Raw genomic sequence first — 91192 nt, 5'->3', positions numbered from 1 at the left:
GCGACATGATGAGCAGCTTGGGGGAGAGCGGCTTTCCGGTGTTCCAAGCAGGGCACTGGGACTGGCAACGCCCGCACTCGGTGCAGGTGGTGAAGTCCAGCCAGCCCTTCCAGGAGAAGTCTTCGATGTTTCCGGCGCCGAGAGTGTCTGTGTCGGGGTCGACGTTCTCCATCGTCAGGACTTTGCCCTTGGACATCATGGGCTTTGCCGCGCCGAGCGCGACGGTGCCGTCGTCTTCGCGCTTGAAGTAGATGTTGAAGAACGCGGAGAAGCGGTGCCAGGCGACGCCCCAGGTGATGTTGCGGCCCACGATCGCGAGCCAGATCATGCCGGTCATCAGCTTGACGAACGCGAACACCGAGATCATGACGGGGCTGGCGGGAAGCAGTTTGGCGACCTGCATGGTGAAGAAGTCGGTCCACGGGTTGGCGTGACCGTAGGTCGCGATCTTGCCGGCCTTGACCATGATCATGCCCAGGCCCTCGAGCAGGACGATGCCCTCGATGACGTAGGCGGCCTTGAAGTTGGAGCCGCCGAACCGGGACAGGCGCGCAGGCAGGCGCGGGTGGTTGAGCTGACGGATCACGATCAGCGTGGTGATACCGATGACGGTGCCGAGGCCCAGGATCTCGTCCCACAGGTGCCACGCCCACGTGTTACCGAAGATGGGCCAGTGGAACTCGGGGTTGAACGTCTGGCCGTAAGCCTCGAACCAGAGCAGGAATCCGCCGAGGAAGCCGACCATGACGAGCCAGTGGGCCCAGCCGACGCTGCGGAACTTGTTCATGCGCGTGTGCGCGATGAACTCGATGATCATCTGCTTGAAGCGAGGGAAGAACGGGCGCCATCGATCGGGTGCCGACTGGCCGATGCGCACGGTGTTGAACATCCTCAGCGCGCCTGAGAGGAAGATGTACCAACACACCAAGCTCAGCAGAGCACCAATCGTGCCCAACGTAATCGTCAGGGCATTCATGTCGCGGCCTTTCGTTTCAGGGCGACGCGTCGGCCACCTCGGGACAGCCCACTGATACTAACCTGCGTTATGTTACCCGCCAGTAACTAGCATTACCAGCCTGTAGATACCGACTGGTAACCGCTCGTGGCCTGGAGAGATCAATCTTCTGCGTCGGACGGGCTTGGTCAAACGCAGACATGTCTGGTCGTCACGTTAGGCGGTGGCCGTCGGGCTCCTTTCTGTCAGGCAGCCCTAACTCGGTTTCCGGGCAGGTGAGGACAACCGACCGGCTGTTATCGTTACGCCCGTCACGCACAGGGGAATCGGGTGGTGTGAGTCATCGACTTGCGCCCGCTCGCTCCCGGGGAGGATCAAAAATGTTCATTCGTAAAGCTGCGGCCATCGCAGCGATGACCATTGCCGCTACGGGCATCGCTGCAGGTACTTCTTACGCAGCTCCGGAGACGTCACCCGACGTTTCGTACACCGCCGAGGTCGTCGACCAGGCTGTTGTCACCACCATCGATGCCGGGGCATTCCGGGTATCGGGTGACGGCACACACGTCGACTTGCAGAACAGCCAGGGCGCAACTCTCGTGAGCCTGCCGCTCGCGTTCAACCTCGGGGACGTTCAGTTCCCGTTCGACGAGACCGTCAGTGAGGACGGCAAGACCCTCACCCTCAAGCCGAACCTGGACACGGCCAGCTCCAAGCCGAAGCCGGTCGCTGCCGAGTTCACCCCGGTTGCTTCGCCTGACGAGGATCAGAAGGCAATCGAGAAGTTCCAGTCACAGCTCGGGCTTGCCACGCAGATCGGTAGCCTCACCGGCACGATCGTCGGTGCAGTCATCGGTTGCATCGTGGGTCTGCCCGGCCTGGTTATCGGCTGCCTCCCCGGCATGGTCACCGGTGCCGGTATCGGTGGAGTCGCCGGTACGATCCTCGCCGGCGGCGGAACCGCAATCGTCGCGGGCATGGACCTGATCAAGGTCCTGAACGCTCCGGCCGGAACAACTCTCTTCCAGTAAGCAGCTCGACCGGTTAGACGTCACGAACGCCGAAACGGGCGCCACACCTTCGAAAGGTGTGGCGCCCGTTTTGCTGTCTCGGGGAATGCGTGCGATCAGTAGTCGCGAACCTTCAGGCCTGGATTGGCGGCGAGGATGTCGTTGATCGGCGTCGCGTACTGCGTCGGTGCTTCTTGTCCGAACAACGTCTCGGCCTGAGCGATCTCGCACAGGGGAGAGGTGGCGACGTTGGACGCACTCGTGATGCCCACTGCCAACGTTCCGGAGACGATGGGGCCACCGCTGTCACCCTGCAGGACGCAGATGTTGGTGGTGAAGCCGTTGTCGAGGGTGTGATCCAAGACCTTGGCGACGCGGTTGACGCCGGTGACGACGCCGCAGCTGAAGCCGGTGGTCGATCCCGCCTTGCAGACCGGGGCGCCCACAATGGGATCGGCGGTACCGGTGATATTGACCGAACGGTTGAACGGGACCCGCACGCTGTTGTTCTCGAAGCGGTACTTCGCGTTGTCGTCGATGTTGATGATCGAGTAGTCACGCCCGTCGAAGCTGCTCTTGGCGAAGTATCCGACGCGGGGCCCGGTCTGGTTGTTCACCATCGGGAAGACCTGGCTGGAGTTCGAGGTGCCGGCAGCGGCACGGTTGGGATCGCAGTGACCGGCGCTGATGTTGACCGTGCGTCCTGAACCGTCGGTGCCGTTGAAGCCGAATGAACAACGCAGTCCGGTGTTACCGGAGGTTGCGCCGAAGGCGTCTCCGCCCAGTGCAGCGTCGCCGGTTGCGGATCCGGTTGCGGGAATGAGGTCCGCGACGATCGGGGGAACCAGTAGCGGCGCAGCGGTGTGGACGACGGTCCGCTTCAGGAACTCAGGCAATTCGATGCCGGCGGCAGGATCGGCGGTGAGGGCGACTCCGTTGCCGACCACGTCGACGGCGATGCCACGCACGAGGTCTGCGACCTCGGCAGGCTGCGAATCGAGCCAGGTGTTGAGTGCCGAGAGTTGACCTTGCAGAGCCTGCTCGCTCTGCGCGACGTCCTTGACCTCGAAGCCGGCCTTCTCGGCGGCCTCGCGGGCAGCATCCTTGTCGCGACCGTCAGCGAGAGCGACGATGCCCTTGCCGAGGTCGTCGAGCCACACGCCGGCAAAAGAGTCGGGAAACTGGACGCGCGCGATGGCGGCGAACTCTGCGAGCTTCTGCGCGAGTTCGGAACGCGAGACGAACTGGTCGGGCGTCAGCGCCAAGTCGTGCTGTAGGGCTTCGGCGAGTTCGACGGGCAGATGGGCTGCCTGATCGGATACACCGGGTTCATTCGGTTCTGCGTTCGCGACCGCGGTAATCGGTCCGAGGAGCAGCAGCGCGGCCGAACCGAACACTGCGGCGCGACGTGCGATGGAGCTTCGCATGTGGGCCTTTCCACTTCGTTGACCGCGTACCACCCCCCTGGGAGCACACGGATACGGCTCACGGACTTGTGGTGAGCCGATCACAGTCGACCATGACTATATGGGTTCGAACGCGCTATTCCCACCCGTTACATGAGCAAACAGCGCTGACCCCGACCGACAACAGCACTGTGCCCGCCGATCAGAACAGATCGGCGGGCACAGTGCGTGAATCAGGCGTTGGTCAACCCGCAGTGCGAACGCGGATTCCGGAACCGACACCGCCGCCGGATGCGCGATCTGCAGCGTCGAGGATGTCTCCGACCGGGATACCCAGATTCGAGGTTCCACCGGAGGTCGCGAGTACCAGGTTCGCTTCGTTGCAACTGGGTGCGCCGCTGCTGTTGGAACCGCTGGTGATGCCCAGCGCCAGGGTTCCGGAGACGATGGCGCCGCCACTGTCCCCGGCGAGGGTGCACGCGGTACCGGCGAACCCGCGGACGGTTCGTGAATCGCCGTCAGCCATGACCAGTTGTGTTTCGACGCGATCGGCTGCCACGACGCCACAGGTGAAGGACGACGTCTGACCCGACTTGCAGATGGGAGCGCCGATCACGGGACGTGCTGTTCCGGTGATCGCGAGGGTGGTCCCGTTGGCACCGCGGACGGCAGCGCGGTCGAGGCCCGCGTCGATGCCCGACTGGTCGAACTTGATGACCGAGTAATCGAGATCACCGGCGTTGTTGCCGACGGAAGACTGTGAGAAGGCGCCGATCAACTGACTGTCGTCGACGTTCGCGTGATTCGGCAGGTAGACCGGCGACTTCGAGCCCTCGGCCGGATTGCAGTGTCCGGCACTGATATTGAGTGCATTGTTCTGATCGTCGACGGCGTTGAACCCGAACGAGCAGACCGAGATGTTCTCGGTCGGTGTCTCGCGAATGGGACCTGTCGACGTGATGTAGGTGTCGCCGCCGAGCGCTCCGGGATCAACCGATCCGCCACCGTCCGGGCTGAGAACGATCTTGGTGTTCTCGAGCAGGGTCGGAAGATTGAGTGCCTGCCCGACGGGGCTGTTCGCAACGTCGATGACGACCTGGTTGTTCAAGACGTCGATAGTCGCCGAATTGACTGCGCGTGATATTTCCTTGGGCAGCCCGGCGATCCATCCGTTGACGTCGGCCAGCGTCTTCTCGAGGGTGTCGGCGGAGACGGGGGCGACGTGGGTGCGGTATCCGTCGTCGGCCGCGATTCGAGCAGCTTCGGTGGTGGTGACGGCTACGACGGGTTGACCGTCGAGTCCCATCCACGATCCGGCGTAGTCGCCGGGGCGCTCGGACTTGAATTCCTGGGCGTACGCGCCGAGTTCCTGAGCTTTGGCAGCGCGGTCGAGATACTCCTGTGGGGAGATCTTCAGATCGCGTGTGATCGCCTCGACCAGCTCAGCCGGAAGCTGGTCGGCTTCGAGCTGTTCGACATGCGTGTCGGAGGCGGGCTCTGCCGATGCCGTCGTGGTGAATGGAGCTGCGAGCAGTAGTGCCGAGGCGCCGACCACAGCGGTGCGGATCGCCAACGAGTTACGCATGAAATCCCTTCAAGTCCCCGGCACCGAGCCGGTAGGTACCGCACCCACCATAGGGGAAAAGTTTCGACGAGGAATATGCGCCTCCTGTCTGGCTGTTCAATCTTTCTGTCTAACTTGGCATTCCGGGTCTCGGGGCCAATGGCATGACGGGCATGTCGGGATTCGGCACCACCGGATCGGTTGTGTCGGTCGGGTTGGAGGGCTGCGTCGGCGTTGTCTGTGTATCAGTGGGGTCGGTCACGGCGGGAGTGTCCGGGGTAGCCGGATCGACCGGATTCAGCGGTCCGACGACCGGCGGCAGGTTCTCGATCCGAAGGGGGTCGAGCTGGATGGTGATCGGCGATCCCTGTTGCGCGGGGACGTTCGCCGTAGTGGATTTCTCGGTACCGGTGCCCGGACTCGCCGGGATGGGCTGGGATTCGGATGAGGTCGATTCCGCGTCGGATGACCACGACTGCGCCGTCGGCTGCGCGCCGAGAGCGGGTACTTCCGACGGGAGCGAGGTCGCTGAGTGCGAAACCGTGCCGGGCTGACTCGCCGCAGTGGCGGGCGTGGTGCCGGTGGGCAGGGGAGATTGTGCGTCGAGAATCCCGGGCGGTGAAATGGTCGGAGTGTGTCCGATGATGACCGCGGCCGCGCACCCCGACACCGTCAGAAAGACTGCGGCGGCGGCGGCGGCGATGATCGGTCGGCGCTCCGACCGCCACTGACGATTCAGCCAACCGTCGACGCTCGGTGCTTTCGTGCCCGGTACTTCCACGCCGGATTCCGGCTCCGGTTCGATCAGGACGAACGGCGGAAACTCCTCGAGGGTGTCCTCTGGCTCGGCAAGATCGGTTGGCTCGGGTTCGGAACAGGTAGAGGTGATCGAGTAAGGCGCGGCCAACGCTGCGGCTCCGCGGGCTGCACTGTCGTCGGCATCCGGATCCGCGAGCCAGGCCGCGGAGGCTTGCTCTTCCGGAATCAGTTCGACGCCGTCGAGATCCATGCTGTCGAGTGCGCCGCGCAGTGCGTCGACGGAATCGTTCGACCAACCTGCCGGGATCACCGCAGAGATGTTCAGGTTCTGATCAGTGAGTGTTCGGACCTCCTTGACCAGGCAATACATTGCTGTCGCTACGAGTTCCTCTCCCCGCGTCATGTGCTCGGAGAAGTTGTCGGTATCGTCAGTTCCGACCCTGTCGAGGAACCTGCGCAAGCCGGTTGACCCCAACGCGGTTTCACCTAGCTGCACGGTGCCGTCAGGAGCGTGGTGCAGCACCGATTCGCGTTCGAGGATCACTGGTTCCGAGTCGGGTTTCGCGATCGCAGCAATGCTTCGTTTATTGCCGACGGCGAGTTCGACTCCCCACTTCATAGCGATCCCCGTTTCACAGTTACCGAACTTTGCTCGGCATGCATGTCCTGATTCCTGTGAAAACTATCACTTAAACGGATATACGCAACCCTCCGGACAATATGCAGCTAACTATTTGTTCGGCGGTGTCATGCTGCGAAGGATGGTGAGTAGTTCCGAACGAGACTGCGCCCCGACGCGCCGCTTGATGCGTGCGACATGGTGCTCGACGGTTTTTGCGGAGATGTAGAGGCGTTCGCCGATTTCCCGATAGGTCAGGCCGACGACGACGAGTTCGGCAACTTCTTGTTCGCGCTCGGTCAGTACCGACGGTGGTGCCGCGCTGTCGGTCGAATCGGTTGCATTCGTCTCGGCCGTCGACGTTGTGCGTAGCGAGCGCGCAACGTGGAGCAATGCGGTGGCCGATTTGGTGTCCGGTGTGCGCAATGCTGCTTCGCCCGCCAAGCGGGCCGCGTCCCAGGGCAGCCCGATGCGGTTGAGTGTTCGCGCTGCAGCTTCCACGTCGTCTGCGTCGACGCTGCCCTGCATGAGTAGAAGCCACTGGCGTCCGGCGGTCGCCAAACCGGCTGCGTAAGTGTGGGTTTTGGCTGATTCCGCGAGTGTATGGGCGTGTGGAAGGAGATCGGCCGGTGACTGCGAGAGGATCGACGCCTGGACGCCGTACCAATGCAGCGGCGAAGACCACAGCGGAGGCTCGCCGAGTGCTCGGAGGAGCGTGCGTGCGTCGTCGACCAGATGCTCGACCTGCTCGGCCTCGTCGAGTCGTACTGCCGCAAGCCACAGTTCGCCGATGGGAAGCAAATTGAAGAGATCCACGCTGCAGGACGAGAGGGTGCCGGCTGCGCCCGACCAGGCGCGCCGCAGCTGGGCGAGATCGCCGGAGCGTCGAGCGAGACCCACGATCATGGCATGCAGAAACAGTGCGTCACGCTCACGGAGGGGGCCGCGGACTACCTCCTCCGGTAGATCTTCGACAGCAGTGTCGTGCCCACGGGTCATCGCGATCCACGCGTCGAGAAGGTGAAGCCGCGCCCACGTGTGACTGCTTGCGTCGTCGGCGGCGATCGCGGCCGCGACGACAGCGGCGGCCCGTTCATGGGCGCCGTTGTGCAGGAGTGCAAGAGCTACCAGCGCCGGGGCGGAATCAGGCTGGAATTCAGATGTGCCGGAGCCGCCGGGGAGCGAAAGTGCGCGCGACATCGTGTTGAGCGCACTCGGTGCACTCCCCGTGACCGATTGCATCAGTCCATTGGCCAGTGTGGCAGCGCCGACCGTGGAGCTCGACGGTGATCCAGTATGCCCGGCGAGCGCCGCGTTCGCGTCATCGACGTTGCCGATGCCGAGGAAGGTGATTGCGGCGAAGGGGGATTCGGTTTCGGTGCGCCCTGGCCCGAGCCAGGTGTAGAGATCTGCGGCGGCGCGGAGTTGGCCGCATGCTGCGGACGAAGCTGCGCGGATTCGCACCGCCGCAGCCAGTCTCGCGTTGTCGAGATCGGGTTCGGCGACGACGGAATCGGCCAGGCGGCAGGCAGTGTCGAGGTCACCACTCCGAGCCGAAACCTGGGCGTACAGCAGCGTGTCCGCCACGCCGAGAGGCTCGATCGAATTCACACGACGAAAAAGATCTGCCGCGACCGTCGGCGTGCTCGCGTCGACTGCGTCTCGTAGTACAGCCGTGAGATCGCGGTGGCGGATGCCGGAGTCGAAAAGTCTTCGTGCTGTATCGATATCGAGGGTTCTCGCGTTCGCTCGTGATTCGACGATTCTGATCAGCTCGCTGCGGATACGTCCTGTGCTGGTCGACTCTGCCACAACGCTCGCGACGAGAGGTGATCGCGAACCGAACAGTCCGGTAGCCAGTGCTCGGTCGAATGCCGCTGTGAGGCTGAACTTCTCCTGTCCCAGATCGAGCTCGAAAGCGTCGATGTCCGGGACGGCGAATGAAACCTCGAGGATCTCACGCTCGATCGGATGCAGAGCGGTGACCTGATGGAGGATGTGTGTGCGTACGGCTGTCGCCATTTCCGGGCGGCCCGCCGAGGCGGCGGTGAAATACGCTTCGACGGCCCCGAAGGAACCACCGGCCAGATGCTCGAGCGTCAGCACGGCACGATCGTCGAGCGGAACTCTTCGCTCCGCGGCGATCTTCCGAATATCTGACCGGTTCAACGGGTTCAGATGTAGGACGGTACCGAAACTCGAGATGTTCGAGTAGATCGGTGCGAGTGGAGGATCGATCCGATCGGAGGCGATGACAACTCCGAGGTCGTCACGTTGAACCAGCTCGTTCAGAGCACGGATTTCGTCGGAGGTCAGAGCCTGCGCGTCCGCGATCACCACAATCGCATCGGCCGGGGCGTCATGCGTGACGACGGTGACCACGGGTCTGTCACCAGATTCGATCCTCTTGCGCACCGCCCTCGTCACTTGGGGCCGAGCGCTGGCATCGGTCCCGGTGACGAACAGGCGCAGTGGCGATGCAGTCAGGTCGATGCCGCGCAAAAGTCCTGCAATGTAAGACGATTCGGTGCCGTTGTCACGGTTCATCGAAAGCCCGCCGGTCAGCGGATCGGCGCGGTGACGCCGCCGACGACACCACCGACCACGTTTCCGACACCACCGACGACGTTACCGAGACCTCCGACCACGCCGCCGACACCGTCCCCGACGCCRTCGACCAAACCGCCGACACCGTTGCCGATGCCGGTCGCAGCATCACCGATACCGGTTCCGACGCCTGCTCCGGGCGCGGGCGCGGGCGCCGGTGCCGGGGCGGGAGCCGGTGCGGGCGCCGGGGCGCCGGGTGCGGCAGGTGCAGGCGCCGACTGGGCGGTCTCACCTGGTGCGGGAGCAGATCCAGCTGGTGCGCCGGCAACCGGAACTGCCCCTGGTGCCGTCGTCGAACCGCCTGCGGCAGCAGGAGAGCCGGGTTGATTGTTCTGAGTAACGTTGTTCGCAGTCGTGGATCCGTTACCTGCTGCTTCGGCTGCCGTGGTGCTGCCGGGGGTAGAGCCCGGCGTGGTCGAAGCGGTGGACGAGGTGGACTCACTGGTGGTGTCCGCCGAACTGGACGGAACGTTGATCTTGTCCATGGCCGTTCCGATTCCGAGTCCGCCTGCGGCGAGCACGATGAACGCTCCTACCACCGCAGCAACGACGCCCACCCTCGACGAGCGTCGAGTCGCCGTGTTCTCTTCCTCTGTCGGCTCGGCAAGCAACGGAGTCGAGAAGGCAGGAACCGGTGCGGGCTTGCGCGACGGCTCGGCGGGAATCACTGCAGTGGCGGCGGCCGGCACTTGCGAGTCTCGGGCGTCGAGGGCGAGTGCCGCGGCGCCGGACGCCGCGCACGACGCGGGATCGGCGTCGGCGATCACCGGAACACGAAGCTCCGCGGACAGTAGTTCGGCGACAAGGGGAATGGACGAGCTTCCGCCGGCCAGAACAACCTGATTGACATCACTGGATTCGACGCCGGCAGATCGCAGGCTTTCGCGAACCAAGGCCACCGATTCGGTGAGGGCGGGCCTGATCAGATCCTCGAGCTCGGAACGAACCAGTCGAATGTCGCTGACGGCGCCGGGAAGCGTCACGCGAGCAACGGTTTCCGTCTCGGTGGAAAGTTCCTCCTTGGCTGCGCGGGCTTGCTCGCGCAGAGTTTCCAGCGCTGCAATCGTCTCGGGAGCAAAGGGATCAAGGGCTGCGAAGTGGTCGGAAACCGCATCGAGCAGGTGCACGGTGACGAGGTGATCGAATTCGTCGCCGCCGATGTCCTCGCTGCGCAGTGGCTTTCCGAAGATCTCGCTTCGTCCGCCGGTCGTGGACATCATCGTGACGTCGAGCGAGCGAGCGCCGAGGTCGTAGACGACGGTCAGACCGTCGTTGGCAGCGTTTCCGGAAGCGGCGAGCCACGCCATGACGGCCGCGGGTTCGGCGACGAGAGTAGCCCCGTGAACCCCGGCGTCGTCCAGCGCGGACTCCATGGTGCGTGCTGTGTGACGATTCCACCCCACCGGGTGAGCCAGGACTACAGCTGGACCTTCTTCGCCGCCAGCCTGGCCGACGAGCGCGCCTACCGCTGTCGCTGCGAGAGACTCGCCGCGGTACTCGGTACCGTCGGCGGCAAGTATCGGGATCGGGTCTCCGACGCGCTCGACAAATCCGGTGATGACGGTTCCGTCGTCCAATTGCAGCGCACTGGGTAAGCGGACCTGTTGCGTTTCACCGGTCGAGCCGTCGGTGACAGCTACGAGAGTGGCCGAACCGATGCTGATGCCGAGCCCTGCCGCCATGAACGAACTCCCCTGGTCGTGGGCGACAGAAGGACTGTCGCGGTTGTCTGCGATGTCGGTTTCAGGACCTGGATCGTTACCGGATCGGAGGCGTCGCGGCGAAGTAGGGGACCGATCCCCTAATCGGAGCAAATCCCCCTATTCCGAACGGGCGTACCCCGTAGGGGGCTTCCCTGTCTGTCCACGCAGAAGAGGGGGATGCTCCCCGTTGGCCCCAGTCGCAAAAGTTCTTAGCGTTGATTCCACTCGCTACCTCTGGCAGCGCACCAGTTTCCGGATCACCGGCAACAACCCACCGGCAACAACCCGGTCAACGAACTTCAGGAGAACCCGCCATGGCAACGAACGCCGTACTCGAATTCATCCTCGGGCTACTTCGTGACGACGAGGCAGCTGCCAACTACTGCGCCAACCCGACCGCGGCACTCAACGCTGCCGGTCTGTGCGACGTCAGCCCCGCCGACATCGTCGCGGTCGCTCCGCTGGTTGCCGAGTCCGGACTCTTTGCCGGTGGCGGCGCCGACCTGTCCGCGATCGTCAACGCCGGCGCGTCCGCTGCGGGTGCCATCGGCGGCGGTCTCGGAATCGGTGGTGGTCTCACCGGTGGACTAGGTGGCGGCCTCGGCGGCAGCCTGGGTCTCGGCGCCGGTGCAGGCCTCGGAGTCGGAGGCGCCCTCGGCGGCCAGTTCGACCTGGTCGGCGACTTCGCAGCAGCCCTCAGCGCTGCGCTTGCCATCGGCGGAGAGATCAGTGCCGACCTCGGCGCAGCCTTCGGCGCCGTCATCGAAGCCGGCCTGGGCCTCGGCGGTGCACTCGATCTCGAAGGAGCTCTCGATCTGGGCGCACAGCTCAGCGCGGCTCTGGGCGGCGCCCTCGGAGTGACCGGCGGTCTGACCGCGGAACTGGGCGCAGCCCTCGACGCCGCCATCGGCGCGGTCGGCGGACTCGACCTGACGGCGGGGCTCAGCGGAGCCCTCGCACCCGTCTTTGCCATCGGTGGCGACCTCGGAGCCGACCTCGGACTGGCTCTCGGTGGACTCCTCGGCGGCGCAGCAGACCTCAGCGGTCTCCTCGACATCGGCGGCGAACTGGGCGCGAGCCTGACCGGCGCACTGGAATCCGCCCTTGCACTGGGCGGCGGCCTCGATCTGGCCGGCGCTCTGACGGGCGACCTCAGCACGGCGTTGTCCGGCGCGCTCTCCGGTGTCCTGGGAGCCGGCGGCACGATCGGCGCCGATCTGGGTGCATCACTCGGCGGCGTCCTCGGAGCGATCACGGATGTCAGCGTTCTCACCGATATCGCGGGCGGCCTCGATCTCGGTGCAGCCCTGAGCGGCGCACTCGGAGGAGCGCTCGGCGTCGGCGGCGGCTTGGAAACTGCACTCGGCGGCGCACTCGACGCAGCATTGGGCCTCGGCGGAGGACTCGACCTCGACGCCGTACTCGGCGGCGGTGCAGACCTGGGCGCGCAGCTCAGCGCGGCACTCTCCGGCGCCCTCGGTGCCGGCGGAACGGTCGGCGCCGATCTGGGCGGCGCACTCGGTGGACTGCTCGGGGGAGCACTCGACCTCGAAGGCGGTCTCGGCGCAGACCTCGCAGCGGCTCTGGGCGGCGGTGCGAATCTGTCGACGGCCCTCGAAGGTGTCCTCGGTTCGGCACTCGGCGTCGATGCCGGGCTGGCGGGCGGTCTCGGCGGCGCACTCGACGCAGCACTCGGCGCAGGCGGACTTACCGGAATCGACCTCGGTGGTGCACTCGGCCTGGGCGGCGAAGCAGGCTTGGCAGCCGGTGTGGCTGCGGCTCTCGACACCGCTCTCGCAGGTGCTGGCGGCTTGGGTGCTGTCGGTTCCGTGGGCACGGACCTCACCGGCGCGCTGGACGGTGCGCTGGGAGCCGGCCTCGGGCTGGGGGGCTCTCTCGACAGCGTTCTCGGTGCCGAAGGCGCACTCGGTGGAGCGCTGGACACGGCACTGAACCTCGGCGGAATCGACACCGGTTCGATCGGCGCCGACCTGCCCTCCGTCGACCTCGGCGCAGTGAACCTTGGCCCGATCTCGGCTGAACTGCCTTCCGTCGACCTCGGAAGCATCGCGGCAGACGGCCTGAACCTCGGCGGTGTGACCGGCGACCTCGGAGCAACGGTGGGCGGTGCTCTGGACGCAACAGCAGGTCTCGACGCAACAGCAGGTCTCGACGCCGCCACGAACGCTGCGGCCGGTTTGGGTGGGTCGCTCGGCGGAGCACTGAACGGCGTCACCGATCTCGGTGGATCGCTCGGCGGGGCTGTCGGAGCAGTCACCGACGTGACAGGTTCGATCGGTGCCGACGCAGCCGCGGCTGCCGGTGGCACCGTCGACGGTGGCGGTACCGTTGGCGGCGGCGGAGTCGCTGACCTGGGTGGATCCCTCGGTGGAGCAGTCAGCGGAGTGTCCGACCTGACAAGTTCCTTGACCGGTGCGCTGAACCCGTGGTCGTCGATCGATGCGACCGACGCTTTCGGTGCGGGCTCCGATTCGGGACTGAGCGCCGATACCGGACACTCGCTCTTCGCCGAGGATTCGGTTGCAGCACCGGTCGATCACATCGACCCGGTTGCGGTTGTCGATCACCTGCATCCCTGATCTGCTGACGCAGGAACTGAAATCGGTCAAAATGACCTGATGTAACAAATCCGGCCCTGCGTGCGCTATGCGTTCGCAGGGCCGGATATTCGAGTCGGGAAGAATTGCGGGTCAACGTAGCTCATGAGTGATTCAGCGAGTCAGGTAAGCAGTCGGAAGGCGCGCGTCGCGTCGTCGACGGCGTCGTTGCTCGAACGAACAGCCGTCGTGGCGAAGGATTTCGGGCGCACGGATCTGGTGCGCCGACTCGAGAATGCTCAGGTCAGAGTCAATGATCCGCGTATTCGTATCGTGGTGGTCGGTCCCCTCAAACAGGGCAAGAGCCAGTTCGTCAATTCTCTGCTCGGCATCGACGTGTGTTCGGTCGGTGACGACGAGACCACTGCCGTGGCGACGGTCGTGCAGTACGCGGAGACCGCGGTCGCCGAATTGATTCTCGCCGATCCGGGTGCGGCGCCCATCCGGGTGCCCCTCCCGCTCGAAGAACTGATGGGGATCACCCCGGCCACGCCTCGCGCCGAAGGGCGTGAAGTTCTGCGTGTGGAAGTGGGTGTTCCCAGTCCGCTGTTGGCCGACGGTTTGGTTCTGATCGACACCCCCGGTGTCGGTGGTCATGGAAATCCGCATGCTGCAGGAACATTGGGATTGATCACTGCGGCCGATGCCGTGTTGGTTCTGTCGGACTCCAGTCAGGAGTTCACCGAACCCGAGCTGGGATTCATCCGCCAGGTCGTCAATCTGTGTCCTGCGGTGGCCGGTCTGATCAGCAAGACCGATCTGTACCCGCACTGGCGACAGATCCTCGACGCCGATCGCGGACATCTCCAGCGCGCCGGGTTGGACCTGCCGCTCATTCCGATCTCCTCGGTACTGCGGTCGCACGCACTGAGGCTGGGGGACAAGGAACTCGAGGCGGAATCCGGATTTCTGGACCTCTATCAGTTCCTGCGGGACAACGTGGTTGCGCGTGCCGAGTCGAACACGCGACGCGCAGTTGCGATGGACGTGCGTTCCTCGGCAGCACATCTGACGTTGGAGATGGGCAGTGAGCTTGCGGCGCTGAAGGATCCGTCCACCGCTCAAGCGGCGGTCGCCGGCCTGCAGCGTGCCCGGGCAGCGGCCGAGGAACTGCACAAGAAGACCTCGCTCTGGCAACAGAGCCTCGGCGACGGCATTGCAGACCTCGCCGCCGACATCGATCACGACCTCCGGGACCGGTTGCGCCGAGTCACCCGCCAGGCCGAAGAGACGGTCGACGAAGGCGATCCAGGTAAGGACTGGGACGTAGTGGGGGAGTGGCTCGAACAGGAGATCGCCACCGCTATCGGTGACAACTTCGTGTGGGCTCACGATCGAGCTCAATGGTTGGCAGAAGTTGTGGCGCAGCACTTCGCGGAGACCGGCGACGTCGCGCTCCCGCATCTCGACGTCGCCGACACCGACGGTTTCCTGGAACCGGTTGGCGCGTTGTCGGACCTCGAATCCGGCCGTATCGGCATCACTCAGAAGGTCCTGGTCGGCATGCGCGGCTCGTACGGCGGCGTCTTGATGTTCGGCTTGATCACCACGATGATGGGCATGGCACTGGTCAACCCGATCTCCATCGGAGCCGGGGTTCTGCTGGGTACCAAGGCTTATCGCGAAGACAAACAAGCACAGGTGCTCAAGCGTCGGGCCGAGGCGAAAGCGGCTATCCGACGGTTCGCCGACGACGTCAGCTTCCAGGTGGGCAAGGAGTCGAAGGACCGCCTCCGCCTGGTGCAGCGGCTCCTGCGGGATCACTTCACCGACATCGCCGAGCAGGCGCTGCGCTCGATCAACGAATCCCTCCGCGCCACGCAGGAAGCTGCGCAGTTGGAGTCGAGCGAACACGCCGCTCGTATCAAGCGTCTGGAGACCGACATGCGCGTCGTCGCAGAGCTTGACACCGTTGCCGGAAAGCTGATCGGCGAAACTCCGGCTCCTGCTTCGGCAAAGGTGAGCAACGCATGAGTGCCACGACCGCCGTGACCGCTGTGGAGTCGGCACATGCTCTGATCGACCAGGCCAGACGGGTCTACGCGGACCAGCCGCAGACGCGAGCCCAGTTGGACGAATGCGCTGCCCGACTCGGCGAGCCACTCCGGGTGGCGCTCGCCGGCTCCCTCAAGGCGGGGAAGTCGACGCTGCTCAATTCGCTTGTCGGACAGGATATAGCGCCTACCGACGCGACGGAGTGCACGCGCGTCGTCACCTGGTATCGGAACGGGACAACGCCCCAGGTGACTGCGACGGCCGAGAACGGTGCCGAGTTCAACGTGCCGGTGACGCGCCGCGACGGCAGGCTCACGTTCGATCTGGGGGAGTACACCGCAGACTCGGTGGACCGCATCGACGTCGACTGGCCGTCTTCGGCATTGGCTCGTACGACGATCATCGACACCCCAGGTACGTCGTCGCTCTCGACCGAGGTTTCGGCCCGAACCTGGGACATGCTGGTTCCCGATGGTGGTGCGCCCGGCGCGGACGCGGTGGTCTACCTGCTGCGCGCCCTGAACGCCAGTGACATGCAGTTCCTCGGGAAGATCGCTGATCATGTCGGCGGAGAATCCGGCCCGCTCGGAGTGATCGGTGTTCTCTCGCGTGCCGACGAGGTCGGCGCAGGCAGGCTCGACGCGTTGTCTTCGGCGAAGGACGTCGCGGCACGATTTGCCGAGGAATTGGAGCGAACCGGCCTGTGCCAGTCGGTGGTTCCCGTGGCAGGTCTGCTGGCACTCGCCGCACGGACGATGCGGCAGAGCGAGTTCGCTGCCTTCTCGGCGCTCGCGCAGGTTCCATCCGAGGATCTGAGCCTGGCCTTGCTCTCCGCGGATCGTTTTGCCAGGCAGGACAGTCCGCTCCCGGTCGACGCGGCGATGCGGGCGCAATTGGCCGATCGGTTCGGGCTCTTCGGAATTCGCCTCGCCGTGACGTCGATCAAGCTGGGGGCCACTGATTCACCGTCTCTGGCCGCGGAATTGCTGGAGCGAAGCGGACTGGACGAACTTCGTCAGGTGATCGACGTTCAGTTCGGGCAGCGCGCGGATCAACTGAAATCGCACACCGCGCTGGTGACGTTGGGCCGAATCCTCGAAGCCGATCCGAGTGAGGAAGGCGATCAGATCGCGGCGGAGGCACAACGGTTGCTCGCCGACGTTCACGGTTTCCACGAACTTCGCCTGCTCGGGCGACTTCGTTCGGTACACACAGATCTGCCACCCGACGACCTGGCACAACTGCAAAGGCTGATCGGTGGCTACGGAATCCGGGCCAGTGACCGGTTGGGCTGCGAACCGGAAGAATCGCCGGAGGTGCAGCGTGCGCGGGCTACCGCGGCTGTCCGGCGATGGCGCGAGTTGTCCAGGCATCCGCTCTTCGACAGGTTCACCTCCCGCGCCTGCCTGGTTGCTGCCCGCAGCGCCGAGGGCGTCTTGGCTGAAATTGTGCCCGAATAGGGACCCGTTCACTGTGCGAGCGCTTGGAGAGGGTTCTATCTTGAGTTCGGGATGACCCGGACATAACTCCCAGGTTCGGGTCCCACCTCGATGGGAGCACGCGCATGGCGAGTGACATCAAGTCCGCTTCACCGGATCGAGCCACCCTCGTCCTGGGGACGCTCATCCTGGTCGCTGCGGTCGCGAATCTCAATCTCTCGGTCGCGAATGTCGCGCTGCCGGACATCGGGCGGGCCTTCGACGCCAGCCAGACACAACTGAACCTGATCGCGGTCGGGTACTCGTTGGGCCTGGCCGGAACGGTGCTCTACCTTGGGGCGTTGGGAGACCGATACGGCCGCAAGATGCTGCTGGTCACCGGCATGGCGCTGTCTATTCCGGCGTCGATCGTGGCTGGATTCGCCGGGAACTTCGAAGTGCTGTTCCTTGCTCGGATAGTCGGAGGCGTCTCGGCAGGTCTTGCATTCCCGACCACGCTGGCGATCATCACGGCGCTGTGGGCCGGACCGGCACGGACCAAGGCGATTGCCATGTGGTCCGCAATCGGTGGCGCGATTTCAGCACTCGGTCCGATCGTCTCGGGGGCGCTGCTCGAGCAGTTTCACTGGGGTTCGGTCTTCTTCGTCACCCTTCCGTTGGCTCTCGTGGCACTGATCTGTTCGCTGGTGTTGGTGCCCGCGCACGTCAACGAGACGACCGAGCGAGTTGATCACCTCGGCGGCATAGTGTCGATCGTCTTCATCGGGGCGCTGGTGCTGTCCATCAACTTTGCGCCGGTGAAGGGTTCGGGCACGTTGGCTCTGGTGCTCGGGGCGATAGCGGTCGTCGCGGGTATCGGGTTCTTCCTGCAACAGCGACGCGCGGTCAATCCGCTGTTCGATCTTCACGTGGCTGCGCGCCCGACCTTCTGGGTCGCGGCGGTGGGCGGGTTGGTCGTGTTCGGTTCGCTCATGGGCGCGATGTTCATCGGCCAGCAGTTCCTGCAGAACGTCCTCGGCTACTCGACGCTGGCAGCCGGTGCGGCGATCATTCCGGCTGCGCTGGCGATGGTGATCGTTGCGCCGCGCTCGGCGACCATGATCGAAAGGTACGGCGCCCGCGTCACGCTGCTCTCCGGCTACCTGTTCGTGGTTCTCGGGTTGTTTGTCGCGCTTTTCCTGTGGAACGAAAGCACACAGTATTGGCAGGTCGCGCTGGCCTATGCGCTTGTCGGGATCGGGGTCGGCCTGGCCGGCACACCGGCATCGCGTTCGCTGACCGGATCCGTTCCCGTGCACCGCGCTGGTATGGCGTCGGGAACCTCGGATTTGCAACGCGACCTGGGCGGCGCCATCATGCAGTCGATTCTCGGCGGAATACTCACGGCCGGGTACGCAAAATCGTTGGGGAATGCGATCTCGTCCTCGCCGAACGCATCCGAGGTGACTCCCGAAACTCAGGCCGCGCTCACCAAATCTTTCTCCAGCGCCGAAGTTCTCGCGGAACGCTACCCGCAATACGCGGACCAAATCATGACCGCCGCCAAAAGCGCCTTCCTGGACGGGGATACAAACGCCTACATCGCGGCGATCATCATCGTGTGTGCCGGTGCCGCGGTGGTGACGTTCTTCTATCCGCGCCGCGAGCGCGAACGTGTCCTGTTGGCGCAGTACGCGGCAGAATCCGATCTCGCCGCGGAGAAGAGTTGAGCGCGCTCTGGTACTGATGAAGGATGCCACAGCTACTTCACATTGATTCGTCTGCCGAACTCCACAACTCGACCTCTCGTGATCTCACCGCCCTGTTCGCTCAGCAGTGGTCGAACAACAGTCCGGATCACACGACGGTGACGGTGGACCTGCACCGGGATCCCTTGCCGCACCTCGCGGACGCGGCTCTGCACTATGCACCACGTTTGCGGGTCGAGGGAGAGATTCCGGATCCCGCCGCGGAAGCACTACAGGCTCGGGTCATCGAGCAACTTACCGCTGCAGACGTAGTCGTGATCGGCGCGCCGATGTACAACTGGTCGATCCCGTCCACGTTGAAGGCGTGGATAGATTACGTGCACGTCCTGGGGACTACGGTGCCTTTCGACACGCGCACTCAGCCGCTCGCAGGTAAGCCCGTGGTGATCGTGTCCAGCCGTGGGAACACCTATGCGCCGGGTTCGGGGAACGAGGCCAACGATCACACCGTCCCGCCACTCGTTCAGGTGCTCGGGGTGTCGATGGGAATGGATGTCTCCGTCATCACCGCGGAACTGACTTTGGCGCAGCGTATTCCGGCGATGGCACCGCTGATCGAGCGGGGTGACGCGAGCCTGCGTGCTGCCCGGGAGTCGTTGACCGAGCTGGCCCGTACCTTGGGGGCCTGATCAGGAAGTTCGACCAGGTTCAGGTGAGAAGCGAGATCATCGACGCCACGTCTGACGGTTCTACGTCGTAACCCGGGAAGTAGCAGCACACTTCGTCGGCATGCTCGCCGAACCGCCGCCGAATCTCGGCGGCACACTCTTCGGGGGTGCCGACGACGGCGAGTGTGGTCAGCATCGGATCGGTGATCAGTGATGCCATGTCGGCGTAACCACCTCGCTTCGACAGGGCATTGAGTTCCGGTTGGACCTCGCCCCACCCTTCGACGTCGAGCACCGGACGGTATGCGGGCGTCGAACCGTAGAACGAGAGCAGGGCTCGGACGCCTCGGGCGGCCGCGGCAAGTTGATCGTCGCCGCGGCCGACGCCGACGATGACCTGCGGGATGATCGTGAATTCGTCTCGGGTGCGGCCGGATTCACGGAGGCCGGCATCGACGGCCGGAAGTGTTCGTTCGAGGAAATGGCGTTGCGTGTGGAACGGCATGACCAGGAGTCCGTCGGCCACCTCCGCCGCCGTCCGGGTCATCACCGGTCCGAGCGCACCCATCAGGATGGGCGGCGGTCCATAGGGATTGGGGCCTGGATCGAACGTCGGGGGCATCAGAGTGTGGGTGAAGAACTCGCCGCGGAAGTTCAGCGTCGAGGTGTTCTCCCACGCCGTGAAGATCGCCTTGACCGCTGCGACCGTCTCCTTCATGCGGGCCGCTGGACGCGACCACGTTGCGCTGTAGCGTTTTTCGATGTGCGGTTTGATCTGCGATCCGAGACCGAGGCGAAAGTGGCCGCGACTGAGCAACTGTAGGTCGTTGGCCGAATGCGCCAGATGCATGGGACTGCGGGGGAATGCGATGGCGACGTTGGTCATCAGGTCGAGGTCGACGGCCGATGCCGCTTCGACGAGCGGGAAGAACACGTCGTGTGGTCCCTCGAAGGTGAACAGGCCACCGGCGCCGGTCTCCGCGAGTTCGCGGCTGCGAGCAGCGCCCGCGCCCGGCGCGGAGTCGAGTTGTACGTGAACCTTCATCGGCGTACTCGCAGCCAGGTGCTGACACCGGGAGCAAACGGAGCGATCGCCGCCACTGCAACAAGGACGCAGTAGAGAATCGGACCCCATCTCAGAACTCCGGCGCCGATATCCGCAGCGCCGTCGACCAGAGACATGAAGCCGAGCCCGGCCGCGATGCTGAGGGCTCCGACGATCGCCGTCATCACCCGCCCGGCGTTCTTGCGGGCACGGAGGAGTTGAAGGCTCATGAGTGCGAGCAGGATCAGGACGAGAGCGCCGCCGCCACTGCCGGCCAGGACGACCGTCACGGCATCGGAGATGTCGGTGGACGAGTATCCGGGATTGTCGCGCGCAGTCGATTCTTCGAGGGCTGACCGGACGTCGTCGAGGCTGGTGACTACCACTCCGGCGATACCGGCCAGGACGACGAACGAGCCGATCCAGGCAGAGGTGGACAAGGTCACGGCCTTGGGCATCTCGTCGTTCGCTGCAGGTCGGAGCGGCCGAACCGAGACGTCGGGTCGCTCGGGTGCGGGGCGCGCCGGCGCCGGTCGAGCAGGTCGAACGGGAGAATTGTCGGGATCGGTCACCGGCCGATCGTAGCCATTCGGAGAGATTCGGAAGTGATGTGGCGCACTTTTTCGGCTTTTCGGGGAAGGCGGGAACAAATCTACGTGGGCTGTAGTTGACCATTTCGACAAGCTTGAGCGCCCTCGGCTCAACTTCAAGTTGACTCCCGGCCACGGTCGGAGGCAAACTTGAGCGGAGGACGCTCACCAAGCGAAAAACTCGCGGTCATGTTCGAGATCAACCACTCGGGCAGAGAACCGCAGAACGAAAGGTAGGAACACTATGGCTCGTGCAGTCGGTATCGATCTCGGTACGACCAACTCGGTAGTTGCAGTGCTGGAGGGCGGCGAGCCCGTAGTGGTCGCCAACGCCGAAGGCTCACGTACCACCCCCTCGGTGGTCGCATTTGCCAAGAACGGCGAGGTTCTCGTCGGTCAGCCCGCGAAGAACCAGGCAGTCACGAACGTCGACCGCACCCTCCGCTCCGTCAAGCGCCACATCGGCACTGACTGGAACGTGGAAATCGACGGCAAGAAGTACACGCCGCAGGAAATCAGCGCCCGCACGCTCATGAAGCTCAAGCGTGACGCGGAGGCTTACCTCGGCGAAGACATCACCGACGCCGTCATCACCGTCCCCGCATACTTCGAGGACGCACAGCGTCAGGCAACCAAGGAAGCCGGCCAGATCGCCGGCCTCAACGTCCTTCGTATCGTCAACGAGCCCACCGCGGCTGCACTGGCATACGGACTGGACAAGGGTGACACCGAGCAGACCATTCTGGTCTTCGACCTCGGTGGCGGCACCTTCGACGTCTCCCTGCTCGAAATCGGCGACGGCGTCGTCGAGGTTCGCGCAACCTCCGGTGACAACCACCTCGGTGGCGACGACTGGGACGAGCGCGTCGTCGCTTGGCTGGTCGACAAGTTCAAGGCTCAGAACGGCATCGATCTGACCAAGGACAAGATGGCCCTGCAGCGTCTGCGTGAGGCTGCGGAGAAGGCGAAGATCGAGCTCTCCAGCTCGCAGAGCACCTCCATCAACCTCCCGTACATCACGGTCGACGCGGACAAGAACCCGCTCTTCCTGGACGAGCAGCTCTCCCGCAGCGAGTTCCAGAAGATCACCTCGGACCTGCTCGATCGCACCCGTGCGCCGTTCCAGGCAGTGATCAAGGACAGCGGAATCGCCGTCAAGGACATCGACCATGTCGTGCTCGTCGGTGGCTCCACCCGTATGCCGGCAGTCTCCGATCTGGTTCGTGAACTGACCGGTGGCCGTGAGCCCAACAAGGGTGTCAACCCGGACGAGGTCGTCGCAGTCGGCGCCGCACTCCAAGCCGGCGTGCTCAAGGGCGAGGTCAAGGACGTTCTGCTCCTCGACGTCACGCCGCTTTCCCTCGGTATCGAAACCAAGGGTGGCGTGATGACCAAGCTCATCGAGCGCAACACCACCATCCCCACGAAGCGTTCCGAGACCTTCACCACCGCTGACGACAATCAGCCTTCGGTGCAGATCCAGGTCTTCCAGGGTGAGCGCGAAATCGCTTCGCACAACAAGCTGCTCGGCTCCTTCGAGCTCACCGATCTGCCGCCCGCCCCGCGTGGCGTTCCGCAGATCGAGGTCACCTTCGACATCGACGCCAACGGCATCGTGCACGTGACGGCGAAGGACAAGGGCACCGGCAAGGAAAACACGATCAAGATCCAGGACGGCTCCGGTCTGTCCAAGGAAGAGATCGAGCGCATGGTCAAGGACGCCGAGGCTCACGCCGAGGAAGACAAGGCACGTCGCGAAGAGGCAGAGGTCCGCAACCAGGCCGAGTCGCTGGTCCACCAGACGGAGAAGTTCGTCAAGGAGCAGCGTGAAGGTGAGAACGCGGGCAAGGTCTCCGAGGAGATCCTGACCAAGGTCGAGGCAGCGGTCAAGGACGTCAACGACGCCCTGGCAGGCACCGACATCGCTGCAGTGAAGACCGCAGTGGAGAAGCTGGGCACCGAGTCGCAGGCTCTGGGCCAGGCCATCTACGAGGCTTCCGCTGCAAACGAGGCCGGAAACACCGACGGCGCAGGCAATGACGACGACGTCGTCGACGCCGAGGTTGTCGACGAGCCCACCGACTCGGACAAGAAGTGACCTCGGACAACTCCGAGAACAACCCGGTCGACCCCGAGACCGGTGCACAGGGAGAGGCGGCGGGGGAATCCCTGCCGCCGCTCGACTCGGAAGACACAGGGGTAGTTCAGGAAGCAGAGTCGATCGTGGAGGAAGCATCCGCCACCGATCAGCTCGCCGAACGAACTGCGGATCTGCAGCGACTTCAGGCGGAGTTCACCAACTACCGTCGTCGCGTCGAGCGTGACAAGCAGGTCATCAAGGAAACCGCGCGCGCTTCGGTCATCACCGAACTCATCGGAATCCTCGACGACCTGGATCGCGCTCGGGCACACGGTGACCTCGAATCAGGTCCACTGCGTGCACTCGCGGACAAGCTCAACACGACCCTGACGGGTCTGGGTTTGACCGACTTCGGTAACGAGGGCGACGATTTCGATCCCGCACTCCACGAAGCGGTGCAGCATGAAGGCGAAGGCCACGACCCCGTACTCGGGACGGTCATGCGCAAGGGTTACAAGCTCGGCGACCGGGTCCTTCGGACCGCAATGGTGGCCGTGACGGACCGGGTAGGCGACAAGCCTGCAGACGGTTCAGAACAAGAAGCGAAGTAAGAGTGAGAGGAGGAGACGCCCAGTGAGTCAACGGGAGTGGATCGAGAAGGACTTCTACAAGGAGCTGGGCGTCTCGTCCACCGCGACGGCCGACGAAATCAAGAAGGCGTATCGCAAGCTGGCCCGGGATCTTCATCCCGACGCCAACCCTGACGATGCGAAGGCCGAAGAGCGTTTCAAGTCCGTCAGTGAAGCTCATGCCGTTCTGTCTGATCCGGACAAGCGCAAGGAGTACGACGAGGCCAGGCGCCTCTTTGCCAGCGGAGGCTTCGGTCCCCGTGCGCAAGGTGGCGGTGGATTCAACCCCGGCGCTGGTGGTTTCGACATCAACGACCTGTTCGGCGGCGGTGCCGGCGGGCAGGACTCGGGTCTCGGAGACATCTTCGGCGGATTGTTCAATCGTGGGGGAGCGGGCCAGCGCACAGCTGCGCCCAACCGCCCGCGTCGAGGCAAGGACCTCGAGACCGAGACGACGCTCGCCTTCCGCGAAGCGGCGCTCGGTGTCACCGTCCCACTTCGTCTGACCAGCCCGACGTCGTGCACCACGTGTCACGGCAGCGGCGCAAAGCCGGGTACCAGCCCGCGAGTGTGCCCGCATTGCAACGGAACCGGCGTGGTCAGCCGCAACCAGGGCGCATTCGGATTCAGTGAGCCGTGTGACGACTGCCGGGGAACCGGCTCGATCATCGACTCGCCTTGCGAGGACTGCCACGGTAGCGGCGTCACCAACCGGACACGGACCATCACGGTTCGCGTGCCGGCAGGCGTGAGCGACGGTCAGAAAATCAGACTCAAGGGCAAGGGCGAAGCGGGTCTCCGCGGAGCTCCGGCGGGTGACCTGTTCGTCAACATCCGCGTCAAGCCGGACAATGTCTTCGGCCGTAACGGCGACGATCTGACGCTGACGGTTCCGGTGAGCTACGGCGAACTGGTGCTCGGGACGACACTGTCCGTGCCGACCCTGGACGGCCGTGTCGGAGTGAAGGTTCCGGCCGGAACGGTGGACGGACGCATTCTGCGAGTTCGCGGACGCGGCATCCCCAAGCGTCCCGAGGGGGCAGGCGACCTTCTGGTCACCGTCAAGGTATCCGTCCCGCAGAAGTTGGACGACCCGGCGATCGAAGCGCTGAAGACCTATCTCGAAGCCGAGAAGGCGAGCGGGTTCGATCCACGGGCCGGGTGGGCCGGTGCATGATGACCGAACGACCGCAGAATCAATGGGATGCGACGGTCGATCCTGACGCCCAGATCTTCGTGATCTCGGTGGCAGCCGAGTTGGCCGGAATGCATGCGCAGACCTTGCGTAACTACGATCGACTCGGTTTGGTCACCCCTCACCGAACCACTGGTGGCGGACGACGCTACTCCCCGCGTGATGTTGCGCTTCTGCGTGAAGTACAACGGCTTTCGCAGGACGAGGGCGTCAACCTCGCCGGAATCAAACGGATCATCGAACTGACCAACCAGGTCGAGGCTCTGCAGCATCGCGTCCGCGAACTGGCCGAGGAAATCGCGAAAGTCCATGCGGGCTATCGCCGGGACCTCGTTCCGATTCCACGTAACAACGCGTTGGTGGTTTGGAAGCCACGAAACCAGCGATAGTTCAGACCTTTACGCAAACGGCTCCACGCCCTGCTCGGATTCACCTCATCGAATCCCGCAGGGCGTGGGGCCGTTTTGGCGTTTCCACCCAGCGGGAATCGGTCTGTCGAGGCCGCCCGAATATGCATAGCGTCCGCTTCCATGACTCCTCTTTTGTGCGTTTGACGTTATCCAGATCACATTCTATGCTCCAACCCAAGCAACTGCTTGCTAGATCATCAAGCGGGTGCTTGGTTGGCTGGTGCTCGAAATCAGGCGTTCCCACCGGCCGATCCTTCTTTCGTCAGGTATTCGCCTGACGTTCGGTGCATACATGTGTTCTAGGAGTGCAGACATGAATCGTCGGCCCATTCTTGTTGCGGCAGTTGCCGTGACGGCTCTGGCTCTCGCGGGGTGTAGTGGTTCTTCGGAGTCCGAAGGTGGCGCGGATTCGCCGTACCGCGTCCTGCTGACCGGCGGGATCAGTGCGCAGGGTGTTCTCGCGGCGAACTCGCAGACTTCCCTGCTGGCCACGAAGGCCGGCGTTCAGGTCCAGAACGAGGCCGGGGGCATCGGCGGCCGTCAGATCGAGCTCACCACTGTCGATGACGCGGGTGATGCAACCATCGCTGTCACCAAGCTGCGCGAAGCCATCAACTCGGGGAACAAGCCTGACCTCTACCTCAACTCGGGTCCTTCGTCGATCGCGGCTGCGGTTCTCCCGATCCTCAAGCAGAACAACATCCTCTCGCTGAGCATGGCGCCTTCTCCCGATTCCACGGACCCCTCGAAGTTCCCGCTGAACTTCGACCTGGCTCCGGGCGCGACCGACACCGCTCGCGGCATCTCCGAGTATGCAAAGACCAAGGGCTACAGCAGCGTCGGAGTCCTGCACGGTAGTACCGCTTACGGTGAACTCTTCGGCGAGGAGATGACCGGTGCGCTCGAGAAGGTCGGTCTGAAGGCTGCCGGCAACGAAGAATACGACGCCGCTGCTCTGGACATGACGGCGCAGTTGCAGTCCCTCAAGAATGCCGGTGCAACGGCAATCGCGTTGGACGCGTACGGCGCCCCGCTCGGATACGTGTTGCAGAGCCTGGAGCGACTCGGCTGGGACGTGCCGTTGATCGGCAACACGTCGGTCTCTGCCACTAACCTCATCGCCAATGATCCGCCCGCCGGTGTGCTCGGCACCCCGCAGGTGAAGAACCTGGTGACGCAGGTGTTCACCAGCACGGTGTTCGATCCGAACAACGCGCTCGTCAACACGATGGTGGACACGATGGCGTCGCTGGGCTCGATCCCGTCGACGCTGATCCTCGCGGACAACTACGACGCATTCCCCCTCGTCGCGGCAGCAGCGGAGAAGGTCGGCAGTTCGACCGATCCGAAGAAACTCGCCGAAGCACTGGAAACCGCAGAGGTTCAGGAGAATGCCAAGACCGCATTCCTCTCGCGCTACAACTTCAGCTCTGACAACCACGGCCCGAACCCGGATACCAGTGAGCTGAAGTTCATCAGCCCGACGAAGATCCTCAACGGTCAGTTCGGAAACCCGGCTGCGTCATGACCATTCTGTGGTCCGGATTGGCGCTCGGCGCGGTCTACGTGCTGGTTGCCATCGGGTACAACATCGTTTTCGTTTCCTCCAACACGTTCAACTTCGCTCAAGCTCAGCTGATGATGGTGGGCACTTTCGTCGCCTACACGGGTCTCGTGACCCTGAAACTTCCCGTTCTCGTGGTGGCCGTCATGGCAACCGTGACCGTGATGCTCCTCGCCTCGGTCGAGGAGATCGTCGCGATCAGACCGGTGGCCGATCACCAGAACCAGCTGGTCACCACGCTTGGCGTTGCCACGCTGCTCAATGGTGCAACTCAATTGATTTGGGGTAGTGAACCTCTCACGGTTCCGTTCTTCGGATCGAACGAACCGATCACCCTACTCGGCGGCCGTACCTACCCGGTGGAGATCGCTCTGCTTGTTGCGGCTATTGCACTGGTCATCGGGTTGAGTTACGTCTCGAAGAAGACCATGACGGGTCTGGCTCTGATCGGCATCTCCGAGGATCGTGAAGCGGCGATGCTGCGAGGAGTCAATGTACGACGGTTGGCGCTGGGTGCGTTTGCCTTCTCGGGTGCATTGGCCGGTGTCCTCGGACTCCTTGTCGGCCCCAAGACGTTTGCAGTTGCGACGTTGGGTGCCGCGCTGGCCCTCAAGGGATTCGTGGCGTTGGCGATCGGCGGGTTCGGCTCTCTGCCAGGCGCTTTGATCGGCGGCCTGACCGTCGGCCTGGTGGAATCGTTCACCGCCCTGTGGGCGGGAAGTCAGTACAGCAATATCGCCGTCTTCACGGTGCTGATCATCATCTTGATGGTCAAACCTGCCGGCTTGTTCGGCAACGTCCGAGAACGGGTGGTGTGAAATGGTAAGCGCGTGGCGGACTTTCCGTTCCCTTCCGAGTTGGATCATCCCGCTGGTCCTGGCGGTAGTGATCTTGCTGCTGCCCGTGATGGGGCTCGACCTGTCGACATCACGGCAGATTCAATTGGCCTGCATCCTGGCACTTGTGGTCAGCGGCCTGAACCTGAGCCTCGGCTTTGCCGGTGAACTGGCGCTCGGCCAGGCCGCGATGTACGCGGCGGGTGCATACACCGCGGGTCTGATGTCCCAGGCCGGTCACACCGACATCCTGGTCCAGCTCGCTGCGGCCGGTGCCGTGGCATTGGGCGTCGGCATCTTGACTGGCGTTCCCGGTCTGCGACTGGGCAACTGGTCCCTGGCGATGACGTCGTTCTTCCTGGTGCTGCTCGTGCCGGACGTACTGGCGATCTTCGGCGGCAAGACCGGCGGCCGAAACGGCCTCACCGGTATGGAGCCGCCGACGCTCTTCGGCTCCGAACTCGACACCCAGCAGTACTACATGGTGGTTGTCGTGGTGACCGTCCTCTGGTTCGCGGTGATGCGCAACCTGGTGGTCTCGCGTCACGGCATCGCGTTCCGCACGCTCAAGCAGTCGCCGGTGCTGGCGTCGTCGCAGGGTGTGTCGGTGTTCCGGATGAAACTGCTCGGCTATGCGATCGGTGCGTTCCCGGCCGGTCTGGCGGGTGCGTTGTTCGCCAATACCGACCTGTTCATCTCGCCGGAAGCCTTCGGGTTCACCTTTGCCACAGCGGTTCTGGCGGCATCCATTCTGGGCGGGGCGGCAAGTGTGTACGGCGCCGTAGTCGGTGCCGCGATCATGCAGCTCGGCCCCAACCAGTCGACGGCATTTCAGGAATACTCGCTGATCTTCTACGGGGGCTTCCTGATCATCGGCGGTGTGCTGCTCTCGGGTGGTCTGACCAAGGTCGGGCGAGCGATCGTCTCGAAACTCGATCGCAGGGCCGGCCTGGGCGTAGTCACCGCAAAGGAAAACAGCGGCGGAACACCGGAGCTGGCGCCGATCAACGGCGCACGGTTGGTGGTCGACGGAGTGTCCAAGGCATTCGGTGGCAACCAGGCGCTCAATGCGGCAACCCTGACCGCAGAGGCCGGTAAGGTCACCGCGTTGATCGGGCCAAACGGTTCGGGTAAGACGACCATGCTCAACATGATCTGCGGGTTCTACACCGCGGACGCCGGCGTGATCACAATCGGCGACACGGTGGTCTCGCAGTCGTCGCCGCACAAGGTGGCGCGCGTGGGTGTGGCGCGGACGTTCCAAACTCCGACGATTCCGGAGAACATCACGGTTCTGGAAGCTGTTGCATCCGGACGGTATTCGGTGCACCGCGCGTCGATGGCGTCGGCTGTGCTTCGCCTGCCCAGCTTCCGCAGGATCGCGAAGGCCGACATCGTCGAGGCCGAGCGTGTTCTCGAGCTCGTGGGGATGTCGCACCTGCGCAACGAGATCGCGACGTCGCTGCCCCTGGGGATGCGTCGCATGCTCGAAGTTGCTCGCGCCGTCATCGCCGAGCCGAGGGTCGTACTCTTCGACGAGGTTGCGTCCGGACTCGACGAGGACGAACTCGAACGCCTGGCAGACCTGATCCGGGTACTGCGAGATGCCGGGGCCACAGTGGTGTTGGTGGAGCACAACTTCCGCCTCGTGCTCTCGCTGGCCGACGAGATCGTGGTACTGGCGCAGGGGCAGGTGATCGCCACCGGCGATGCGGCGACGATCGAACATCACCCGCGCGTATTGAGCGAATACCTCGGAGTCAAGTCCGGTGATGAGGATGCGCTGCTCGAAGAAATCGGCGCGGTAGACCATCAGACCAGCGAGGTGAAGTGATGGAACCGATTCTGAAGGTCCGTAACCTGCAGACCGGGTACGGCGATCTGCGCGTCGTCTGGGATGTCTCGTTCGACGTCTATCCCGGTCAGGTGACAGCCCTGCTCGGACGCAACGGTGCAGGCAAGACGAGCACGCTCCGTGCTCTGTCCGGCCTCAACAAGGTGGCCTCTGGAACCGTCGAAATGGACGGTGCCGACATCACCGGAGTTCCCGCCCACAAGCGGGTGCGGCAGGGTATGGCGTACGTGCAGGAGGGTAAGCGGGTCTTTCACAAGCAGACCGTCGAGCAGAACCTTCTGCTGGGCGGGTACACCCGCAAGGCAAAGCGCGGCGAGCTGATGGAATCCGTCGAGTCCATGTACGAGATGTTCCCGATCCTGGGGGAGAAGCGTGCGCTTCCCGCCGGTTCCATGTCGGGCGGTCAGCAGCAGATGCTCGCGATCGGCGCAGCGCTGATGGCGCAGCCGCGGTTGCTCCTTCTCGACGAACCGTCGGGCGGGCTGGCTCCGGTGATCGTCGGTGAGGTGATGGACCGCGTCCAGCAGCTCAAGGAAACCGGCCTGGCTGTTCTGCTGGTGGAGCAGGCAGTGGAGGCCGCGATGAGCGTCGCCGATCACGTGACGGTCCTCGACATCGGCAAGGTGGTCCTCGACGCCGACGCCAAGGACATCGACGACCTGGCAGTGCTCAAGGACGCGTACTTCGGACGCATCTGATCTGCAGCGATGTCACTTCAGCCCGGCCACGTAGGCCGGGCTGAAGTTGTTTTCCCGCTCCGTGGCACGGGGGCTGGCCAGCTCTGGACCATCGATCTACCGTCCAGCAAACAACCCCTGCGAGAGGCAAACTTGATGACTGCTCCCGACGTGCTCGCCCCGGCAAAGCTGGGCCCGGTGACCTTGCGAAATCGAATCATCAAGTCCGCGACATTCGAAGGCAAAACTCCCGACGCCCTGGTCACCGACGAGCTGATCGAGTTCCATCGCCGCCCGGCAGCCGGCGGAGTCGGGATGTCCACCGTCGCGTATTGCGCCGTCGCACCGGAAGGGCGCACCGAATACGGCCAGCTGTGGATGCGGCCCGATGCCCTCCCCGGACTGCGACGACTCACCGATGCCATTCACGCCGAAGGGGCAGCAGCATCGGCGCAGCTCGGGCACGCCGGCCCCGTCGCGAATCAGAAGTCGACCGGACTGCCTGCGCTGGCACCGTCGAGTTCGTTCAATCCGTTGAGCATGAGGATGATTCGCACTGCCACCACAGCGGACATCACCAGAATTGCGGCGGCGCACGGGAGCGCTGCGCGACTTGCCGTCGAGGCAGGATTCGACGCCGTCGAGATCCACTTCGGCCACAACTATTTCGCGAGCTCGTTCCTGAGTCCGAAATTGAACCGTCGTAAGGATTCTTACGGCGGATCGCTCGAGAATCGGGCTCGCGTCGTACTCGAAACTGCGCGCAGTGTGCGCGATGCAGTCGGCGACAAGATCGCGATCTTGGCCAAGCTGAACATGGACGACGGTGTGCCAGGCGGATTCTGGGTGGACGAAGCAATCCAGGTGGCGCAGTGGCTCGAGGCATCCGGAAGTGTCGATGCGCTCGAGTTGACGATGGGTAGCTCACTGCTCAACCCGATGTACCTGTTCAAGGGCGATGCGCCGATCCGCGAGTTTGCCGCCGCGATGCCCCAGCCTGTTCGACTCGGTGTGCAGTTGGTGGGCAAGAGCATGTTGCATGCCTATCCGTACAAGCCGCTGTTCATGCTGGAAGAGGCTCGCCAGATCCGTGCTGCGGTGAAGCTGCCGCTCGTGCTGCTCGGCGGTGTCACGGACAAAGCGGGCATGGATACCGCAATGGCGGAAGGGTTCGAGTTCGTCGCCATGGCACGGGCACTGCTCAGAGAACCGGATCTGATCAATCGGATCGCAGCCGAATCCGATACCCAATCACTGTGCATCCACTGCAACAAGTGCATGCCTACGATCTTCAGTGGTGCCCGCTGCGTGTTGGTCGAACGCGTCTGAGCTGGTCAGCGCACACCACGTCCCGACATCCATGCGGATACCGGGTCGTGGGCCGTAGCGGATCAAGTTCGTGGTTGCTTCAACGCTCGGTTCAGTTCTGCGTGAAGACGTCGTAGGAGGCGTTCATCGTGGGGTAGCCGGTGGCCATGTAGTCGGTGAGGATGACGTGCGTCGGGTCACCGATGATGCGGGTCCCGTCGAGGGTGGGGTTGCCGGCGTAGTTGTTGGCTGCCATGACGGTCTGGACTCCGTCGGCCACGTTGTAGGTGACGTCGACACCGATGCCGCGGGGATCGCTGCTGTAGGCGGTGACGATTTCGGTCGTGTGCGGAGCCAGGTAGGAGCGGGGGCCGTTGATCCACTGTCCGTAGGGGTTGGACGCGCTGTCCAGCAGCATCGGGTTGTCGGTGTTGTTGGTGATGGTCATGGCAACCGTCGGGCCGTCCGTCGGCATGGTGCCGGCGTTGGCGACCGCCGCGGTTCCCAGTGCGGTTCCGCCGAGAGCGAGGGCGATCGCGGTGACTGCTACGAAGCGAGTGGTGTTGGTACGCATGATGTCTGCTCCTGGGCTGGTGTGTGGTTGCCGTTCTCGGCGATGAATCAATCTTGTCGCGAATCAGGGCTGCTGTATGTCCGCCGACGGGGCCGTGGCGGGGTTGAATCGCGTGTCCCCCGATCGGGGGAGGCGCAAGTGCTCGCATTGCTGGTACGGGCGTGAGAAAGTGAGCAATGCGAGAAGGCACGAAGCCGGTGGTCGGCAAGGTTTCCGTGGTGGTCGGCGACGATCACCCGTTGTTTCGTGAGGGCGTGGTTCGGGCCCTGACCGGCAGTGACCGCATCGACGTTCTGGGCGAGGCCGACGACGGCGCAGCTGCGCTCGCAATGATTCGGGAATTACGCCCGAAGGTGGCGCTGATCGATTTCCGGATGCCGCACCTGGACGGGACCCAGGTGGCAGCAGCAGTGGTTCGAGACGAGTTGCCGACCAGGGTGCTCCTGCTCAGTGCTCACGACGAATCGTCCGTCGTGTATCAGGCTCTGCAGGCGGGTGCTGCCGGATTCCTGCCGAAGGAATCCACCCGGGCCGAGATCGTGAGCGCCGTGCTCGACTGCGCCGCGGGCCGAGATGTGTTGCCGCCCAGCATCGCTGCCGGACTGGTGGGGGAGGTGCGTCGCCGTAGCGAGCCGTCCGGCCCGACTCTCAGCGCCCGTGAGCGTGAAGTTCTCGGATTGATCGCACAGGGCGCCAGTATCCCCACCATCGCCTCCCAGCTCTTTCTTGCGCCTTCGACCGTCAAAACCCACGTGCAGCGCCTCTACGAGAAACTCGGAGTCAACGATCGAGGCGCCGCCGTCGCCGCCGCGATGCGGCAGGGTCTGTTGGAGTGAACGGGAGTCACCGCAGTACGTACGTGACGTTCATGGCCGGGTAACCCGAGGTCATCGTCACCGTGACGTCGTGGCCGTCGGGGGCGTACGTTCCGCCGGCATCTGCCCTGGTCTTCGAGTTGGTGGCGCTGAAGACAAACACTCCACCGTCGTCGGAGCGGTACGTCAGCACGACGGGAAAGTCGTTCTGATTCTTGCTCGTGGCGACCACGTTGACGTTCATGTTCGGCAGGATGTAGTCGGCCGGCGGGACGATCCAGTCACCGTTCGGATTGGATGCGTCGACCAGATACAGGGCCCCGAAGCCCGAATTGCTGATCATCGCCGTCGTGACGGAAGTGTCGGTTATCGACTTCACAGCGTTCGCCCCGGCGGCGCGGGCGACCAGAGCTGCCATGCTGAGGCCGGAGAAGGAAATTGCTTCGGGTCGAATTGTGTTGGTAGCCATGATGTTTCTCCTCGATTTGTCGGTCTCGGTGACCGTGTGTTTCGGTGATGAGACAACTATGGCCCCGAAATCCCTTCGGGTCTGTCCACCTACGGGTCCGAGTGCTGGATGACATCGGTGTCCCCCGATCGGTGGACACCAACGCTCTCCACTGCCGTAGCCCACCCAGTGTCATGGGGTGGAGGCTCCGCCCACCCAGCGGGAGAACCCGTTCCTCTACCAACCAGTCCACTCGTAGCGTGACCACCATGACCGATCCTGACTTCTCCACCGCACCACTCGACGTCGTAGTCATCGGCGCCGGCGTCGCTGGCATGTACGCCATGCACCGACTTCGCGAGCAGGGGCTGCGTGTCCACGGCTTCGAGGCGGGCTCCGGAGTGGGCGGCACGTGGTATTTCAACCGCTACCCCGGCGCACGCTGTGACGTCGAGAGTTTCGACTACTCCTACTCGTTCTCCGAAGAGCTGCAACAGGATTGGGACTGGAGCGAGAAGTACGCCGCGCAACCGGAGATCCTCTCGTACCTCGATCACGTGGCTGATCGCTTCGACCTACGCACTGGCTTCACCTTCGACACACGCGTTCTGAGCGCACAGTTCGACGAGGGTACTGCCACGTGGCGAGTACAGACCGACGGCGGTCACGACGTCACCTCACGCTTCGTCGTGTGCGCCACGGGCAGCCTCTCGACCGCAAACGTTCCGAACATTGCGGGCCGTGAGACCTTCGGTGGCGATGTGTTCCACACCGGTTTCTGGCCGCACGAGGGCGTCGACTTCACCGGCAAACGAGTCGGCGTGATCGGTACCGGATCTTCGGGCATCCAGTCCATTCCGCTGATCGCCGAGCAGGCCGATCATCTCTACGTGTTCCAGCGGTCCGCGAATTACAGTGTGCCGGCAGGAAACACGCCTCTCGATGACAAGCGCCGCGCCGAGATCAAGGCCGGCTACGCAAAGCGTCGAGCGCTGTCCAAGCGCAGTGGCGGCGGATCGCCGTTCGTTTCGGATCCTCGCAGCGCCCTCGAGGTCTCGGAGGCCGAGAGAAACGCGGCATACGAGGAGCGGTGGAAGCTCGGCGGTGTCCTGTTCGCCAAGACCTTCGCAGACCAGACGAGCAACATCGAGGCCAACGGGACAGCGGCAGCGTTTGCCGAACGCAAGATCCGCTCGGAAGTCCAGGATCAGGCGATCGCCGACCTGCTCATTCCGAACGACCACCCCATCGGAACCAAGCGGATAGTCACGGATACGAACTACTACCAGAGCTACAACCGTGACAACGTCAGCCTGGTGAATCTCAAGTCCGCACCGATCGAGGCGATCGACGAGACTGGAATCAAGACGGCCGATGCGCACTACGAACTGGATGCGCTGGTGTTTGCCACCGGGTTCGACGCGATGACGGGAGCGCTCGATCGCATCGAGATCCGCGGCCGCAATGGCGAGACGTTGCGCGAGAACTGGACTGCGGGTCCAAGGACGTATCTAGGCCTCGGAGTACACGGGTTCCCCAACCTGTTCATCGTCACCGGGCCGGGTAGCCCGAGTGTGCTGTCCAACATGATTCTCGCTGCCGAGCAGCACGTGGACTGGATCGCGGGCGCGATCAACCACCTCGATTCGGCGGGCATCGACACCATCGAACCGAGTGCCGAAGCCGTGGACAACTGGCTCGACGAATGCTCACGCCGGGCGTCGGCGACGCTGTTTCCATCCGCGAACTCCTGGTACATGGGAGCCAACATTCCGGGAAAGCCGAGGATATTCATGCCATTCATCGGAGGATTCGGTGTCTACTCCGACATCTGTGCAGACGTGGCAGCCGCGGGATACCGAGGCTTCGAACTGAACAGTGCGGTGCACGCATGAGTCGCCTCGAGGGTCTTCGTGTACTCGTGACAGGTGCGGCCGGCGGGATGGGCCGCTCACACTGCGAGCGTCTCGCCGACGAAGGCGCGTCCGTGATCGCGTTGGATGTCGTGCAGGCAAAGTCCGAGCTGGAGGAGACCGCCCAGGCGGTACGCGAGCGTGGAGGCGTGGCGGTCACCGGCGTCGCGGACATTCGTGACTTCGAAGATCTCGCCGCGGTAGTCGCCGATTGTGTCGCCGAGCTCGGCGGGTTGGACGTCGTCGTCGCGAATGCGGGCGTGTACGACACGCCGGGACCGTCGTGGACCGTCGATCCTGCGGTGTGGAACCGCTCGCTCGACGTCAATCTGACCGGGGCGTGGCACACCGTCAAGGCCTGTGTTCCGCACTTCGGCGACGGTGGATCGGTCGTTCTGGTCAGCTCGACAGCGGGAATCAAAGGTATTGCCGGAGCGAGTCATTACAGCGCCGCCAAGCACGCCGTGGTGGGCCTGGCCAGAACGCTGGCCAACGAGTTGGGCGCGGAGGGTATTCGCGTCAACTCCGTGCATCCGGGTTCGGTACGTACCCCGATGATCATCAACGAGCGAGTGTTCGCGAACCTGTGCCCGGACATCGAGAATCCCACGGAAGCAGACGCCGCTGCAGTACTGAGCGCACGCAACCTGTTACCTGTTCCCTGGGTCGATCCGGTGGATGTCAGCAATGCCGTCCTGTTTCTCGCATCCGCGGAGTCCCGCTTCATGACCGGCTGTCAGTTGGTGGTCGACGCTGGCCTGACCCAGAAAGTGTGAATTGATGACTTCTCGATTGGAAGGCAAGGTCGCGCTGATCACGGGTGCGGCACGAGGAATCGGCCGGGCTCAGGCCGTGCGATTCGCCGAAGAAGGTGCGGACATCATCGCGATCGACGTGTGCGCGTCGGTGGAAACGACAGTCACCCCGCCCGCGTCGGAATCCGATCTCGCCGAGACGGTAGCCCAGATCGAGGCACTGGGGCGAAAGGTCGAATCTGCGGTAGTGGACGTTCGGGATCTCGAGGCGCTACGCAGCGCGGTGGACTCGGGGGTCGAAGCGCTCGGTGGACTCGACATCGTGTGCGCTACAGCTGGTATCACGTCCTCCGACGGGGCTCTGACGATGTCGGAAACGATGTGGCAGACCATGTTGGACGTGAACCTGACCGGGGTGTGGCACACCACGACGGTTGCGGCGCCGCACTTGATCGCGCGAGGTGGGGGATCGATGACACTCACCAGCTCCATCGCCGGATTGCGGGGGCTGGTCGGAGTTGCGCACTACACCGCAGCCAAGCATGGAGTCGTTGGTCTGATGCGTTCGCTGGCAAAGGAATTGGCTCCGTACAACGTGCGGGTCAACACTGTCCATCCCACCAACGTCGACACCCCGATGATTCAGAACCCGTTGGTGCGCGGCAAGTTCCGCCCCGATCTCGAGAACCCGACGCGCGAGGAATTCGCTGCGGCGGCGATGACGATGAACATGCTTGCCATTCCGTGGATCGAACCGGTGGACGTAGCGAATGCGGCACTGTTCCTGGCCTCCGACGAGGCCCGCTACATCACGTCGGTCGCCCTGCCGGTGGATGCGGGGAGTTCGTCCCGCTGAAGTTTTGAATAGCTGAGGTTTGTCGCGCTGGGTTCCGCCACGGTGTGTAGCGTCGGTTTCACCTAACCGAAAGGCGCACACCGTGGCGGAACGACGCTATCTGGAAGTCACCGTCGGGACCAACATCGTCATGGTCCTCGACCACCGCACGGTGGAGGTCTTCGACCGCACCGCCGCGAGCACGAGCGAAGTGGCTCGCTGGCATGTCGAACACATTGCAGTGAAGGCGAAACCGTCGAAATCGGGATTGAAGCTCACCATTGGAAACCGGCTCGCCGACGACTCCATCGCGGTAGCGGGTCCACGGGCATCGCTCACCGTTCCGCCGGAGAACGAAGCCGCCGTCGTCGCGTTCTTCGACGAGGTCAAGGCCGCTCGGGTGTGAAGCGACAGACAACCTTCGGGGCAGATGATTCGGGTTCTCTCGTCGAACACGTCGTACGCTGCCACGAAGATCGCCTCGGACGCACTATCGTCGGGATTTCAGGAATCGAGGCATCCGGAAAATCGACGATCGCAGACGAGTTGGCTGACGGGATCTCGACGTCGGGCCATGACGTGATCATGATCCGTGGCGACGAGTTCTCGACTGCGAAAGCGATCCGGAACAAAAATCCTGACACGGTGCGTGGGTATCTCGAGGATGCGTACGACTATTCGAACCTGAGTAGCCGTGTGATGGTGCCGCTGCGGTCGGCCGAAGTTACCGAAATTTCCTACGTCTCGACTGATCCGGAGACAGACGTATCGGTGGTATCGAAGCCCCGAGTCCCGGATCGCGCCATTGTAATCGTCGAGGGAGTGCTGCTTTTTCGCGGACTGATGCGAGATCAGTTCGACCTACGCATCTGGGTTGAAGCCAGCTTCGACGAGTCCTTGCGGCGTGCGAAGGTACGCCCGCGAGATGTGAGCTATTACGGTTCCGCCGAGGCGATAGCGTCCCGCTACGAATCTCGGTTTCATCCGGCGCAGAGGGTCCATCTGAGTGACGATCGACCACAACTGACCAGCCACGTAATTGTGCGTGGCTAGTCAGTCGAAAGGCCGGCGATATCAAGCTTTACGCGCGGCAGCATGGGCGCCGGCAACACGACCGAACGCGAAGGCGTCGGCAATATGGAATCCACCGTCCTTCGCCGCGCTGTAGGTGGAACTCACTGCGCCCGCCGCATACAGCCCCGGAATCGGGCTACCGGCGGTGTCGAGGACGCGGGAATGACCGTCGCGGCGCGGCCCACCGCTACTCCATCCCAGCAGTGGCGGCCCGGAGACGGCGTAGAACGGAGCGGTTGCCACCGGGGCCAAAGTTTCCGGGTTGCGGCCGAAGGAATGGTCTACGCCGTCCGCGCACGCCTCGTTGTAGCGGTGCACACTTGTTTCCACGACGGTGGGGTCCAAGCCGAGCTTCCCGGCGAGTTCGGCAAGCGTGTCCGCTTTGACGATCCAACCCTTGTCGATCTCGGCTTGATTGTCCGAACTCCACTCGTATCCTTCGTCGAGGACCATGTGTCCGACAGGCAGTGCGTCGCGACCGGGGCTCAGCTGCCCGGCCAACCTCATCGTCTCGTCGAACACAATGTTCATCGGTTGCACCGGAAAGTGTTGGTAGGAACCCTCTCTGAACACATGACCGTGCCGCATTTCGGCTGACTCGTCGGTGAAGCGTCGACCTTCCCGGCTGAGGAACACATAGTTGTGCGCGTTCCACAGTGCGAGGAAGAATCCAGTCGGATTTTCGAGGTCGCCGGGGATTCCCGTAATGGTCATCATGTTGTTCATGTGCCACAGATCCGCGCCCACTGCCTGTGCCATCAGGTGGCCGTCGCCTGTTGCCGAAGGTGAGCCCCAGATCTTCGGATTCTCCAGGCGTAGGCAATCGCGCACCATGGCCGGATTTGCTTCGAAACCTCCGGTGGCAAGGATGACACCTCGGCGCGCATGGATCTGCGAAGTTTGTTCACCCGAACGGATCTCGACTCCGGTCACCGATCCGGATTCATCCGTCAAGAGTCTGGTGGCTTCGGTGTCGAAAAGAGTTGTGATGCCGCGTTCAGCGAGAGCGGAAACGAGGAAGCGGTAGAGAAGTTCATTGCCCATCTTCCCTTCGATGGTATCCATCCCTGCGTAACAAGAACTTCCGTCGAGTTCGCCGTACTCCGCCGTGGAATGGAAATCGCCGGTCATCGCTACAGTTGCACCCAGACTGCGGAGCCAGTCGGACAGTCCTTGCGTATTCTCTGCCCAGGCGTCGATGACGTCGTCGGCAACGGTGAACGTTCCGTTCAACGAACGCAGGAAGGTGCGGGCGGCGGCAGGGTCCTGGTTGACGAACCATCCACTGCCGGACAGTCGAGTGTTGCCGCCCGCGGTATCGCGTCCACTCTTCTCCAGAATCACCACCGACGCGCCGTCAGCGTGTGCTTGGAGTGCTGCGGCGGATCCGGCAGCGCCCGATCCGATGACAATGACATCGACGTTGTTGTCCATGTCACAAAGCTATGGTCGGATGGTGGCGCCTCATACGTGCCTTCCCGGTGAGCGAGAGAAGGCCTGTTCCGGACATTCGCCTGAGGATCAGTGGGTGCACATCAGGTACTCAGCTGTTGGGTCTCGACTTGAATAGCTGGACCGCACTGAGTGTTGCGACAATCGGCCAACACACAACGGCGATCCATACACTGGTTGAACGCTCGCCTTGAACGAGATCGTAAATTGCGAGGGCAGTCAGCAGAATCCCGATCCCGAATGCGATCCAGTTCAGAGTTCTGATGCGGGAGGCAGTTGGTGACGTCATTGAGAAACCCTACGCGACTTCTCACGACCGTTCGGGAGAATTCCCAGGCAGGGAGGGATGGCGGAATACGAGTATCGCTCGCGATCTCGACGCGATATCAGGAGTGGATGCGCGGCATGCCCGAGTCGGAGTTGTCGATGACGCAGTCGGCTCGGGTCCAGGGTTTTGCAGCGGCGAAGTAAAGCCGTTGCCCGCCCACATATCTGTTCATCGAAGGATGATCCGGATCCGCGTTCGTTCCGTCGCGAAGGTTCATGCGCCGCGCGGTCTCCTCGAAGGGCGCATCGAGGAAGATCGAATAGTCCCATCGTTCGGCGAGTTCGTCTCGATGCAGGAAGAGTCCTTCGACAAGGACTATCGCTCCATCGGCTGCATGCAGGTACGCGTCGCTGTCCCGCCGTTGTCGGTACCTTCTGCTCCCGCCCCGCCCCAACGGATCGAGAACATGTCGTTCGAGGGCGTCGTAGTCGTAGCTGTCGAGCCAGAAGCCTTCCGGTGATTGCCGACCTCTACGATGACGAATCTCCGGCGGATTCAGAAAGTCATCGACGTGAATCACGATGGCTGTGCGTGCATTCAGCTGCGCTGTAAGGCTTTTCGCGAATGTCGTCTTGCCGCTCCCATCGACACCGTCGATCGCGACGAGAGGCGAGCCGCGCAACGCGGATATTTCGGCGGCTAAGGTTTCGAAGACCGACGCAGTGCTCATCGATCAATTCCTACTGCACTCGCAGCGACACGAAGAGGCCCCGTGTCGTACAGGATTCGGTGTCCGTCTTCGAGAACACGTCGAGTGCCCGCGTCGAGCGGAACGTCCGCCCAGCTCTCGCTCGCGAAATTCAGCTCGACGAGGAGGCCGGACCGTAGGCGGAAGCGTCGTTCTCGAACTGGCCCCCAGTTTGCGGCTCTGATGAATTGCGCGTCGGGGCGGAGCCGCACGAACCAGTCTTCATTTGCGAGCGCGTTCGCGTCGTCGGCCAGGATCATCAAATCAAGATCACTCGCCATACGCTCCGCGCCGCGCGCGTAGGACCCGACCAGCGCTACAGCTTTGACGTCATCGTGCTCAGCGGCCCATCGTTCGACGTCGACGAGCAAAGCGTTGACCGCGCGCCTGCGTCCTTTCAATCGTGCTGACATACCGGCATCATTCCCCACCGTCACGGCTGTCCGTAGCTTCGCTGGTACCTCTATCCTGGAACTGTCAGTGATGAACGAGGGGAGGGATGCGTATGTCCAAGGAAGTATCGGCAGGTCTGGCTGTTGGTGCGATGGTCCTTGTTGCAGGCTTGATCTGGACTGGGTTTCCGCTCGACGCATATTCGGTTGTCGCCGTGATTTTTGCAATCTGCGGGGGATTCATCACCTGGATCTACCTGCGCGAGAACGTAGATGGCGTCCCACACACAGCGACGAAAGAAGGCAGTCGATGAAGGCAATCATCGTGTGTACCTCTGTCTCCCATGGCAATACGAAGCGTATCGCCGACGTCATCGGAGAAGTTCTCGATGCTCGCGTGGTCGAGCCCGGTGACATCGACGCCGCGCAGCTCGCCGACTACGACCTCGTGGGCTTCGGCTCCGGCATCTACCTACGCTCGTACCACGAAGACCTACGCTCGTTCATCGAGGCACTCCCCGAAGAACGGCGATCCAAGGCTTTTGTCTTCGCCACCAGTGGTTTTCCCGACAAGGGGATTCATCGCTTCTCGCGTCCACTGGTTCAGCTGCTCGAGCAGAAGGGCTTCGATGTGGTCGCAGCCTTCTCGTCCCGTGCGTGGGATACGTATTTTCCGTTCAAGCCGTTCGGAGGTATCCGGAAGGGGCGGCCGAACGCCGACGACTTGGAATCGGCGCGCACGTTCGCCGAAGTCCTACGCGGAAGCGTTCAGGACAGCTTGCCCGGCACCGGGTAGCTGCGCAGGCTCATCTCCAGCTCACCGGCGTCGGCAAGGTCGTTGATCGTCTGACGCAGAGCGCCACACGTCCGCTGAGCGTTGGCTCGACCGTTCTCACGCCCCAGTTCCGGGCACACCACTTGCGACTCTTCGAGCCATTGAACGCTGGTGTGCGCTTCGCTGTATTTCTCGACCAGAACGCGGTTTCCGCAGTTCCGACAGCTGACCTGACGCATCAGCGTGCAATCAGATCGGCCGGTGACCAGAACGCGCGCATGCTCGTGATCTTGGCGTCCGCGTCGAAAGTCATGACGTCGATCGGTTCGACCTCGTAGACCTGATCGCCCACCGGTGTGACGACGCGGAAGTGGAAGGCCGCGCTGGATCCGCTCACCCGCAAGGTGAGAAGCTCCGTCTCTTGCGAACCGCCCTCGAGAGCGCCGTAGAACTCGGTGATCGCCGCTTTGCCGACACGGGGTTCGCTGCCGACCGGGTCTTCGAGTGTCGCGTTCTCGGCGTAGAGGGCGGCGATGTCCGCTGACGATCCGCGAGCCACGGCGTCGAGGTAGGTGGTAACCGTCGCCGTGATCGCGGCCGTGGTGTCTGGTTCGAGAGTGGTCATCGAGTTAGTCCGATCAGTCGAGAAGTTCAGGGTCTGACAACTACTTCGGACGCTATCGGTGCCGTCTCGATTCGGCGTTGCAATCTCCCACGCAGCGGGACGGCCCGCAAGAAATTCAGGCGTCGAAGCGTCCGAAGCCGCCGCGGTAGAACAGAAGCGGACCATCGTGGCGCAGCACGTTCAGATCGGTGATTCGTGCGACGACGATGGTGTGATCACCGGCGTCGTGCTCCTGCTCGACGGTGGCCTCGATGCGAGCGAGTGCGCCGCTGAGCGCCGGAGCACCGTTGCCGGCCGCGTCCCACTCGACGCCGAGGAACTTGTCGGTCCCGCCGCGAGCGAACGCCGAACACATGTCCTGCTGATCGTGGGCGAGAACATTGATGCAGAGAGTTCCGGATTCGCGAAGCTTCGGCCAACTTGTCGACGTCTTCGCCGGGCAGAACGAAAGCAACGGGGGATCGAGCGATACCGAGACCAGAGACTGGCAGGTGAAGCCGAGGGGTGAGTCTCCATCGTGAGCGGTGATGACGGTGACGCCAGTGCAGAAATTGCTCATCACGTTGCGAAGTGTGCGTCCGTCCAGAACTGGCGGCTCGGCGTTTTCCACGGTCATGTCGTCTCCTTGTTCAAATCTCTGTTCAAAACTCTGAAAACAGCTTCAGAAGCAACGATGTGTGGCGCCGCGGGCGTAATCCAGCGGCAGTCCCACTCAATGGCAGCAATGGCTTCTCGCCACGGGTTCGGACCGACCGAGTGTCAGGTGGAGGGGTCTCGGGCAAATTTGATCCCGCTCAGCGGTCCGTTCGGATTCTACGAAACCAGCAAATCACCAGTGATTGTTAGACTTCGGGCATGTCCGAACCTGATGACGTGTCCCGAGGACTTCCCGCTACCAGCTGGGCAGTGCTCGGGATGCTGACGTTCGGGGAGGAACTGACCGGAAACGATTTGAAGAAGTGGGCCGACTGGAGTGTCGGCTTCTTCTACTGGAGCCCGTCCATCAGCCAGGTCTACGCAGAGCTGAAGAAGCTCGAAAGCATCGGATTCGTGGAGTCCCGGGTCGTCTCCGAGCCCGGGGTGCGGGGCAAGCGCCTCTACTCGATCACCCAATCAGGAACCGACGCCGTCCGGACGTGGTCACGGGAGGCGCCGGTGGAAGTCCCGGTGCTCAAGCACGGCGTGATGTTGCGTCTGTGGATGGGACACCTCAACGAACCCGAGCGACTCAAGGCACTGGTCGAAGCCCATATCGCCAACGTCGAAGAGCAGATTCGACGCGCGAAACTCCACGCAGATCATGCCGAGAACGAGCCGGCCTGGTCGTTCCCGGTCATGACGTTGCGATGGTCGGAACGGTACTTCCGAGCCGAGATCGAACTTGCTCGCGAACTACTCGAAGACATCGATCGTGCGTCCGCCGAGTTCGCGAACGTCGCCGAGCACGACCGACTGGGATCGCCGTTGCCCTCGACGCCTGGCAGATGGAAGAACGTCGAGGAGTACGTGTTGGCGCTCGAGCAAGCCGGTCTCACCGGCAACGGCTCGAATATCTGAGTCAGGCCCCGGCTGCGGTGGGCATGTTGCGCAGCAGGTGACGACGCTGCAACGTCGGAGTGACGCTCAGCGATCCGCCGTCGATGCCACGCCAAATGGCAGCGGCCGCCATCCGAACCGGCGCTGCGCTGACGTGGTCGAGTCGGAGAGCCTTCGACGGCGCGCAGATGGATACCGCGGCAACAGCGCGGCCGATGGGGCCGATCGGTGCCGCAAGACAGCTGAATCCCGGTAGGCCGTTTCCGGTTTCGAATGCCACCCCTGATTCGCGAATCCTGGCGAGGTGGGGCAGTGCGTAGCCCGAGGACTTCGGCGAACCGAATGCAAGCAGTGCCTGACCGATCGCAGTGGTCTCGGCCCGGCGTCGACCACCGACACGCGTCGGCACCGCGGCAGCGAGGCGTCCGCCGATCTTCTCCATGTAGACCACATCGGGCCCGTCGAGGATGCCGAGGTGAACCACGAAGCCGGTGACGCGGTAGAGCTCGTGGAGGAGCGGCATGGCTGCAGCGTGGAGGCGGTCTTGATGAACCGCGAGCGATCCCAGTTCGACGAGGCGCATACCGAGTTCGTAGTCGCGGCCGTCGCGGCGCAGCCAACGCATCGAGACGAGACGTTCGAGCATGCGGTGGGCAGACGAGCGTGGCAGGCCCGTGCTCCGAACGACCTGAGCGAGCGTCAACCTGCCGGGACCGTCGAAGGCGTCGAGAACCAGCGAGACGCGATCGAGAATTGCTGTCGGGGCCGAATCGGCGCCTAAAGCATCCACAGCCTGCAGTGTCATCGTGTACCTCACTTCTCTTAGAGCTCCACAACCAGTGAACTGGCTATTTCAATTAGAAATAGTGTCATAGAGTTCCGGATTTGTGAAGTGGATCACCGGTCTGTTTTCGGGCGCGTCACGGTGGAAACGACGAAGGGGCTTGCGCGAATGCTCGCGCAAGCCCCTTCGTCGGTTTACTACCGGCGGGTACTACATCGTCGCCGGCAGGTACTACATAGCTGCCAGCGGTTCGCTTCCCGACCAGTCGTGGCCCCAGTAGCTGTCAGCGGTGATCTCCTCGGAGGAGTACGAGTCCTGATCCACCTTCGCGCCCTCGGTGCCGAACTCGATGTCCCATCCGCCGGGTGCGCGGACGTAGAAGGAGATCATCTTGTCGTTGGTGTGGCGACCCAAGGTCGACGACACGGAGAATCCGTCCTTCATCACTCGGTCGAGAGCCTGGCCGACAGCGTCGAGGGTGTCGACCTCGACCATGATGTGAATCAGGCCGGGTGCGCCGCCGTGCGGTGCCGGGCACAGGGCCAAGCTGTGGTGACGCTCGTTGACGCCCATGAAACGGATTCGCAGCGGCCCGAATTCGGGCGGGGCCGGCAGGCGGAAGGCGCCGCGCGGGTAGAAGCCGAGCACCTCGGTGTAGAAGTCGAAGCTCGCAGCACTGTCCATCACCGGGAGCACGACGTGGCCGAGACCCTGTGCGCCGGTGACGAATCGAGCGCCGAAGGGCGTCACCACGGGGCTGTGGTCGAGGATCGCGCCGTGGAAGACCTCGATGGCTGCTCCACCGGGATCGGTGAAGGCGATGACCTCTTCGACCCGTCGAGCATCCGCTTCGGCGAGCGAAAGCTGCTCCACCTCGGTGCCGTTCTTTTCGAGGGACTCCTGAACGCGGCGCAGTGCGGCGTGATCGGCGACCTCCCAACCGATGTTGACGATCTCGTCGCGCTCACCCTCGACGACGACGATGCGAGCAGCACGCTCGTCGAGTCGTAGGTAGAGAGCGTTCTCGTCCGGCCCACTGCCCTTGGCGAATCCGAGAACATCGAAAGCGAAAGTGCGCCAACGTGCCATGTCGTTGGTCGAGATCTTGACGTAGCCAAGTCCCTTGATGTCAGTGTGTGTCATCGTGTTCTGTTCCTGTCGATTTCTTGTGTCGAAGTCTGATCAGATCATCGCCCGCAGCGGACCCTGCGGATCTGCGCCGAGACGGCTCAGCGAGGCGGCGTGGAATACGGTGCCCGGCACGTGAATTGCATGGTGCTGTCCCGCGTGAGCGTCGCGCCAGAATCGCTGAAGTGGCTTGTCCATCCGCAGTGCGTTGCCGCCGCAGCGCGGGTAGACCTGATCGATCGCGTTGATTGCGCGCCACGCTGCCTGCACCTGAGTCTGACGTCCCTCGGCGCGCTGCTCGAAGGTCACTTCCTTGCCGGCATCCACTCGATCCCACATGCGGTCGACGTTGGCCAGCAGGGTGTCGCGGGCTGCCCGGATGTCGGCAGTTGCCTGACCGATGGCGAACAAGGTGTACGGGTCGTCCTTGACCGCCGTGCCCTGTGCGTTGATGCGATCGGCCTGGTACTCGTTGGCGTGGAAGAGCATTCCCTCGCAGATGCCGATCGTGGCGGCGGTGATACCGAGGGGGAACATGTTCGACCACGGCATCAGGTACAGCGTCTCGGTGCGCCCGTACTTGCGCACCGCCGTTCCGTCGATGACCTCGTCGCAGTCCATGACGCGGTAATCGGGGACGTACGCATCCTTGACCACGAGGTCCTTGGAGCCGGTGCCGCGAAGTCCCATGACATCCCACGAGTCTTCGATGATCTCGTAGTCGGTGCGCGGAATGATCACATGGAGCATGCGCGGCGGCATCTCCATGTTGCCGTCCTTGTCGCACGCCATCGCACCGAGGAAAGCCCAGTCGCAATGGTCGGTGCCGGAAGAGAACTGCCAGCGGCCGGAGAACTTGTAGCCGCCGTCGGTGGGGATACACATTCCGCCGGGCATGTACGGCGATGCCATCCAGGTGTCGGGATCCGATCCCCAGATCTCCTGCTGCACCTTGGGATCCGCGAACGCGAGCTGCCACGGGTGAACTCCGACGATCCCGTGTACCCAGCCGGCCGAGGGATTGAGCGAAGCCATGCGCATCACGGTCTCGGCGAACTCGCGAGGATGCGCCTCCATTCCGCCGTGTTCCTTGGGTTGGAGCATGCGGATGGAACCGATTGCCTTCATCTTCTTGGCGGTGTCGTCGGCCACCCGGCCGATCCGCTCGGCCTCGATGCCTTCGGCGAAGATGTCGTCGGCCATCGCGTTGATCTGTTCGAGCACTTCGTACGTCATGTTGTTCCTTGCGTTCAGTCAGGTTGTCTCAGCAGTGTTTTCGACTGCGAATCAGGAGGTTGTCTCGAGCGCCTGGGCGTCACGTGCGGCAACGTTTTCGGCGACTTCCCGCTTCCAGCTCTCCACTGCGCGGGTAGTGTCGATCTCGAATTCGAAGCGCTTCGTCATGTCTTCCGTGACGTTCTCGACATCGGTGTAGAACTGGTTGTACCAGCGCCGCAACTGGTAAACCGGGCCGTCCTCCTCGGAGAGCAGCGGGTTGTCGATCGGGGCCTTGTTCTTCCAGATCTCCACGTCCTGAAGGAATCCCATCTCGACGCCCTCGGTGAACTGCGCGGCCATCGCGGCAGTGGACTCGTCGTCCATACCGGGAAGCTTCTTGACCATCGCGCCGTACTGCAACACGAAGGCATTGTTCGAGATGGGGTAGTGGCAGTTGATCAATACAGTTTCGATGATCTGCCCGTTGGCTTCGCTCTTGATCCAGTCGATCATGTACGACGGACCGAAATACGAAGCATCCGAACGAAGAACAGCGTTGGGATCACCGTAGTTGGTGCCGCTGATGATGTCCTCGCGTCCCACCGATTCCATGTACTGGCTCGCTACGTGACCTTCGAAGATGTTCTTGAAGTACTTGGGGAACGAGTAGTGAACGTAGAAGAAGTGGGCCATGTCCACGACGTTGTCCACGATCTCGCGGCAATGAGAGCCTTCGATGGTGAGCGTGTTCCAGCTCCAGTCGCTCCACTCATCGCTTCCGAAGCCCTCGATGTCGGGAATTGTGACCTCGGCGGGCGGGGGATTCCCCTGGGGATCGTGCCAGACGAACAGCTGACCGTTCTTCTCGAGTGTGGTCCACGCCCGCGTCTTGGCCAGCGGCGGAACGCGTCGTGCGTAGGGGATCGCCGTACATTTTCCGTTACCGCCCCAACGCCAGTCGTGGAACGGGCAGGCGATCGAATCGCCCTTGACGGTTCCGTGAGCGAGGTTGCCACCCATGTGGCGGCAGTAGGCGTCGAGAATCTTGATGTCGCCCTTGCTGTCGGCGAAGACGACAAGGCTGGTGCCGAATGCCTCGATCTGGTGGGGCTGACCGTCGCGATAGGTATTGCTCAGTCCGAGGCAGTGCCATCCACGCGCGAACCGCGCCGGGGGCGCTGCCGCTTCGATTTCTCGAATTTCCTCGCCGGCGCCCGACTGCGTCGAGGCGTCCGTAGTGGTGAGTGGGCCGGTTCCGAGTGCCATGTCTTCCTCCGAGCCGCGTCTTGCGACGCTCCAGTGATGTGATCCGTCTCATACAACGACGAAGCGTCCTCTGGAGATACGGCAGTTCCCGCTGGATGGAACACCCGCTCGGTGACCTGCAGAGATTCAGCTCGCGAGTGTCGCCACATCGTCGATCGCGTAAGTCGCCCAGGCCCGAGCGGTGACGACCCCGGTGGGATCGGTGGCGACCAGAGCTACGTCGGCGACGCTCTCGTGGTCCTTCTCGTACGTAGCGAGCACCGTCACGGAGCAGTTCAGATCTGCTCCCGCGGAAGTTGCGGTGCAACGTCCGCGGAACCGTCGTAGCGACGCCGAGCCGTAACGACGAGCGGCGAAATCGGCAAGGGCAGCAACGGAATCGGTTCCGGTGCCCGCTGTCGGGGCTTCCCGGACGAAGACCTCGGCAACCAGATGCCCGGTCTGGTCGTGGTATTCGGTGATCCGCTCGAGAGTCGAGCCCAGCGGCCTCACGGATCCGGTGAGCAGCGCGCCCGGATCAGGGCGCCCGAAGAACACGACGTCCTGTTCGACGACGGACCCGTCGGGTGCCGAGCGCACGGTGCCGTACAGCGAGTCGAAATCCGAGAGGAGCGTGGTGGGCGTACGGGGAGCAGATGCCGTGAAGTGGGCGGTACCGAGGTTGGTAGTCATGACACTCTCCGTTGGACGCGACCGAGACGCTGTCGTCTCGGTGGGTACATCGACGCTAACCACCGCTCTCGCGGGTGACGACGGGCTTCCCGCTGATCGGGAGCATTCTCGGATTCGATCGAAGAGGTGGAACCTGTTCCAGTTTTGTGCAATTCTGGATATCGTATCCGTGACCGGGAGCACATCTCGATGACTGCACGCGCCGAGCAGAAGGAAGACCAGATGACAGACGAGTTCGCTGACCTGCACCGACCGGTATACGGTCCGGACCTGCTCATCACCGCTCTGGAACGCAATCACGACAAGCCTGCGCTGTACCTCGGAGACGTGATCCTCACCGGAGGGCAGATGCGCGATCAGATCAGCTGCTTCGCCCAGGCTCTCGCGTCGCTGGGAATCACTCAGGGCACCAGCACCGCGATGCTGTCGAAGAACCGCCCCGAGGTGCTGATCAGCATGGGCGCGACCATGATCACCGGCTGCCGGGCGAGTGCCTTGAACCCGATGGGATCGCTCGACGACCACAAGTACATCGTCGACGACGCCGAGATCGAGACCCTCATCTTCGATCCCAACGCCTTCGAAGAGCGTGCCGCCGAGTTGAAGGCGTCGTCGCCTTCGCTGACCAACGTGCTCTCGATGGGCCCGTCCGAAGTGGGGATCGACATCCTTGCTCTGGCCGCGACATTCGAGCCTGCGCCGCTGAAGGCAGCGCACGTCGATGCCGAAGACGCCAGCAGCATGGTCTACACCGGTGGAACGACCGGCAAGCCCAAAGGTGTTGTGGGATCGTTCCGTTCGGGTGCAGCGCTCAATCAGATCCAGATGTCGGAGTGGCAGTGGCCCGAGGACAACCGCTTTCTCATCTGCACGCCACTCTCACATGCAGGTGCGGCGTTCTTCATCCCGACTTTGCTGCGCGGCGGCGCTCTGATCGTCCTGCCCGCCTTCGAACCGGGGGCCGTGCTCGAGGCGATCGAGAAGCACAAGATCACGGCAACCATGTTGGTGCCCACCATGATCTACATGCTCATGGACCACCCCGATCTGCCCAAGCGTGACGTATCGAGTTTGCAGACGCTGTTCTACGGAGCGTCCGCGATGTCCCCGGCCAGATTGCAGGAGGGCATCAAGAAGTTCGGTCAGATCTTCTTCCAGTTCTACGGTCAGACCGAGTGCGGCATGACAATCTCGGTGCTGCGCAAGGAAGAACACGTCGCCGACGATCCGGCCCGCCTCGCGACCTGTGGGCGGCCGGTGCCATGGCTCGACGTCCGGTTGCTCGACGACGACCTCAACGAGGTGCCGCAGGGAGAGCTCGGTGAGATCTGCGTGCGCGGCCCGCTGATCATGAAGGGCTACTGGAAGAAGCCGGCCGAAACCGCCGAGGCGTTCCGTGGGGGTTGGCTGCACACCGGCGACATCGCACGTAAGGACAAGGACGGGTTCATGTCCATCGTCGATCGCAAGAAGGACATGATCGTGACCGGTGGTTTCAACGTGTTCCCGCGCGAGATCGAAGACGTGATCTCGGCGCACCCGTCCGTCGCATCGGTGGCGGTAGTCGGTGTACCGGACGACAAGTGGGGCGAAGCCGTCAAGGCCTGCGTGGTGCTTCGTGCCGGACTGACCGTGGACACCGAGGAACTGGTCGACAAGGTGAAGGCAGCCAAGGGTTCGGTTCACGCTCCCAAGAGCATCGACTTCGTGGATTCACTCCCGTTGACACCGCTGGGCAAGCTGGACAAGAAGGCACTGCGCGCGCGGTACTGGGAGACCAGCGCCCGCGCAGTCTAGGAACCAGCGTCGTGTAGCGAAGGGTCAGCGTTTCCAGACGTAACGACGCTCCGGGCGGCCCACCACTCCGTATTTCAGCGAGGTGGTGGACCGCCCGGACTCGTAGAGGTACTCGAGGTAGCGCCTCGCGCTCGCGCGTGAGATACCGACTCTCTCGGAAATGTCTGTTGCCGAGGCGGGTTCGGTGTCGTCTCGCAGAGCTGTCTCGACCAACCGAAGAGTCTCGGGACTGAGTCCCTTGGGCAAACCTTTGTGGGACGACGTCCCTGGTGCGCCACCTGCAACACCGAAGGCCTCGTCCACTGCTGTCTGTTCTGCTTCGCCGGAGCTGTCGAGATTCGCGTATGTCGATCGGTAACGCTCGAGACGCTCACGGAGAACCTCGAACGTGAATGGCTTCATCAGGTAATGCACGACGCCGCTGCGCAGCGCCTTCTTGACCGAGCCGGCCTCACGCTCACTCGTGATGACAAGAACATCCAGCTCCGGTGCCAGATCGCGAAACGGGGCGATCAGATCGAGTCCGGTGGTGCCAGGCAGGTGGACGTCGAGAAGCACCAGGTCGGGTTGCAGCTCACCGACTGCGGCCAGCGCGGCCTCGGCCGAATGGGCAACGCCACACACTTCGAAACCGTCTATCCGTGAGACGAATCCGCTGTGCACCTTCGCCACCATGAAGTCGTCGTCGACCACCAGTACCCGGATCATGCGCCCTCTCCGTCGTGTAGGACTGCGGTGAAGACAGTCCATTCGATGCCCTCTGTCGAACGACTGCTCACGGTGACGTCGCCACCGCGTCGACGACACGTCAGGCGTACCAGTGCCAAGCCGAAACCGTGTCCGTCGCTCGATTGTCCCTTGGTGCTCCAGCCCTGGCCGAAAACCCTGTCGCGATTCTCCGGCGCGATACCGGGGCCGGCGTCCTCGACCCGCACTTCGACGGCGGTGCCACGGCCCCGAATCGACAATCGAACCTTGCGGCGCGACGCTTCCGGCATCTCACCGACAGCGTCGACGGCATTGTCGACGAGGTTTCCGACCACCGTCACGAGGTCTCGGCCGAGTCGGCGATCAACCGAGTCAAGGTGCGTGTCCGAGGTCAGTTCCACGGTGACCAATCCCTGTGCAGCGGCACCTATCTTGGCGATCACGAGTGCGGCGGTGCCGACGTCGGCGATCTTGTCGGTCACGGCCGCACTGACCTGTGCGCGCTCCATGGTCAGGCCCTCGACGTAGCCGACCACCTCGTCGTACTCGCCGAGCTGGATGAGGCCGGAAATGGTGTGCAACTGATTGTCGAACTCGTGGATGTGGGCGCGTAGCGCATCCGTGCTGGTTTTGGTCACGTCGAGTTCTTCTTCCACGGAGCGCAATTCGGTGCGGTCGCGGAAGGTGGTGACCGACCCGATGGTGTGGCCTTTCGATTCGATCAAGACGGTGTTGAGGACGAGTAGTCGATCTCCGACAAGAACCAACTGATCGGATTCGGTTGTGCCGGAGGTCAGTACACTCTGGAGTCGGTCGTCGAGACCGAGGTCCCGCACAGATCTACCGGCACTCCCGCGTGGGATGTCGAGGAGTTGGTGGGCACTGTCGCTCATCAGCACCACCTTTCCCTGCGCATCGAATGCGATGACACCTTCCTTGAGGCCACGCAGCATCGCCTCACGTTGGCGAACCAGGTCCAGGATCTCGCGGGCCTCCATGCCGAGGGTCTGCCGTTTGACCCTGCGGGCCAACAGGATCGAACCGACGCCCCCGAGAAGCGAGGCCACCGCGAGGTATACCAGGAGGTTCGGTGCAGACTGCAGCAGTCGCGTCCAGATCGAGGGGTACTCGATGCCGACGATCGCGGTTCCGGTGATCCCTCCTTCACTGCCGAGAATCGGAACGTGCGCTTCCACTGCCTTGCCTGAGGACGTGTCGACTAAACCCGTCCATGACCGATCCTGTGTCTGACGTGCGTCGATGCCGACATCGCCGGGACGCGTCGAAATGACGACACTGCCGTCGGCGTCGGCAAGCGAGACGTAGGTGACGCCCGAGATGGCGCGCACCGAGTCGACCGAACCTTGTAGTCCGGAGCGGAGACGAGTCTGTGCCTGGGGGAGTAGTTCACGTACCGCTGGATTGGCTGCGAGTGATTCCGCTGCCGAGAGTGCGCGACGTCCCTCCTCGCGTTGGAAACTCGCAGACGACTGAGCGAGAGAGAGGGCGGTGACACACACGAGAACTGCGACGACGATCAGAAGTTGCAGTTCGAGAAGTTGGGTCGCCAGAGTGTGCCGGCGCCGAAACAGGCGCTCACGCAGAGGCGACTTGCGCTCTCGCTCGGCCTGCTCGTTTCCTGAGGACACCAGCCAGACCCTAGCCTTCGGTTCGATGCCGGGAAAGCAGTTGTTCGTGAGCACAATGAGCACAAATCAATTTGCTTTCCCAATGGTGACCCCAGTCACAAAGTGCGTCAGTATGAAACCTGTTCACACAGCGGTACCAGCAGACAGCCAGCAGACAAGGATAAGGACAAGGCCATGAGGACATCGAAGCGGCTGAGCAGGCATATCGCCCTGCTCGGTGCTTGCGCGATGGCTCTCGTGCTCTCGACCGGATGCACTCCGGTCGAGTCCTTCTTCGCCGGTGGTCGAGCGGGTGAGACTTCCGAAGAACTGCGTGTACTGGTGCCCTCGGTGGCCGGTGGTGGTTACGACCTGACCGCCCGGACCATGGTGCAGGCACTGGCCGACGAAGGGACCGTCGACGCCGACGTCGTTGTTCTGCCCGGATCGGGTGGAATCGTCGGACTCAACCGGTTGGCTCTCGAACGCGGAAATCCCGATCTACTCATGGTTATGGGACTCGGCGTTCTCGGTTCGCTCGAGATACTGCCGTCCGAGCACACCCTTTCCGACGTGACACCGATCGCGAGACTGGTCGAAGAGCCGGAAGCTGTACTGGTCCCAGCAGATTCGCCTTACAAAACTCTGGCAGATCTGACGCAGTCCTGGGTGGCGGATCCGTCGTCGATCTCGATCGGTGGTGGTTCGAGTGAAGGCGGACCGGACGGGCTGTTCCGCCTTCTGTTCGCACGGGCGGTCGGCGTCGATCCGTCGCTGTCCCCTTACCGAATCTACGACGGCGGCGGAGAACTGCTTCCGGCGCTGCTGACCAGGCAGGTCGACGTCGCCGCCACCGGTATCGGGGAGTACCTGGATCAGATTGCGGCAGGCACGGTTCGGGTCCTTGCGGTCAGTTCGCCGGAGCGCACTCCGGCGGTGGATGCACCGACCATGGCGGAGTCGGGCGTCGACGTCACGTTCACCAACTGGCGGGGTCTCATGGCGCCCCCCGGATTGAGTGACGACCAGCGTCAGCATTTACAGAATTTAGTGCGGGATCTGGCGGCAAGTCCACGGTGGAACGAGCTGTCCGACCGAAATGGTTGGAACAGCGCAGTTCTCACCGAACCCGAGTTCTCTGCCTTCCTCGCCGAACAATCCCGGTTCGTCGACGCGACACTCGTTCCGCCCGGCACCAACTGAGCACAACCGAAGTTTCGTTTCATCTCCACGAAGGCCACCGGCTCGATTTGCCGTGCCGTTTTTCTCGGCAACTCAGCACAAAAGGAGTTCATCATGCTCGTCACACTCGGCTTCCTCATGGTTGCGGTGTTCATGTTCCTGATCCTCACCAAACGCGCGACCCCGGTGGTGGGACTGACCCTGGTGCCGGTGGCCTTCGGACTACTCGCCGGAGCGGGCCTCGGCATCGGCGACATGATCACCGACGGCATCAAGTCGCTCGCACCCACCGCGGCGCTGTTGTTCTTCGCGATCATCTTCTTCGGAATCATGATCGACGTCGGCCTCTTCGATCCGCTGGTCAAACTCATCTTGCGGATGGTGCGAGACGATCCGATGCGGCTCGTGGTCGGCACCGCGGTGCTCGCGATGGTGGTTTCGCTGGACGGAGACGGTTCGACGACCTTCATCATCGTGACCTCCGCGCTGCTGCCGCTCTACCTCAAACTCGGTGTCAGTCCCGTTGTACTGACGGTGATCGCCGGCTTGTCCAACGCGACGATGAACATCATTCCGTGGGGTGGCCCGACCGTGCGGGCGGCTAGCGCGCTGGGACTCTCGCCCTCCGACGTGTTCGTCCCGATGGTGCCGTCGTTGATCGTCGGCCTGATCATGGTGCTCGGATTCGCGATTCACCTCGGGATCATGGAGCGTCGCAGGATCGGGACTTTGGTCCTGACTTCTGAGCGCATCCTCGAAAAGGTCGGAAACGGTGGAAGTTCCAGCACCGGTAGCGCCGGCACCGGCGGCTCGAACGACTCCGAAGACGACGGCGGCGACACCGGACGATTCATCGACGGCCTCGACCCCAAGCGGGACACCTTGCGACCGAAGCTGCTCTGGTTCAACGCCGCGCTGACGACGATCCTTCTCGTCGTGCTCGTGATGGACATCCTGCCCATCCCGGTGCTGTTCATGATTGCGTCGTCGATCGCTCTCGCGGTCAACTTCCCGGCGGTCAAGGATCAGGGCGAAGCAATCGCACGCCATTCGTCGAGCATCGTCTCCGTTGTCGCGATGGTCCTGGCAGCAGCGGTGCTGACCGGCGTTTTCCAGGGAACCGGCATGGTCGAGGCGATGGCAGAGTGGCTGCTCCAGGTCATTCCCGACGCGATGGGCCCGCATCTGGCCGTCATCACGGGCGTCCTGAGCATTCCGCTCACGTTCTTCATGACCAACGACGCGTTCTACTTCGGTGTGCTGCCGGTGCTGTCCGAGACGGCAGCCCAGTACGGCATCGAACCGGTGGAGATGGCGCGCGCTTCGATCACCGGGCAGGCCGTGCACATGCAGAGTCCGCTGGTCCCGGCGATCCTGCTGCTGGTCACGCTCGCCGGTGTTTCTCTGGCGGATCACCACAAGAAGGTCCTGTGGCGAGCAGGCCTGATCTCGATCACGATGCTCGTGGTCGGTGTCGGATTGGGGCAGATCCCCTTCTGAGTGCGATCAGTTGTGGAAGGGGCACCGGCCTTGGTCGGTGCCCTTCTTCTTTTTTGTCACGAAGTTGGGCCGGATGTCGAGATCGGGCTCGTCGTACAGGCGGTGGAACGTCGGCGTGAGCGAGCTGGACATGGGCGGGTTCACCCATGACCAGTCGGTCGGGCACTTGCGCCCGGCCTTGTCCTCACGCGCGATGTGATCGATGAATTGCTTTGCGACAGTGTGATGGTCGACCATGATGACGCCGGCCTTGCGGTAGCTGTGGATAACTGCACGGTTCAGTTCGACCAGTGCACGGTCCTTCCAGAGCGTGCGGTCGTGGCTCATGTCGAGCTCCATCATCGCCCCGATGGTCGGCAACATGTTGTAGCGATCGGTGTCGCTGAAGTTGCGTGCACCGACCTCGGTGCTGACGTACCAACCGCTGAACGGTGTGCAGGGATAAACGATTCCGCCGATGTCGAGGTTCATGTCCGAGACCGCAGGAACGGCATGCCATTTAAGCCCCAGATCAGCGAACCAGCTGTATTCGGGATGCTCGATCTCGACCTCGAGAACGAGGTCGGTCGGGACGTCGAAGTACTGCAGGGGTTCGTCGGGAACCGAAATCAGCACGGGGAGAACGTCGAACGCCGTGCCGGCGCCCTTCCATCCCATCGCGGTGACCTGAGCGGTGAGATCGACGTGCCACGGGTCGCCCAGGATGGTGCCGTCCGGTTGCCGGTAGCCGGCGTAGCGGATCAGTTGCGGGCTGAGGATGCGGTACTCCTGGCCGTCCTCGCGGGGAAGCGGCCCGACCGTCACGACGGACTGCAGAGCGCCGCCGTTGGTCGACAGTCGCAGGTGCTCCCAGCACGCTTCTGCGAGAGCGGAAGCCGTGACGGCATCGCGCGCGTCGATGAGTTTGAGGGTCCGCCAATGCGCGCGACCGACGCACCTGGCGTGGTTTCGCCAGGCGAGTTTGGCGCCGACGAGCAATTCCTCCGCTGTGTGCGTGTAGGTGCCGGTCCGGTGGAGCTCACGCAAGGCCTCGCGCCGCCGAGACGTCGGGAGGTGGCCCAGTTCCGGAGAGTCGAAAAATTCGACGCACTCGAGTTCCCGACGTTGAAGCTCGGTCAGCGTCGGGGTGGTGGAGGCGATCTGGGACGTAAGCCCGCTATCGGTGGGCAATTCGTCCTGTCGAACAAAATCCACGGCACGACTCCTGTTTGGCTGGTTGAGATTTCGCTGAACGTTAGCTCGGCGATTGAGAGTGTCGAAGCTCTTGTTTATCTTGCACGCAAGAATAAGAAAGGGACGGTCACACCGCGAAATGGGGTCGCATTGTGACACTTGTCCAGAATGATTTACGAGTCAGACATTTGTGACATAAGCTGCAGACGAAATTCCGCGGCGGGTCTTGCCGCGTCTAGTCGGGACGAGGATGAGCGTGGATTCGCAAGCAATCTCTCTGGTCCGGTCGAGCTTCAAATCCGTCGCTGCGGTAGAAGATGGTCCGGAACGGCTCGCCCGTACCTTCTATTCGATCCTGTTCGCTCGATCGCCCGAAACGCGGGAGTTCTTTCCGGCGGCGATGGATGTGCAGCGGGACCGGCTTGTCGGCGCTATCGCTCACGTCGTCGAACGCCTCGACGAGTCCGACGCGATACTCGAATACCTCGCGCAGCTCGGCCGCGATCACCGCAAGTACGGCGTCACCGACGAGCATTACACGGCAGTCGGCAATGCCCTGATCGAAGCACTCGAGACTTTCGGTGGCGCCGAAATGTGGACAGACGAGGTCGACAGCGCGTGGCGCAACGCGCTCGCGATCATCTCGGCAGCGATGATGGACGCCGCCAACGCGGAGGACGGCCCGCCCGCCTGGAGTGCCACCGTCATCGAATGCCGCCCGGTCATCAAGGGCGTCGCCGTCGTCAGGCTGCAACTCGACCAGACGATGGACTACCGCGCCGGTCAGTACGTCAGCGTGCAGGTCGCCGCGAGGCCGCGGATGTGGCGCTACCTCTCACCGGCCACGCCGTACGACGGGACCGGAGTCCTCGAATTCCACGTCCGTCAGGTCACCGGCGGGTGGGTCAGCCCGGTCATGGTGAACCAAACCGCTGTCGGTGACACCTGGGTGGTCGGTTCGCCCATCGGCGCCCTGGGGATTCCGGAGAACTCCAAGGACCTTTTGATGATTGCGTCGGGAACAGGTGTCGCGCCTCTTCGCGCTCAGATCCTCGAACTGATCCGACGCGGCAACACTCGCAAGGTCCAACTGTTCTACTCCGGACAGCATCCGTGCGATCTCTACGACCTTCCGCACCTGTGGAAGCTGGCCGAGAAGCACCCGTGGCTCACGATCATCCCGGTCTCGGAAGAAGACGAGAATCCGTGGTGGCACACCGAGCCGGAACCGCTGCCGCCGATCGGCATGGCCAGGCGCATCGTCGGCAAGGTCGGTAAGGTCGTGACCTCGTTCGGGGACTGGGCGGGCTACGACATCCAGGTCGTCGGCAGTGAATCCATGGTCAACAGCACCAAATTCAGGCTTCGCGCGGTGAGCATCGACGTCGACACCGTTCGCAATGATCCGACGTACTGACCGTCAGTACGGATCGAACTGAATGACCTCGGCCGGCGTTCCGGCCTCGATCAATCGATCACGCGTCGATCGAACCATGGCCGCTGATCCGCACACCAAGACCTGATGTTCGGTGAACGCACCGTACGACGCGACGACGTCGGCGAGCGTGCCTTCGATGAGATGATCGTCGCCGAATCCGATGTCGACGTTCAAACGGTCGAACCACCCGTCGGGCGGGCCGCCGTCGGAGAGATCTTCGACGACGGGAATGGGCTGCAACCACGGAAACTGATCGGCGAGTAGCCACAACATGTCCGCCGCATAGAGATCGCGAAGCGTTCGGCCGCCGAAGAAGAGGTACACCTGCGGCGGGTTCGGGGTCTGAGCCAGATCGAGAATGATCGACCGGAGTGGGGCCAAGCCGGTTCCGCCCGCGACCATGATGACGGTGGGGCCGTTCTCGTCGACGGACAGGTTGCCGCGCGGGTCGAGGATCTGCCAGACGTCACCGGGCTGGGTGTCCTTGACTATCGAACCGCTGACCCAACCGCCGGGAACCGTCTTGACGTGAAACTCCAACTTCCCGTCGTGTGAGGGAGGCAGGGCGGGGGAGAGTCGGCGGAGCAACCGCGAATTCTGCGGGACGCTGACATCGACGTACTGGCCGGGGCGGAAGGGGACGACATCGCCGACCAAGCGGACAACCGCCAGATCCTCACGGAGACGGTGATGTTCGACGACTGTGCTCGACCAGGTTCGCTGGGCCATGAAAGTTCTCCTGTAGTCAGTAGAGCGGGTCGTGCCGGATCTGGTCGAGCGGAGTTCCGCCGGCACGCAAGGCGTAGACGGTGGTCTTGATCATCGACGGTGACCCCGAGATCTGCACCTGACGGTCGGCCCACGAGCCGAACTGCGAGACCACTTTTCCGATCGGTCCGATCAGTCGGCTGTGCATTCCGAAGGGTGGCTCAAGCACCGGTCCGTTGTGCCACCAAGGGTTTTCGGGTTCTTCGGAAACCGGTACGACGGTCAACCACGGATTACTGAGCGAGATGTGCCAGAGCGTTTCGAGGTCGTAGAGGTCGCACGGATACCGGCCGCCGACGAACAGGTGCACGCGCGGATTGTGCGCGCGTTGGGACATTTCCATCACCTGTGCCCGCAGTGGGGCGATGCCGGTGCCGGATCCGATCATGAGAACGTCACGGTCGCTGGTGAAATCGACCTCGAGACCGCCGAGGGGAGTGGACATGACCCAGCGGTCACCGACGTTGGTCTCGCTGACGATCGCGGGGCTGACCCATCCTCCCGACACCTTGCGGATGTGGAACTCGAGCTGACCGAAAGGGTTGGTCGGAATCGCCGGTGAGTAGTACCGCCACATTTTCGGGCGCTGGGGAATCTGAACGCCGACGTACTGTCCCGCCCCGTACGGAATGGGTGGGTCGGCTTCGAGGCGCACTATCGCCAGATCGTCGAGGACTCGTTCGTGGCTGACCACGGTTGCGCCCCAGAGTGCCGGGGTCGTATCGGACTCGGCGCCGTCGGCCATCGTGCTCACGACGAGGTCGGTGAACTGAGACCAGGCGTCCTCCAGTTCCGGCGTCCACTTGTAGCGACTGTGCGCGCTGGTTCCGTACATCGACCGAACTGCGCGCTCGAGTGCAACACCGGCAGCCTCGTAGTGCTCACGCTCGACGCCGTAGCGGCGATGATCGCGGCCGAGTTGGGTGAGGAACTTCCGGATCCGACGATGCTGGGGAAGGTTCTTGACGACGAACTCGATCGCTCTGAAGAAACGGTGCCCCTGCGATTCCATCCCGGCCGGGAACAATGAGCGGTACAGAGGATGTTCCGCAAAGAGGCCGGTGTAGAACACAGCCGAGAAGTGCGCACGGCTCTCTTCGTCGTCGGTCAGAGAATCGAGGCTGGATTGCAGACGGGCGATCACTGTCGGATCCAATCCATCCCCCTTTCGCACCAGCTGCAACTCTCGCCACAATTCTAGTACGGCTCAAAATGTGACCTACGAAACCAACTCGGCCTGGCGAAAACAAACTTGAGCGGAATAGACTCAAGTTTGTCCGCGTTGAGCATATTGACACAGTCGCAATACCAACCGGTCGCGGCTCTTCCCGTTCGACTTCGCCAGAAAGGTGACAAGTGGACTCGTTCACACCAACAACCAAGACCCAGGCTGCGATGACGGCTGCACTGCAGTCGGCGTCGTCGGCGGGTAATCCCGATATCCGGCCTGCCCATCTGCTGGTCGCATTGCTCGACCAGACCGACGGCATCGCAGCCCCACTACTCAAAGCTGTAGGCGTCGACCCCACGGTCGTACACCGTGAAGCACAGGCAATCGTCGATCGCCTGCCCAAGACAACCGGCGCAAGCTCCACCCCGCAACTCGGGCGTGAGGCACTCGCGGCACTCACTGCTGCTCAGCACCTCGCCACCGAGATGGACGACGAATACGTCTCCACCGAGCACGTCCTCTACGGACTGGCCGGCGGCGACTCCGACGTCGCGCAGTTGCTCGTACGTCATGGCGCTACCCAGGACGCATTGCGTGAAGCCTTCACCACCGTCCGCGGCAGCGCTCGCGTCACCAGCCCGGAGCCTGAAGGCACCTACCAAGCGCTGGAAAAGTACTCCACCGACCTCACCGAAGCTGCACGTAGCGGCAAGCTCGACCCGGTGATCGGTCGCGACACCGAGATTCGCCGTGTCGTGCAGGTGCTCTCGCGTCGTACCAAGAACAACCCGGTACTCATCGGTGAGCCCGGCGTCGGCAAGACCGCGATCGTGGAGGGCCTTGCCCAACGCATCGTCGCGGGTGACGTCCCGGAATCGCTTCGAGGCAAGACCGTCGTGTCCCTGGACCTCGGGTCCATGGTCGCCGGTGCCAAGTTCCGCGGTGAATTCGAGGAACGCCTCAAGGCAGTTCTCGACGACATCAAGAACAGTGCCGGACAGGTCATCACCTTCATCGACGAGTTGCACACCATCGTCGGCGCCGGCGCCACCGGTGAATCCGCGATGGACGCAGGCAACATGATCAAGCCGATGCTCGCCCGCGGTGAGCTGCGGCTGGTCGGTGCCACCACGCTCGAGGAGTACCGCAAGTACATCGAGAAGGACGCAGCACTCGAGCGTCGTTTCCAGCAGGTGCTCGTCGGTGAGCCCTCGGTCGAGGACACCATCGGCATCCTGCGCGGTCTCAAGGAGCGCTACGAGGTGCACCACGGCGTACGCATCACCGACTCCGCGTTGGTGGCTGCTGCCGCGCTGTCGGACCGGTACATCACCTCGCGGTTCCTGCCGGACAAGGCCATCGACCTCGTGGACGAAGCCGCATCGCGACTTCGTATGGAGATTGACTCGCGACCCGTCGAGATCGACGAGGTGGAACGCACTGTTCGCCGACTCGAAATCGAAGAAGTGGCACTCGAGAAGGAAACCGACGACGCGTCCAAGGCTCGGCTCGAGAAGCTGCGTCAGGAACTCGCCGACGACCGCGAAAAGCTCAATCAGCTCAGCACCCGCTGGCAGAACGAAAAGCAGGCCATCGACTCGGTGCGCGTGCTGAAGGAACAGCTCGAAACCCTGCGAGGAGAGTCCGAGCGCGCTGAGCGTGACGGCGATCTGGGCAAGGCAGCCGAGTTGCGCTACGGCCGCATCCCGGCGCTGGAGAAGGAACTGGAAGAGGCAGCAGTCGCTTCCGGAGCCGCCTCCGACGGTGACGTGATGCTCAAGGAAGAGGTCGGGCCGGACGACGTCGCAGACGTGGTCGCAGCCTGGACCGGCATTCCGGCCGGCCGGATGATGGAAGGCGAGACCGAGAAACTGCTCCGCATGGAGTCCGAACTCGGCAAGCGCGTCGTCGGCCAGACCGACGCCGTCGTCGCCGTCTCGGATGCGGTTCGCCGTGCCCGAGCAGGTGTCGCCGACCCCAATCGGCCCACCGGTTCCTTCCTGTTCCTCGGCCCGACCGGCGTCGGTAAGACGGAGCTCGCCAAAGCCTTGGCGGACTTCCTCTTCGACGACGAGCGCGCGATGATCCGTATCGACATGAGCGAATACGGTGAGAAGCACTCGGTGGCCCGACTCGTCGGTGCCCCTCCGGGCTACGTCGGTTACGAAGCCGGCGGCCAGCTCACCGAAGCAGTTCGGCGACGCCCGTACTCGGTGGTCCTCTTCGACGAGGTCGAGAAGGCACACCCGGACGTGTTCGACGTCCTGCTTGCAGTGCTCGACGAAGGCCGACTCACCGACGGTCAAGGCCGCACGGTGGACTTCCGCAACACCATCCTGATCCTGACCTCCAACCTGGGATCCGGTGGCACGCGGGAGCAGGTCATGGACGCGGTACGCCACGCGTTCAAGCCGGAGTTCATCAATCGTCTCGACGACGTGGTCGTTTTCGACTCGCTTTCCGAAGAGCAGTTGGAACACATCGTGGACATCCAGCTCGAGCAGTTGCAGAAGCGTCTGGCTGCGCGTCGTCTCACCCTCGAGGTGAACGGTGCAGCTCGGATGTGGCTCGCAGTGCGCGGCTACGACCCGCTGTACGGCGCTCGGCCTCTGCGTCGACTCGTTCAGCAGTCGATCGGCGACCAGCTCGCCAAGCTGCTCCTGGCCGGCAAGGTCCAGGACGGCGACACCGTGCACGTCGGTGTCAGCGAGGACGCGGATCAGTTGGTTCTCTCCTGATTCGGTAAGCGGAATGCCCCGTCGATCCACTTGGATCGGCGGGGCATTCGCATTTTGTTCTACCCTGGATGGCTGGATGCTCGAACCGGGGATGTCTGCACCCGCGCCTCTCCGAACGACTTCGACGCTCTTTCGTCCCAACCGAAGGTGAGCCAGGCATGACCGATCAGAACGATCCGCGTAACTCGGGTGGGCCGCGCCGTGAGGATCCCGAGGCCACCGAGGTCTGGGGGCGTACACCCGACCAGCCGACAGAGCAGTACGGGACGGTGTCCGGCCAGAATCCGAACCAGCCGACGGAGTACTTCGGTCAGCAGCCGGGGGCGGGGCAGTTTCCGGGGGCGCAGCAGTATCCCTACGGTGGCCCGGATCAGAATACGGAGTACTTGGGGCAGCAGGGGCAGCAGCCGAATCCCACGCAGGCCTTCCCCGCCTACAACCCGCAGTTCGATCCGCAGGCCCCGCCGCCGGGTGCGACGCAGGCCTATCCGCCGTACACGGCCCAGCAGTACGGGAACCCGGATCAGTACGGGAATACACAGCAGTACGGAAATACACAGCAATATCCGGTTGCCGGTGGTGGCGGGGGAGTTCCGCCGGAACAGCCGTTCATCGAAGACGGGTCGTCGGGCGGCGGCAAGAAGCGCAAGCTCGCGACGTGGGTGGCTGCCGGTGTGGTCGGGATCCTGGTCGCAGTGATCGCGATCGTCGCGTTCTCGGCGTTCGGTTCGAACGACAAGGGAACCCAGACCGCTTTCGTTCCGCCGACCACTACGACGCAGGCGCCGACCACCACACCGCCGAAGGCGAGCACCACGGCACCGACTCCGACGACGGATTCCCCGCTCAGCCAGCTCCCGGGCGGGCTCGGCGAAGTCATCGGCGACGCCGGGGGAGCCGTCGGCACCGTCAAGTCGAACGACGGCGGCACGTTGGTCATCGATTCGATCGGTGGATCGCAGGTGACGGTTCTGACCACAGCCGACACCACCCTCATCGCGCTCAACCGCGCCACGATTGCCGATCTGCAACCGGGAGACAACATCGTCGTCGACGGAACTCCGGTGGAGAACGGCACGATGACCGCCAACACGATTCTGAGTACGTCGTTGCCGAAGTTCGGCAACTGAGTCGTTCACGACACATCAGGCGAGTCCACCAGGGTGTCGCGGGAGGTTGAGGCCGCGAGTCGCTACCCTGGAGGGTGATGACTGGAATGTGGTTCGGACTGGCAGCAATTGCACTCGCAGGCGCGGGTGCGCTCCTGTACGTCGACAGGACGAGGCGAGATCAATCCGGGCGAGTGCGTCAGATCTGGGCCAAGGCGCAGGGATACACGTACACGGCCACTGACGATCAGCTGGCGGGCGAATGGCATCGCGCGGTCATGGCGAAGCAGGACTACCTCACTGCCACCGACGTCGTCCGAGGCCGTCGTCGCGGAGAGCAGTTCGTGCTGTTCGACCTGGAAGAGACCGCAACCATCGTCGCCGTTCGCCGCGAGATCGGGTCGGACGTCGACATCGATCTTCGGTTGAAATCGACGGCTCCGCCCAAGGACGGCGACCTGAACCTGCTGGGTGCGATCGGTTCACGAGTCGTCTTCGCGACCGATCTCGAGATCGCACGTCGTGTCTGTGATCAGCGCATGGTGGCGTTCACCGAATCGGTTCCGCCGTCGATCAGCATGCTGTGGAGCGAAGGGCAGTGGACGCTCGGTTCGCTTCCGGTGACCAGTAACGGCCGGGATTGGGACGCTGCAATCGAGTCGGTTGCGCGCCTGTCCGGCATTCTGCATGTCCTGCCTCCCGTCACCGATCCCAACGAACTCGAGGTCGATCACGATCCGAGCCGCCCGCGGCCGGGCGCCGAGAAGTCTCGCCCAACTCCGGATCCGGTAGAACAGCCCCGTTCGCGTCAAGAGCAGCCGCCCCGTGAAGCTCCGCCGCGTGAATTTGCCCCGCGTGAGCCTGCACCGCGTGAGCCTGCACCGCGGGAATCTGCGCCACGTCAGGACCAATCGCTGCGCAAGCCCGAGGCGGCTGACAAGCCGGCTCAGCGTCCGGCGTCGCAGCGCTCGGGCACAATTCGCCCGGTCGACTGACCTTTAAGGTTCCCGTCCAGCCGCGATAACCACTAGCGTGGCCGGTATGTCGACTTCCCACTCGGATCGCCCTGTGCGTCCCGTTGCCCTGGTGACCGGACCTACCTCTGGTCTCGGCGCCGGTTTCGCCAAGAAATACGCCTCCCTCGGATACGACCTGGTTCTCGTCGCACGTGACGAGGTCAGATTGCACGACCTCGCGTCCGAGTTGAAGACGATGTTCGGCACCGAGTCGGAGATTCTGGTTGCCGATCTCGCATCGGAGGCTGGACGCGACACCGTCGCGCTTCGTCTGGAGAAGGGCGTCGAGGTGTTGGTGAACAACGCCGGATTCGGTACCTCCGGCGAGTTCTGGACTGCAGATCCGGCGCTTCTTCAGTCTCAACTCGACGTCAACGTCACCGCCGTGATGCGGCTGACCCGTGCGGCGCTGCCCAGCATGATCGCGTCGGCGCACGGAACGATTGTCAATGTGGCGAGCGTCGCGGGCCTGCTGTCCGGCCGGGGTTCGACGTATTCGGCAAGCAAGGCCTATGTCATCTCGTTCACCGAAGGGCTTTCCGGCGGGTTGGCCGGGACGGGAGTGCGCGTTCAGGCGCTGTGCCCGGGCTTCATCCGCACCGAGTTCCACGAGCGTGCGGGCATCGAGATGTCCACGATCCCCAAGCCGATGTGGTTGAGCGTCGACCAGGTGGTTGCGGCGTCGATGAAGGATCTCGGTGACGACAAGGTCATCAGCATTCCGGGAATTCAGTACAAGGTCCTCACGACGGCTGGGCGTCTGGTTCCCAAGGGGCTGGTTCGCCGGTTGACCAACATCGTCGGACGAGGCCGCGGGCGCACGTAGCCCAGAGGCAGCAGGCGCACGTAGCCCAGAGGCAGAAGCCGAACACAAGGCGGTGGTCGGTAGGCTGAGCACTCATGAGCGATCGTGAGGATTTGGCTGCGCTGGTGCGCGAATTGGCTGTTGTACACGGAAAGGTGACGCTGTCTTCGGGCAAGGAAGCCGACTACTACGTCGACCTTCGCCGCGCGACACTTCACCACAAGGCGGCGCCACTGATCGGCTCGCTGCTGCGTGAACTGGTCGCGGACTGGGATTTCGACGCCGTCGGAGGTTTGACGATGGGCGCCGATCCGGTTGCGATGGCGGTGATGCACGCTCCCGGACGCCCGATCGACGCGTTTGTCGTTCGCAAGGCTGCGAAGGCTCATGGGATGCAGCGTCAGATCGAGGGCCCGGACATCGTGGGCAAGCGTGTCCTGGTTGTCGAGGACACGACCACGACGGGCAATTCTCCGTTGACAGCAGTGAAGGCTCTGCGCGAGGCCGGGGCCACAGTGGTCGGAGTCGCTACCGTCGTCGATCGCGCGACGGGTGCGGACGCGATTATCGGTGCCGAGGGCGTCGAGTACCGATCGCTGCTGGGCCTGGAAGATCTGAACCTGAGCTGACGCCCCGTGAGTGGTTAAGGGGTCCCTGCACTCCTCAACCACTCACAGGGGTCAGTCGCCTACGGTGACGGCGAGTGCTTCGTCGACGCTGTGCGGCGCGGGATCGTGGTCGTCGACGTGTGCGAGGACCTTGCGTCCGCTCGACAGGACGAACACGGCGGCGAGGGTGAGCACCGCGCCGACCCAGAACGGCATGTGGACGTTGGACTCGCCGAGCTTGCCGGCTACCCACGGAGCTGCGGCGCCGCCGACGAATCGAACGAAGCTGTAAGCAGCCGAGGCGGTCGACCGTTCCACGGGAGCCGAGATCATGACGGTTTCGGTGATGAGTGTGTTGTTCACACCGAGGAACAACCCGGCGAGGACGACACCCACGATCAAGACGATCTTGTTCTCGGTGAAGAGCGCCATCATGCCGAGGTCGAGTGCGAACAGTGTCAGCGCCAGCATCATCATCGGTAGTGTGCCGAAGCGTCGTTGCAGGCGAGGAGCGAGGAAAACCGACGAGATCGCCAGCATCAGGCCCCAGCCGAAGAAGATGAATCCGATCGGGTACGCCCCCATGTCGAGGGGGAACGGTGTGTACGCGAGCAGCGTGAAGAATCCGTAGTTGTAGAGCAGCGCGGTGATGGCAACGGTGAGTAGCCCGCGGTGCCGCAGCGCCTGGAACGGTGCAGCGATGGATGTGTGGTGTTCGGGCTTGGGTGCGCTCGGAAGCATCACGACGATGAGAATGAAAGCAACCGCCATCAGGGCTGCGACGCCGAAGAACGGTGCGCGCCAGCTGATGTCACCGAGAACGCCGCCGACCAGCGGTCCAACCGCGATACCGATGCCCAGTGCAGCCTCGTACAGGATGATCGCCCGTGCGACGCCGCCGCTGGCCGCGCCGACGATGGCCGCCAGTGCCGTTGCGATGAAGAGTGCATTGCCCAGTCCCCAGCCGGCACGGAATCCGACGATCTGGCCGATGGTGCTGGAAGCGCCTGCCAGAGAGGCGAACACGATGATGATGGCAAGGCCTACAAGAAGCGTTTTCTTGGCGCCGATGCGGCTGGACACCACACCGGTGATGAGCATGGCCACGCCGGTGACGAGCATGTAGCTGGTGAACAGGAGCGAAACCTGCGACGGTGTGGCGTCGAGTTGTTCGCCGATCGGCTTGAGGATCGGATCGACCAATCCGATGCCCATGAAGGCGATGACGCTGGCAAAGGCTACCGCCCACACCGCTTTCGGTTGTTTCAGGAGGCTCGGCGGAGCCTCGTTCTGGTGCGTTGATGTCGCGGTCGTGTTGCTCACGGCCACCTCCTTTTTCAGTGGTGGGTATTTCAGCTGGGGTCGGAAGTCTTGATGATGGACCGCAATTCGGCCAATCCGTCGGCCAGTTTCTTGATCTGCTCGGGCCCGAGTTCGACGAAGTGGGGGACTAGAGCGTCGGCGATCTCGTTTCGGCCGTCGTTCAGGATCTTTCGACCCTTCTCGGTCATGGCGACGCGCACTGCGCGGGCGTCCTCCGGGTCGGCGCGGCGTTCGACGTAACCGTTCTCGCCGAGTTTGCGCAGTAGGGCAGTGGCAGAGGGCTGCGAGCTTCTGTCGAGTCGAGCGAAATCGCTGATCCGCATTTCGCCGTATTCCTCGAGGAGTGAGAGCGCGCGCAGCCAGGCGCGTGGGTACTGATCGGACGCGAAAGAACCTGCCAGCTTCGCGAAGCGGTGCGTGTTGCTCACGAGGTTGACGAGTAGTTCGTGCAGTTGCTGCTCTTCATCTGTCACGAAGAATATTATTGCATAGGGTAACTATGTAAATCAACGAGTCCGTAGAAGGTGGTCCGTCACACTCGTGGTGACCAGTGCCGCGATGTCGAGGCCGGGTGCAACGAGCGCGAGGCTTCGATTTGCCGCCAGCACTGCGATGCCGTGGGTTCCGGACCAGATGGTCACTGCAGAAGTGGTGGGATCGGACGCGTCGGCCTCTTCGGTCAAGGCTTGCAGGGCGGCGAAGAGCGGGAGTGAAGACTCTCGGAGGTTGCTGCCGGCGGCTTCGAGGAGGTCGTGGCGAAACATCAACTCGAACATCGCCGGCCGCTCCTGGGCGAATGACACGTATTCGATTGCTGCCGAGATCAATCGGCTACGAGCGGGTTGTTTGCCGACAAGTGTCGGTTGGAGTCTTTCGGTGAGATCGCGCAGGCCGTGTGAGGCAATTGCGGCAAGCAGGCTGTTGTGGGTCGGAAAGTATCTCCGCGGGGCGCCGTGCGACACGCCCGCACGACGCGCGATCTCCCGTAGCGTCAGTTCTGTGGCGCCGTCGGCATCGAGAATCTCGACGCCGGTGGCGACGAGTGTTTCGCGAAGGCTGCTGACAGTCATGGAAGACAGTGTCTATTATTCTGGGCGTAGACACTGTCTACTAGACGGAAAAGGTGATGCCCTGTGCTCTATTGGTTGTTCAAATACGTTCTGATCGGCCCGGTCCTCTGGCTGTTCGGGCGGCCGACGATCGAGGGGCAGCACCACATCCCCAAGAAAGGGCCGGTGATTCTCGCCGGAAACCATCGGGCAGTCGTCGACTCGTTCTTCCTGGTCCTCATGGTGCGCCGACGCATCACCTTCGTCGCGAAGAGTGAATATTTCACCGGGACCGGTGTGAAGGGCGCGATGCAGCGCTGGTTCTTCGGTGGGGCGGGTCAGGTGCCGATCGACCGTAGCGGCGCCGATGCCTCCCGTGCGGCATTGGACACGGCCATCGGAATTCTCGACAAAGGCGGCGTCTGGGGGATCTATCCCGAGGGAACGCGATCGCCCGACGGATGCCTGTACAAGGGAAAGACCGGAGCGATTCGTGTCGCCTTGGAAACCGGGGCGCCGGTCATTCCCGTCGTCGTGCACGGCGGCGACGCAGTCAACCCGCCGGGTACGCGGATGTGGCGCTTCAGCAAGGTCCGGATCACGGTAGGGGAGCCGATCGACTTCTCTCGGTACCGCGAACTTCGTGGCTACCAGGCCGTCGTGCGCGCGGCGACGGACGAATTGATGGCGGTGCTCTGTGACCAGTCGGGGCAGGAATACGTCGATGTCTACGGCGCGGACGTCAAATCCGGCGACGCTGCCTGAGTGACCCAGTACGGTCGCTGTTGGACGTGTAACCAACAGGAGGATTGTGATGGCGGGCAAGTGGGGCATCGAGCACGCAGTTTTTGCGGCGGCGACGGCAGCGACGGTGGTCGGGGCAGTGGTCGGTAACGAGCGGGTTCAGCAGATCGCGAAGCCGTTGATCGCACCCGCCCTGGCCGCCCGAGTGCTGCGCAAGCGCTCGGAGACGGAAACTGCCGATACCGCACTGCTTCTCGCCGGCCTCGCCGCTGCGACCGTCGGCGACGTGTTCATGATCGACCCGGACAACGATGCTCGTCTGATCAAGGGCGCGTCGTCGTTCGCGGTGATGCAGGCCAGTTACTCGGCTCTTCTCCTGCGCCGCGGGGCACGGCCGACCCGTGCTGCCCTCAAACCCCGCATCAGCGGTTGGTCGACGGCGTCCGGTCTGCTCCGTGCCAAGGCACCGAGCGTGTCGACGCCGCTCACCGGATACGGATTGATGTTGGGAACCACCTCGACGTTGTCGGCGGACCCCGCTCTGGCACCGCAGTCCAAGGCCGTGCTCGACGTTGTCGTCCCGAACAAGGATCGACGCTCCTGGCTCGGATTGGGCGGAGTGCTCTTCACCGCGTCCGACGGGCTGATCGTGGTGCGTCGACTGTTCATCCGTGGGACCGCCGGCCGCGCCGCTGCCGAGGGTGTGATCCTGGCGTCGTACGCGGGAGCGCAACTGATGCTGGTGGAGGGCATGTTGGCGCTGGGACGCAAGAAGAGCGTCTAGTTTTTCACGGGCACAGCATGATTCGGTCTCGGTTCTTCGGGTCCACCATGACGGTGACCGTGGATCCGGGAGTGATCTTGTCTTTGAACTCGGGTCGGATCTCGTACTCGATCCGGCCCGAGTACGAATCGGAACCTGGAACCGTGAGGCGGAGTGCGAGCTTGGCCAACTCGCCGTCGACGGTTCGGCGCAGGGGTGTGACCTTGTCGATTCGTGCCCACCCTTCGAGGCCGTGCTTTTCGAGCTTGCGCTCGGCGCGGGTCGGTCGATTGGCCCAGGCCATTCCGAATCCGAGTACCGAGCCGAAGGCGGCGAGTAGTCCGCCGATCTGATAGGGCAGAGTGCCGGGTGGGGTGTGATCGACCAGCCATCCGAGCCACACCGCGAGCACGATCAGATATCCCACCGCGATGAAACACACGGTGTGTACGACGCGACGGTGATTCATCAGATTTCCTCCACATCCAGGATAGCCTGACCGGATGAGCGAACCGAACGTCTTCATCACCGGTGCTGCGGCTGGAATCGGGCGGGAGACGTCGCTGTTGTTCGCGCGCAACGGATACCGCGTCGGCGCGTTCGACATCGCCGACGCCGGCCTTGCCTCCTTGAAGGCCGAGATCGACGGTTTCGGTGGCAGCGTCGTGACGGGTGTCCTGGACGTCACCGATCCGGTGGGATGGGCGCAGTGTCTGGCCGATTTTGCCGGGGAGTCCGGGCGTCTGGACATCCTGATCAACAATGCGGGCGTGCTCTCCTCGGGACGGTTCGAGGATATTTCTCTTGCGGCGCATCGCCGAATGGTCGACATCAACATCACCGGCACCCTCAACGGCACGCACACGGCTTTCCCGTACCTCCGCGATACCGTCGGCGCTCAGGTGGTCAATCTGTGCTCCGCTTCGGCGATCTACGGCCAGCCCGAACTGGCGACGTACGGTGCAACCAAGTTCGCGATCCGCGGCCTGACCGAGGCGCTCGATCTGGAATGGGCACAGCACGACATCCGTGTTCTCGCGCTCTGGCCGTTGTTCGTCCAGACCGCGATGGTCACTGGAATGGACACCGGAGCCACCAGATCGTTGGGTATCAAGCTGACTGCCACCGACGTCGCGAAGGAACTGTGGGCGGCCACACGCGGCGCCGGACGCGTACACAAGGTTCACTACCCGGTCGGAACGCAGGCGAAGCTCTTTCTCAGTGCGTCGCGGTTCTCGCCCGCGTGGCTCTCACGGCTGATGAACAAGCGCGTCACCAGCACTTAGTCGACCACACGATAGAGTGCACTGTCGGCTGTTGCTGGGCCAAGATGACGTGTGTGGAGGTAGTCGGGTGGTTCGTGTTCGGGTGGGGTTCGTCGTGTTGGGCGTCGGGTCGGCGCTCGTGCTCGCAGGGTGCGGCGGGGAGGCGGATTCAGCGCCGACCGTAGCGGCGCAGCCAAGTTCGACCACCACTACCGCAGTGCCGACGACAACCACCACCGTCGCGCCCGTCGTCCCCACGACGACCGAACCACCGACCACGACGCTGCCACCGACGACGACGCTCACGGACGTGCAGTTCGAGCGCAACGAGTCGTACTACTTCACCACTCCCGACGGGAACTTCCAGTGCGGCATCATCAAGTTGCCCACCAGAATCGAAGCCGGGTGCGAGGGAACGACCACTCCGGTTCCGCCGCGGCCGGAGAGCTGCATGGTCAACTGGGGCAACGGTATTCGCGTCACCGACGAGGGTGAGGGTGCTTTCATGTGTTCGGGCGGAGAGGTGTACACCTCGGGCGGTCCCGACGCCGATCCGGTGTTGGCGGCCGGTCAACCGCTGAGCAAACTGGGTTTCACCTGTACGACCACCGCGACAGACGTCTCGTGTGTCAACGATCAGACCACGCACGGCTTCACGGTGGCTGCAGATTCCAACGAGGTGTACTGATGACCGAAGTCGCAGCCGACGACGTCTCCGGTGGGGCCGGTGAACCGGGACCCACCGAGTGGGGCGAGAACCCCAACGGCGTCGGGCCGTGGGCCGAGGAGCACGACACGGAACCGCCGACCGACGAGCGCTACGACCCCGTACTCCTCGCCGAGGGTGATCGTCGAAACGTCTTGGACGAGTACCGGTACTGGACGCGGGAAGCGATAGTCGAGGACATCGACTCGCGCCGTCACACGATGCATGTCGCCATCGAGAACTTCGCGCACGACGCCAATATCGGCACGGTGGTTCGCACGGCAAACGCGTTTGCTGCGGCCGCGGTCCACATCGTGGGGCGTCGGCGCTGGAATCGGCGGGGCGCCATGGTGACCGATCGATACCAACACATCGTTCACCACGCCGACATCAGCGAGCTCGTCGAGTACGCCCGTGAGAATTCACTCACGATCGTGGCCGTCGACAACACCCCGGGGTCGGTGCCGCTGGAAACGGCAAGCCTGCCGCGAGAGTGCATCCTGCTGTTCGGTCAAGAAGGGCCCGGAGTGACCGATCATGCGAAAGAGGTTGCGTCCATGACGGTCTCGATCGCGCAATTCGGGTCGACTCGCAGCATCAACGCCGGTGTCGCGGCCGGCATTGCGATGCACGCGTGGGTACGTGAGCATGCCGATCTCGCCGATTCCCGCTGATCTCGCTCGCGAATTCCGGCTAGCGCGTAGCGCCTCGACCAGACAGGATAGGTAGTTATGCAGGAAGTGTGGGCAGAGCGAGCCGATGCGGCTGAGGGCGCGATAGTCAGTCGTCACCTTCGGCGCCTGTGGGGACTGCCCCGGACAGCACTCGGCGTGGTTGCCTGGCCTGCTGTTCGGCGCGAGCGGATGTTCAAGCCGTGGCACTACTGGTGGCAAGCACACCTGCTTGACACTGCAATCGACGCGCTCGAACGTGACCCGACGCCCAAGCGTCGTCGCCGGGTGGCGAAGGTTGCCCGCAGTGTGCGGGTCCGCAACGTCTCGGCGTGGACCAACAACTATTACGACGACATGGCGTGGCTGGGCCTCTCGCTCGAACGTGCTCAACGCATGTTCTCGGTCGATCACCGGACCGCGGTCCAGGCGCTCGAATCGCAACTCTTCGATTCGTGGTCCCCGGCCGACGGCGGCGGTATTCCGTGGTGCAAAGGTTCCGATTTCTACAACACCCCGGCAAACGGACCCGCCGGAATCATGCTGGCGCGCACCGGAAAACTCTGGCGCGCGCAGGCAACGGCCGACTGGATCGACGAGACGCTGCGGGATCCGGACTCCGGACTGATCTTCGACGGTATCCGCCGCGACGGCACCCTCGAGCGCGCGATCTATTCGTACTGTCAGGGCGTCACGCTGGGGTTGGAAACCGAGTTGTCGACGCGATTGGGCGAACCGCGCCACCGCGAGCGAGTCCACAAACTCGTCGACGCGGTGTACGACGGAATGACCGAGTACGGAGTCATCACGGGCGGTGGCGGAGGCGACGGCGGACTGTTCAACGCAATCCTGGCTCGCTACCTCGCGTTCGTGGTGGTGAACTTGTCCTGGGAGACTCACGAGGACCTGCGAGCGCGCGAACTCGCAGCGCAGATCGTTCTGTCCTCCGCTGAAGCGGCCTGGAACAACAGACTGCAGATCGAAGGTCTGCCGCTGTTCGGGCACGACTGGACCAAGGATGCTCAGTTGCCGAGTCTGTCCGGCGACATCGCCACCTTCGCCGCCGGAACCGTGCGCTCGTCGAGCGTGCCCGAGCGAGACCTCTCGGTGCAGGTAGGTGGGTGGATGCTCATGGAGGCGGCATTTGTCGTCTCGGCGGCTGGATACCCGCGTAAGCGTTAGGCTTTTCCCTCATGGAATCCCGGCACGTGGTCGACACGGACGGCGTACGTCTTCACATCGATGTCGGTGGGGCAGGGGCGGACGTTCTGGTTCTCTCCGGCGGCCCGGGATGCGTTCACTATCTTGCTCACGACGAGCTGGTTCCGGAAGGAATGCGCGCGTGGTGCCCTGAGCCACGCGGAGTCGGCCGGTCCGGTGGCGGCGCTCATACGATGGCGCAGGCGGTTGCGGACCTCGAACTCGTCCGACGCACGTTCGAGATCGACAGCTGGGTCGTGTTGGGGCACTCGTGGGGATCCGACTTGGCGGTGCGGTACGCACTCGACTGTCCGGAATCGGTGTCCGGCGTCGTCGGCATCGCGGGGCACGGCCTCCACAAAGACCGGACCTGGTCGAAGCAGTACGAAGCGGGAATCGAGCCGGACCCGCAGATACCTTGGGAACCTGTTGTCTGGCAATCGCTTCAAGAATCGTTCATCGAATGGATCCATGAACCACAGCTGTTTCGGCAGTTGGCCGACTCACCCGTGCCCATGACATTTCTCGCGGCGGCCGACGATATTCGCCCGTCGTGGCCGTTGCAGCAACTGGCCGAGCTCGTGCCTAACGGTAGTTTCGAGGTCGTCGACGGTGTCGCGCACAACTTCTGGCAGTCTCACCCGCTCCTGTGGAGGAAGATCGTCACCGAGGCTTGTGCAACGCACTCTCGACTCTCCTGATCTCCACCAGGATCCGCTCCGCAACGGTCTGGTATCCCAGGCTCCGATTGACGGTCAGCATCGGGTGATTTTCCGCGTTCACCGTTGTGTAAATTCTTCGCAGCGAGGGAAATTCAGCTGCCAACACAGACGCTTGTTGCTCCTTGACCCACCGAGCGAGACCGTGTCCGCGGTGCTGGGGAAGTACCACGGTGTCGTGCTGCGATGCGTGGGTGCTGTCATGTTCGTCCACCGTCACCACTGTCGCTGCGGCTACTTCGCCGACGCTGTCGTCGACCGCGCAGCACACCAGGAGTACTTGAGAGCCACCCGTCATCTTCTGTTCCCACGATCTGACCTCGTCGGCTCCCCAATTACGTTCGGGTATCTGCAGTTCGGCGCCCGGCGCGTCGAGGAGTCGGTTCAATGCCTCCGAGAAGGAGTGGACCAGCTCGTCCGGGGTTCGGTTGCGCCAACTGACGATTCGATAGCCGGGGCGGGCACTGTGTGCGGTGGGAGGGCTGAGGTGCTGAACCTGGTTGGCCAACCGAAGCAACACACGGTGGCCGTCGAACGATCCCAGGAAATGCTCGGCTGCGCTTCCGACGAGCGCCGTCACTCTGATTCTTCGCACGCCGAACCCGGCGATGTCGACTTCGGCGAGTTCGGCAAGCGCTCGTCCTACCCCTCGTCGCTGCGCGTGGGGTGTCACGTACATCCGAAACTCTGCGAGATCAGGTTCCGCCGAGTTGCGTCGCGCCTGGGCGATGCCGAGGACTTCGTCCGTTCCGCCGTCGCGTGCGATCCAACGCCATACATCGACTGAACCGTCCTCGGCCTCGATCATTTCCATCAGCGCCGTCGCTGTCGGCGCAGTTCCGGACAGGTGACGCTGGCCTTCGGCGAAGACCTCACACCACTGGTGAAGAACCGATGCTGTCGATCCGGACGGTACGAACTCGGCTACAACTACGCGGCGCACCCATGTGACGATACCGAGCTGCCAACCCCGAGTTGGAATCACGCGAACCCTAACCCTGTCGGACTGCGGCGGCAGTTGCCAGCATTCAGGCATGTCTGATTCTCCGCGCCAACTGAGCCTCAACGCGTTCATCCACCCCGCCGGTCATCACGAAGCGGCGTGGCGTCATCCGTGGACAACGCCGGAACGTCTGTTCGACGTCACGTATTTCCAGGAGATCGCTCGCACTGCTGAGGCGGCGAAGTTCGACGGAATCTTCTTCGCCGACGGTCCCGCGTTGCGCAGCGACGTCGAGCACGGTCCCGCAGGGACGTTGGAGCCGATCACCTTGTTGACGGCCATTGCAGTGGCAACCGAGCGGATCGGATTGATCGCGACGGCGTCGACCACGTACTACGAGCCGTACAACCTGGCTCGGCTGTTCGCCTCGCTCGACCACATCTCGAACGGACGCGCTGGGTGGAACATCGTCACCACGGGTACGGATCTGGCTGCCGCCAACTTCGGGCTGGCCAAGCATCCGGACCACGGCGACCGGTATTCGCGTGCAAGGGAATTCGTCGACGCGGTGGTGCGGTTGTGGGACAGCTGGGAGGACGACGCGATCAGTCTGGACCGGGAGAACGGAATCTACGCGGACAGAAACAAGATTCACGAGATCAACTACGTCGGCCGGCATCTTCGGGTGCGGGGGCCGTTCAACGCACCGCGAACGCCGCAGGGATACCCGGTGCTGGTGCAGGCCGGGGCGTCCAACGACGGTCGCGCGTTTGCCGGTCAGTATGCGGAGGCGATTTTCACAGCGCACCAGAGACTTTCCGATGCGCAGGCGTTCTACACCGACATCAAGTCGAGGGCTGCTCAGTTCGGGCGCAACCCCGATCATGTCAAGATTCTGCCGGGAATCAGCCCGTTCATCGGTGACACCGAGGAACAAGCCAAGGCGCTCGAGCGAGAATTCAACGAGTTGACTTCGCCGGAGTACGGGCTCGCGCAACTCGGTGCACTCACCGGGACCGATGTTCGGAATCTGGAACTGGATGCACCGGTTCCTGTCGAATTGTTCGCGGCGGCAGGTGATGTCACCGACAACAAGCAAAGCAGATTGCAGGTGATCGCCGGCATAGTCGAGCGTGAGCGTCCGACGGTTCGGGGACTGCTTCATCGTTTGGCGGGTGCGCGCGGACACCGGGTGTTCGCCGGAACCGCCGAGCAGGTGGCTGACACGATCGAGGAATGGTTCACCAGCGGTGCTGCTGACGGATTCAACGTCATGCCGCCGTACTACCCGGGTGGACTCGAAATCTTCACCGAGCGTGTGGTCCCGATCCTGCAGGATCGCGGTCTGTTCCGCACCGAATACACGGGTACGACGCTTCGTGATCATTTCGGGTTGCCGAGGCCCGAGAGCCAGTTCTCGGGTAGTGCGTCTGCAGTGCAGTAGGCCCGCCTCCCGTTGTCGATAATGACAATGGTTACCATTAAGGAATGAAGCAGCTACCGGTAACCGTGCTGTCCGGATTTCTGGGCGCAGGCAAGACCACACTCCTCAACCACATCCTCGCCAATCGAGACGGCCGTCGGGTCGCCGTCATCGTCAACGACATGAGCGAGATCAACATCGACGCGGCCCTCGTCGCGGGCCAGGGCCACCTCGATCGCACGGAGGAGAAGTTGGTCGAGCTGACCAACGGATGCATCTGCTGCACGCTGCGCGAGGATCTGATCGACGCCGTCGGCGCGCTGGCCCGCGAGGGGCGGTTCGATCAGTTGGTGATCGAGTCCACCGGCATCTCCGAACCGATGCCGGTGGCGGCCACCTTCGACTGGGAATTCGAGGACGGCTTCAGCCTCGGCTCGCTCGCGAAGCTCGACACGATGGTGACCGTGGTGGACGCGTCGACCTTCCTCGGCGAGCTGGCAAAAGGCGAGCGACTGGACGAGCGCAACCTCGAAGCCGGGGAGGGGGACGGACGCAGCATCTCCGATCTCCTGGTCGATCAGGTGGAGTTCGCCGACGTCATCTTGCTGAACAAAACCGACTTGGTGAGTCCGCGGGCGGCGGGAACCGTCGAGGCAACGCTTCGAAGGCTCAACCCCACTGCTCAGCTGATTCGGACCGACCACGGAAAAGTCACCCTCGATCGCGTCCTCGAAACCGGTCTCTACAACCCGGAACTGGCTGCGCAAGTACCCGGTTGGGACGAGGAGCTGGCCGGCGGGCACACCCCGGAAACCGAGGAATACGGAATACGCAGCGTCACGTATCGAGCCTCGCGCCCCTTCCATCCGGCGCGACTCGAGGCTGCGCTCGGTCAGTTCGCGGGACTCTTGCGAAGCAAAGGCTTCTGCTGGATCGCCAGTAGGCCCGAGTTCGCCGCTATCTGGTCGCAGGCAGGCCCCAACCTCGTCATCGAACCGGCGCAACTGTGGGCGTCGGCAGCGGAGGTGCCAGGGCAGGAGATCGTGTTCATCGGAGTGAAACTCGACCCGGCGACGCCGTCGCGAATCCTCGATCCGGCTCTGCTGACCGATGACGAACTACGCGAAGGACCGCGGGCCTGGACTCGCTACGAGGACCCGCTTCCGGCGTGGGACCAGAGCCACCTGCACTGAGCAGACAGCTTCTAGTCGAGAACCTCTTCGACCTCGACGTCTTCGGCCGGTCGGGCCATTTCCTTGCGGTACTGCCAGATTCCCAAAGCGGTGCCGATGACCAAGCTGACCATCATCACGATCAGCACGGCGGGCAGCAACCACGGAACGCGATCGAGGAACGAGCCACCGTAGAAACCGAGCAGCAGGAGCACCGGTGCCCAGATGATCGCGCCGATGGTGCTCGCGATGGTGTAGCGCGTGTGGTTCATCTTGGCTGCGCCTGCGACCATCGGGCACAGGGTGCGAACCCACGGAACCCAGCGGGCGATCAGGACGGCCCAGAACCCGTGTCTCTCCAACAGGATGTTGACGCGGTGCAGATTCTTCTCGGTGAAGTACTTGCCGCCCTTACGGGCTTTGATGTGGTTGCCCGTCCGGTGGCCGATGACGTACCCGACCTGGTTGCCGGCAATGGCAGCGATCATCGCGCCCACCGACAGCGCCCACACGTGGCCTGCACCGGATTCGTGACCGGCAAGCACGATTCCGGCTGTGATCAGCAGCGAGTCACCAGGGAGAAACAACCCGAGGATGATCGCGCACTCGATGAAGACGAACGTGACGACGATAATCCAGACCAACAGGGGCCCGGCAGTCTCGAGTGGGGAGAAACTGCCGGATGCGAGCGTCATCGTGGTCAGTTCTTCGCCTCGTTCTGCAATCAGGGGGTGGGGTCTTCGGGGACTGTCACCGTCGAATTGTCCGTAGTGGAAGTATTCGCCGATTCACCACGTCTCGACGCCAGAATTCGCTTTCCGATTTCGAAGACGATCGGCAGAACCGACACCAGGACGATCAAGATGAAGATGTAGTCGACATTGTCGCGGATGAATTCGATCTGCCCCAGGAGGTAGCCGAGCAAAGTCACACCGGCACCCCACAGGATGCCGCCGACGATGTTGTAGGTCAGGAACAGTGAGTACTTCATCTTCGAGGCGCCCGCGACAACCGGTGCAAAAGTACGCACGATCGGCACGAACCTCGCCAGGATAATGGTGATCGGGCCGTGCTTTTCGAAGAAGGCATGCGACTCGTCGATGTACTTCTTCTTGAAGAACCGCGCGTCGTCCGTCTTGAACAGGGCAGTTCCGCCCTTGGCGCCGATGTAGAACCCGACTTGGTCACCCAGAATCGCGGCGATCGGAATCGTCACCAGGAGCACCCACAGCGGCGCGAACGGTTCGATCTCGGTGGACTTGGAAGCCGCGATCAGCCCTGCGGTGAAGAGCAGAGAATCGCCGGGCAAGAGCGGAAACAGCAGCCCTGATTCGATGAAGACCACCAGAAGCAGTCCCACCAGAACCCACGTTCCGAAGGAATTCAAGAGGTTCACGGGATCGAGGAAGCCGGGCAGCAAGGCCAGGTTCGTCACGGATTCAGTTGCTGCCTGCACATTCACGGGGGCCAGAGTACCGGCCGAATCTGAGTGTTTCCCACCACCGCAGGTCATCGCGTCGGTGGCGGCGGCCGAGACCGCAAAGAGACGTGACGAGTCGGACTTGCCATACTGCTAGGACCACACGAAGCGCTTTCACATCGCCGAGCGCTCCGAACGACACGTATATGGAGGACTCCCGCCGTGCCTATCGCAACTCCCGAGGTCTATGCCGAGATGCTTGGTCGGGCCAAGGAGCATTCCTTTGCCTTCCCCGCCATCAACTGTGTCGGCTCCGAATCCATCAACGCAGCCATCAAGGGCTTCGCGGACGCCGGCAGTGACGGCATCATCCAGTTCTCGACGGGCGGCGCCGAGTTCGGTTCCGGTTTGGGCGTCAAGGACATGGTCACCGGCGCTGTTGCGCTCGCCGAGTTCGCACACGTGATCGCGGCAAAGTACGACGTCACCATCGCGCTGCACACCGACCACTGCCCGAAGGACAAGCTGGACACCTACGTGCGTCCGCTGCTCGCGATCTCGCAGGAGCGCGTCGACGCCGGTCGTAACCCGCTGTTCCAGTCGCACATGTGGGACGGCTCGGCTATCCCGATCGACGAGAACCTGGCCATCGCCAAGGAACTGCTCGCCCTCTCCAAGGCTGCACGCATCATCCTCGAGGTCGAGATCGGTGTCGTCGGCGGCGAAGAAGACGGCGTCGAGGCCGAGATCAACGACAAGCTCTACACCTCGAGTGAAGACTTCGAGAAGACGGTCGATGCTCTGGGCATCGGCGAACAGGGCAAGTACCTGCTCGCAGCCACCTTCGGCAACGTCCACGGCGTCTACAAGCCGGGCAACGTCAAGCTCAAGCCCGAGGTTCTCGAAGAGGGCCAGAAGGTCGCCGCTGCCAAGCTCGGCCTGGCCGCCGGCTCGCAGCCCTTCGATTTCGTCTTCCACGGTGGATCGGGATCGCTGAAGTCCGAGATCGAGGATTCGCTGAACTTCGGCGTCGTCAAGATGAACGTCGACACCGACACCCAGTACGCGTTCTCCCGTCCGATCGCCGGACACTTCTTCTCCAACTACGACGGCGTCCTCAAGATCGACGGCGAGGTCGGAAACAAGAAGGCATACGACCCGCGCAGCTACCTCAAGAAGGCCGAAGCAGGCATGACGGCTCGCGTCGTCGAGGCGTGCAACGACCTGAAGTCGGCCGGACGCTCGGTGTCCGCAGGCTGATCGGCTTCACAACTGCGCTTCACAGAACAAAATGCGCGCCGACGAATTTCTCGTCGGCGCGCATTTTCTGTTCAGGTGCTTACTTGCTGGGATCGCAGACTTTCCACGTGCCGTCCTGGCGCTCGAGGTCGAACGTGCGCCACGACTGTTCGCCGGTGCTCGGCAAACTTGCCTGGACCTGCGCGATCGCGGTGTCGTCGGTGATGCGCACCGCATCGACGGCTCCGACCTGCGGGATCGTCTTCTGAGCGACGGCATTGTCGTGGACCTGAGCGAACGCCGCGTCCGGAATGGTGCGGTAGTACTCGCCCAGCGCCCCACACGTCGACGTTCGTAGCGTCGCCAGATCGCCGGTCTGAAGAGCGTCGACGTACGTCGAGATGGCGGTCTGAACCTGGGCTTCAGGTGAGCTTTCGCCGCTACCGCTGTTGGACGAGACGAAGACTGCGATGCCGATGGCCGCGAGGACGGCGACGCCGGCCGCTGCTGCCGCGATGTACCAGCCCTTGCCGCTGCGCTTGGTTTTTTCCGGCGCGGCAGGCTCGATGCGAGTCGGCATCGGCTGGGCCGGCGGTGGGGTCGCTGCGACACCCACACGTTGAGGTGCGGCGCGCTGCTGCGGTTGAGGCGCGGAGCGCTGTGGCGGTTGAGGCGCGGAGCGCTGTGGCGGTTGAGGCGCGGAGCGCTGTGGCGGTTGAGGCGCGGAGCGCTGTGGCGGTGGCGGCGGGGTTGGAGCTTGCCGGGGTGGCGGTGTCGGCTGCGAGGCTTTCGGAATCGCGACGGTGGCGGGCTCCGGCTTGGGCTGGGGTGTCGGTGCTGCTGCCGGTGTTTCTGCTGGTGTTGCTGTGGGTGCCTGAGTTGCCTTGGGGATCGCGACGGTTGGCGCGCTGGCGGCTTTGGCGTCGCCGTCCGCCTTCGAGTTCTTGTCCGCCTTCTGGATCGCCACAGTCGCAGGTTCGGTCGGGGCCGACTTCTCGGGCGCACCGTTCGGGGCTGCGCTCTTTTTCGAGTTGTCGTCTTTCGAGTCCGGCACGGGTAACCCTTCGGTCTTATGCGGCAATGACCATGTCAGGGTAACGACCGGTATGTACCGGGCATAACTCCGACCGTCGGCGAGGCGGTCCTGTGGCAGAAAGGCGTAGCGGGCACAATGAGCGCATGACCCAATTCGGTGACCTGCTCGGACCCAAGCCCACTCTGCTTCCCGGCGACGACGAGGCGGAATCGGCACTGCTCAACCACGCTGACCCGGCCCAGGTCGCGGCCGACCATCCCACTGCCTCCATCGCGTGGGCCCACCTCGCCGAGGCTGCCCTGGACAAGGGCGAAACCATCACTGCCTACGCCTACGCGCGTACCGGCTACCACCGCGGACTCGACCAACTGCGTCGTAACGGTTGGAAGGGTTTCGGTCCTGTGCCCTACAGCCATGAACCGAACCGCGGATTCCTCCGTTGCGTCGCTGTCTTGGCCAAGGCCGCGAAGACGATCGGTGAGGCCGACGAGTACGCGCGTTGCCTAGATCTGCTCGAAGACTGCGATCCCAACGCCGCCGAAGCGCTTGGCCTCGGTTAGCAGTTTCCGTCCGAGCCGGGCCGGTATCAAGGACCGTGCTCGCAAATCGGTGCGTCGGCTTCAGACGTCGGCGCTACCGATCATTCAATGTGCCTTGGCGGCCGGATTGGCGTGGTGGGTTGCCACCACGGTGATCGGGCACCATGCGCCGTTCTTCGCGCCGATTGCCGCCGTGGTCTCGCTCGGTCTGTCGTTGGGCGCCCGACTACGACGTTCGTTCGAGTTGGTTGCGGGTGTCACGGTCGGTATCGGAATCGGTGACCTGATCATCTCCGGCATCGGGAGCGGACCCTGGCAGATCAGTTTGGTTGTCGTGCTGGCGATGTCCGTCGCGGTGCTACTGAACAGCGGGCCGATCTTCTCCATGCAGGCCGGAAACTCGGCCGTGCTGGTGGCGACGCTGATCCCACCGGGCGGCAGCGGCGGGCCCGATCGCATGATCGACGCCCTTGTCGGTGGTTTGGTGGGCATCGCGGTGGTCGCGATCATCCCCACGCACCCGGTACGACGCGCACGCAAGGACGCTGCATCAATCCTCGGAACAGCGTCAGAGGTACTGCAATTGGTGGCAGACGGCCTCGTCGCGAACGACCCGGACCCGATCGTGAAGGCGCTGCAGAAGGCGCGCGCAACTCAGGGTGCCATCGACGGATTGCGCAGCAACCTCCTCGGCGGGCGCGAGATCAGCCGAATCTCCCCGCTGTACTGGAACAGTCGACCGCGCCTCGAAAGGCTCATGGCGACAGCCGATCCCATCGACAACGCGATGCGCAACATTCGAGTGCTCGCGCGTCGTTCGTTGACGTTGGTCAGGGACGACGAGATCCTCGATCCTCGTCTGGTGGCTCAGGTCGAGCGCTTGTCGAAAGCCGTCGAAGTTCTCAAGGACATGATCCTGGCGGAGCCGGGGGAGCAGCCTGATCAGGCCGAGGCAGCGCGCGTCCTGCGCTCGGTGGCGAAGGAACTGAAACCGGCGATAGTCGAGAACGCGGGCCTGTCCTCGACGGTGGTGTTTGCCCAGATTCGATCGCTGGTGGTCGACCTCTTGCAGGTAGCAGGCATGAAGCGCATCTCGTCGATCGCCACTCTGCCGCCCACTGTGCCGCACCCGGCGTACGAGCCGGATCACTGACCTCTGCCTTTTCCCGCTCACTGAGCAACTCATTGTATGTATGCGAATGTATGCATATGCTCTGAGAAGGACTTGGGAGGGAACAGGACAAATGGGAGCAGGGCACGGCCATTCACACGGCCACTCGGCAGCAGATTCGGTCGGAGTAGGGCCGTCACCGCAACGCATCAAGAAAATGGCGATCGCGCTTGCGATCCTCGTTGCATTTCTCGTACTCGAAGCTACGGTCGGCATTCTGATCAACTCGCTGGCGCTGCTTGCCGACGCCGGCCACATGCTCACCGACGTGGTGGGCATGGCCATGGGATTGACGGCTTTGCTGCTCGCGAAGAAGGGCAGCACCACCGCGGCCAGGACCTTCGGTTGGCACCGCGCCGAAGTGTTGACCGCCATGGCGAATGCCGTGATGCTGCTGGCCGTCGCCGCCTGGGTCTTCTACGAGGCAATCGGCCGCATCGGTAACGAACCCGAGATCCCGGGCGGCGCCCTGATCATCACTGCGGCCGCCGGTCTGGCCGCGAACATTGTCGTGATGCTGATGCTGCGCGGCGATTCCAAGGACAGCCTGGCCGTGCGTGGCGCGTACCTCGAAGTGCTTGCAGACGCCGTCGGTAGCGTCGGAGTTCTGATCGCCGGTGGCCTTGTCCTGCTGTTCAACTGGACGTGGGCGGACGTCGTCGTCGGTGTTCTCATCTCGCTGTGGGTGGTGCCGCGTGCGATCAAACTGGCCGCAGCATCGCTGCGCATTCTGACGCAGGCGTCGCCGGCCGACGTCGACGTCGAAGCGGTCGAGGCCGACCTGGCGGCGCTGCCGAGCGTGATGGGTGTTCACGACCTACACGTCTGGACGCTCACCACCGGCATGGATGTCGCGACGGTCCACCTGACCAGTGACGCGAATTCGTCGAACGTTCTGGAATCCGCGCGCACCGTCCTCGAGAGTCACGGTCTTTCCCACGCCACCGTTCAGGTGGAATCGTGTGCCAACGGCGAGCATTGCGAGAAGAACGTCACTTGGTGAAGCGGGTGATCTCCTTGCCCGGCTTCCAGAGATCGACGTACATGTGCTCGTCGTCGACCGTCGTGTGCACCACCTCGTCGATGTCGAGCACAAAGAGGTGCAGGGGTTTCGGAACCTCGTAGGTGTAGCTTGCGAGCACGGCTTCGAACTCGTCGCCGGTCACCTCGCGTGCGATTCCGGCGATCTTCGCATCGCCGCCCTCCATGGTGTGCTCACCGGGATTGCTGTGTAGGGCGTAGCGCCCGTCACGGATGAGATCCTTCGCCTTGAGTGCGCCGAACATCGAACCGAGCACCAGACGCCCGTCGAGGATTTCGACTTCGGTGCCGCTGACCCGCGGTGAACCGTCCTTGCGCAGCGTTGCGAGGACGTGATGCTTGTGGGCTTTGAATCGTGCTTGGACTGCGTCGGCAAGAGCGGGTACTTCTTCGGAGAACTGCTTCCAAGTGACCATGACGGTCATTGTGCACTCCTATTCCTGACAACTTCTGTCAGTAATTCTCGGTAATGTTCGGTCCATGAGATCCGCGCGGTTGCTCCAACTCATGCTGCGTTTGCAGGGGAGTCGCGGCGTTATCGCCGATCAGTTGGCCGAAGAGTTCGGCGTATCGGTGCGGACGATCTACCGCGACGTGGCCTCGTTGTCGGCTGCCGGCGTGCCGATCTGGACCGAGAGCGGCCCCGGTGGTGGCATCCGTCTGCTCGACGGTTGGCAGTCCAAGCTGTCCGGCATGACCGACGACGAGACGTCCGCACTCATGCTGTTGGGCGTGCCGTCCATCGCTGCAGATCTCGGGCGATCCGACGCCGTCGGTTCGGCGGGGGCCAAACTGCTCCGCTCCCTGCCCGGTCCCCTGCGCGAGAGTGCACGACTGTGGCAGGACCGCATTCTCGTGGACGTTCCGGGTTGGTTCGGCGGCGTCGACGACATCTCTGCGCTTCCGATCGTCACATCCGCTGTGCTGGACTCGCGTCGACTGCGCTTCGCCTATCGTGATCGCGAGCGGACGGTCGATCCGCTGGGTCTGGTCATCAAAGCCGGTGTTTGGTATCTGGTGGCGGGGATGAACGGTCGAACGCTGTCGTTTCGAGTCGGGCGCATCAAAAATGCCGTGGTAGAAGATGATTCGTTCACTCGGCCGGTGGATTTCGACCTGCCGTCGTGGTGGGCGGCGTCGATGGCCGAGTTCGACCGTTCGCTGCTTCGCTTCGAGTGTCGCGTGCGGTTGTCACCAGAGGGCAGGCGCCGGCTCCCCGATGTGGTGGGCGAGCTTGCCGCTGCCGTCGAAGTGGGGCCAGAGGACAACGACGGATGGGTGAGTGCGGAGCTGAAACTCGAGAGCGAAGCTGTTGCGCTCTCGCAGTTGATCGGTCTGGGAGCGGACGTCGAAGCGCTCGAGCCACGGTCGTTGCGTGAAGGACTGCGCGCCGTGGCGGAGCAGATGGTGCTCCGCCACAACTCGCAGTGACTAGGCCGTTGCAGAACGCTTTGCGAGCAGGCGGGTGATACCCAGTTGAGCTGCGACGATGATGGCGCCGACCACCAGACCCAGTGCCGCCGACGCAAGGGTGTTGACGATCCACGCCAGTACCCCGCCGACTCCGGCGATGTCACTGACTGCTTCTTCGCCGTGATGAACGGCGTCGTAGAGCGGGTGGAAGCCCAGTTCGTCGATGCCGACCAACAGGATGTGGCCACCGACCCACAGCATCGCGGCGGTACCCACCACCGAGAGCACTGACATCACGTGAGGCATGCCGCGAACGAGGCCTCGGCCGACCTTGTGGGTGAAGCCAGACGACGTCTCGGCGATCTTCAATCCGATGTCGTCCATCTTCACGATCAGTCCGACGACGCCGTAGACGACCACGGTGATGACGACCGCCACGACGGCAAGGATCACCAACCGGCTCCAGAAACCTTCGCCCGCGATGGTGTTGAGGGCGATCACCATGATCTCGGCGGACAGGATCAGGTCGGTGCGGACTGCGCCGGAAACCACTGCTTCTTCGTCGCGAGGATGCTCGTCGGCGGCCTCGTGGTGGTCACCGTGGCCGAAAACTGCACCCCAGATCTTGTGAACCGCTTCGTAGCTGAGGTAACAGCCGCCGACCATCAACAGTGGCGTCAGCAGCCAGGGGAGGAACTGACTCAGCAGCAGAGCGATCGGAAGAATGATCAGCAGCTTGTTGCGCAGCGATCCGATGGCGATGCGCTTGATGATGGGCAACTCGCGTTCGGCCGCGAGCCCACGGACGTACTGCGGCGTGACGGCTGCGTCGTCGATGACGACGCCTGCCGCTTTGGCGGTCGCCTTACCGGTTGCGGCGGCAACGTCGTCGATGGAGGCGGCAGCCATACGAGCCAGGGCTGCGACGTCGTCGAGCAGGGCGAAGAGTCCTCCGGCCATCACAGACCTCCAGTGGAATCAGTGGAAAAAGGTGGCCGGACCGATCCGGTGACGCAGTTACTTGATCGCACGAGGTCTCTATCCATGATGGTCGTTGGTGAGGTCAGGTCACCTGGAACGATACCGGGGTCATCCGTCAGGGACTGCGTCGCGCGGCCGGTCGCTCTTCGTCACGAAAGGTCTTCCCGACCCGGTGCTCGCGTGTAAGACTGCACAGAAGATCGATCGAAACGGGGCACTATGCGTGAACCAGACACTGCACAGGTCGCCAAGACTTTCGACGCAATGGCGGCGCACTACGACCGACAGATCGGGCGCTTCGAGCGCTTTGTGCTCGGTGACGCCCGGAAATGGGCTGTAGATCAGGCGCATGGGCGCGTGGTCGAAATTGCCGTGGGCACCGGGCTGAACCTGCCGCTCTACGGGGACGACGTCGACTACGTCATCGGCGTGGACATCTCGACTGCGATGCTCGATCAGGCCAGGGTCAAGGTCTCCGAGGGAGTGAAGACCGAAGTCGACCTACGACTCGGAGACGTGCAAGCACTCGATGTTCCTGACGAATGCGTGGACACATTGGTCTCCACCTACGCGTTCTGCACGATCCCCGATCCGGACCGAGTTGCCAGCGAAGCATTTCGAGTGCTGGTGCCTGGTGGTCGATTCGTGCTCGCTGAGCACGGGCCGAGCACCAACACGGTTGTACGGGCGCTGATGAAGGCCGTCGAACCGCTTTCTGTACGGTTCGGTGCCGATCACCTCACCCGCGAACCGGTCGGATACCTCGAAAACGCAGGCTTCCTGATCGACGAGGTGCAGCGCAGTGGACGGGGTGGAATCGTGTTCCGGGTCGTTGCGCGCAAGCCGGATCCCGAATGGACGGCACTCGGTCACTAGTGTCCGAGTGCCGTCCAGCGGTGACCGCTCAGCCCAAGCGCTCCAGGATGGTTGCGTTGGCCAGCCCACCTGCCTCACACATGGTTTGGAGTCCGTAGCGCGCGCCGCGCTGCTCCATCGCGTTGACCAGGGTGGTCATGATCCGCGTTCCGCTGCCACCTAGTGGGTGGCCGAGCGCGATGGCGCCGCCGTGGACGTTCACCTTGGACAGGTCGACGCCGGTGTCCGCTGCCCACGAGAGGACGACGGGAGCAAAGGCCTCGTTGACCTCGAACAGATCGATGTCCGAGATCGTCAACCCCGCACGGGCCAAGACCTTCTCGGTGGCCGGGATGACCGCCGTGAGCATGTACAGCGGATCGTCGCCGGCGACAGCGAAGCTGTGCAGCCGTGCCTTCGGGGTGAGGCCGAGTTTCGCGGCGATCTCACTGGTCGTGATCATCACCGCCGAACTGCCGTCCGAAAGCGGGCTGCTGTTGCCCGCGGTGATGGACCAGTCGATCTGTGGGAATCGCTGGGCGTAGTAGTCGGATTCGAAGGCGGTCCGTAGGCCGGCAAGGGTCTCGACCGTGGTGCCGGGGCGGACGGCCTCGTCGACCGACAGTTGCGGGAGCGTGGCGAGTTCCTTGGTGAAGTAACCACTCTCGGTTGCCAGCGCGGCTTTCCGATGACTCGACGCCGAGAATTCGTCGAGTTGGGTGCGGCTCAGTCCCCACTTGGCAGCGATCAATTCGGCGCTGATGCCCTGCGGTACCAGACCGTCCGGATAGCGCTCTTCGAAACCTACACCGAGTGACTCGCGCCCGACGCTACTCGAGCCCATCGGCACTCGGCTCATCGACTCGACTCCGGCAGCAACAACGATGTCGTACGCACCGGCAATAACGCCCTGAGCAGCAAAATGAACTGCTTGTTGGCTACTTCCACACTGTCGGTCGACGGTGGTTCCCGGTACCGACTCAGGGTAGCCGGCGGCGAGAAGGGCAGTGCGAGTGACATTCTGGCTCTGTTCACCGACTTGACTGACCGCGCCGCCGATGACGTCGTCGATCAGCGCGGCATCGATCCCGGTGCGCTCGACTACCGCTTTGAGGCTGTGGGCGAGGAGGTCGACGGCGTTGATGCCGTGCAGGGCGCCGTTCGCCTTTCCCTTGCCGATCGGAGTGCGAACGGCTTCGACGATAACTGCGTCTCTCATGACAAATTCCTTTCAGGGATGGCGGATTCAGCAGGGACAACTGGAGTGGGTGTGGTCGCAGGCGTCATTCCCAGCGATGCCAGGGCAGACACAAGCGCGACGGCAAAGATCACCCACCAGGCCTGGCGGAAGGTGTCGGGGTCGACGGAGGAGCCGAGAACCGCGATCAGAACACTCACGCCGAGAACGGTTCCGATCTGTCGGCTCATGCTGACGATAGCGCTACCGGTGGCCGATCGGGCCGGTGCAAGATCCGCCGTGGCCTGCGACAGAATGGTCGGCAGGGCAAGGCCGACACCGATTCCGGCGATGATCCAGCCCGGCAGGAGTCCGGTCGCGTAGTTGGGCGTCGAATCAACCGAGACGAGAACGAGTACGGTTCCGACTGCCCACAGAAGGCTGCCGAGTGCGGCGACGCGTCCCGCCGAGTACTTGCGCGAAAGCGATCCACCGGCGATCGCGAACAGCGGAACCAGAAGCGGACCCGGCGAGACGGCGAAGCCGGTGCGCAATGCCGAGTATCCCCAAACTTCTTGCAGCCAGAGGATATTCGAGAGCAGTCCGGCAGCAAATGCCGCGCTGAACAAGATGGCGGTGACGTTGGACCAGGCAAAGGAGCGGATCTTCAGAAGATCGGGAGCAATCAACGGAGTGCGATGGCGAGAGTTGCTCCAGCAGAACGAAAGTAGGGTCGCGACGGCGACGGCGAAGGCGATCAGAACGCGGTTGTCGGTCCATCCCCAATCAGGTCCCTGGACGAGTGCCAGCGCGAGAGAGCCGATTCCGACGGTGAGGAGGGCGGCGCCGACGAAGTCGATCCCGGCATCGGAGTCCTTGTGTGTTGTATCCGGGACGAGTCGGACTGCGAAGTAGAGCAATACGATCCCGACTGGAACATTGATCAGGAAGACCCAGCGCCACGACGCCTCGACGAGAATGCCGCCCACGACGGGGCCGAATGCCGCAGCGGCCGCGCCAGCTGCCGCCCAGATGCGTACGCCGGATTGACGTTTCGCAGCCGGGAGTGCACTGATCAGGAGGCCGAGGCTGGCCGGGGTGAGCGCTGCGGCGCCGACTGCCTGAACGATGCGGAATGCCACCAGTGCCCACAATGACGGACTGAAAGCGCAGGCGGCGCTGGCGAGGGTGAACAGTGCGAGGCCGGCGATGAAGGCGCGCTTGTGCCCGATCCGGTCCGCCCAGCGTCCGAGGGGGATCAAAAGCGCGGCGTAGACGATCGCGTAGCTGTTGAGGATCCAACTGAACTCGCCTAGTGAGTGGCCCGGGTAGCTCTTGGCGATGTCGCCGAAGGCCACGTTGACCACAAAAAGATCGAGGCTGGCGACAAACGGTGCTCCCGACAGAATTGCGAGGAGCGGCCCAGTCCGCACCGGCTGGCTATGAAGTTCCATAGTCAGCAATGTAGACTCTGGCTATGGTTATGGCAAGCCAGGGGGTATGGTGAATTGCATGGACGCTGTACGACTGACCGGAGTGCTCGAAGATCGCGACGCCTGGCGGGCCACACACTGTTCGATCGGGCGGGCGATGGAAGTGGTCGGCACCCGGTCCGCGATGCTCATTCTGCGAGAGGCCTATTACGGCACAACTCGTTTCGACGACTTCGCGTCGCGAGTCGGCATCACTGAGGCGGTTGCGTCGGCAAGGCTGAAAGAACTCACTGAGGCGGGACTGTTCGAGCGTGTGCCGTACAAGGAGCCTGGAAAGCGGACGCGGCACGAGTACGTGCTCACCGAGAAGGGCCGTGACCTGCTGCCGGCGGTTCTTGCGCTGATGCAGTGGGGAGACAAGTATCTGCACGGCGGAAAAGGCGGACCGTTGGAGGTGGCGGACGACGCCACTGGCGAGCGTGTTCGCGTCGAGGTGCGCAGCGAGTCGGGTCGTGAAGTGCCTTTGGGGGAGTTGCGAGTCTCTGTCAACGAATCGCGTCGGCGGTTGCGCGAATAGCAATGCATCTCAACAGCTCTCGAGTGTAGGTCTTCTTGAAGTTGTCCGTTTTGTCTCTGGTTATCGAAAGTATGTTCGATTAAACTTTGAGCATGGACAGTCGGGAAGCATGGCAACTGGATGCCGAGGACCTCAAGAGTGAGGTTCTGGATCTGGTGCGCGTCCGGCACGAGTTGCAATCGCGGATGGTGTT

At 63.2% G+C, this 91192-nt stretch carries 86 protein-coding genes and 1 pseudogene; 49 read left to right on the top strand and 38 right to left on the bottom strand.

What is annotated here, in order from left to right; all coding sequences use genetic code 11:
• Positions 1–976: pseudogene (locus tag AC1DVN_RS20055) on the bottom strand (Fe-S oxidoreductase); the annotation flags it as partial.
• Positions 977–1335: 359 nt separating this feature from the next.
• Between AC1DVN_RS20055 and AC1DVN_RS20050 the strand changes: the two are divergent.
• Complete coding sequence (locus tag AC1DVN_RS20050; protein ID WP_477994151.1) at positions 1336–1986, top strand: DUF8020 domain-containing protein; 651 nt, start codon at positions 1336–1338, stop codon at positions 1984–1986.
• Positions 1987–2081: 95 nt separating this feature from the next.
• Here AC1DVN_RS20050 and AC1DVN_RS20045 read toward each other — a convergent pair whose 3' ends face one another.
• The 5 genes from AC1DVN_RS20045 to AC1DVN_RS20025 form a co-directional block, all read right to left on the bottom strand.
• Positions 2082–3392 (bottom strand): S1 family peptidase, encoded by a 1311-nt coding sequence (locus AC1DVN_RS20045; protein WP_029538548.1) that lies wholly within the window; start codon positions 3390–3392, stop codon positions 2082–2084.
• A 223-nt stretch (positions 3393–3615) separates the two neighbouring features.
• The gene (locus AC1DVN_RS20040) at positions 3616–4956 is read right to left on the bottom strand and encodes a S1 family peptidase (protein ID WP_019749373.1); all 1341 of its coding nucleotides are present in this window, start codon (positions 4954–4956) and stop codon (positions 3616–3618) included.
• A 109-nt stretch (positions 4957–5065) separates the two neighbouring features.
• Entirely contained in the window at positions 5066–6313 is a 1248-nt protein-coding gene (locus tag AC1DVN_RS20035) for a hypothetical protein (RefSeq protein ID WP_477994150.1), read from the bottom strand.
• A 111-nt stretch (positions 6314–6424) separates the two neighbouring features.
• On the bottom strand, positions 6425–8860 hold the full coding sequence (locus tag AC1DVN_RS20030) for a LuxR C-terminal-related transcriptional regulator (RefSeq protein WP_477994149.1): 2436 nt from the start codon (positions 8858–8860) through the stop codon (positions 6425–6427).
• A gap of 14 nt (positions 8861–8874) precedes the next feature.
• The gene (locus tag AC1DVN_RS20025; protein ID WP_243617399.1) at positions 8875–10602 is read right to left on the bottom strand and encodes an Hsp70 family protein; all 1728 of its coding nucleotides are present in this window, start codon (positions 10600–10602) and stop codon (positions 8875–8877) included.
• Positions 10603–10937: 335 nt separating this feature from the next.
• Between AC1DVN_RS20025 and AC1DVN_RS20020 the strand changes: the two genes are divergently transcribed.
• The 5 genes from AC1DVN_RS20020 to AC1DVN_RS20000 all read left to right on the top strand — a co-directional run bounded on the left by AC1DVN_RS20020 (position 10938) and on the right by AC1DVN_RS20000 (position 19052).
• Entirely contained in the window at positions 10938–13223 is a 2286-nt protein-coding gene (locus AC1DVN_RS20020) for an IniB N-terminal domain-containing protein (protein WP_046378121.1), read from the top strand.
• Positions 13224–13346: 123 nt separating this feature from the next.
• Positions 13347–15215: a dynamin family protein gene (locus tag AC1DVN_RS20015; RefSeq protein ID WP_019749378.1), complete on the top strand. Its 1869-nt coding sequence runs from the start codon at positions 13347–13349 to the stop codon at positions 15213–15215.
• The gene (locus AC1DVN_RS20010) at positions 15212–16696 is read left to right on the top strand and encodes a dynamin family protein (protein WP_141487635.1); all 1485 of its coding nucleotides are present in this window, start codon (positions 15212–15214) and stop codon (positions 16694–16696) included. The genes AC1DVN_RS20015 and AC1DVN_RS20010 overlap by 4 nt, the downstream gene beginning before the upstream one ends.
• 104 nt (positions 16697–16800) lie before the next feature.
• Positions 16801–18384 carry an MFS transporter gene (locus AC1DVN_RS20005; RefSeq protein ID WP_020968776.1) on the top strand — a complete coding sequence of 528 codons (1584 nt, stop codon included), beginning with the start codon at positions 16801–16803 and terminating at the stop codon, positions 18382–18384.
• Between the two features lie 23 nt (positions 18385–18407).
• The gene (locus AC1DVN_RS20000) at positions 18408–19052 is read left to right on the top strand and encodes an FMN-dependent NADH-azoreductase (RefSeq protein ID WP_092764968.1); all 645 of its coding nucleotides are present in this window, start codon (positions 18408–18410) and stop codon (positions 19050–19052) included.
• Positions 19053–19071: 19 nt separating this feature from the next.
• On the opposite strand, the gene AC1DVN_RS19995 is transcribed toward AC1DVN_RS20000, so the two are convergent.
• Together AC1DVN_RS19995 and AC1DVN_RS19990 are read right to left on the bottom strand one after the other, a co-directional pair.
• Complete coding sequence (locus AC1DVN_RS19995) at positions 19072–20076, bottom strand: TIGR03617 family F420-dependent LLM class oxidoreductase (RefSeq protein ID WP_019749382.1); 1005 nt, start codon at positions 20074–20076, stop codon at positions 19072–19074.
• Positions 20073–20648: a hypothetical protein gene (locus AC1DVN_RS19990; protein WP_019749383.1), complete on the bottom strand. Its 576-nt coding sequence runs from the start codon at positions 20646–20648 to the stop codon at positions 20073–20075. The genes AC1DVN_RS19995 and AC1DVN_RS19990 overlap by 4 nt, the downstream gene beginning before the upstream one ends.
• 262 nt (positions 20649–20910) lie before the next feature.
• Here AC1DVN_RS19990 and dnaK point away from each other — a divergent pair, with 262 nt between their 5' ends.
• The 9 genes from dnaK to AC1DVN_RS19945 all read left to right on the top strand — a co-directional run bounded on the left by dnaK (position 20911) and on the right by AC1DVN_RS19945 (position 31241).
• Complete coding sequence (dnaK, locus tag AC1DVN_RS19985) at positions 20911–22764, top strand: molecular chaperone DnaK (protein WP_019749384.1); 1854 nt, start codon at positions 20911–20913, stop codon at positions 22762–22764.
• Positions 22761–23357, top strand: coding sequence for a nucleotide exchange factor GrpE (grpE, locus tag AC1DVN_RS19980; RefSeq protein ID WP_019749385.1), 597 nt, complete (start codon positions 22761–22763; stop codon positions 23355–23357). The genes dnaK and grpE overlap by 4 nt, the downstream gene beginning before the upstream one ends.
• Positions 23358–23379: 22 nt before the next feature.
• Positions 23380–24552, top strand: coding sequence for a molecular chaperone DnaJ (dnaJ, locus tag AC1DVN_RS19975; protein WP_019749386.1), 1173 nt, complete (start codon positions 23380–23382; stop codon positions 24550–24552).
• On the top strand, positions 24549–24959 hold the full coding sequence (locus AC1DVN_RS19970; protein WP_003944355.1) for a heat shock protein transcriptional repressor HspR: 411 nt from the start codon (positions 24549–24551) through the stop codon (positions 24957–24959). Before dnaJ ends, AC1DVN_RS19970 begins: the two co-directional genes overlap by 4 nt.
• 334 nt (positions 24960–25293) lie before the next feature.
• On the top strand, positions 25294–26508 hold the full coding sequence (locus AC1DVN_RS19965) for an ABC transporter substrate-binding protein (RefSeq protein WP_019749387.1): 1215 nt from the start codon (positions 25294–25296) through the stop codon (positions 26506–26508).
• On the top strand, positions 26505–27362 hold the full coding sequence (locus tag AC1DVN_RS19960; protein WP_019749388.1) for a branched-chain amino acid ABC transporter permease: 858 nt from the start codon (positions 26505–26507) through the stop codon (positions 27360–27362). The genes AC1DVN_RS19965 and AC1DVN_RS19960 overlap by 4 nt, the downstream gene beginning before the upstream one ends.
• Position 27363: 1 nt before the next feature.
• Positions 27364–29214 (top strand): branched-chain amino acid ABC transporter ATP-binding protein/permease, encoded by a 1851-nt coding sequence (locus AC1DVN_RS19955; RefSeq protein ID WP_019749389.1) that lies wholly within the window; start codon positions 27364–27366, stop codon positions 29212–29214.
• Positions 29214–29933 (top strand): ABC transporter ATP-binding protein, encoded by a 720-nt coding sequence (locus AC1DVN_RS19950; protein WP_020723665.1) that lies wholly within the window; start codon positions 29214–29216, stop codon positions 29931–29933. The genes AC1DVN_RS19955 and AC1DVN_RS19950 overlap by 1 nt, the downstream gene beginning before the upstream one ends.
• 132 nt (positions 29934–30065) lie before the next feature.
• Positions 30066–31241 (top strand): NADH:flavin oxidoreductase, encoded by a 1176-nt coding sequence (locus AC1DVN_RS19945; protein WP_024487410.1) that lies wholly within the window; start codon positions 30066–30068, stop codon positions 31239–31241.
• Between the two features lie 91 nt (positions 31242–31332).
• On the opposite strand, the gene AC1DVN_RS19940 is transcribed toward AC1DVN_RS19945, so the two are convergent.
• Complete coding sequence (locus AC1DVN_RS19940; RefSeq protein WP_019749392.1) at positions 31333–31794, bottom strand: hypothetical protein; 462 nt, start codon at positions 31792–31794, stop codon at positions 31333–31335.
• 176 nt (positions 31795–31970) lie between these two features.
• Between AC1DVN_RS19940 and AC1DVN_RS19935 the strand changes: the two genes are divergently transcribed.
• Positions 31971–32630: a response regulator gene (locus tag AC1DVN_RS19935; protein ID WP_019749393.1), complete on the top strand. Its 660-nt coding sequence runs from the start codon at positions 31971–31973 to the stop codon at positions 32628–32630.
• A gap of 7 nt (positions 32631–32637) precedes the next feature.
• On the opposite strand, the gene AC1DVN_RS19930 is transcribed toward AC1DVN_RS19935, so the two are convergent.
• Positions 32638–33078: a hypothetical protein gene (locus AC1DVN_RS19930; protein ID WP_019749394.1), complete on the bottom strand. Its 441-nt coding sequence runs from the start codon at positions 33076–33078 to the stop codon at positions 32638–32640.
• A 248-nt stretch (positions 33079–33326) separates the two neighbouring features.
• On the opposite strand from AC1DVN_RS19930, the gene AC1DVN_RS19925 reads away from it, so the two are divergent.
• The 5 genes from AC1DVN_RS19925 (at position 33327) to AC1DVN_RS19905 (ending at position 37613) form a co-directional block, all read left to right on the top strand.
• Positions 33327–34952 (top strand): flavin-containing monooxygenase, encoded by a 1626-nt coding sequence (locus AC1DVN_RS19925; RefSeq protein ID WP_477845757.1) that lies wholly within the window; start codon positions 33327–33329, stop codon positions 34950–34952.
• The gene (locus AC1DVN_RS19920; protein ID WP_477845758.1) at positions 34949–35746 is read left to right on the top strand and encodes a mycofactocin-coupled SDR family oxidoreductase; all 798 of its coding nucleotides are present in this window, start codon (positions 34949–34951) and stop codon (positions 35744–35746) included. Before AC1DVN_RS19925 ends, AC1DVN_RS19920 begins: the two co-directional genes overlap by 4 nt.
• A 4-nt stretch (positions 35747–35750) precedes the next feature.
• A complete protein-coding gene (locus AC1DVN_RS19915) occupies positions 35751–36581 on the top strand; it encodes a mycofactocin-coupled SDR family oxidoreductase (RefSeq protein ID WP_259120624.1) in 831 nt (276 codons plus the stop codon).
• An 82-nt stretch (positions 36582–36663) separates the two neighbouring features.
• Positions 36664–36966, top strand: coding sequence for a hypothetical protein (locus AC1DVN_RS19910; protein ID WP_113682298.1), 303 nt, complete (start codon positions 36664–36666; stop codon positions 36964–36966).
• Complete coding sequence (locus AC1DVN_RS19905; RefSeq protein ID WP_477845760.1) at positions 36963–37613, top strand: nucleoside/nucleotide kinase family protein; 651 nt, start codon at positions 36963–36965, stop codon at positions 37611–37613. Before AC1DVN_RS19910 ends, AC1DVN_RS19905 begins: the two co-directional genes overlap by 4 nt.
• Before the next feature lie 21 nt (positions 37614–37634).
• Here AC1DVN_RS19905 and AC1DVN_RS19900 read toward each other — a convergent pair whose 3' ends face one another.
• The 3 genes from AC1DVN_RS19900 to AC1DVN_RS19890 form a co-directional block, all read right to left on the bottom strand.
• On the bottom strand, positions 37635–39068 hold the full coding sequence (locus tag AC1DVN_RS19900; protein WP_477994148.1) for an FAD-dependent oxidoreductase: 1434 nt from the start codon (positions 39066–39068) through the stop codon (positions 37635–37637).
• 404 nt (positions 39069–39472) lie between these two features.
• Positions 39473–40084 carry an AAA family ATPase gene (locus AC1DVN_RS19895; protein WP_283569035.1) on the bottom strand — a complete coding sequence of 204 codons (612 nt, stop codon included), beginning with the start codon at positions 40082–40084 and terminating at the stop codon, positions 39473–39475.
• Complete coding sequence (locus AC1DVN_RS19890) at positions 40081–40515, bottom strand: nucleotidyltransferase domain-containing protein (RefSeq protein WP_477994147.1); 435 nt, start codon at positions 40513–40515, stop codon at positions 40081–40083. Before AC1DVN_RS19890 ends, AC1DVN_RS19895 begins: the two co-directional genes overlap by 4 nt.
• Positions 40516–40607: 92 nt before the next feature.
• Here AC1DVN_RS19890 and AC1DVN_RS19885 point away from each other — a divergent pair, with 92 nt between their 5' ends.
• Complete coding sequence (locus tag AC1DVN_RS19885; RefSeq protein ID WP_021334256.1) at positions 40608–40808, top strand: hypothetical protein; 201 nt, start codon at positions 40608–40610, stop codon at positions 40806–40808.
• Positions 40805–41290: a flavodoxin family protein gene (locus tag AC1DVN_RS19880; RefSeq protein WP_020906614.1), complete on the top strand. Its 486-nt coding sequence runs from the start codon at positions 40805–40807 to the stop codon at positions 41288–41290. The genes AC1DVN_RS19885 and AC1DVN_RS19880 overlap by 4 nt, the downstream gene beginning before the upstream one ends.
• On the opposite strand, the gene AC1DVN_RS19875 is transcribed toward AC1DVN_RS19880, so the two are convergent.
• The 3 genes from AC1DVN_RS19875 to AC1DVN_RS19865 form a co-directional block, all read right to left on the bottom strand.
• Entirely contained in the window at positions 41263–41508 is a 246-nt protein-coding gene (locus AC1DVN_RS19875) for a hypothetical protein (protein WP_020906615.1), read from the bottom strand. The genes AC1DVN_RS19880 and AC1DVN_RS19875 overlap by 28 nt on opposite strands.
• Positions 41508–41894: a nuclear transport factor 2 family protein gene (locus AC1DVN_RS19870; protein WP_020906616.1), complete on the bottom strand. Its 387-nt coding sequence runs from the start codon at positions 41892–41894 to the stop codon at positions 41508–41510. The genes AC1DVN_RS19875 and AC1DVN_RS19870 overlap by 1 nt, the downstream gene beginning before the upstream one ends.
• Before the next feature lie 115 nt (positions 41895–42009).
• Positions 42010–42510 carry a flavin reductase family protein gene (locus tag AC1DVN_RS19865; protein ID WP_020906617.1) on the bottom strand — a complete coding sequence of 167 codons (501 nt, stop codon included), beginning with the start codon at positions 42508–42510 and terminating at the stop codon, positions 42010–42012.
• 239 nt (positions 42511–42749) lie between these two features.
• Between AC1DVN_RS19865 and AC1DVN_RS19860 the strand changes: the two genes are divergently transcribed.
• Positions 42750–43451, top strand: coding sequence for a PadR family transcriptional regulator (locus AC1DVN_RS19860; protein WP_019749414.1), 702 nt, complete (start codon positions 42750–42752; stop codon positions 43449–43451).
• A 1-nt stretch (position 43452) separates the two neighbouring features.
• Here AC1DVN_RS19860 and AC1DVN_RS19855 read toward each other — a convergent pair whose 3' ends face one another.
• The 5 genes from AC1DVN_RS19855 to AC1DVN_RS19835 form a co-directional block, all read right to left on the bottom strand.
• Positions 43453–44235, bottom strand: coding sequence for an IclR family transcriptional regulator (locus AC1DVN_RS19855; protein WP_020968790.1), 783 nt, complete (start codon positions 44233–44235; stop codon positions 43453–43455).
• 210 nt (positions 44236–44445) lie between these two features.
• A complete protein-coding gene (bphC, locus tag AC1DVN_RS19850) occupies positions 44446–45357 on the bottom strand; it encodes a biphenyl-2,3-diol 1,2-dioxygenase (RefSeq protein WP_020968791.1) in 912 nt (303 codons plus the stop codon).
• 39 nt (positions 45358–45396) lie between these two features.
• Positions 45397–46578, bottom strand: coding sequence for an acyl-CoA dehydrogenase family protein (locus AC1DVN_RS19845; RefSeq protein WP_019749417.1), 1182 nt, complete (start codon positions 46576–46578; stop codon positions 45397–45399).
• A gap of 51 nt (positions 46579–46629) precedes the next feature.
• The gene (locus tag AC1DVN_RS19840) at positions 46630–47826 is read right to left on the bottom strand and encodes a 3-ketosteroid-9-alpha-monooxygenase, oxygenase component (protein WP_020906621.1); all 1197 of its coding nucleotides are present in this window, start codon (positions 47824–47826) and stop codon (positions 46630–46632) included.
• 126 nt (positions 47827–47952) lie between these two features.
• The gene (locus tag AC1DVN_RS19835) at positions 47953–48498 is read right to left on the bottom strand and encodes a hypothetical protein (protein WP_477994146.1); all 546 of its coding nucleotides are present in this window, start codon (positions 48496–48498) and stop codon (positions 47953–47955) included.
• 222 nt (positions 48499–48720) lie between these two features.
• Here AC1DVN_RS19835 and AC1DVN_RS19830 point away from each other — a divergent pair, with 222 nt between their 5' ends.
• A complete protein-coding gene (locus AC1DVN_RS19830; RefSeq protein WP_080910223.1) occupies positions 48721–50295 on the top strand; it encodes an AMP-binding protein in 1575 nt (524 codons plus the stop codon).
• A gap of 24 nt (positions 50296–50319) precedes the next feature.
• Here the strand turns inward: AC1DVN_RS19830 and AC1DVN_RS19825 are convergent, their stop codons facing one another.
• Positions 50320–51003 (bottom strand): response regulator, encoded by a 684-nt coding sequence (locus AC1DVN_RS19825; RefSeq protein WP_477994145.1) that lies wholly within the window; start codon positions 51001–51003, stop codon positions 50320–50322.
• Positions 51000–52652, bottom strand: a complete 1653-nt coding sequence (locus AC1DVN_RS19820; RefSeq protein ID WP_477994144.1) for a sensor histidine kinase — start codon at positions 52650–52652, stop codon at positions 51000–51002. The genes AC1DVN_RS19825 and AC1DVN_RS19820 overlap by 4 nt, the downstream gene beginning before the upstream one ends.
• Positions 52653–52826: 174 nt before the next feature.
• Here AC1DVN_RS19820 and AC1DVN_RS19815 point away from each other — a divergent pair, with 174 nt between their 5' ends.
• Both AC1DVN_RS19815 and AC1DVN_RS19810 read left to right on the top strand, forming a co-directional pair.
• A complete protein-coding gene (locus tag AC1DVN_RS19815; RefSeq protein ID WP_472796038.1) occupies positions 52827–53834 on the top strand; it encodes a Bug family tripartite tricarboxylate transporter substrate binding protein in 1008 nt (335 codons plus the stop codon).
• Positions 53835–53927: 93 nt separating this feature from the next.
• The gene (locus tag AC1DVN_RS19810; RefSeq protein WP_003944372.1) at positions 53928–55313 is read left to right on the top strand and encodes a CitMHS family transporter; all 1386 of its coding nucleotides are present in this window, start codon (positions 53928–53930) and stop codon (positions 55311–55313) included.
• A 6-nt stretch (positions 55314–55319) separates the two neighbouring features.
• On the opposite strand, the gene AC1DVN_RS19805 is transcribed toward AC1DVN_RS19810, so the two are convergent.
• Positions 55320–56507 carry a nitric oxide synthase oxygenase gene (locus AC1DVN_RS19805; protein ID WP_020906627.1) on the bottom strand — a complete coding sequence of 396 codons (1188 nt, stop codon included), beginning with the start codon at positions 56505–56507 and terminating at the stop codon, positions 55320–55322.
• 235 nt (positions 56508–56742) lie between these two features.
• Here AC1DVN_RS19805 and AC1DVN_RS19800 point away from each other — a divergent pair, with 235 nt between their 5' ends.
• The gene (locus AC1DVN_RS19800) at positions 56743–57903 is read left to right on the top strand and encodes a globin domain-containing protein (protein ID WP_477994143.1); all 1161 of its coding nucleotides are present in this window, start codon (positions 56743–56745) and stop codon (positions 57901–57903) included.
• A gap of 3 nt (positions 57904–57906) precedes the next feature.
• Here the strand turns inward: AC1DVN_RS19800 and AC1DVN_RS19795 are convergent, their stop codons facing one another.
• Positions 57907–58653: an FAD-binding oxidoreductase gene (locus AC1DVN_RS19795; RefSeq protein WP_003944435.1), complete on the bottom strand. Its 747-nt coding sequence runs from the start codon at positions 58651–58653 to the stop codon at positions 57907–57909.
• Positions 58654–58669: 16 nt separating this feature from the next.
• Complete coding sequence (locus AC1DVN_RS19790; RefSeq protein ID WP_046379818.1) at positions 58670–59866, bottom strand: FAD-binding oxidoreductase; 1197 nt, start codon at positions 59864–59866, stop codon at positions 58670–58672.
• Positions 59867–60048: 182 nt separating this feature from the next.
• Here AC1DVN_RS19790 and clpB point away from each other — a divergent pair, with 182 nt between their 5' ends.
• The 5 genes from clpB (at position 60049) to pyrE (ending at position 66160) form a co-directional block, all read left to right on the top strand.
• Complete coding sequence (gene clpB, locus AC1DVN_RS19785; RefSeq protein WP_020906630.1) at positions 60049–62601, top strand: ATP-dependent chaperone ClpB; 2553 nt, start codon at positions 60049–60051, stop codon at positions 62599–62601.
• Positions 62602–62759: 158 nt separating this feature from the next.
• The gene (locus AC1DVN_RS19780; protein ID WP_029254744.1) at positions 62760–63731 is read left to right on the top strand and encodes a hypothetical protein; all 972 of its coding nucleotides are present in this window, start codon (positions 62760–62762) and stop codon (positions 63729–63731) included.
• Between the two features lie 86 nt (positions 63732–63817).
• Entirely contained in the window at positions 63818–64705 is an 888-nt protein-coding gene (locus AC1DVN_RS19775) for a hypothetical protein (protein WP_477994152.1), read from the top strand.
• Between the two features lie 46 nt (positions 64706–64751).
• Positions 64752–65552, top strand: a complete 801-nt coding sequence (locus tag AC1DVN_RS19770; RefSeq protein ID WP_029254745.1) for an SDR family NAD(P)-dependent oxidoreductase — start codon at positions 64752–64754, stop codon at positions 65550–65552.
• 74 nt (positions 65553–65626) lie between these two features.
• The gene (gene pyrE / locus AC1DVN_RS19765; RefSeq protein ID WP_019749433.1) at positions 65627–66160 is read left to right on the top strand and encodes an orotate phosphoribosyltransferase; all 534 of its coding nucleotides are present in this window, start codon (positions 65627–65629) and stop codon (positions 66158–66160) included.
• Positions 66161–66211: 51 nt separating this feature from the next.
• Here the strand turns inward: pyrE and AC1DVN_RS19760 are convergent, their stop codons facing one another.
• Genes AC1DVN_RS19760 through AC1DVN_RS19750 form a run of 3 tightly spaced genes read right to left on the bottom strand, consistent with a single transcriptional unit; the run spans position 66212 to position 68532 of the window.
• The gene (locus tag AC1DVN_RS19760; RefSeq protein WP_020906634.1) at positions 66212–67468 is read right to left on the bottom strand and encodes an MFS transporter; all 1257 of its coding nucleotides are present in this window, start codon (positions 67466–67468) and stop codon (positions 66212–66214) included.
• Positions 67469–67491: 23 nt separating this feature from the next.
• Positions 67492–67935: a MarR family winged helix-turn-helix transcriptional regulator gene (locus tag AC1DVN_RS19755; RefSeq protein WP_019749435.1), complete on the bottom strand. Its 444-nt coding sequence runs from the start codon at positions 67933–67935 to the stop codon at positions 67492–67494.
• Between the two features lie 33 nt (positions 67936–67968).
• Positions 67969–68532, bottom strand: a complete 564-nt coding sequence (locus AC1DVN_RS19750; protein WP_097387719.1) for a TetR/AcrR family transcriptional regulator — start codon at positions 68530–68532, stop codon at positions 67969–67971.
• A gap of 63 nt (positions 68533–68595) precedes the next feature.
• Between AC1DVN_RS19750 and AC1DVN_RS19745 the strand changes: the two genes are divergently transcribed.
• Both AC1DVN_RS19745 and AC1DVN_RS19740 read left to right on the top strand, forming a co-directional pair.
• Positions 68596–69276 carry a lysophospholipid acyltransferase family protein gene (locus AC1DVN_RS19745; RefSeq protein ID WP_003944312.1) on the top strand — a complete coding sequence of 227 codons (681 nt, stop codon included), beginning with the start codon at positions 68596–68598 and terminating at the stop codon, positions 69274–69276.
• Positions 69277–69325: 49 nt separating this feature from the next.
• Positions 69326–70039 carry a lysoplasmalogenase gene (locus tag AC1DVN_RS19740; protein WP_021343244.1) on the top strand — a complete coding sequence of 238 codons (714 nt, stop codon included), beginning with the start codon at positions 69326–69328 and terminating at the stop codon, positions 70037–70039.
• A 4-nt stretch (positions 70040–70043) separates the two neighbouring features.
• On the opposite strand, the gene AC1DVN_RS19735 is transcribed toward AC1DVN_RS19740, so the two are convergent.
• Positions 70044–70487: a hypothetical protein gene (locus tag AC1DVN_RS19735; protein ID WP_097387717.1), complete on the bottom strand. Its 444-nt coding sequence runs from the start codon at positions 70485–70487 to the stop codon at positions 70044–70046.
• Positions 70488–70521: 34 nt separating this feature from the next.
• Here AC1DVN_RS19735 and AC1DVN_RS19730 point away from each other — a divergent pair, with 34 nt between their 5' ends.
• The 5 genes from AC1DVN_RS19730 to AC1DVN_RS19710 all read left to right on the top strand — a co-directional run bounded on the left by AC1DVN_RS19730 (position 70522) and on the right by AC1DVN_RS19710 (position 74561).
• Positions 70522–71304 (top strand): SDR family oxidoreductase, encoded by a 783-nt coding sequence (locus tag AC1DVN_RS19730; protein ID WP_097387716.1) that lies wholly within the window; start codon positions 70522–70524, stop codon positions 71302–71304.
• A 67-nt stretch (positions 71305–71371) separates the two neighbouring features.
• Complete coding sequence (locus AC1DVN_RS19725; protein ID WP_477994142.1) at positions 71372–71971, top strand: DUF6636 domain-containing protein; 600 nt, start codon at positions 71372–71374, stop codon at positions 71969–71971.
• Positions 71971–72663, top strand: coding sequence for a TrmH family RNA methyltransferase (locus tag AC1DVN_RS19720; protein ID WP_019749442.1), 693 nt, complete (start codon positions 71971–71973; stop codon positions 72661–72663). Before AC1DVN_RS19725 ends, AC1DVN_RS19720 begins: the two co-directional genes overlap by 1 nt.
• A gap of 57 nt (positions 72664–72720) precedes the next feature.
• A complete protein-coding gene (locus tag AC1DVN_RS19715; protein WP_019749443.1) occupies positions 72721–73842 on the top strand; it encodes a glycoside hydrolase family 76 protein in 1122 nt (373 codons plus the stop codon).
• A gap of 11 nt (positions 73843–73853) precedes the next feature.
• Complete coding sequence (locus tag AC1DVN_RS19710; RefSeq protein ID WP_020968806.1) at positions 73854–74561, top strand: alpha/beta fold hydrolase; 708 nt, start codon at positions 73854–73856, stop codon at positions 74559–74561.
• On the opposite strand, the gene AC1DVN_RS19705 is transcribed toward AC1DVN_RS19710, so the two are convergent.
• Positions 74524–75522: a GNAT family N-acetyltransferase gene (locus tag AC1DVN_RS19705; RefSeq protein WP_252858638.1), complete on the bottom strand. Its 999-nt coding sequence runs from the start codon at positions 75520–75522 to the stop codon at positions 74524–74526. The genes AC1DVN_RS19710 and AC1DVN_RS19705 overlap by 38 nt on opposite strands.
• Positions 75523–75613: 91 nt before the next feature.
• On the opposite strand from AC1DVN_RS19705, the gene AC1DVN_RS19700 reads away from it, so the two are divergent.
• The gene (locus AC1DVN_RS19700; protein ID WP_007726771.1) at positions 75614–76966 is read left to right on the top strand and encodes an LLM class flavin-dependent oxidoreductase; all 1353 of its coding nucleotides are present in this window, start codon (positions 75614–75616) and stop codon (positions 76964–76966) included.
• Positions 76967–77010: 44 nt separating this feature from the next.
• Complete coding sequence (locus AC1DVN_RS19695; RefSeq protein ID WP_047888713.1) at positions 77011–78138, top strand: GTP-binding protein; 1128 nt, start codon at positions 77011–77013, stop codon at positions 78136–78138.
• A gap of 11 nt (positions 78139–78149) precedes the next feature.
• Here AC1DVN_RS19695 and AC1DVN_RS19690 read toward each other — a convergent pair whose 3' ends face one another.
• Positions 78150–78812: a DedA family protein gene (locus AC1DVN_RS19690; protein WP_019749448.1), complete on the bottom strand. Its 663-nt coding sequence runs from the start codon at positions 78810–78812 to the stop codon at positions 78150–78152.
• Between the two features lie 29 nt (positions 78813–78841).
• Positions 78842–79579, bottom strand: coding sequence for a VTT domain-containing protein (locus AC1DVN_RS19685; RefSeq protein ID WP_029254751.1), 738 nt, complete (start codon positions 79577–79579; stop codon positions 78842–78844).
• Between the two features lie 180 nt (positions 79580–79759).
• On the opposite strand from AC1DVN_RS19685, the gene fbaA reads away from it, so the two are divergent.
• Positions 79760–80797 (top strand): class II fructose-bisphosphate aldolase, encoded by a 1038-nt coding sequence (gene fbaA / locus AC1DVN_RS19680; RefSeq protein WP_021343256.1) that lies wholly within the window; start codon positions 79760–79762, stop codon positions 80795–80797.
• A gap of 79 nt (positions 80798–80876) precedes the next feature.
• Here the strand turns inward: fbaA and AC1DVN_RS19675 are convergent, their stop codons facing one another.
• The gene (locus tag AC1DVN_RS19675) at positions 80877–81830 is read right to left on the bottom strand and encodes an Rv0361 family membrane protein (protein WP_477994141.1); all 954 of its coding nucleotides are present in this window, start codon (positions 81828–81830) and stop codon (positions 80877–80879) included.
• A 125-nt stretch (positions 81831–81955) separates the two neighbouring features.
• On the opposite strand from AC1DVN_RS19675, the gene AC1DVN_RS19670 reads away from it, so the two are divergent.
• From AC1DVN_RS19670 to AC1DVN_RS19660, 3 genes are all read left to right on the top strand, one after another.
• Complete coding sequence (locus tag AC1DVN_RS19670; protein ID WP_080910193.1) at positions 81956–82372, top strand: DUF3151 domain-containing protein; 417 nt, start codon at positions 81956–81958, stop codon at positions 82370–82372.
• Positions 82359–83504: an FUSC family protein gene (locus AC1DVN_RS19665; protein WP_019749453.1), complete on the top strand. Its 1146-nt coding sequence runs from the start codon at positions 82359–82361 to the stop codon at positions 83502–83504. Before AC1DVN_RS19670 ends, AC1DVN_RS19665 begins: the two co-directional genes overlap by 14 nt.
• Positions 83505–83595: 91 nt before the next feature.
• Complete coding sequence (locus AC1DVN_RS19660; protein ID WP_019749454.1) at positions 83596–84525, top strand: cation diffusion facilitator family transporter; 930 nt, start codon at positions 83596–83598, stop codon at positions 84523–84525.
• Here AC1DVN_RS19660 and AC1DVN_RS19655 read toward each other — a convergent pair.
• Positions 84515–84979: a pyridoxamine 5'-phosphate oxidase family protein gene (locus tag AC1DVN_RS19655; RefSeq protein ID WP_029254754.1), complete on the bottom strand. Its 465-nt coding sequence runs from the start codon at positions 84977–84979 to the stop codon at positions 84515–84517. The two genes, AC1DVN_RS19660 and AC1DVN_RS19655, sit on opposite strands and share 11 nt — an antisense overlap.
• A gap of 64 nt (positions 84980–85043) precedes the next feature.
• Between AC1DVN_RS19655 and AC1DVN_RS19650 the strand changes: the two genes are divergently transcribed.
• Positions 85044–85994 (top strand): helix-turn-helix transcriptional regulator, encoded by a 951-nt coding sequence (locus AC1DVN_RS19650; RefSeq protein WP_047888715.1) that lies wholly within the window; start codon positions 85044–85046, stop codon positions 85992–85994.
• Here AC1DVN_RS19650 and AC1DVN_RS19645 read toward each other — a convergent pair whose 3' ends face one another.
• Complete coding sequence (locus AC1DVN_RS19645) at positions 85995–86936, bottom strand: DUF808 domain-containing protein (protein WP_021343516.1); 942 nt, start codon at positions 86934–86936, stop codon at positions 85995–85997.
• 240 nt (positions 86937–87176) lie between these two features.
• Here AC1DVN_RS19645 and AC1DVN_RS19640 point away from each other — a divergent pair, with 240 nt between their 5' ends.
• A complete protein-coding gene (locus tag AC1DVN_RS19640) occupies positions 87177–87833 on the top strand; it encodes a class I SAM-dependent methyltransferase (RefSeq protein WP_003944335.1) in 657 nt (218 codons plus the stop codon).
• Positions 87834–87861: 28 nt separating this feature from the next.
• Here the strand turns inward: AC1DVN_RS19640 and AC1DVN_RS19635 are convergent, their stop codons facing one another.
• The gene (locus tag AC1DVN_RS19635; RefSeq protein ID WP_020906649.1) at positions 87862–89031 is read right to left on the bottom strand and encodes a thiolase family protein; all 1170 of its coding nucleotides are present in this window, start codon (positions 89029–89031) and stop codon (positions 87862–87864) included.
• Complete coding sequence (locus AC1DVN_RS19630; RefSeq protein ID WP_477994140.1) at positions 89028–90443, bottom strand: MFS transporter; 1416 nt, start codon at positions 90441–90443, stop codon at positions 89028–89030. Before AC1DVN_RS19630 ends, AC1DVN_RS19635 begins: the two co-directional genes overlap by 4 nt.
• A 58-nt stretch (positions 90444–90501) precedes the next feature.
• On the opposite strand from AC1DVN_RS19630, the gene AC1DVN_RS19625 reads away from it, so the two are divergent.
• Complete coding sequence (locus tag AC1DVN_RS19625; RefSeq protein WP_003944415.1) at positions 90502–90999, top strand: winged helix-turn-helix transcriptional regulator; 498 nt, start codon at positions 90502–90504, stop codon at positions 90997–90999.
• The last annotated feature ends 193 nt before the right edge of the window (positions 91000–91192 follow it).

The sequence above is a fragment of the Rhodococcus sp. P4_E4 genome, from assembly GCF_056401575.1.
The sequence above is the reverse complement of the archived record's forward strand: the minus strand, read 5'-3'. Positions and strand labels throughout refer to the sequence as shown.

What these genes read in the sequence shown, in the direction of transcription:
- AC1DVN_RS20050 (WP_477994151.1), top strand. Translation starts at nt 1,336, where the DNA reads ATGTTCATTCGTAAAGCTGCGGCCATCGCAGCGATGACCATTGCCGCT.
- AC1DVN_RS20045 (WP_029538548.1), bottom strand. Translation starts at nt 3,392, where the DNA reads ATGCGAAGCTCCATCGCACGTCGCGCCGCAGTGTTCGGTTCGGCCGCG.
- AC1DVN_RS20040 (WP_019749373.1), bottom strand. Translation starts at nt 4,956, where the DNA reads ATGCGTAACTCGTTGGCGATCCGCACCGCTGTGGTCGGCGCCTCGGCA.
- AC1DVN_RS20035 (WP_477994150.1), bottom strand. Translation starts at nt 6,313, where the DNA reads ATGAAGTGGGGAGTCGAACTCGCCGTCGGCAATAAACGAAGCATTGCT.
- AC1DVN_RS20030 (WP_477994149.1), bottom strand. Translation starts at nt 8,860, where the DNA reads ATGAACCGTGACAACGGCACCGAATCGTCTTACATTGCAGGACTTTTG.
- AC1DVN_RS20020 (WP_046378121.1), top strand. Translation starts at nt 10,938, where the DNA reads ATGGCAACGAACGCCGTACTCGAATTCATCCTCGGGCTACTTCGTGAC.
- AC1DVN_RS20015 (WP_019749378.1), top strand. Translation starts at nt 13,347, where the DNA reads ATGAGTGATTCAGCGAGTCAGGTAAGCAGTCGGAAGGCGCGCGTCGCG.
- AC1DVN_RS20010 (WP_141487635.1), top strand. Translation starts at nt 15,212, where the DNA reads ATGAGTGCCACGACCGCCGTGACCGCTGTGGAGTCGGCACATGCTCTG.
- AC1DVN_RS20005 (WP_020968776.1), top strand. Translation starts at nt 16,801, where the DNA reads ATGGCGAGTGACATCAAGTCCGCTTCACCGGATCGAGCCACCCTCGTC.
- AC1DVN_RS20000 (WP_092764968.1), top strand. Translation starts at nt 18,408, where the DNA reads ATGCCACAGCTACTTCACATTGATTCGTCTGCCGAACTCCACAACTCG.
- AC1DVN_RS19995 (WP_019749382.1), bottom strand. Translation starts at nt 20,076, where the DNA reads ATGAAGGTTCACGTACAACTCGACTCCGCGCCGGGCGCGGGCGCTGCT.
- dnaK (WP_019749384.1), top strand. Translation starts at nt 20,911, where the DNA reads ATGGCTCGTGCAGTCGGTATCGATCTCGGTACGACCAACTCGGTAGTT.
- AC1DVN_RS19970 (WP_003944355.1), top strand. Translation starts at nt 24,549, where the DNA reads ATGATGACCGAACGACCGCAGAATCAATGGGATGCGACGGTCGATCCT.
- AC1DVN_RS19965 (WP_019749387.1), top strand. Translation starts at nt 25,294, where the DNA reads ATGAATCGTCGGCCCATTCTTGTTGCGGCAGTTGCCGTGACGGCTCTG.
- AC1DVN_RS19960 (WP_019749388.1), top strand. Translation starts at nt 26,505, where the DNA reads ATGACCATTCTGTGGTCCGGATTGGCGCTCGGCGCGGTCTACGTGCTG.
- AC1DVN_RS19955 (WP_019749389.1), top strand. Translation starts at nt 27,364, where the DNA reads ATGGTAAGCGCGTGGCGGACTTTCCGTTCCCTTCCGAGTTGGATCATC.
- AC1DVN_RS19950 (WP_020723665.1), top strand. Translation starts at nt 29,214, where the DNA reads ATGGAACCGATTCTGAAGGTCCGTAACCTGCAGACCGGGTACGGCGAT.
- AC1DVN_RS19940 (WP_019749392.1), bottom strand. Translation starts at nt 31,794, where the DNA reads ATGCGTACCAACACCACTCGCTTCGTAGCAGTCACCGCGATCGCCCTC.
- AC1DVN_RS19935 (WP_019749393.1), top strand. Translation starts at nt 31,971, where the DNA reads ATGCGAGAAGGCACGAAGCCGGTGGTCGGCAAGGTTTCCGTGGTGGTC.
- AC1DVN_RS19930 (WP_019749394.1), bottom strand. Translation starts at nt 33,078, where the DNA reads ATGGCTACCAACACAATTCGACCCGAAGCAATTTCCTTCTCCGGCCTC.
- AC1DVN_RS19925 (WP_477845757.1), top strand. Translation starts at nt 33,327, where the DNA reads ATGACCGATCCTGACTTCTCCACCGCACCACTCGACGTCGTAGTCATC.
- AC1DVN_RS19920 (WP_477845758.1), top strand. Translation starts at nt 34,949, where the DNA reads ATGAGTCGCCTCGAGGGTCTTCGTGTACTCGTGACAGGTGCGGCCGGC.
- AC1DVN_RS19915 (WP_259120624.1), top strand. Translation starts at nt 35,751, where the DNA reads ATGACTTCTCGATTGGAAGGCAAGGTCGCGCTGATCACGGGTGCGGCA.
- AC1DVN_RS19900 (WP_477994148.1), bottom strand. Translation starts at nt 39,068, where the DNA reads ATGGACAACAACGTCGATGTCATTGTCATCGGATCGGGCGCTGCCGGA.
- AC1DVN_RS19895 (WP_283569035.1), bottom strand. Translation starts at nt 40,084, where the DNA reads ATGAGCACTGCGTCGGTCTTCGAAACCTTAGCCGCCGAAATATCCGCG.
- AC1DVN_RS19890 (WP_477994147.1), bottom strand. Translation starts at nt 40,515, where the DNA reads ATGTCAGCACGATTGAAAGGACGCAGGCGCGCGGTCAACGCTTTGCTC.
- AC1DVN_RS19885 (WP_021334256.1), top strand. Translation starts at nt 40,608, where the DNA reads ATGTCCAAGGAAGTATCGGCAGGTCTGGCTGTTGGTGCGATGGTCCTT.
- AC1DVN_RS19880 (WP_020906614.1), top strand. Translation starts at nt 40,805, where the DNA reads ATGAAGGCAATCATCGTGTGTACCTCTGTCTCCCATGGCAATACGAAG.
- AC1DVN_RS19875 (WP_020906615.1), bottom strand. Translation starts at nt 41,508, where the DNA reads ATGCGTCAGGTCAGCTGTCGGAACTGCGGAAACCGCGTTCTGGTCGAG.
- AC1DVN_RS19870 (WP_020906616.1), bottom strand. Translation starts at nt 41,894, where the DNA reads ATGACCACTCTCGAACCAGACACCACGGCCGCGATCACGGCGACGGTT.
- AC1DVN_RS19865 (WP_020906617.1), bottom strand. Translation starts at nt 42,510, where the DNA reads ATGACCGTGGAAAACGCCGAGCCGCCAGTTCTGGACGGACGCACACTT.
- AC1DVN_RS19860 (WP_019749414.1), top strand. Translation starts at nt 42,750, where the DNA reads ATGTCCGAACCTGATGACGTGTCCCGAGGACTTCCCGCTACCAGCTGG.
- AC1DVN_RS19855 (WP_020968790.1), bottom strand. Translation starts at nt 44,235, where the DNA reads ATGACACTGCAGGCTGTGGATGCTTTAGGCGCCGATTCGGCCCCGACA.
- bphC (WP_020968791.1), bottom strand. Translation starts at nt 45,357, where the DNA reads ATGACACACACTGACATCAAGGGACTTGGCTACGTCAAGATCTCGACC.
- AC1DVN_RS19845 (WP_019749417.1), bottom strand. Translation starts at nt 46,578, where the DNA reads ATGACGTACGAAGTGCTCGAACAGATCAACGCGATGGCCGACGACATC.
- AC1DVN_RS19840 (WP_020906621.1), bottom strand. Translation starts at nt 47,826, where the DNA reads ATGGCACTCGGAACCGGCCCACTCACCACTACGGACGCCTCGACGCAG.
- AC1DVN_RS19835 (WP_477994146.1), bottom strand. Translation starts at nt 48,498, where the DNA reads ATGACTACCAACCTCGGTACCGCCCACTTCACGGCATCTGCTCCCCGT.
- AC1DVN_RS19830 (WP_080910223.1), top strand. Translation starts at nt 48,721, where the DNA reads ATGACAGACGAGTTCGCTGACCTGCACCGACCGGTATACGGTCCGGAC.
- AC1DVN_RS19825 (WP_477994145.1), bottom strand. Translation starts at nt 51,003, where the DNA reads ATGATCCGGGTACTGGTGGTCGACGACGACTTCATGGTGGCGAAGGTG.
- AC1DVN_RS19815 (WP_472796038.1), top strand. Translation starts at nt 52,827, where the DNA reads ATGAGGACATCGAAGCGGCTGAGCAGGCATATCGCCCTGCTCGGTGCT.
- AC1DVN_RS19810 (WP_003944372.1), top strand. Translation starts at nt 53,928, where the DNA reads ATGCTCGTCACACTCGGCTTCCTCATGGTTGCGGTGTTCATGTTCCTG.
- AC1DVN_RS19795 (WP_003944435.1), bottom strand. Translation starts at nt 58,653, where the DNA reads ATGGCCCAGCGAACCTGGTCGAGCACAGTCGTCGAACATCACCGTCTC.
- AC1DVN_RS19780 (WP_029254744.1), top strand. Translation starts at nt 62,760, where the DNA reads ATGACCGATCAGAACGATCCGCGTAACTCGGGTGGGCCGCGCCGTGAG.
- AC1DVN_RS19775 (WP_477994152.1), top strand. Translation starts at nt 63,818, where the DNA reads ATGTGGTTCGGACTGGCAGCAATTGCACTCGCAGGCGCGGGTGCGCTC.
- AC1DVN_RS19770 (WP_029254745.1), top strand. Translation starts at nt 64,752, where the DNA reads ATGTCGACTTCCCACTCGGATCGCCCTGTGCGTCCCGTTGCCCTGGTG.
- pyrE (WP_019749433.1), top strand. Translation starts at nt 65,627, where the DNA reads ATGAGCGATCGTGAGGATTTGGCTGCGCTGGTGCGCGAATTGGCTGTT.
- AC1DVN_RS19750 (WP_097387719.1), bottom strand. Translation starts at nt 68,532, where the DNA reads ATGACTGTCAGCAGCCTTCGCGAAACACTCGTCGCCACCGGCGTCGAG.
- AC1DVN_RS19740 (WP_021343244.1), top strand. Translation starts at nt 69,326, where the DNA reads ATGGCGGGCAAGTGGGGCATCGAGCACGCAGTTTTTGCGGCGGCGACG.
- AC1DVN_RS19735 (WP_097387717.1), bottom strand. Translation starts at nt 70,487, where the DNA reads ATGAATCACCGTCGCGTCGTACACACCGTGTGTTTCATCGCGGTGGGA.
- AC1DVN_RS19730 (WP_097387716.1), top strand. Translation starts at nt 70,522, where the DNA reads ATGAGCGAACCGAACGTCTTCATCACCGGTGCTGCGGCTGGAATCGGG.
- AC1DVN_RS19720 (WP_019749442.1), top strand. Translation starts at nt 71,971, where the DNA reads ATGACCGAAGTCGCAGCCGACGACGTCTCCGGTGGGGCCGGTGAACCG.
- AC1DVN_RS19715 (WP_019749443.1), top strand. Translation starts at nt 72,721, where the DNA reads ATGCAGGAAGTGTGGGCAGAGCGAGCCGATGCGGCTGAGGGCGCGATA.
- AC1DVN_RS19710 (WP_020968806.1), top strand. Translation starts at nt 73,854, where the DNA reads ATGGAATCCCGGCACGTGGTCGACACGGACGGCGTACGTCTTCACATC.
- AC1DVN_RS19700 (WP_007726771.1), top strand. Translation starts at nt 75,614, where the DNA reads ATGTCTGATTCTCCGCGCCAACTGAGCCTCAACGCGTTCATCCACCCC.
- AC1DVN_RS19695 (WP_047888713.1), top strand. Translation starts at nt 77,011, where the DNA reads ATGAAGCAGCTACCGGTAACCGTGCTGTCCGGATTTCTGGGCGCAGGC.
- AC1DVN_RS19690 (WP_019749448.1), bottom strand. Translation starts at nt 78,812, where the DNA reads ATGACGCTCGCATCCGGCAGTTTCTCCCCACTCGAGACTGCCGGGCCC.
- AC1DVN_RS19670 (WP_080910193.1), top strand. Translation starts at nt 81,956, where the DNA reads ATGACCCAATTCGGTGACCTGCTCGGACCCAAGCCCACTCTGCTTCCC.
- AC1DVN_RS19660 (WP_019749454.1), top strand. Translation starts at nt 83,596, where the DNA reads ATGGGAGCAGGGCACGGCCATTCACACGGCCACTCGGCAGCAGATTCG.
- AC1DVN_RS19655 (WP_029254754.1), bottom strand. Translation starts at nt 84,979, where the DNA reads ATGGTCACTTGGAAGCAGTTCTCCGAAGAAGTACCCGCTCTTGCCGAC.
- AC1DVN_RS19650 (WP_047888715.1), top strand. Translation starts at nt 85,044, where the DNA reads ATGAGATCCGCGCGGTTGCTCCAACTCATGCTGCGTTTGCAGGGGAGT.
- AC1DVN_RS19645 (WP_021343516.1), bottom strand. Translation starts at nt 86,936, where the DNA reads ATGGCCGGAGGACTCTTCGCCCTGCTCGACGACGTCGCAGCCCTGGCT.
- AC1DVN_RS19640 (WP_003944335.1), top strand. Translation starts at nt 87,177, where the DNA reads ATGCGTGAACCAGACACTGCACAGGTCGCCAAGACTTTCGACGCAATG.
- AC1DVN_RS19635 (WP_020906649.1), bottom strand. Translation starts at nt 89,031, where the DNA reads ATGAGAGACGCAGTTATCGTCGAAGCCGTTCGCACTCCGATCGGCAAG.
- AC1DVN_RS19630 (WP_477994140.1), bottom strand. Translation starts at nt 90,443, where the DNA reads ATGGAACTTCATAGCCAGCCGGTGCGGACTGGGCCGCTCCTCGCAATT.
- AC1DVN_RS19625 (WP_003944415.1), top strand. Translation starts at nt 90,502, where the DNA reads ATGGACGCTGTACGACTGACCGGAGTGCTCGAAGATCGCGACGCCTGG.